This is a genomic window from Pseudomonas sp. 05N36, assembly GCF_056397385.1.
The window spans coordinates 115,344-230,686 of record NZ_JBFTNH010000006.1 but is presented as its reverse complement, the minus strand read 5'-3'; the positions used below and the strand labels follow the sequence as shown (position 1 = coordinate 230,686).

At 59.0% G+C, this 115,343-nt stretch carries 95 protein-coding genes (2 of these 95 cut by a window edge); 49 read left to right on the top strand and 46 right to left on the bottom strand.

Annotated features, from left to right (window positions below; genetic code table 11):
• The 9 genes from bamA to rpsB form a co-directional block, all read right to left on the bottom strand.
• A protein-coding gene (bamA, locus tag AC1DIH_RS11315) for an outer membrane protein assembly factor BamA (protein WP_477771739.1) crosses the window boundary here: on the bottom strand, positions 1-2,139 show its 5' portion. The gene continues 252 nt to the left of window position 1, outside the view; only the first 2,139 of its 2,391 coding nucleotides appear in the window; it begins with the start codon at positions 2,137-2,139; its stop codon lies off the left edge, out of view.
• A 74-nt stretch (positions 2,140-2,213) separates the two neighbouring features.
• Positions 2,214-3,566, bottom strand: a complete 1,353-nt coding sequence (gene rseP / locus AC1DIH_RS11310; protein WP_477771738.1) for a sigma E protease regulator RseP — start codon at positions 3,564-3,566, stop codon at positions 2,214-2,216.
• 54 nt (positions 3,567-3,620) lie between these two features.
• Positions 3,621-4,811 carry a 1-deoxy-D-xylulose-5-phosphate reductoisomerase gene (gene ispC, locus AC1DIH_RS11305; protein WP_477771737.1) on the bottom strand — a complete coding sequence of 397 codons (1,191 nt, stop codon included), beginning with the start codon at positions 4,809-4,811 and terminating at the stop codon, positions 3,621-3,623.
• The gene (locus AC1DIH_RS11300) at positions 4,808-5,614 is read right to left on the bottom strand and encodes a phosphatidate cytidylyltransferase (RefSeq protein ID WP_477771736.1); all 807 of its coding nucleotides are present in this window, start codon (positions 5,612-5,614) and stop codon (positions 4,808-4,810) included. The genes ispC and AC1DIH_RS11300 overlap by 4 nt, the downstream gene beginning before the upstream one ends.
• Positions 5,614-6,369, bottom strand: coding sequence for a polyprenyl diphosphate synthase (uppS, locus tag AC1DIH_RS11295; RefSeq protein ID WP_054595911.1), 756 nt, complete (start codon positions 6,367-6,369; stop codon positions 5,614-5,616). Before uppS ends, AC1DIH_RS11300 begins: the two co-directional genes overlap by 1 nt.
• Positions 6,370-6,386: 17 nt before the next feature.
• Positions 6,387-6,944 carry a ribosome recycling factor gene (gene frr, locus AC1DIH_RS11290; RefSeq protein ID WP_477771735.1) on the bottom strand — a complete coding sequence of 186 codons (558 nt, stop codon included), beginning with the start codon at positions 6,942-6,944 and terminating at the stop codon, positions 6,387-6,389.
• Positions 6,941-7,684: a UMP kinase gene (pyrH, locus tag AC1DIH_RS11285; protein WP_011059526.1), complete on the bottom strand. Its 744-nt coding sequence runs from the start codon at positions 7,682-7,684 to the stop codon at positions 6,941-6,943. The genes frr and pyrH overlap by 4 nt, the downstream gene beginning before the upstream one ends.
• A 210-nt stretch (positions 7,685-7,894) precedes the next feature.
• Positions 7,895-8,758, bottom strand: coding sequence for a translation elongation factor Ts (gene tsf / locus AC1DIH_RS11280; RefSeq protein ID WP_427534619.1), 864 nt, complete (start codon positions 8,756-8,758; stop codon positions 7,895-7,897).
• 204 nt (positions 8,759-8,962) lie between these two features.
• On the bottom strand, positions 8,963-9,700 hold the full coding sequence (gene rpsB / locus AC1DIH_RS11275; RefSeq protein WP_003219330.1) for a 30S ribosomal protein S2: 738 nt from the start codon (positions 9,698-9,700) through the stop codon (positions 8,963-8,965).
• Between the two features lie 371 nt (positions 9,701-10,071).
• Here rpsB and map point away from each other — a divergent pair, with 371 nt between their 5' ends.
• The 7 genes from map (at position 10,072) to AC1DIH_RS11240 (ending at position 18,313) form a co-directional block, all read left to right on the top strand.
• On the top strand, positions 10,072-10,854 hold the full coding sequence (gene map, locus AC1DIH_RS11270; RefSeq protein WP_019692084.1) for a type I methionyl aminopeptidase: 783 nt from the start codon (positions 10,072-10,074) through the stop codon (positions 10,852-10,854).
• Positions 10,855-10,897: 43 nt separating this feature from the next.
• Entirely contained in the window at positions 10,898-13,600 is a 2,703-nt protein-coding gene (locus AC1DIH_RS11265) for a [protein-PII] uridylyltransferase (RefSeq protein WP_477771734.1), read from the top strand.
• A gap of 122 nt (positions 13,601-13,722) precedes the next feature.
• Positions 13,723-14,922, top strand: coding sequence for a succinyldiaminopimelate transaminase (gene dapC / locus AC1DIH_RS11260; RefSeq protein ID WP_477771733.1), 1,200 nt, complete (start codon positions 13,723-13,725; stop codon positions 14,920-14,922).
• Positions 14,923-15,212: 290 nt separating this feature from the next.
• The gene (locus AC1DIH_RS11255; protein ID WP_237142995.1) at positions 15,213-15,521 is read left to right on the top strand and encodes an arsenate reductase; all 309 of its coding nucleotides are present in this window, start codon (positions 15,213-15,215) and stop codon (positions 15,519-15,521) included.
• Between the two features lie 33 nt (positions 15,522-15,554).
• Positions 15,555-16,589: a 2,3,4,5-tetrahydropyridine-2,6-dicarboxylate N-succinyltransferase gene (gene dapD / locus AC1DIH_RS11250; protein WP_477771732.1), complete on the top strand. Its 1,035-nt coding sequence runs from the start codon at positions 15,555-15,557 to the stop codon at positions 16,587-16,589.
• A 117-nt stretch (positions 16,590-16,706) separates the two neighbouring features.
• Positions 16,707-17,912, top strand: coding sequence for an aminotransferase class V-fold PLP-dependent enzyme (locus AC1DIH_RS11245; protein WP_477771731.1), 1,206 nt, complete (start codon positions 16,707-16,709; stop codon positions 17,910-17,912).
• Complete coding sequence (locus AC1DIH_RS11240) at positions 17,909-18,313, top strand: SufE family protein (RefSeq protein ID WP_477771730.1); 405 nt, start codon at positions 17,909-17,911, stop codon at positions 18,311-18,313. Before AC1DIH_RS11245 ends, AC1DIH_RS11240 begins: the two co-directional genes overlap by 4 nt.
• An 88-nt stretch (positions 18,314-18,401) precedes the next feature.
• Here the strand turns inward: AC1DIH_RS11240 and tcdA are convergent, their stop codons facing one another.
• Positions 18,402-19,214, bottom strand: a complete 813-nt coding sequence (gene tcdA / locus AC1DIH_RS11235; RefSeq protein WP_427541022.1) for a tRNA cyclic N6-threonylcarbamoyladenosine(37) synthase TcdA — start codon at positions 19,212-19,214, stop codon at positions 18,402-18,404.
• 268 nt (positions 19,215-19,482) lie between these two features.
• Between tcdA and AC1DIH_RS11230 the strand changes: the two genes are divergently transcribed.
• The 4 genes from AC1DIH_RS11230 (at position 19,483) to AC1DIH_RS11215 (ending at position 24,722) form a co-directional block, all read left to right on the top strand.
• The gene (locus tag AC1DIH_RS11230) at positions 19,483-22,074 is read left to right on the top strand and encodes a glycosyltransferase (RefSeq protein WP_477771729.1); all 2,592 of its coding nucleotides are present in this window, start codon (positions 19,483-19,485) and stop codon (positions 22,072-22,074) included.
• A gap of 210 nt (positions 22,075-22,284) precedes the next feature.
• Positions 22,285-23,436, top strand: coding sequence for a succinyl-diaminopimelate desuccinylase (gene dapE, locus AC1DIH_RS11225; RefSeq protein ID WP_477771728.1), 1,152 nt, complete (start codon positions 22,285-22,287; stop codon positions 23,434-23,436).
• Positions 23,436-24,245: a putative RNA methyltransferase gene (locus tag AC1DIH_RS11220; protein ID WP_477771727.1), complete on the top strand. Its 810-nt coding sequence runs from the start codon at positions 23,436-23,438 to the stop codon at positions 24,243-24,245. The genes dapE and AC1DIH_RS11220 overlap by 1 nt, the downstream gene beginning before the upstream one ends.
• Before the next feature lie 99 nt (positions 24,246-24,344).
• Positions 24,345-24,722, top strand: coding sequence for a hypothetical protein (locus AC1DIH_RS11215; protein WP_477771726.1), 378 nt, complete (start codon positions 24,345-24,347; stop codon positions 24,720-24,722).
• A gap of 157 nt (positions 24,723-24,879) precedes the next feature.
• Here AC1DIH_RS11215 and AC1DIH_RS11210 read toward each other — a convergent pair whose 3' ends face one another.
• Positions 24,880-25,089 carry a cold-shock protein gene (locus AC1DIH_RS11210; RefSeq protein ID WP_019692071.1) on the bottom strand — a complete coding sequence of 70 codons (210 nt, stop codon included), beginning with the start codon at positions 25,087-25,089 and terminating at the stop codon, positions 24,880-24,882.
• A 246-nt stretch (positions 25,090-25,335) separates the two neighbouring features.
• Here AC1DIH_RS11210 and plsB point away from each other — a divergent pair, with 246 nt between their 5' ends.
• From plsB to AC1DIH_RS11195, 3 genes are all read left to right on the top strand, one after another.
• Positions 25,336-27,840: a glycerol-3-phosphate 1-O-acyltransferase PlsB gene (gene plsB / locus AC1DIH_RS11205; protein ID WP_477771725.1), complete on the top strand. Its 2,505-nt coding sequence runs from the start codon at positions 25,336-25,338 to the stop codon at positions 27,838-27,840.
• Between the two features lie 56 nt (positions 27,841-27,896).
• The gene (locus AC1DIH_RS11200; RefSeq protein WP_477771724.1) at positions 27,897-28,586 is read left to right on the top strand and encodes a DUF4197 domain-containing protein; all 690 of its coding nucleotides are present in this window, start codon (positions 27,897-27,899) and stop codon (positions 28,584-28,586) included.
• A 478-nt stretch (positions 28,587-29,064) separates the two neighbouring features.
• Entirely contained in the window at positions 29,065-29,439 is a 375-nt protein-coding gene (locus AC1DIH_RS11195) for a DUF6124 family protein (protein WP_427533458.1), read from the top strand.
• Positions 29,440-29,497: 58 nt separating this feature from the next.
• Here AC1DIH_RS11195 and AC1DIH_RS11190 read toward each other — a convergent pair whose 3' ends face one another.
• From AC1DIH_RS11190 to AC1DIH_RS11180, 3 genes are all read right to left on the bottom strand, one after another.
• Positions 29,498-30,853, bottom strand: coding sequence for a Fic family protein (locus AC1DIH_RS11190; protein ID WP_477771723.1), 1,356 nt, complete (start codon positions 30,851-30,853; stop codon positions 29,498-29,500).
• A 96-nt stretch (positions 30,854-30,949) separates the two neighbouring features.
• Positions 30,950-34,015, bottom strand: a complete 3,066-nt coding sequence (locus tag AC1DIH_RS11185) for an efflux RND transporter permease subunit (RefSeq protein WP_477771722.1) — start codon at positions 34,013-34,015, stop codon at positions 30,950-30,952.
• Between the two features lie 6 nt (positions 34,016-34,021).
• A complete protein-coding gene (locus AC1DIH_RS11180) occupies positions 34,022-35,110 on the bottom strand; it encodes an efflux RND transporter periplasmic adaptor subunit (protein ID WP_477771721.1) in 1,089 nt (362 codons plus the stop codon).
• Positions 35,111-35,203: 93 nt separating this feature from the next.
• Between AC1DIH_RS11180 and AC1DIH_RS11175 the strand changes: the two genes are divergently transcribed.
• Positions 35,204-35,848 (top strand): TetR/AcrR family transcriptional regulator, encoded by a 645-nt coding sequence (locus AC1DIH_RS11175; RefSeq protein ID WP_477771720.1) that lies wholly within the window; start codon positions 35,204-35,206, stop codon positions 35,846-35,848.
• A 134-nt stretch (positions 35,849-35,982) separates the two neighbouring features.
• On the opposite strand, the gene AC1DIH_RS11170 is transcribed toward AC1DIH_RS11175, so the two are convergent.
• Entirely contained in the window at positions 35,983-36,765 is a 783-nt protein-coding gene (locus tag AC1DIH_RS11170; protein ID WP_054595890.1) for a class I SAM-dependent methyltransferase, read from the bottom strand.
• Between the two features lie 93 nt (positions 36,766-36,858).
• Here AC1DIH_RS11170 and AC1DIH_RS11165 point away from each other — a divergent pair, with 93 nt between their 5' ends.
• Positions 36,859-37,479 carry an energy transducer TonB gene (locus AC1DIH_RS11165; RefSeq protein ID WP_477771719.1) on the top strand — a complete coding sequence of 207 codons (621 nt, stop codon included), beginning with the start codon at positions 36,859-36,861 and terminating at the stop codon, positions 37,477-37,479.
• A gap of 15 nt (positions 37,480-37,494) precedes the next feature.
• On the opposite strand, the gene AC1DIH_RS11160 is transcribed toward AC1DIH_RS11165, so the two are convergent.
• The 7 genes from AC1DIH_RS11160 to ppc form a co-directional block, all read right to left on the bottom strand.
• Positions 37,495-38,193 carry an extensin-like domain-containing protein gene (locus tag AC1DIH_RS11160; RefSeq protein ID WP_477771718.1) on the bottom strand — a complete coding sequence of 233 codons (699 nt, stop codon included), beginning with the start codon at positions 38,191-38,193 and terminating at the stop codon, positions 37,495-37,497.
• A gap of 16 nt (positions 38,194-38,209) precedes the next feature.
• Positions 38,210-39,031, bottom strand: coding sequence for an isocitrate lyase/PEP mutase family protein (locus tag AC1DIH_RS11155; RefSeq protein WP_477771717.1), 822 nt, complete (start codon positions 39,029-39,031; stop codon positions 38,210-38,212).
• A gap of 33 nt (positions 39,032-39,064) precedes the next feature.
• A complete protein-coding gene (locus AC1DIH_RS11150; RefSeq protein WP_477771716.1) occupies positions 39,065-39,925 on the bottom strand; it encodes a DUF72 domain-containing protein in 861 nt (286 codons plus the stop codon).
• A complete protein-coding gene (locus tag AC1DIH_RS11145) occupies positions 39,925-40,233 on the bottom strand; it encodes a hypothetical protein (protein ID WP_427541063.1) in 309 nt (102 codons plus the stop codon). Before AC1DIH_RS11145 ends, AC1DIH_RS11150 begins: the two co-directional genes overlap by 1 nt.
• A 280-nt stretch (positions 40,234-40,513) precedes the next feature.
• Positions 40,514-41,188 carry a tRNA (adenosine(37)-N6)-threonylcarbamoyltransferase complex dimerization subunit type 1 TsaB gene (gene tsaB / locus AC1DIH_RS11140; protein ID WP_477771715.1) on the bottom strand — a complete coding sequence of 225 codons (675 nt, stop codon included), beginning with the start codon at positions 41,186-41,188 and terminating at the stop codon, positions 40,514-40,516.
• Positions 41,189-41,281: 93 nt separating this feature from the next.
• Complete coding sequence (adk, locus tag AC1DIH_RS11135) at positions 41,282-41,929, bottom strand: adenylate kinase (protein WP_054595883.1); 648 nt, start codon at positions 41,927-41,929, stop codon at positions 41,282-41,284.
• A gap of 290 nt (positions 41,930-42,219) precedes the next feature.
• Positions 42,220-44,850 carry a phosphoenolpyruvate carboxylase gene (gene ppc / locus AC1DIH_RS11130; protein ID WP_477771714.1) on the bottom strand — a complete coding sequence of 877 codons (2,631 nt, stop codon included), beginning with the start codon at positions 44,848-44,850 and terminating at the stop codon, positions 42,220-42,222.
• A gap of 194 nt (positions 44,851-45,044) precedes the next feature.
• On the opposite strand from ppc, the gene AC1DIH_RS11125 reads away from it, so the two are divergent.
• The gene (locus AC1DIH_RS11125; protein WP_477771713.1) at positions 45,045-45,389 is read left to right on the top strand and encodes a pilin assembly protein; all 345 of its coding nucleotides are present in this window, start codon (positions 45,045-45,047) and stop codon (positions 45,387-45,389) included.
• 156 nt (positions 45,390-45,545) lie between these two features.
• Here the strand turns inward: AC1DIH_RS11125 and AC1DIH_RS11120 are convergent, their stop codons facing one another.
• Positions 45,546-45,872 carry a PA3694 family proteiin gene (locus tag AC1DIH_RS11120; RefSeq protein ID WP_427533443.1) on the bottom strand — a complete coding sequence of 109 codons (327 nt, stop codon included), beginning with the start codon at positions 45,870-45,872 and terminating at the stop codon, positions 45,546-45,548.
• Complete coding sequence (locus AC1DIH_RS11115; protein WP_477771712.1) at positions 45,869-46,783, bottom strand: alpha/beta hydrolase; 915 nt, start codon at positions 46,781-46,783, stop codon at positions 45,869-45,871. The genes AC1DIH_RS11120 and AC1DIH_RS11115 overlap by 4 nt, the downstream gene beginning before the upstream one ends.
• A gap of 379 nt (positions 46,784-47,162) precedes the next feature.
• Here AC1DIH_RS11115 and AC1DIH_RS11110 point away from each other — a divergent pair, with 379 nt between their 5' ends.
• The 10 genes from AC1DIH_RS11110 (at position 47,163) to AC1DIH_RS11065 (ending at position 56,025) form a co-directional block, all read left to right on the top strand.
• Positions 47,163-48,077 (top strand): glutamate/aspartate ABC transporter substrate-binding protein, encoded by a 915-nt coding sequence (locus tag AC1DIH_RS11110; protein ID WP_477771711.1) that lies wholly within the window; start codon positions 47,163-47,165, stop codon positions 48,075-48,077.
• Positions 48,078-48,268: 191 nt separating this feature from the next.
• Positions 48,269-49,015: an amino acid ABC transporter permease gene (locus AC1DIH_RS11105; protein ID WP_123582358.1), complete on the top strand. Its 747-nt coding sequence runs from the start codon at positions 48,269-48,271 to the stop codon at positions 49,013-49,015.
• Positions 49,015-49,686 carry an amino acid ABC transporter permease gene (locus AC1DIH_RS11100; RefSeq protein ID WP_477771710.1) on the top strand — a complete coding sequence of 224 codons (672 nt, stop codon included), beginning with the start codon at positions 49,015-49,017 and terminating at the stop codon, positions 49,684-49,686. The genes AC1DIH_RS11105 and AC1DIH_RS11100 overlap by 1 nt, the downstream gene beginning before the upstream one ends.
• Positions 49,683-50,417 (top strand): amino acid ABC transporter ATP-binding protein, encoded by a 735-nt coding sequence (locus tag AC1DIH_RS11095; RefSeq protein ID WP_477771709.1) that lies wholly within the window; start codon positions 49,683-49,685, stop codon positions 50,415-50,417. The genes AC1DIH_RS11100 and AC1DIH_RS11095 overlap by 4 nt, the downstream gene beginning before the upstream one ends.
• 163 nt (positions 50,418-50,580) lie before the next feature.
• The gene (aauS, locus tag AC1DIH_RS11090) at positions 50,581-52,482 is read left to right on the top strand and encodes a two-component sensor histidine kinase AauS (RefSeq protein ID WP_477771708.1); all 1,902 of its coding nucleotides are present in this window, start codon (positions 50,581-50,583) and stop codon (positions 52,480-52,482) included.
• Positions 52,479-53,807 carry a two-component response regulator AauR gene (gene aauR / locus AC1DIH_RS11085; protein ID WP_477771707.1) on the top strand — a complete coding sequence of 443 codons (1,329 nt, stop codon included), beginning with the start codon at positions 52,479-52,481 and terminating at the stop codon, positions 53,805-53,807. Before aauS ends, aauR begins: the two co-directional genes overlap by 4 nt.
• Before the next feature lie 27 nt (positions 53,808-53,834).
• Entirely contained in the window at positions 53,835-54,164 is a 330-nt protein-coding gene (locus AC1DIH_RS11080) for a GlpM family protein (RefSeq protein ID WP_427533459.1), read from the top strand.
• A gap of 154 nt (positions 54,165-54,318) precedes the next feature.
• Positions 54,319-55,239, top strand: a complete 921-nt coding sequence (locus tag AC1DIH_RS11075; RefSeq protein ID WP_103315545.1) for an arginase family protein — start codon at positions 54,319-54,321, stop codon at positions 55,237-55,239.
• Positions 55,236-55,610 (top strand): DMT family transporter, encoded by a 375-nt coding sequence (locus AC1DIH_RS11070; RefSeq protein ID WP_103315546.1) that lies wholly within the window; start codon positions 55,236-55,238, stop codon positions 55,608-55,610. Before AC1DIH_RS11075 ends, AC1DIH_RS11070 begins: the two co-directional genes overlap by 4 nt.
• A 10-nt stretch (positions 55,611-55,620) precedes the next feature.
• Positions 55,621-56,025, top strand: a complete 405-nt coding sequence (locus AC1DIH_RS11065) for a DMT family transporter (RefSeq protein WP_477771745.1) — start codon at positions 55,621-55,623, stop codon at positions 56,023-56,025.
• Between the two features lie 141 nt (positions 56,026-56,166).
• On the opposite strand, the gene AC1DIH_RS11060 is transcribed toward AC1DIH_RS11065, so the two are convergent.
• Positions 56,167-57,036, bottom strand: a complete 870-nt coding sequence (locus tag AC1DIH_RS11060) for a fatty acid desaturase family protein (RefSeq protein WP_477771706.1) — start codon at positions 57,034-57,036, stop codon at positions 56,167-56,169.
• A gap of 93 nt (positions 57,037-57,129) precedes the next feature.
• Entirely contained in the window at positions 57,130-57,900 is a 771-nt protein-coding gene (locus AC1DIH_RS11055) for a MipA/OmpV family protein (protein ID WP_477771705.1), read from the bottom strand.
• 228 nt (positions 57,901-58,128) lie between these two features.
• On the opposite strand from AC1DIH_RS11055, the gene AC1DIH_RS11050 reads away from it, so the two are divergent.
• Genes AC1DIH_RS11050 through AC1DIH_RS11025 form a run of 6 tightly spaced genes read left to right on the top strand, consistent with a single transcriptional unit; the run spans position 58,129 to position 65,402 of the window.
• The gene (locus AC1DIH_RS11050; RefSeq protein WP_427533430.1) at positions 58,129-58,851 is read left to right on the top strand and encodes an MtnX-like HAD-IB family phosphatase; all 723 of its coding nucleotides are present in this window, start codon (positions 58,129-58,131) and stop codon (positions 58,849-58,851) included.
• On the top strand, positions 58,844-60,238 hold the full coding sequence (locus AC1DIH_RS11045) for an aspartate aminotransferase family protein (protein ID WP_477771704.1): 1,395 nt from the start codon (positions 58,844-58,846) through the stop codon (positions 60,236-60,238). The genes AC1DIH_RS11050 and AC1DIH_RS11045 overlap by 8 nt, the downstream gene beginning before the upstream one ends.
• On the top strand, positions 60,235-61,098 hold the full coding sequence (locus AC1DIH_RS11040; protein ID WP_429539338.1) for an alpha/beta hydrolase: 864 nt from the start codon (positions 60,235-60,237) through the stop codon (positions 61,096-61,098). The genes AC1DIH_RS11045 and AC1DIH_RS11040 overlap by 4 nt, the downstream gene beginning before the upstream one ends.
• Positions 61,099-61,112: 14 nt before the next feature.
• A complete protein-coding gene (locus tag AC1DIH_RS11035) occupies positions 61,113-62,237 on the top strand; it encodes a GNAT family N-acetyltransferase (protein ID WP_477771703.1) in 1,125 nt (374 codons plus the stop codon).
• Entirely contained in the window at positions 62,237-64,015 is a 1,779-nt protein-coding gene (locus tag AC1DIH_RS11030; RefSeq protein WP_477771702.1) for a sensor histidine kinase, read from the top strand. Before AC1DIH_RS11035 ends, AC1DIH_RS11030 begins: the two co-directional genes overlap by 1 nt.
• Complete coding sequence (locus AC1DIH_RS11025; RefSeq protein ID WP_477771701.1) at positions 64,005-65,402, top strand: sigma-54-dependent transcriptional regulator; 1,398 nt, start codon at positions 64,005-64,007, stop codon at positions 65,400-65,402. The genes AC1DIH_RS11030 and AC1DIH_RS11025 overlap by 11 nt, the downstream gene beginning before the upstream one ends.
• A gap of 40 nt (positions 65,403-65,442) precedes the next feature.
• Here AC1DIH_RS11025 and AC1DIH_RS11020 read toward each other — a convergent pair whose 3' ends face one another.
• The gene (locus AC1DIH_RS11020; protein WP_477771700.1) at positions 65,443-66,477 is read right to left on the bottom strand and encodes an alpha/beta fold hydrolase; all 1,035 of its coding nucleotides are present in this window, start codon (positions 66,475-66,477) and stop codon (positions 65,443-65,445) included.
• Between the two features lie 229 nt (positions 66,478-66,706).
• Positions 66,707-69,019, bottom strand: a complete 2,313-nt coding sequence (metE, locus tag AC1DIH_RS11015) for a 5-methyltetrahydropteroyltriglutamate--homocysteine S-methyltransferase (protein WP_477771699.1) — start codon at positions 69,017-69,019, stop codon at positions 66,707-66,709.
• A gap of 108 nt (positions 69,020-69,127) precedes the next feature.
• Here metE and metR point away from each other — a divergent pair, with 108 nt between their 5' ends.
• Positions 69,128-70,045 (top strand): transcriptional regulator MetR, encoded by a 918-nt coding sequence (metR, locus tag AC1DIH_RS11010; protein ID WP_477771698.1) that lies wholly within the window; start codon positions 69,128-69,130, stop codon positions 70,043-70,045.
• A 159-nt stretch (positions 70,046-70,204) separates the two neighbouring features.
• Here metR and AC1DIH_RS11005 read toward each other — a convergent pair whose 3' ends face one another.
• The 3 genes from AC1DIH_RS11005 to nosR all read right to left on the bottom strand — a co-directional run bounded on the left by AC1DIH_RS11005 (position 70,205) and on the right by nosR (position 72,759).
• Positions 70,205-70,708, bottom strand: a complete 504-nt coding sequence (locus AC1DIH_RS11005) for an N-acetyltransferase family protein (protein WP_477771697.1) — start codon at positions 70,706-70,708, stop codon at positions 70,205-70,207.
• Between the two features lie 107 nt (positions 70,709-70,815).
• Positions 70,816-71,250, bottom strand: coding sequence for an NUDIX hydrolase (locus tag AC1DIH_RS11000; RefSeq protein WP_477771696.1), 435 nt, complete (start codon positions 71,248-71,250; stop codon positions 70,816-70,818).
• Positions 71,251-71,424: 174 nt separating this feature from the next.
• The gene (nosR, locus tag AC1DIH_RS10995; RefSeq protein WP_477771695.1) at positions 71,425-72,759 is read right to left on the bottom strand and encodes a response regulator c-di-GMP phosphodiesterase, NosR family; all 1,335 of its coding nucleotides are present in this window, start codon (positions 72,757-72,759) and stop codon (positions 71,425-71,427) included.
• 262 nt (positions 72,760-73,021) lie between these two features.
• On the opposite strand from nosR, the gene AC1DIH_RS10990 reads away from it, so the two are divergent.
• The 8 genes from AC1DIH_RS10990 (at position 73,022) to AC1DIH_RS10955 (ending at position 84,487) form a co-directional block, all read left to right on the top strand.
• Positions 73,022-75,328: a GGDEF/EAL domain-containing response regulator gene (locus tag AC1DIH_RS10990; RefSeq protein ID WP_477771694.1), complete on the top strand. Its 2,307-nt coding sequence runs from the start codon at positions 73,022-73,024 to the stop codon at positions 75,326-75,328.
• Positions 75,325-77,196, top strand: coding sequence for a GGDEF/EAL domain-containing response regulator (locus AC1DIH_RS10985; protein WP_477771693.1), 1,872 nt, complete (start codon positions 75,325-75,327; stop codon positions 77,194-77,196). Before AC1DIH_RS10990 ends, AC1DIH_RS10985 begins: the two co-directional genes overlap by 4 nt.
• 44 nt (positions 77,197-77,240) lie before the next feature.
• Positions 77,241-78,200 (top strand): cytochrome-c peroxidase, encoded by a 960-nt coding sequence (locus tag AC1DIH_RS10980; protein ID WP_477771692.1) that lies wholly within the window; start codon positions 77,241-77,243, stop codon positions 78,198-78,200.
• Positions 78,197-80,008, top strand: coding sequence for a DAHL domain-containing protein (locus tag AC1DIH_RS10975; protein ID WP_477771691.1), 1,812 nt, complete (start codon positions 78,197-78,199; stop codon positions 80,006-80,008). Before AC1DIH_RS10980 ends, AC1DIH_RS10975 begins: the two co-directional genes overlap by 4 nt.
• Positions 80,005-81,411 carry an ATP-binding protein gene (locus AC1DIH_RS10970; protein WP_477771690.1) on the top strand — a complete coding sequence of 469 codons (1,407 nt, stop codon included), beginning with the start codon at positions 80,005-80,007 and terminating at the stop codon, positions 81,409-81,411. The genes AC1DIH_RS10975 and AC1DIH_RS10970 overlap by 4 nt, the downstream gene beginning before the upstream one ends.
• Before the next feature lie 82 nt (positions 81,412-81,493).
• A complete protein-coding gene (locus AC1DIH_RS10965; RefSeq protein WP_477771689.1) occupies positions 81,494-82,294 on the top strand; it encodes a helix-turn-helix transcriptional regulator in 801 nt (266 codons plus the stop codon).
• 234 nt (positions 82,295-82,528) lie between these two features.
• Positions 82,529-84,145: an FMN-binding glutamate synthase family protein gene (locus AC1DIH_RS10960; protein WP_477771688.1), complete on the top strand. Its 1,617-nt coding sequence runs from the start codon at positions 82,529-82,531 to the stop codon at positions 84,143-84,145.
• Positions 84,146-84,202: 57 nt separating this feature from the next.
• A complete protein-coding gene (locus AC1DIH_RS10955; RefSeq protein WP_054595853.1) occupies positions 84,203-84,487 on the top strand; it encodes a putative quinol monooxygenase in 285 nt (94 codons plus the stop codon).
• Positions 84,488-84,523: 36 nt separating this feature from the next.
• Here the strand turns inward: AC1DIH_RS10955 and AC1DIH_RS10950 are convergent, their stop codons facing one another.
• From AC1DIH_RS10950 to AC1DIH_RS10930, 5 genes are all read right to left on the bottom strand, one after another.
• The gene (locus tag AC1DIH_RS10950) at positions 84,524-86,224 is read right to left on the bottom strand and encodes a glycosyltransferase family 39 protein (protein WP_477771687.1); all 1,701 of its coding nucleotides are present in this window, start codon (positions 86,222-86,224) and stop codon (positions 84,524-84,526) included.
• 166 nt (positions 86,225-86,390) lie between these two features.
• Positions 86,391-87,842 carry a glycosyltransferase family 39 protein gene (locus tag AC1DIH_RS10945; protein ID WP_477771686.1) on the bottom strand — a complete coding sequence of 484 codons (1,452 nt, stop codon included), beginning with the start codon at positions 87,840-87,842 and terminating at the stop codon, positions 86,391-86,393.
• A gap of 59 nt (positions 87,843-87,901) precedes the next feature.
• Complete coding sequence (locus AC1DIH_RS10940; protein WP_477771685.1) at positions 87,902-89,407, bottom strand: glucosyltransferase domain-containing protein; 1,506 nt, start codon at positions 89,405-89,407, stop codon at positions 87,902-87,904.
• A complete protein-coding gene (locus tag AC1DIH_RS10935; RefSeq protein WP_477771684.1) occupies positions 89,404-90,342 on the bottom strand; it encodes a glycosyltransferase family 2 protein in 939 nt (312 codons plus the stop codon). Before AC1DIH_RS10935 ends, AC1DIH_RS10940 begins: the two co-directional genes overlap by 4 nt.
• Positions 90,339-90,815 carry a GtrA family protein gene (locus tag AC1DIH_RS10930; protein ID WP_477771683.1) on the bottom strand — a complete coding sequence of 159 codons (477 nt, stop codon included), beginning with the start codon at positions 90,813-90,815 and terminating at the stop codon, positions 90,339-90,341. The genes AC1DIH_RS10935 and AC1DIH_RS10930 overlap by 4 nt, the downstream gene beginning before the upstream one ends.
• 197 nt (positions 90,816-91,012) lie before the next feature.
• Between AC1DIH_RS10930 and AC1DIH_RS10925 the strand changes: the two genes are divergently transcribed.
• Entirely contained in the window at positions 91,013-92,137 is a 1,125-nt protein-coding gene (locus AC1DIH_RS10925; RefSeq protein WP_477771682.1) for an OpgC family protein, read from the top strand.
• 222 nt (positions 92,138-92,359) lie between these two features.
• On the opposite strand, the gene AC1DIH_RS10920 is transcribed toward AC1DIH_RS10925, so the two are convergent.
• Positions 92,360-93,778, bottom strand: coding sequence for an amino acid permease (locus AC1DIH_RS10920; RefSeq protein ID WP_477771681.1), 1,419 nt, complete (start codon positions 93,776-93,778; stop codon positions 92,360-92,362).
• 611 nt (positions 93,779-94,389) lie between these two features.
• Between AC1DIH_RS10920 and AC1DIH_RS10915 the strand changes: the two genes are divergently transcribed.
• The 3 genes from AC1DIH_RS10915 (at position 94,390) to AC1DIH_RS10905 (ending at position 103,556) form a co-directional block, all read left to right on the top strand.
• The gene (locus tag AC1DIH_RS10915; protein WP_477771680.1) at positions 94,390-94,848 is read left to right on the top strand and encodes an REP-associated tyrosine transposase; all 459 of its coding nucleotides are present in this window, start codon (positions 94,390-94,392) and stop codon (positions 94,846-94,848) included.
• A gap of 301 nt (positions 94,849-95,149) precedes the next feature.
• Positions 95,150-98,299, top strand: a complete 3,150-nt coding sequence (locus AC1DIH_RS10910; RefSeq protein ID WP_477771679.1) for a transglycosylase domain-containing protein — start codon at positions 95,150-95,152, stop codon at positions 98,297-98,299.
• 406 nt (positions 98,300-98,705) lie between these two features.
• The gene (locus AC1DIH_RS10905) at positions 98,706-103,556 is read left to right on the top strand and encodes an NEL-type E3 ubiquitin ligase domain-containing protein (RefSeq protein ID WP_477771678.1); all 4,851 of its coding nucleotides are present in this window, start codon (positions 98,706-98,708) and stop codon (positions 103,554-103,556) included.
• Positions 103,557-103,627: 71 nt separating this feature from the next.
• Here AC1DIH_RS10905 and AC1DIH_RS10900 read toward each other — a convergent pair whose 3' ends face one another.
• The 7 genes from AC1DIH_RS10900 to AC1DIH_RS10870 all read right to left on the bottom strand — a co-directional run bounded on the left by AC1DIH_RS10900 (position 103,628) and on the right by AC1DIH_RS10870 (position 111,932).
• Entirely contained in the window at positions 103,628-104,857 is a 1,230-nt protein-coding gene (locus tag AC1DIH_RS10900; protein ID WP_477771677.1) for a hypothetical protein, read from the bottom strand.
• 41 nt (positions 104,858-104,898) lie between these two features.
• Positions 104,899-106,161 (bottom strand): hypothetical protein, encoded by a 1,263-nt coding sequence (locus AC1DIH_RS10895; protein ID WP_477771676.1) that lies wholly within the window; start codon positions 106,159-106,161, stop codon positions 104,899-104,901.
• A 33-nt stretch (positions 106,162-106,194) separates the two neighbouring features.
• Positions 106,195-106,695 carry a CS1 type fimbrial major subunit gene (locus AC1DIH_RS10890; protein ID WP_477771675.1) on the bottom strand — a complete coding sequence of 167 codons (501 nt, stop codon included), beginning with the start codon at positions 106,693-106,695 and terminating at the stop codon, positions 106,195-106,197.
• Between the two features lie 15 nt (positions 106,696-106,710).
• Positions 106,711-107,451, bottom strand: a complete 741-nt coding sequence (locus tag AC1DIH_RS10885; protein ID WP_427532945.1) for a molecular chaperone — start codon at positions 107,449-107,451, stop codon at positions 106,711-106,713.
• A gap of 43 nt (positions 107,452-107,494) precedes the next feature.
• Positions 107,495-108,763, bottom strand: coding sequence for a hypothetical protein (locus AC1DIH_RS10880; protein ID WP_477771674.1), 1,269 nt, complete (start codon positions 108,761-108,763; stop codon positions 107,495-107,497).
• Positions 108,764-108,794: 31 nt separating this feature from the next.
• Positions 108,795-111,314 carry a TcfC E-set like domain-containing protein gene (locus tag AC1DIH_RS10875; RefSeq protein ID WP_477771673.1) on the bottom strand — a complete coding sequence of 840 codons (2,520 nt, stop codon included), beginning with the start codon at positions 111,312-111,314 and terminating at the stop codon, positions 108,795-108,797.
• Between the two features lie 111 nt (positions 111,315-111,425).
• Complete coding sequence (locus tag AC1DIH_RS10870) at positions 111,426-111,932, bottom strand: CS1 type fimbrial major subunit (protein ID WP_477771672.1); 507 nt, start codon at positions 111,930-111,932, stop codon at positions 111,426-111,428.
• 571 nt (positions 111,933-112,503) lie between these two features.
• Here AC1DIH_RS10870 and AC1DIH_RS10865 point away from each other — a divergent pair.
• Positions 112,504-113,082 carry a PadR family transcriptional regulator gene (locus AC1DIH_RS10865; RefSeq protein WP_477771671.1) on the top strand — a complete coding sequence of 193 codons (579 nt, stop codon included), beginning with the start codon at positions 112,504-112,506 and terminating at the stop codon, positions 113,080-113,082.
• A complete protein-coding gene (locus tag AC1DIH_RS10860) occupies positions 113,079-113,864 on the top strand; it encodes a siderophore-interacting protein (protein ID WP_477771670.1) in 786 nt (261 codons plus the stop codon). The genes AC1DIH_RS10865 and AC1DIH_RS10860 overlap by 4 nt, the downstream gene beginning before the upstream one ends.
• A gap of 161 nt (positions 113,865-114,025) precedes the next feature.
• Here the strand turns inward: AC1DIH_RS10860 and AC1DIH_RS10855 are convergent, their stop codons facing one another.
• Both AC1DIH_RS10855 and AC1DIH_RS10850 read right to left on the bottom strand, forming a co-directional pair.
• Positions 114,026-114,679, bottom strand: coding sequence for a Pr6Pr family membrane protein (locus tag AC1DIH_RS10855; protein ID WP_477771669.1), 654 nt, complete (start codon positions 114,677-114,679; stop codon positions 114,026-114,028).
• A gap of 9 nt (positions 114,680-114,688) precedes the next feature.
• Complete coding sequence (locus AC1DIH_RS10850; protein ID WP_019693422.1) at positions 114,689-114,919, bottom strand: VF530 family protein; 231 nt, start codon at positions 114,917-114,919, stop codon at positions 114,689-114,691.
• Positions 114,920-115,253: 334 nt separating this feature from the next.
• On the opposite strand from AC1DIH_RS10850, the gene AC1DIH_RS10845 reads away from it, so the two are divergent.
• Positions 115,254-115,343: the 5' portion of a carbohydrate porin gene (locus AC1DIH_RS10845; protein WP_477771668.1), read on the top strand. Its footprint extends 1,293 nt past the window's final position; only the first 90 of its 1,383 coding nucleotides appear in the window; it begins with the start codon at positions 115,254-115,256; the stop codon falls past the right edge of the window.

Below are 115,343 nucleotides of genomic sequence, written 5' to 3'. Positions count from 1 at the left end.
ACGCAGGGATCGCTGGTCCTTGACGAAAGGCAATGGGAAGAGGACTTCCACACCACCTTGAATCAGGACGTTACCACCAAATGGCAGCGGATCCTGATCCGGGTCAGCGAGAGTGCCCTGGTTCCCGGTCACTCCAACGCCGCGGCTCGGGGTACCACGTGGTCCCAATGTACTGTCCTTGAAGCCGCGAACCGAGTTGAAACCACCTGCATAATAGTTCTCGTAGAACGGCAGCCCGTTGGTAGAACCATAACCATCGCCATAACCCAGCTCGGTGTGCAGGCGCATGGTGTAGTTCTCAGACAATGGCTGGAACAACTGGYCACGGTAGTCGAGCTTGAAGAACGACAGGTCGCTGCCCGGGGTAGTGGCTTCCAGTGTCAGGCTTTGCGAGTGACCACGGGTCGCCAGCACGCCTTTGTTCAGTGTCGACTCGGACCAACCGGCCGAAGCCTTGAAGTTCAGGTACTGGTCGCCTTCACGGTTAACGAAGTCAAAAATCTCGTCAACGGTGTACTGACCGGTCTTGATCTTGTCTTGCTGTGCGGTCAGACCAAAGGTCAGACGCGAAGTTTCACTGATCGGATAACCGACGTTGATGCCCGCGCCCAAGCTGTCTACCGCATAGCTGGCTACGTTGACATCAAGGTTTTTGTAGTCGGTGGTGCGATAGAAAGCGTTGTAACCCAGGCTCACGCCATCGGCTGTCCAGTACGGGTCGACATAACCGAAGTTATAACGGCTCTGGTATTGGCTACGGGTCAAGCCGATGCTGACCTTGTTACCGGTACCCAGGAAGTTGTTCTGGGTAATCGAACCACCCAGGATCAAACCGGCGCTCTGAGCAAAACCAACGCTGGCGGTAATCGAACCGGAAGGTTGCTCTTCAACGGCGTAGTTCACGTCAACCTGGTCATCGACCCCCGGTACAGCGGGAGTCTCGACGTTGACTTCCTTGAAGAAGCCCAGACGTTCCAGACGGGTCTTGGACTGATCGATCAGGTAGGTCGAAGCCCAGCCACCTTCCATCTGGCGCATTTCACGACGGAGCACTTCGTCTTCCGACTTGGTGTTGCCGCGGAAGTTGATACGGTTTACGTAGGCACGCTTGCCCGGATCGACCACAAAGGTGATATCAACGGTGTGATCGTCGTCATGCGGAGTCGGTACGCCGTTGACGTTGGCGAAGGTGTAGCCCTCGTTGCCCAGGCGACGGGTGATCAACTCGGACGTCGTGGTCATCAGCTTGCGCGAGAACACCTGGCCTTTTTGCACCAGCAGCAGCGCCTTGACCTGGTCTTCAGGGACCTTCAGGTCACCGCTGAGCTTCACATCACGAACGTTGTACTTCTGGCCTTCGTTGATGTTGACGGTGATATAGACGTGTTTTTTGTCCGGGGTGATCGACACCTGGGTCGAAGCGATATCCATGTTGATATAGCCACGGTCCAGGTAGTAGGAACGCAGGCGCTCCAGGTCACCGGAAAGCTTTTCACGAGCGTACTTGTCATCGTTCTTGAAGAACGACAGCCAGTTGCTGGTCTTGAGTTCGAACAGGTCGATCAGGTCTTCATCGGGGAAAACCGTGTTACCCACCACGTTGATGTGCTGGATAGCCGCGACAGTGCCTTCATTGATATTGACCTTCAAGCCAACGCGGTTGCGCGGCTGAGGAACAACCTCAGTGTCAACGGTGGCCGAGTAGCGGCCTTGAGCGACGTACTGGCGCTGCAGCTCGTTACGCACGCCTTCAAGCGTCGCACGCTGGAAGATCTCGCCTTCGGCCAGACCGGATTGTTTAAGGCCTTTCATCAGGTCTTCAGTGGAGATCGCCTTGTTGCCTTCGATCTCGATACTGGCGACCGACGGGCGCTCGACTACAGTAATGACCAGGACATTGCCATCGCGGCCCAGCTGGATATCTTGAAAGAAACCGGTTTTGAACAGCGCACGAGTGGATTCCACCAGGCGACGATCATCCGCCTGTTCACCGACGTTCAACGGCAAGGCACCAAAGACGCTACCCGCGGATACCCGCTGGAGGCCATTGATACGAATATCGGAGATAGTGAAGGACTCGGCGTGAACTTCGGCGATCATCAATACGGTGAAAACCGCAGTTAGCAGCAGACGTTTCATGAAGTCCTTTCTTATTCCAACTGGCAATAAACAAACTGCCGCAAAATGCGGCAGATTCGCAATTCAGCGAAGCGTTACAGTCGACCCAGATCGTTGACCAGAGCAAGCAACATCACCCCGATCACCAAACTGATACCGATCTGTATCCCCCAACTCTGCACCCGATCCGACAAGGGACGACCACGCGCCCACTCGATCAGATAAAACAACAAATGCCCCCCATCCAGTACAGGAATGGGCAACAAATTCAGAACGCCCAGGCTAATACTCAGATAAGCCAGGAAATTCAGGAAATCTGCGACACCCGACTGGGCAGAAGCGCCCGCCACTTTAGCAATGGTTATCGGTCCACTCAAGTTTTTTACCGAGAGCTCACCGAACAACATTTTCTTTAGCGAATCAAGGGTCAGCACACTCATGGTCCAGGTGCGTCGAGCACCTTCGCCAATCGCGGCCACGGGACCGTAGCTGACCTCGCGAATCATGGCTGGTGGCCAATCGACAGCCTTTACCCCGGCCCCCAGATAACCACTGGCTACTTTCGCCTTGTCGCGAGTTGCCAAGGTAACCGGGACGTCGATTTGAGCACCGTCTCGCTCGATATGCAGCACAATTTTGGTATCAGGACGCACACGCACCCAATCGACCACTTGCTGCCAATCGGTCAGGGCCTGGCCATCGAGCGCCAGCAGACGGTCGCCGGTCTTCAGGCCTGCTGCCTGCGCCGGGCCTTTAGGGTCCAGCTCGGCCAACACTGGCGGCAATGCCGGACGCCAAGGGCGAATACCCAGCGAACGAATCGGGTCCGGCTCATCAGCCCCCTTGAGCCAGTGATCCAGCACCAGCTCGCGCGGCGAATCGACGGTAGAGCCCTGTTCGCGCACCAGCAACTGCATCGAACCGCTTTCACCAAGACGCCGGACCAGCTGCAGATTCACCGCCGCCCAACCCGAAGTCGGCTCACCATCGATGGCGACGATTTCCTGCCCCGGATTCAAGCCGGCCTTGGCGGCCATGCTGCCGACTTCAACGGCTCCGATAACAGGACGCACCTGCTCGGTGCCAAGCATTGCCAGCACCCAGAAAAACGTCAGCGCCAACAAAAAGTTGGCAATAGGTCCGGCAGCTACGATGGCGATGCGCTGACGAACGGTCTTGCGATTGAAAGCCTGATCAAGCTGATCGGCCGGCACTTCGCCTTCACGCTCATCAAGCATCTTCACGTAACCACCCAAAGGGATGGCAGCGATCACGAACTCGGTGCCGCGCCGGTCATGCCAGCGCAGCAGTGGCAGGCCGAAGCCCACGGAGAAACGCAGAACCTTGACGCCACAGCGACGCGCGACCCAGAAATGGCCAAATTCATGGAAGGTGACCAGCACACCCAAAGCCACCAGGGTGCCGACAATCATATAGAGCGCGCTCATCTACTTTCTCCGCAATCCTATTCAGTGCTGCCTTGGGCAAACCCACCGCAACACCTATCGCCCGTGACGACTCAACCAACGCTCGGCCAGGACACGTGCTTTCGCGTCCGCAGTGAAAACCGCATCGAGATCATCGACCGAAACCACAGGTTCGAGGTTCAACACCTCTTCGATGATACTCGCGATCTCCAGGTAACGGACACGTCCATCGAGAAAGGCTGCAACAGCCACCTCATTCGCGGCGTTCAGCATGGCCGGAGCACTGTTCCCGGCCTCGGCCGCCTGGCGCGCCAGACGCAAGCACGGGAAACGCTCTTCGTCGGGCGCCTGGAAGTCCAGACGCGCGATTGCAAACAGATCCAGCGGCGCAACCCCGGAGTCGATGCGCTCAGGCCATGCCAGCGCATTGGCGATCGGCGTGCGCATATCCGGATTGCCCAACTGCGCCAATACCGAACCATCGACGTAGTCGACCAGCGAATGAATCACGCTTTGCGGATGAATCACCACTTCGACCTGAGACGGCTTGGCATCAAATAGCCAACAGGCCTCGATCAACTCCAGGCCCTTGTTCATCATGCTGGCCGAATCGACCGAAATCTTGCGCCCCATCGACCAATTGGGATGGGCACATGCCTGCTCTGGCGTAACATGCGCCAATTCAGCCATGGAAGTCTGCCGGAACGGACCGCCAGAGGCTGTCAGTAAAATCCGGCGAACACCTACAGCGCCAAGCCCACGGGAAAAATCGGCGGGCATGCACTGAAAGATCGCATTGTGCTCGCTGTCGATCGGCAACAGCACCGACCCGCTCTTGTGCACAGCCTGCATGAACAGAGCGCCGGACATCACCAGCGCTTCCTTGTTGGCCAGCAGAATCTTCTTGCCTGCCTCGACCGCCGCCAGCGTCGGACGCAATCCCGCCGCACCGACAATCGCCGCCATCACCGCATCGACTTCAGCGTCGGAAGCGACCTGACACAGGCCCTCCTCCCCCACCAGCACGCGCGTAGAAAGACCTGCAGCCCGCAGATCGTCCTGCAGACGCCGGGCAGCCACGGGCTCCGGCACAACAGCAAAACGCGGCACGTGGCGGATACACAAGGCCAGCAGCTCACTCAGGCGAGAGAAGCCGCTCAAGGCAAAGACTTGATAGCGCTCGGGATGACGCGCGATGACATCAAGGGTGCTCAGACCAATGGAGCCCGTTGCCCCCAGGACCGTGATCTGTTGTGGGCGGCTCACGATGCAGCCATCCACAGCAATACCGCAAACACCGGAATCGCCGCGGTGAGACTGTCGATACGATCCAGAATGCCGCCATGGCCCGGCAGCAGATTACTGCTGTCCTTGATGCCCGACTGGCGCTTGAACATACTTTCGGTCAAATCGCCGACCACCGAGATAAACACGATGATCGCCGCGCCGATCAACCCTTTCAGCATCTCACCGACCGTCCAGTCACGCACCAGACCAACGATGGCGGTGATCGCAAGACTCAGCAGCAAGCCGCCATACACACCTTCCCAGCTCTTGCCAGGACTGACCTGCGGAGCAAGCTTGCGCTTGCCGAATGCCCGACCGGAAAAGTAAGCGCCAACGTCTGCACCCCAGACCAGCACCATCACTGCCATGATCAGCCAGTTGCCCAGCGGCTCTTGCTTGATCAGGATCAAACCTTGCCAGGCCGGCAACAGGATCAGCAGGCCGATCACCAGCTTGCAGGCCGCACTGGCCCAATGCTCACTGGTCTTGGGATAGGTCAGCACCAGATAGGTTGCCACCGCCCACCAGAGCACTGCAGCCCCCAGCACCCAGGGCGAGAGCCCCGGTAGCACGTGCATGACAAACAGCATCGCCGCGACCACCGCCGCATAAGCGACGCGGATCGGTTGCGCAGTGAAGCCCGCCAGACGCGCCCACTCCCAGGCACCAAGAGTCACGACCAGGCCGATAAACAGCGCAAAACCGGAACCCTCGAGCAGAAAAAATCCGCACAGGGCGATCGGTAGCAGGATCAGCGCAGTGATGATTCGTTGTTTAAGCATTAAACCCGGGCTCCAGCCTCGACCTGCTCACTCGTTTTACCGAAGCGACGCTGGCGAGAAGCGAAATCGGCCAATGCATTACGCATGGCTTCGTGTTTGAAGTCCGGCCAGAACAGGTCGGAGAAATACAGCTCGGAGTACGCCAATTGCCACAGCAGGAAATTGCTGATGCGATGTTCGCCGCCGGTACGAATGCACAAATCCGGCAACGGCAGATCACCGGTAGCCAGGCAGGTCTGCAGCAACTGCGGAGTGATGTCGTCCGGACGCAAATGTCCGGCCTGAACTTCTCGCGCCAGACGTTGTGCGGCCTGGGCGATATCCCATTGGCCGCCATAGTTGGCCGCAATCTGCAGGACAAAACGATTGGCGCCGACTGTCATTGCCTCCGCCTCACGCATGGCTGCCTGAAGCTCGGGATGAAAACGCGAACGATCGCCGATAATACGCAACGTGATGTTGTTGTCGTTCAGGCGCTTGGCCTCGCGACGCAGCGCCTTGAAAAACAAATCCATCAATGCGCTGACTTCATCGGCCGGACGCTGCCAGTTTTCACTGGAGAAGGCGAACAGGGTCAGTACTTCAACCCCGGCCTCAGCGCACACCTCAATGACCGCGCGCACAGCATCGACGCCAGCCTTGTGCCCGGCAACACCGGGCAAGAAACGTTTTTTTGCCCAGCGATTATTACCGTCCATGATGATCGCGACGTGGCGCGGCACCGAGGACAGCACTGGCTGCTTGGTCTTTTCCATGAAGGCGTCCTGACCCCTTATACGGCCATCAGGTCCTTTTCTTTGTCTTCGGTGAGCTTATTGATCTGAGCCTCGAAGTCTTTGATCAACTTGTCGATATCGGCACTCGCGCGACGCTCTTCGTCTTCGCTGATTTCCTTATCCTTGACCAGCTTCTTCAGGTCGCCCAGAGCATCACGGCGAATATTACGCACCGCGACACGAGCATCTTCGGCTGCGCTGCGCGCTTGCTTGGTGAAGCCCTTGCGGGTTTCCTCGGTCAAGGCCGGCATGGAGATCAGCAGCAACTCACCCAGGTTCGTCGGGTTGAGGTTCAGGCCAGCACTCTGGATCGCCTTGTCGACCGCTGCGAGCATGTTGCGCTCGAAAGCCACGACTTGCAGGGTCCGGGAGTCCTTCACGGTGACGTTGGCCACGCTGCTCAAAGGAGTATCCGAACCGTAGTAAGGCACCATCACGCTACCCAGGATGCTTGGGTGCGCCTTGCCGGTACGGATCTGGCCAAAAGCGTGCACCAGCGATTCCAGGGACTTGGTCATGCGCTCTTGAGCGTCTTTCTTGATTTCGTTGATCATTGCTCGCCTTCCTCGATCAGGGTTCCTTCAGCGCCGCCATGCACGATGTTCAGCAGGGCGCCGGGCTTGTTCATATTAAATACGCGCAGCGGCATTTTGTGGTCGCGGCACAGGCAAATTGCCGTCAGATCCATCACACCCAGCTTGCGATCCAGTACTTCATCGTAGGTCAGATGATCGAACTTCTCGGCATGCGGGTCTTTGAATGGGTCAGCGGTGTACACACCATCAACCTTGGTCGCTTTCAACACGACGTCAGCATCGATCTCGATCGCGCGCAGGCAGGCTGCCGAGTCGGTGGTAAAGAACGGGTTGCCGGTACCGGCAGCGAAGATGACCACTTCCTTGGAGTTCAGGTGACGCATGGCTTTGCGGCGATCGTAGTGATCGGTCACGCCTACCATGGAAATAGCCGACATCACGATAGCCGAGATATTCGCACGTTCCAGCGCGTCACGCATGGCCAGGGCGTTCATCACAGTGGCCAGCATGCCCATGTGGTCACCCGTTACCCGATCCATGCCGGCCGCACTCAGTGCCGCACCACGGAACAGATTACCACCACCAATCACCAGACCAACCTGAACGCCGATACCGACCAGTTGGCCGACTTCCAGCGCCATGCGATCCAGAACCTTGGGGTCGATCCCGAACTCTTCGGAGCCCATCAAGGCCTCGCCGCTAAGCTTGAGTAGAATGCGTTTATAGCGAGCCTGATAACCACTGCCCTGCTGAGCCATTGCGAATCTCTCCTGCGGCGTATTTTAAAAATTCTTTGCGGGCTGTTTGCAGCCTGCGTTCACTCTAACGTGACGCTGTCACAGCGCCATCGGAACACGGCTTTGTAAGCCAGTTCCGACGGAAAACCAAATAAATTGGCTTCCCCATCTGAAAAGAGGCTGCGCGCGTGAGCGGGCAGCCTCTTCAGGGCGACAGTTAAAAAAACCGTCTTACTGCTTGGCAGCAGCCAGTTGAGCAGCAACTTCTTCAGCGAAGTTGTCGACTGGCTTCTCGATGCCTTCGCCTACTTTGAAGTAAGTGAAAGAAACGATTTCAGCACCGGCTTTCTTGGCCAGTTCGCCAACCTTGATTTCAGGGTTCTTGACGAACGCCTGCTCAACCAGGCTCGCTTCAGCCAGGAACTTGCTGATACGGCCTTTGACCATGTTTTCAACGATGTTTTCTGGCTTGCCGGCGATCTTGTCAGCGTTGAGGGTCAGGAACACGCCTTTCTCGCGCTCGATCGCTTCAGCGGAAACTTCCGACGGCAGCAGGAATTCAGGGTTGGTAGCCGCTACGTGCATAGCGATGTCTTTGGCCAGCTCAACGTTGCCACCCTTCAGAACAACAGCTACACCGATCTTGTTGCCGTGCAGGTAACCACCGACAACATCACCTTCAACGCGAGTCAGGCGACGGATGTTGACGTTTTCGCCAACCTTGCCGACCAATACCAGGCGAGCAGCTTCTTGAGCTTCGATCAGAGGCTCAACGGTAGTCAGCTTGTCGGCGAACGCTTTTTCAACGCTAGCAGCAACAAATACCTTGAAGTCATCTTGCAGAGCCAGGAAGTCAGTCTGCGAGTTCACTTCCAGCAGGACTGCGGATTTACCGTCTTCCTTCAGAGCGATCGCGCCTTCAGCAGCAACGTTGCCTGCTTTTTTGGCTGCCTTGATGGCGCCCGAAGCACGCATGTCATCAATGGCTTTCTCGATGTCGCCGCCAGCCTTGGTCAAGGCTTTCTTGCAGTCCATCATGCCTTCGCCAGTACGCTCGCGCAGTTCTTTGACCAACGCTGCAGTAATCTCTGCCATTTCAAAATTCCTCTTGGATAGGTTATCAACCATTCCACCCGATCGAACGGGCGTTCAATTCTTCCCGAACCACCCTTGTTAGCTGCTGCACATTACAAATGCAGTAGCGGCATCCCTGAAACGGGCGCCAACAAATGGTTTTCGAGGTGGCAAAAAGGGGGCCAAGCCCCCTTTTTGCTTACTGAGTCAACGCCAAGGCGTCAATTACTCAGCTGCTGCTACCGGAGCTTCTTCAACGAACTGCTCGGTGCCGCCAGCAACGTGGTTGCGACCGCGGATTACAGCGTCAGCCATCGAACCCATGTACAGCTGGATAGCGCGGATTGCGTCATCGTTGCCTGGGATGATGTAGTCAACGCCTTCCGGGCTGCTGTTGGTATCGACTACGCCGATAACCGGGATGCCCAGCTTGTTGGCTTCGGTGATCGCGATGCGCTCGTGATCAACGTCGATAACGAACAGTGCGTCAGGCAGACCGCCCATGTCCTTGATACCACCCAGGGAACGATCGAGCTTTTCCAGGTCGCGAGTGCGCATCAGCGCCTCTTTCTTGGTCAGCTTGGCGAAAGTACCGTCTTCGGCTTGTACTTCAAGGTCACGCAGACGCTTGATGGAAGCACGGATGGTTTTGAAGTTGGTCAGCATGCCGCCCAACCAGCGGTGATCGACGTACGGCGAACCGCAACGTGCTGCTTCTTCAGCAACGATCTTGCCAGCGGAACGCTTGGTGCCGACGAACAGAATCTTGTTTTTGCCCTGGGCCAGACGCTCTACGAAAGTCAGAGCTTCGTTGAACATTGGCAGGGTTTTTTCAAGGTTGATGATGTGGATCTTGTTACGCGCGCCGAAAATGTACTTACCCATTTTCGGGTTCCAGTAACGGGTCTGGTGACCGAAGTGCACACCGGCCTTCAGCATATCGCGCATGTTGACTTGGGACATGATAGTTCCTTAATAAGTCGGGTTTGGCCTCCACGTATCCCAATGACCAACCAGCAGCATCAGCTGAAGGCACCCAGGTCATCGTGTCGACACGTGTGTGGATTTAAGCTTTTCGGGGTATACCCGGAAAGCGGCGCATTTTATATCACAAGGAGGACGAAAACGAAACCCGGATTCTTAAAACCTGATCTGTGCTTTTGTTCCGGCCCTTGGAATCCCCCCAGAATGCGCCATTCTATAAAGAGAAGCGATGCACAGAGGCGCGGATTCGCCGTGATCGTCTGTTAGAATCGTGTTTTTCAGGGCTGCGAGCAGCATCACGCAGAGCCCATTCCGTATAGAAAGCGCCACTGAGCGTAGAGAGAACCTGTATGACCGTCACCCTCAAAACCCCAGAGGACATCGCAAAAATGCGGATCGCCGGCAAGCTTGCCGCCGATGTGCTGGAAATGATTGCCGAATACGTCAAGCCGGGCGTCACGACCGAAGAGCTCGACCGCATCTGCCACGACTACATCGTCAACGAGCAGAAAGCCATCCCTGCCCCGCTCAACTATAAAGGCTTTCCGAAGTCGATCTGCACCTCGATCAACCACGTGGTCTGCCACGGCATCCCGAACGAGAAGCCGCTGAAAGATGGCGACACGCTGAACATCGACGTCACCGTGATCAAGGATGGCTACCACGGCGACACCAGCCGCATGTTCCACGTCGGCAACGTGCCGGTCTGGGCCGAGCGCCTGTCGCAAGTCACCCAGGAATGCATGTACAAGGCCATCGAACTGGTCAAGCCTGGCTGCCGCCTCGGCGATATCGGCGAAGTCATCCAGAAGCACGCTGAAAAGAACGGTTTCTCGGTGGTTCGCGAGTTCTGCGGTCACGGCATCGGCAAGGTGTTCCACGAAGAGCCGCAAATTCTGCATTACGGCCGCGCCGGCACCGGCATGGAACTGAAAGCCGGCATGACCTTCACCATCGAGCCGATGATCAATCAGGGCCGCGCCGACACCAAGGTACTTGGCGATGGCTGGACCGCGATCACCAAGGATCGCAAGCTGTCGGCCCAGTGGGAGCACACCCTGCTGGTGACCGAAACCGGCTACGAGATCTTCACCCTGCGCAGCGATGACACCATCCCTCGTGTTTCGGCCTGATCCGACAAGCTCCGCACCCAGCCTATAGAAGGAATGCCAATCGATGCCGCAGGTGGATCCCGAACTCTTCGACCGCGGCCAGTTCCAGGCCGAACTGGCCCTGAAGGCAAGCCCGATCGCGGCCTTCAAGAAGGCCATCCGCCAGGCACGGGAGGTGCTCGACGCGCGTTTTCGCAGCGGGCGGGATATTCGCCGGCTGATCGAGGATCGCGCCTGGTTCGTCGACAACATCCTGCAACAGGCCTGGGAGCAGTTCAATTGGAGTGAAGACGCCGACATCGCGCTGGTCGCGGTCGGCGGCTACGGTCGCGGCGAGCTGCACCCCTACTCCGACATCGATTTGCTGATTCTGCTGGACAACGCCGATCACGAAGTTTTCCGCGACTCCATCGAGCGTTTTCTGACGCTGCTATGGGACATCGGCCTGGAAGTTGGCCAGAGCGTACGCTCGGTCGACGAATGTGCCGAACAAGCCCGCGCCGACCTGACCATCATCACCAACCTGATGGAGAGCCGCACCATTGCCGGTCCCGAGCACTTGCGCCAGCGCATGCTCGATGTCACCAGCACTGAGCACATGTGGCCGGCCAAGGATTTTTTCCTGGCCAAACGTGCTGAACAGAAGGCACGTCACCACAAATACAACGACACCGAATACAACCTGGAACCCAACGTCAAAGGCTCGCCTGGCGGCCTACGGGATATTCAGACGATTCTGTGGGTGGCACGCCGCCAATACGGCACGCTCAACCTGCGTGCACTGGCGGGCGAAGGCTTCCTGGTCGAAAGCGAAAACGCCCTGCTGGCCTCCTCCCAGGAGTTTTTGTGGAAGGTTCGCTACGCCCTGCACATGCTCGCTGGCCGCGCTGAAGACCGCCTGCTGTTCGACCACCAGCGCTCGATCGCCGGGCTGCTGGGTTTTGAAGGCGATGACGCCAAGCACGCCATCGAAAACTTCATGCAGCAGTACTACCGGGTGGTAATGAGCATTGCCCAGCTCAGCGACCTGATCATCCAGCATTTCGAGGAAGTCATCCTCGCGCCGGAAGATGAAGCGCCGCCGCAACCGATCAACTCGCGCTTCCAGCTGCATGACGGCTACATCGAGGCGATCAACACCAACGTGTTCAGACGCACGCCGTTTGCCATGCTGGAAATTTTCGTGCTGATGGCCCAACAGCCGGAAATCAAGGGTGTGCGGGCTGACACCATTCGTCTGCTGCGCGAACACCGGCACCTGATCGACGACGACTTCCGCAACGACATTCGCAATACCAGCCTGTTCATCGAACTGTTCAAGTGCAAGATCGGCATCCACCGCAACCTGCGACGGATGAACCGTTACGGCATTCTCGGGCGCTACCTGCCAGAGTTCGGTTTTATCGTCGGGCAGATGCAGCACGACCTGTTCCATATTTATACGGTCGATGCCCACACCCTGAACCTGATCAAACACCTGCGCAAATTGCAGTACACCCAGGCGTCCGAGAAATTCCCGCTGGCCAGCAAGCTCATGGGCAAGCTGCCCAAGCCGGAGCTGATCTACCTTGCCGGGCTATACCACGACATCGGCAAGGGCCGGCATGGCGATCACTCGGATATCGGGGCGGTCGACGCCGAAGCGTTCTGCCAACGCCATCAACTGCCCGTGTGGGACAGCCGGCTGATTGTCTGGCTGGTGCAAAACCACCTGGTGATGTCGACCACGGCCCAGCGCAAAGACCTGTCCGATCCGCAAGTGATCCACGACTTCGCGCAGATCGTCGGTGACGAAACCCGCCTCGATTACCTGTACGTGCTGACCGTTTCGGACATCAACGCCACCAACCCGACGTTGTGGAACTCCTGGCGCGCCAGTCTGTTGCGCCAGCTCTACACCGAAACCAAGCGGGCCTTGCGCCGCGGCCTGGAAAACCCGGTCGATCGCGAAGAGCAGATCCGCCAGACCCAAAGTGCCGCCCTGGATATTCTGGTACGCGGCGGCACCGACCCGGACGATGTCGAACAACTGTGGTCGCAACTGGGCGACGATTATTTCCTGCGTCACACCGCCGGCGACGTGGCCTGGCACACTGAGGCCATCCTCCAGCAGCCAGCCGACGGCGGGCCACTGGTACTGATCAAGGAAACCACCCAGCGCGAATTCGAGGGCGGTACGCAGATCTTCATCTACGCGCCGGACCAGCACGACTTCTTCGCCGTGACCGTGGCCGCGATGGACCAGCTCAACCTGAACATTCACGACGCCCGGGTAATCACCTCTACCAGCCAGTTCACCCTCGACACCTATATCGTGCTCGACACCGACGGCGACTCGATTGGCGACAACCCGGCACGGGTCAAGCAGATCCGCGATGGCCTGACCGAGGCCCTGCGCAACCCGGACAACTACCCGACCATCATCCAGCGTCGGGTGCCGCGCCAGCTCAAGCATTTTACATTCGCACCGCAAGTGACGATCCACAACGACGCCCAGCGCCAGGTGACGGTGCTGGAACTCAGCGCCCCCGACCGTCCGGGTCTGTTGGCACGGATCGGAACAATCTTTCTCGAATTCGATTTGTCGCTGCAGAATGCCAAGATTGCCACCCTCGGCGAGCGGGTCGAAGACGTGTTCTTCATCACCGACGCGAGCAATCACCCATTGTCCGACCCCCAGCTGTGCAGCCGTTTGCAGGACGCGATCGTCGAACAACTGAGCGTCAGCCCCGAACCGGATATCAAACTTTCACGCATCAGCTTCTGAATTAACAAATTTTCCCCTGTGGGAGCGAGCCTGCTCGCGATGGCGTCAGTCCATTCAGCATCGCCAGTGACTGACCTATCGCTATCGCGAGCAGGCTCGCTCCCACAATGAAAGAGGCCCTCATGAACAACGCTCTGAACCAGCTCCAGCCTTACCCGTTCGAGAAACTGCGCGCCCTGCTCGGTGCGGTGACGCCAAACCCGGACAAGCGCCCGATTGCATTGTCCATCGGCGAACCGAAGCACCGTTCACCAAGTTTTGTCGCTGAAGCGCTGGCGAGCAATCTGGATCAGATGGCCGTCTACCCGACAACCCTCGGCATTCCCGCACTGCGTGAAGCCATTGCCGGCTGGTGCGAACGCCGCTTTGGCGTACCGAGTGGCTGGATCGATCCGGCGCGCAACGTGCTGCCGGTCAACGGCACTCGCGAAGCGCTGTTCGCTTTTACCCAGACCGTGGTCAATCGCGGCGACGACGCACTGATCGTCAGCCCGAACCCGTTCTACCAGATCTATGAAGGCGCAGCGTTCCTCGCAGGCGCCAAGCCGCATTACCTGCCATGCCTGGATGAAAACGGCTTCAACCCCGACTTCGATGCGGTATCGGACGATATCTGGAAGCGCTGCCAGATCCTGTTCCTGTGCTCGCCAGGCAACCCGACGGGTGCACTGATCCCGGTCGAAACCCTGAAGAAACTGATCGCCCTGGCCGACGAACACGACTTCGTGATCGCTGCCGACGAGTGCTACAGCGAGCTCTACTTCAACGAACAGACCCCGCCGCCAGGCCTGCTCAGCGCCTGCGTGGAACTGGGTCGCAAGGATTTCAAACGCTGCGTGGTGTTCCACAGCCTGTCCAAGCGCTCCAACCTTCCGGGCCTGCGCTCGGGTTTCGTCGCCGGCGATGCCGACATTCTCAAGGGCTTCCTGCTGTATCGCACCTACCATGGCTGCGCCATGCCGGTTCAGACCCAACTCGCCAGCGTTGCCGCGTGGAATGACGAAGTACATGTACGGGCCAACCGTGCGCTGTACCGCGAGAAATACGATGCGGTACTGGAAATCCTCAGCCCGGTGATGGATGTACAGCGCCCGGACGGCGGTTTCTACCTGTGGCCGAATGTTGAAGGCGATGACGCCGCGTTCTGCCGTGATCTGTTTGTCGAAGAACACGTGACGGTGGTGCCAGGCTCGTACCTGTCACGTGAAGTTGACGGTTTCAATCCGGGTGCTGGCCGGGTGCGCCTGGCATTGGTCGCGCCTTTGGCGGAATGCGTTGAAGCGGCGGAGCGAATTCGCGACTTCATTCTGCGCCGTCGATAACAGTGACATCGCCCGCAGGAGCTGCCGCAGGCAGCTCCTGCATGAAATCCGACCAGGGCTCCCGATCAATCGCCGTTGAAGTGCCATATTGGTCGCTTAAGCTGCCCGCTGACAGCTGCCATTGGCATTGGCATTGGCATTGCGACAAAGCCCGGTCATGGCCGACGCCGAACCCGCTCGCTCATGGCATAATCCTTGGTCTTTTATTTCCAGCACCTCCAAAGGGGGGCAATTCCTTGACCGCTTCAAGCAAAACGTTGCACCTTTTCGGCATCAAAGCCTGCGACACCATGAAAAAGGCGCGCACCTGGCTCGATGAAAACGCTGTGCATTTTGACTTTCATGATTACAAAACGGCCGGAATCGACCGTGAACACCTGACCCAGTGGTGCAACGAGCACGGCTGGCAAGTGGTGCTCAACCGTGCAGGCACGACCTTTCGCAAACTCGACGACGAACGCAAAGCCGATCTCGACCAGGCGAAAGCTATCGAATTGATGCTCGCACAACCTTCGATGATCAAGCGCCCGGTGCTCGATCTCGGTGACCGAACCCTGATTGGCTTCAAGCCAGACATTTACGCGGCAGCGCTCAAGTAAGCCAGCCCGTTCAATTTTGTTAGAGGTATAAACATGTCCACTCCCCTGTTCAGCCTGGCCTTTGGTGTCGGCACTCAAAACCGTCAAGGTGCATGGCTGGAAGTGTTTTACGCAGCTCCGGTTCTCAAGCCATCGGCTGAGCTCGTCGCCGCTGTCGCGCCGATTCTGGGCTACACCGAAGGCAATCAGGCCATCGCTTTCACTACCGCCCAGGCCGCACAACTGGCTGAAGCCCTGAAAGGTGTCGACGCGGCTCAAGCGGCGTTGCTGACCCGCCTGGCCGAAAGCCACAAGCCGTTGGTTGCCACCCTGCTGGCCGAAGACGCACAACTGAGCTCCACCCCTGAGGCCTACCTCAAGCTGCACCTGCTGTCCCATCGCCTGGTCAAGCCACACGGCCTGAACCTGGCCGGGATCTTCCCGTTGCTGCCGAACGTGGCCTGGACCAGCCAGGGCGCAATCGACCTGAACGAACTGGCCGAGCATCAACTGGAAGCCCGTCTGCGTGGCGAGCTGCTGGAAGTGTTCTCGGTCGACAAGTTCCCGAAAATGACCGACTACGTCGTACCGGCTGGCGTGCGTATCGCTGACGCTGCGCGGATCCGTCTGGGCGCCTACGTGGGTGAAGGCACCACCGTGATGCACGAAGGTTTCGTCAACTTCAACGCCGGCACCGAAGGCCCGGGCATGATCGAAGGCCGCGTTTCTGCGGGCGTGTTCGTCGGCAAGGGTTCGGACCTGGGCGGCGGCTGCTCGACCATGGGCACCCTGTCGGGCGGTGGCAACATCGTGATCAAGGTTGGCGAAGGCTGCCTGATCGGCGCGAACGCCGGTATCGGCATTCCGTTGGGCGACCGCAACACCGTTGAGTCGGGCCTGTACGTGACCGCTGGCACCAAAGTGGCGCTGCTGGACGAGAACAACAAACTGGTCAAAGTGCTCAAGGCCCGCGAACTGGCTGGCCAGCCTGACCTGTTGTTCCGCCGCAATTCGGAGACCGGTGCCGTGGAATGCAAAACCCACAAATCGGCCATCGAACTGAACGAAGCGCTGCACGCTCACAACTAAGCAGCCTCAAATGATCACCTGTAGGAGCGAGCCTGCTCGCGAAGCTTTTTGGCGGCCTCAAGGACGCCATCGCGAGCAGGCTCGCTCCCACAGGGTCATGCGCATGGGCCGAACAACATGATGATTCCTTCTCCCTGGCGCGCCGATTTTCCGGCCATCGCCGCTCTGCAACGGCAAGACCAGACCTATCTGGACAACGCCGCCACCACCCAGAAACCCCAAACCCTGATCGATGCGCTGGCGCACTATTACGCCAACGGCGCGGCCAACGTCCATCGTGCGCAACACCTGCCCGGCGCCCATGCCACGCAGGCGTTCGAAGACAGCCGCAGTAAAGTCGCGCATTGGCTCAACGCCGGCAACAGTGGGCAAATCATCTTTACCCACGGCGCAACCTCTGCGCTGAACCTCCTGGCCTACGGCTTGGAACACCTATTCAATCCGGGCGATGAAGTGGTCATCAGCGCCCTGGAACACCACGCCAACCTGCTGCCGTGGCAGCAATTGGCGCACCGTCGCGACCTGAAGCTGGTGGTGTTGCCACTGGACGCGGACGGTTTGATCGATCTCGATGCCGCTACCCAACTGATCGGCCCACGCACGCGGTTGCTGGCGGTCAGCCAGTTGTCCAACGTGCTCGGCGCCTGGCAACCGTTAGCGCCGTTGCTGGCGCTGGCCAAGGCGCAGGACGCCTTGACCGTGGTCGATGGCGCCCAAGGCGTAGTCCATGGCCGCCATGACGTGCAGGCACTGGGTTGCGACTTCTACGTTTTTTCCAGCCACAAACTCTATGGCCCGGACGGTCTCGGCGTGCTGTATGGCCGCAACGAAGCCTTGCAGCAGTTGCGCCCATGGCAGTTCGGTGGCGAGATGGTGCTGGACGCCAACTACCACGACGCACGCTTCCGTCCAGCCCCGCTGGGCTTTGAAGCCGGCACACCGCCGATTGCCAGCGTGATTGGCCTGGGCGCGACCCTCGACTATCTGGCCGGTCTGGACCAGGACGCCGTGTGCGCCCACGAAGCCGCGCTGCATGATTACCTGTTGAAGGGTTTGCGGGCGCGCAATGGCATTCGCCTGCTTGGCAAACCGCAACTGGCACTGGCCAGTTTTGTCGTCGAAGGCGTACACAACGCCGACCTGGCGCATCTGCTCACCGAACAGGGCATCGCCGTACGTGCCGGACACCACTGCGCAATGCCGTTGCTGAAAAGCTTCGAATTGGCAGGAGCGATTCGGGTGTCGTTGGCGCTGTACAACGACTCGGAAGACCTTGAGCGCTTTTTCGAAGCCCTTGATCAAGCGCTGGAGTTGTTGCGATGAGCCTGCCGGCGGATGCCATTACGGCACTGGAAACCTTTCAGGCCGCTGCCGGCTGGGAACAACGCGCTCGCTTGCTGATGCAATGGGGCGAACGGCTTCCGGCGTTGAGCGATGCAGACAAGACCGAGGCCAATCGCGTACACGGCTGCGAAAGTCAGGTGTGGCTGGTGGGTGCGCTGCAGGACGGCCATTGGCAGTTTTCTGCCAGCAGCGATGCACGGTTGATTCGTGGGTTGGTGGGGCTGCTGCTGGCGCGGGTCAACGGCTTGACCGCCGCCGAGTTGCAACAGGTGGATTTGCCGGACTGGTTTGATCAGTTGGGTCTGAGCAGACAGCTATCTCCGTCGCGCAGCAATGGCTTGAATGCGGTGTTACAGCGAATGAATGAGTTGGCGGGTTAATCGCCATCGCGAGCAGGCTCGCTCCCACATTGGAATGCGTTCACTGTGGGAGCGAGCCTGCTCGCGATGAGGCCATCAGCCACACCTGTCAAACCTCAGGCTTGACCCGATCCGCCGGGCGCCGCACACCCGCAACAATCTTATCCACAGCCTTGGTCGCGGCGACCATGCCAAACGTCGCGGTCACCATCATCACCGCGCCAAAACCGCCAGCGCAGTCGAGTTTCACCCCATCGCCGACAAAGCTCTTCTGCAAGCAAATGCTGCCATCGGGTTTCGGATAACGCAGTTGCTCGGTGGAAAATACGCACGGCACGCTGTAGTGACGGGTCACGGTGCGTGAGAAACCGTAATCGCGGCGCAATGTGGAGCGCACTTTCGAGGCCAGCGGGTCATTGAAGGTCCGGTTCAGGTCACACACCTGGATCAGCGTCGGATCGATCTGACCGCCCGCACCACCCGTGGTGATGATCTGGATCTTGCGGCGTTTGCACCAGGCGATCAGCGCAGCCTTGGCGTTGACGCTGTCGATGCAGTCGATCACGCAGTCGATATTTGGCGTGATGTACTCGGCCATGGTCTCGCGGGTGACGAAGTCCGCCACCGCGTGCACCGTGCATTCCGGGTTGATCCCGCGCAGGCGCTCGGCCATCACCTCGACCTTGGGTTTGCCGACGGTACTGTCCAGTGCATGCAACTGGCGATTGGCGTTGCTGACGCACACGTCATCAAGGTCGAACAGCGAGATTTCGCCGACACCGCAACGGGCCATGGCTTCCGCCGCCCAGGAACCGACGCCACCGACGCCAACAATCGCCACATGGGCCGCGCGCAAACGCGCCAGGCCTTCGATGCCATACAAGCGGGCAATGCCAGCAAACCGCGGATCTTCTGTACTCATGACCACTACCCTAAAAACCGGCGCGCATTATAGGGCCGATGCGTGCCAAGAACATCTTTGCGCTATAAACGGCAGCGGGTCGCGCTTTATTTGTGCCGGCATATGTACATTTTTTGTCACACAAAAGAACTTAAGCGAAGATGGCTTGCCCAATGTCCGGCTTTTTTCTGTCTGCTGTACGCTCAGTTGAAGGCCAGTGTAGGATGCGCGCCGATTGGCGCGTGCCAACCGTCCCCTCGTTCCGCACCTTTTGGAACCCGATATAGCTATGTCATCGCGTAAATTTGGACTCAATCTGGTGGTAGTGCTGGCGATTGCCGCGCTGTTCACCGGTTTCTGGGCGCTGATCAACCGCCCCGTCACGACCCCCAACTGGCCTGAGCAGATCTCCGGTTTTTCTTACTCGCCGTTCCAGCAAGGCCAGTTCCCACAGAAAAACCAGTTCCCGTCCGACGATGAAATGCGTCGCGACCTGGAGATCATGAGCAAGCTGACCGACAACATCCGGACCTACTCCGTCGACGGTACGCTTGCGGACATCCCGAAACTGGCGGAAGAATTCGGCCTGCGCGTAACGCTCGGGATCTGGATCAGCCCCGATCTTGAGCGTAACGAGCGCGAGATCCAGCGCGCCATCGAGCTGGCCAACAGCTCGCGCAGCGTCGTGCGCGTGGTGGTCGGTAACGAAGCGATCTTCCGTAAGGAAATCACCGCCGAGCAATTGAGCGTGATCCTCGATCGCGTGCGCGCAGCGGTAAAGGTCCCGGTGACCACGTCCGAGCAATGGCACGTCTGGGAAGAAAACCCGATGCTGGCCAAGCACGTCGACCTGATCGCGGCTCACATCCTGCCGTATTGGGAGTTCATCCCGGTGGACCAGGCCGGCCAGTTTGTTCTGGACCGTGCCCGCGACCTGAAAAAACTCTTCCCGAAAAAGCCATTGCTGCTGTCCGAAGTGGGCTGGCCGAGCAATGGCCGCATGCGCGGTGGTGCTGATGCGACCCCGGCCGACCAGGCGATTTACCTGCGCACGCTGGTGAACAAGCTCAACCGCCAGGGCTTCAACTACTTCGTGATCGAAGCGTTTGACCAGCCATGGAAAGCCAGCGACGAAGGTTCGGTAGGCGCCTATTGGGGTGTGTTCAACGCTGCGCGTCAGCAGAAATTCAACTTCGAAGGCCCGGTCGTAGCGATTCCGCAATGGCGAGTACTGGCGGTCGGCTCCGTGGTCCTGGCGTTGTTGTCCCTGACCCTGCTGATGATCGACGGCTCGGCCCTGCGCCAGCGCGGTCGGACCTTCCTGACCTTCACCGCGTTCCTCGGCGGTTCGGCACTGGTGTGGATCGGTTACGACTACAGCCAGCAATACAGCACCTGGTTCAGCCTGACGGTGGGCTTTCTGCTCGCCCTCGGTGCGCTCGGGGTATTTATCGTACTGCTGACCGAAGCCCACGAACTGGCCGAGACCGTCTGGACCCACAAACGTCGGCGTGAATTCCTGCCGGTGGTGGGCGACTCGGACTACCGTCCGAAAGTCTCGATCCATGTGCCGTGCTACAACGAGCCGCCGGAGATGGTCAAACAGACCCTCAACGCCCTGGCCAACCTCGACTATCCGGACTTCGAAGTCCTGATCATCGACAACAACACCAAGGACCCGGCCGTCTGGGAACCGGTGCAGGCCTATTGCGAAACCCTCGGCCCGCGCTTCAAGTTCTTCCACGTCTCGCCATTGGCCGGTTTCAAGGGCGGTGCGCTGAACTACCTGATCCCGCACACCGCCAAGGATGCCGAAGTGATCGCGGTGATCGACTCGGACTACTGCGTCGACCCGAACTGGCTCAAGCACATGGTGCCGCACTTCGCCGATCCGAAAATCGCCGTGGTGCAGTCGCCACAGGATTATCGCGACCAGAACGAAAGCACCTTCAAGAAGCTCTGCTATGCGGAATACAAAGGCTTCTTCCACATCGGCATGGTGACCCGTAACGACCGTGACGCGATCATCCAGCACGGCACCATGACCATGACCCGTCGCTCGGTGCTCGAAGAACTCGGCTGGGCTGACTGGTGCATCTGCGAAGACGCCGAGTTGGGTCTGCGGGTGTTCGAAAAAGGCCTGTCGGCGGCGTACTACCACAACAGTTACGGCAAGGGCCTGATGCCCGATACCTTTATCGACTTCAAGAAACAGCGTTTCCGCTGGGCCTACGGAGCGATTCAGATCATCAAGCGGCACACTGCCAGCCTGTTGCGCGGCAAGGACACCGAGCTGACCCGTGGCCAGCGTTACCACTTCCTCGCGGGCTGGTTGCCGTGGGTCGCGGATGGCATGAACATCTTCTTCACCGTCGGTGCCCTGCTCTGGTCGGCGGCGATGATCATCGTGCCGCAACGGGTCGATCCACCGCTGCTGATCTTCGCAATCCCGCCATTGGCGCTGTTCGTGTTCAAGGTCGGCAAGATCATTTTCCTCTACCGCCGTGCGGTCGGGGTCAACCTGAAGGACGCATTCTGCGCGGCATTGGCTGGCCTGGCGTTGTCGCACACCATCGCCAAAGCGGTGCTGTACGGCTTCTTCACCAGCAGCATTCCGTTTTTCCGTACCCCGAAAAATGCCGATAACCACGGCTTCTGGGTAGCGATTTCGGAAGCGCGCGAAGAGCTGTTCATCATGCTGCTGTTGTGGGGCGCGGCGCTGGGGATCTACCTGGTGCAGGGCATCCCGAGCAACGACATGCGCTTCTGGGTGACCATGTTGCTGGTGCAGTCGCTGCCGTATCTGGCCGCGCTGATCATGGCCTTCCTGTCTTCTCTGCCAAAACCTGCGCCAGAAACCGAGCCGGCACCTGCCGCTTAAATCTGCGCAAACCACTAAACGGCGGCCTCTGGCCGCCGTTTTGCTTTAAGATATCTGCCATTTCGCGCGCCCTGCCCCAGATGGCCCGCCCTATACCTGTGGGAGCGAGCCTGCTCGCGATGAGTCCGTCACATTCAACCTCTATGTTGATGGTGATGACGCCATCGCGAGCAGGCTCGCTCCCACATTGACAGCTTTCGGAGTTCTCACATGACGGCCCACGCCGACCTTTCGCCGACCCTCCAACTCGCTATCGACCTGATCCGTCGTCCGTCCGTGACGCCGGTCGACGCCGATTGCCAGAAGCAGATGATGCAGCGCCTGGGCGATGCCGGTTTTGCACTTGAGCCGATGCGCATCGAAGATGTGGATAACTTCTGGGCCACCCACGGCAAACACGAAGGCCCGGTGCTGTGCTTCGCCGGTCACACCGACGTGGTGCCGACCGGCCCGGTACAGGCCTGGCAAATCGACCCGTTCGACGCGGTGATCGACGAACACGGCATGCTCTGCGGCCGTGGCGCGGCGGACATGAAAGGCAGCCTGGCCTCCATGACCGTGGCGGCCGAACGTTTTGTCGCCGACTACCCGGACCACAAGGGCAAGGTCGCCTTCCTGATCACCAGCGACGAAGAAGGCCCGGCGCATCACGGCACTAAAGCAGTGGTCGAACGCCTCGCAGCGCGCAAAGAGCGTCTGGACTGGTGCATCGTCGGCGAACCGTCGAGCACCACGCTGGTCGGTGACGTGGTCAAGAATGGCCGTCGCGGCTCCCTTGGCGCCAAGCTCACCGTGCGCGGTGTGCAAGGTCACGTGGCCTACCCGCACCTGGCGAAGAACCCGATCCACCTCGCCGCCCCGGCCCTGGCCGAACTGGCCGCCGAGCATTGGGACCACGGCAACGATTTCTTCCCGCCGACCAGTTTCCAGATTTCCAACGTCAACTCCGGCACTGGCGCGACCAACGTGATCCCCGGTGATCTGGTGGCGGTGTTCAACTTCCGTTTCTCCACCGAGTCGACCGTCGAAGGCCTGCAACAGCGAGTGGCCGATATCCTCGACAAACACGGCCTGGACTGGCACATCGACTGGGCGCTGTCCGGCCTGCCGTTCCTCACCGAGCCGGGCGCCCTGCTCGATGCGGTGTCGGCAAGCATCAAGACCATCACCGGTCGCGACACCAAGGCGTCCACCAGCGGTGGTACGTCGGACGGTCGCTTCATCGCCACCATGGGTACGCAAGTGGTCGAGCTTGGCCCGGTCAACGCGACGATCCATCAGGTCAACGAGCGTGTACTGGCCAGCGACCTCGATCTGCTGACCGAAATCTACTACCAGACCCTGATCAAGTTGCTCGCCTGATGCTCGCCTGTCCTATCTGCAGCGCGCCGCTGAACGCGGTCGACAACGGCGTCGCGTGCCCGGCCGGGCATCGCTTCGACCGCGCCCGCCAGGGTTACCTGAACCTGCTGCCGGTGCAACACAAGAACAGCCGTGACCCTGGCGACAACCAGGCCATGGTCGAAGCCCGCCGCGACTTCTTGAATGCCGGGCACTACGCGCCGGTGGCCAAGCGTCTCGCCGAACTGGCAGCTGAACGTGCGCCACAGCGCTGGCTGGACATCGGTTGTGGCGAGGGTTACTACACCGCGCAAATCGCCGACGCCCTGCCAAATGCCGACGGCTACGCACTGGATATCTCCCGCGAGGCGGTCAAGCGCGCCTGCAAACGTAACCCGCAGCTGACCTGGTTGATCGCCAGCATGGCCCGGGTGCCGTTGGCCGATGCCAGCTGCCAGTTCCTCGCCAGCGTGTTCAGCCCGCTCGACTGGCAGGAAGCCAAACGCCTGCTCAGCCCGGGTGGCGGCTTGATGAAAGTCGGGCCGACCAGCGGCCATTTGATGGAACTGCGTGAGCGTCTGTACGACGAAGTGCGTGAATACACCGATGACAAGCACCTGGCCCTGGTGCCGGAAGGCATGACGCTGCAACACAGCGAAATCCTCGAATTCAAACTGAACCTGGTCAACGGCCAGGACCGCGCCAACCTGCTGGCCATGACGCCTCACGGCTGGCGCGCCAGTGCCGAACGCCGGGCGGCCGTCATCGAACAGGCCGAGCCGTTCGAGGTCAGTGTGTCGATGCGCTACGATTACTTCGTTCTGCAGTAATTATCTGAGAGCAACCCTTAAACTTTTGGTCTTGAGCAGTGGCTTGAGACCGGCTAAATCCGCGAATGGATTTTTCGAAACCCGCAGTGAGGAACATCCATGCGCCAACCCGATATCGAGATTTACCTGAAAGACGCCGACGTCGACTACAAGGCCATCGCCACTTGGCTCGGCGCGGCGCTGGGTCCTTGCACCGACTGGGTTCAGAAAGGTCAGACCTACAAGTGCAAGGCCGGCAACGTGCCTGTGACCTGGCTGCCAAAAGCCGTGGGCAAGTGGAACAGCCTGTACCTGGAAAGCGACCAGACGCCGTGGGACGACGATATCGCCTGCGCCCGCGCCGCCTTTGCCGCGCTGAACGTCGAAGTGCGCTGCGCGCCGGGGAGCTGGGTCGAGGACGAAGGTGAAGAGACGGCGGATCGCTGGATTCGGATCAGCGTCGACGGTGAAGAAGAGATCACCTGGAAAACCGCTTAAAACCTGAACCTGCGATGGCATGCTCAACAGAGATCTAATGTGGGAGCGAGCCTGCTCGCGATAGCGGTGCAAGACGCGCAGTAGATATTCGCGTCGAATGACGTCATCGCGAGCAGGCTCGCTCCCACAGTGGTTTTGTATGAGGCGAAGATTGGGTTTACAAACCTACTACGTCTTCAGCCTGCAAACCTTTCTGCCCATCGACCACTGCGTATTCAACCTGCTGGCCTTCGGCCAACGAGCGGTGGCCTTCGCCACGGATCGCGCGGTAGTGCACGAACACGTCTGCCCCGCCCTCACGCTGAATAAAGCCGTAGCCCTTGGCGTCGTTGAACCACTTCACGTTGCCGGTCTCGCGCGTTGCCATCAATCAATCCCCCCTCTTTTTATTATTGGTCGGCCTGTTCATGAACACGCCTTGAGAACGTTTGCCAGCGCTCGGTTTTCTGTAAGAAACAGCGCCGATAGTGGCAAACGGAAGGCCGAGTATATGACAGCCACAAAAACTCTCAACTCAAGATTACTTCGGCGCTTTTTTGCCGATTTTCGACGAATACGGCACACTACCGGCCCCGAGCGCTTGCTCGGTTTTTTCAACTAAAGCAGAAGCCGTATGACCCGCTCCCCGTTCCGCCGTCTGGTATTTGGCACCTTGCGCCGACTGTTGTACCTCTGGGTTCGCTCGGAGACGATCAACCAGTCGTCCTTCACCCTCAACCTCGACCGCAGTCGCCCGGTGTTCTACGTCCTGCAAAATCCTTCGCTGACCGACCTCGCCGTGGTCGATACCGAATGCAGCAAGGCCGGGCTGCCACGCCCGGTATTGCCGACCTCGGTGGGCAACCTGCTGGAGCCTGCGGCGTTTTTCTACCTGACGCCCGAGCCCGACTGGCTCGGGCGCCAGGACAAGCGCGGCGCACCGCCCACCCTGACCCGGCTGGTCAGTGCCCTGAGCCAGAATGCCGCCGAAGACGCGCAGATCATCCCGGTCAGCGTGTTCTGGGGCCAGTCGCCAGACAGCGAATCGAGCCCGTGGAAATTGCTCTTTGCTGACAGCTGGGCGGTGACCGGGCGTCTGCGCCGATTGCTGAGCATCATGATCCTGGGGCGCAAGACCCGCGTGCAATTCTCCGCGCCGATCCACCTGCGTGAGCTGATCGAGCACAACAAGGGCCATGAACGCACCGTACGCATGGCCCAACGTATTTTGCGAGTGCACTTTCGCAACCTCAAAGCCGCGGTCATCGGCCCGGACATTTCTCACCGGCGCAACCTGGTCAAAGGCCTGCTGAATCAGCCACTGGTCAAACAGGCGATCCTCGACGAAGCCGAGCGCGAAAACATTTCGCCCGAGAAAGCCAAGGCGCAGGCCCTGCGTTACGGCAACGAAATTGCCTCGGACTACACCTACACCGCGATCCGCTTTCTGGAAGTGGTGCTGAGCTGGTTCTGGAACAAGATCTACGACGGGATCAAGGTCAACCACATCGAAGGCGTGCAGAAAGTCGCCCAGGGTCACGAAGTGATCTACGTGCCGTGCCATCGCAGCCACATCGATTACCTGCTGCTTTCCTACCTGCTGTTTCGCAACGGCCTGACGCCGCCGCACGTCGCCGCCGGGATCAACCTCAACATGCCGGTGATCGGCAGCCTGCTGCGCCGCGGCGGGGCGTTTTTCATGCGCCGCACCTTCAAAGGCAATCCGCTCTACACCTCGGTGTTCAACGAATACCTGCACACGCTGTTCACCAAAGGCTTCCCGGTGGAGTACTTCGTCGAGGGCGGCCGTTCGCGCACCGGGCGCATGCTGCAACCGAAAACCGGGATGCTGGCGATCACCCTGCGCAGCTTCCTGCGTTCGTCGCGCATGCCGATCGTCTTCATCCCGGTGTATATCGGTTACGAACGGGTGCTGGAAGGCCGGACTTACCTCGGCGAACTGCGTGGCGCGAGCAAGAAAAAAGAGTCGATCTTCGACATCTTCAAAGTCATCGGCGCGCTGAAGCAGCGCTTCGGCCAGGTGGCGGTGAACTTCGGCGAGCCGATCAAACTGGCGGAGTTCCTCGACAGCGAACAACCGGATTGGCGCACCCAGGCGCTTGGCCCACAGTTCAGGCCCGCCTGGCTCAACGAAACCACCAACCGCCTCGGCGAACGCGTGGCACGGCACTTGAACGAAGCGGCCGCGATCAACCCGGTGAACCTGGTGGCGCTGGCGCTGCTTTCCACCAGCCGTCTGGCGCTGGACGATCGCGCCATGGCGCGGGTGCTCGATCTGTATCTGGCCTTGCTGCGCAAAGTGCCTTACTCGCCGCACACCACGCTGCCGGAAGGTGACGGCCGAACGTTGATCGAACACGTCAAGGACATGGACCTGCTCTCTGAGCAAAGCGATGCACTGGGCAAGATTCTTTATCTGGACGAGCAAAACGCCGTCCTGATGACCTACTACCGCAACAACGTGCTGCACATTTTCGCCCTGCCGGCGTTGCTCGCGAGCTTCTTCCAGAGCGCCTCGCGCATGAGCCGCGAACAAATCCTGCGCTACGCGCGCGCGCTGTATCCGTACCTGCAATCGGAGTTGTTCATTCGCTGGTCGCTGGACGAACTGGATGCGGTGATCGATCAATGGCTCGAGGCCTTTGTCGAACAAGGCCTGCTGCGCTTCGAGAACAACGTGTACCTGCGCCCGGCGCCAAGCTCCCGGCATTTCGTGTTGCTGACCTTGCTGTCCAAGAGCATCGCGCAGACCTTGCAGCGCTTCTACATGACCGTTTCCCTGCTGCTCAACAGCGGCCAGAACACCCTCACCGCCGAAGAACTGGAAGACCTGTGCACGGTCATGGCCCAGCGCCTGTCGATCCTGCATGGCCTGAACGCCCCGGAGTTCTTCGACAAGAGCCTGTTCCGCCACTTCATCCAGACCCTGCTGAACCTCGACGTGCTCAAGCGCGACGAAGCCGGCAAGCTGAGCCACCACGAACTGCTCGGCGAACTGGCTGAAGGCGCGGCCAAACGCGTGCTGCCGGCAGAGATTCGCTTGTCGATCCGTCAAGTGGCGCTGCACCGCAGCGAAGATGCGGCGGATCAACCGGCGCCTGCGCCGCAAGCCGACTAAATGATTTAAAGCCGTCCGCGGTCCGTTAATTGCTTTTATCGAACAAGGAAACTGCCATGCTCCGCCCTACCCTTCGCTTCGCCAGCCTGTGTGCAGGCTTGATGATCTCCGCCAGCGCGCTGGCCCTGTCGCTGGGCAGCCTTTCCGAGGGAGAAGCCTCGGGCGGCCTCAAAGACGCCTTGGCCCAGGGGGCCGTAGCCGCCGTCACCACGCTTGGCAAACCGGGCGGCTTCAGCAACAACCCTGAAGTGAAGATCGAACTGCCGGGCAAACTGGGCAAGGTCGCCAGCAAGATGAAACAGTTCGGCATGGGCGCTCAGGTCGATCAACTGGAAACCAGCATGAACAAGGCAGCGGAAGCGGCCATGCGGCAGGCCCAGGCGCTGCTGGTGGATGCGGTGAAAAAGATGACCGTGACCGATGCCAAGGGCATCCTCACCGGCGGCAAGGATTCGGCCACCCAGTACCTGGACAAGACCAGCCGCGAACAAATCCGCGCCAAGTTCCTGCCGATCGTCAAGCAGGCCACCGACCAGGTGGGCCTGGCCAAGCAGTACAACTCGTTCGCCAGCCAGGCGGCAACCTTCGGCGTGCTTGATGCCAAGAGTGCCAACGTTGAAGGCTACGTGACGGAAAAGGCCCTGGACGGCCTGTTCAAGATGATCGCCCAGAAAGAAGAAGGCATCCGCGCCAACCCGGCGGAAGCCGCGACCAGCCTGGCGAAGAAAGTCTTCGGCTTGCTCTAACCCCGCCCCCCGCTGTCGGTTAAATGCAATCCCTGTGGGAGCGAGCCTGCTCGCAATGGCGATGGGTCAGTCAACATTGATGCTGGATGTGCCGCCGTCTTCGCGAGCAGGCTCGCTCCCACATTAGATTGGTGGTGTTTAATTGCATGGTGACTGCGTTCGTCACGAGCCACAGCGTCTTGCGTTGCGCCCTACACCTACGCCAGAATCCGCCGGCTTGTGCGCTTGGGTACTGGGCTCTATCGTCTCCGGGTCGCTGAAAATCAGCGATCGGGTTTGGTAGCCCGGTGGTACTAGGCGCAAAGCGTCACTTCTGCGGCGCCATATTTTGGCCTCTGCAARATGGTGGCCGTGCGCAGGGCGCCTTCGGGTGCGCCGGGTTCCTAGTACACCGGTCTACCAACCTGCGTATGRCCGCCACCCTAATCGTTTGGTAGCGATGGTGTCGGCTCCTTACTTACGTACTAGGAGTTTCGCCATGTTCAAGCCCACACCCAATCCCCCCGAAGCCGACGCCGAAAGCGTCTCCCCCTACGCGTCCCTCGACTCGAAAGAACTCCACGCCGCCGCCCACCGGGCGCTCGATCATTACCTGCTGTTGCCTGAAACCAAGAAACTACTGACCGACCGCCGCCCCAGCTGCATCTTCGTCATCGCCCCAGAGGTCGACAGCGAAACCCTGCTGGCCCACGCCTGCGAAACCCTGGCCTCGGCCAATGTCATGGCCAGCGACCTGGCGTTTGAACTCGACGGCCCCAAACGCAACAGCGCACTGGCAATTCAGCAGATGGTGGCCCTGGCAGAACTGGCGGTGAACCGCGCGCTGGATAACGTTGATCAGCCAGAGACTTAACAGCACCACCGCGTAGAAGCTGCCGCAGGCTGCGATCTTTTGATGTTTGGATCGCAGCCTACGACCAGTCTGTTTTGATGTGTGATGACTCGCGTAAAAAGAACACCCACTCACGGCCCATCTTTTTCTTCTCGAACAGCTTCAACTCAACCAAACCGTTCAGGGTCGTCGCCGCCGTGTTGTAGGAGCAGTCCAGGTTTTCCTTCACATTGACCGCGGTGAATTCCTTGGCCCTGCCGCTCTTGGCAATCTGAAACAGCGTGCGCTGCTTCTCGGTCAACTGCTCGAAAAGCCCGGATTCCTCCAGCCAGCGATCAAAACCTTCGGCGTAAACCAGGCTTTTTTGATAAGCCGCCGTGAACCCGGTTACTGCCCGCAAAATCACCGAACACTGGTAATCGATGAAGTAAGTCAGGTCCAGCCCGTCACTCTCGGTATGCACATAAGACCGACCGTACTTCACCGGTGCATTGCGCAGCAGAATGCTGATCGCGATGTAGCGAAATGCCGAGAAGTCATTCTTGAACATGAACCAGTAAAACAACGCCCGTGCCACCCGGCCATTGCCATCGCGGAACGGATGCTCGTAACCCAAGGCAAAATGCAGGGCGATGGCCTTGATCATCGGGTGCACATAATCAACGCCCAGAGGGTCGTCGTGGGGCTGGTTGATCCAGCTCGCCAATCCGTTGAGCCGAGCGCTGATACCGGCGGCTGGCGGCGGTGTATGAACGGTATGGCCTTCGCCATCCTGCACCACCACTTGATCATTGCTGCGAAAAAGTCCCGGCGAATACAGCGCGTCATCAATGCCTTCGACACCGACACGATGCAGTTGCCGGATCAGCTCGACACTCAATGGCTCGTGACGTTTTTCCCAGGCGAAGATCATCATTTTGTAGTTGCCGATGACCATCCGCTCGTCCGGGGTACGCGGCAGGCGATTGCGCTTGAGCATGTCCTTGGCCACCAGCGTGGTGGTCGCGGCGCCCTCAAGCTGGCTACTGCTGATCGCTTCGTCTTCGATCAGGTCATTGAGCAGGTAACTGAAATGCGCCGTCTCACCGATATGATGAGTCATGTATTCCAGCGCGGCGGTCGTGGCCTGACGATCAACCGTCGAGAGGGTTTTCTGTGCCAGCGGTGTCAGGACGAACTGGCCCCATTGGCTCGGCTCGCCCAGCGGCAACAAGCGCACGTATTGCGCCACCCGGGCCTTTTTCACCAAGGCCCAGCATAAGGTCGGATCAAGACCGGGCGGCCAGCGAAAACGCAGATCATCGAACGGCAAGTAACGCCCCTGATCATCCAGCGGCTTGAGCAGTGCCAGGTAGTCGACCAGCTTTTCCTTGTGAGGTGACTGGCTGAGCGCTTCGAACAGGCTCGGGTCTATGACTGGAGGGCTTTTTATCATCGCTGTCTCAAAAACTCGCGAAACTGAGTTATGAGTACAACACAGAAGCAGCCTTGTCTCAATTTCTCAAAAAATTGAGACAAGGCACTGCCGGGATCAGACTGGTTCTTTCTTGACCCTGAACCACGCCGCATACAGCGCCGGCAGGAACAGCAAGGTCAGCGCCGTCGCGACGATCAAGCCGCCCATGATCGCTACCGCCATCGGGCCGAAGAACACGCTGCGCGACAGCGGAATCATCGCCAGCACGGCCGCCAGTGCGGTCAGCACGATAGGCCGGAAGCGCCGCACCGTGGCTTCGATGATCGCTTGCCAGGGTTTGAGCCCGGCGAGGATGTCCTGTTCGATCTGGTCGACCAGGATCACCGAGTTACGCATGATCATCCCCGACAGCGCGATGGTCCCGAGCATGGCCACGAAACCGAACGGCTGACGGAACACCATCAGGAACAAGGTGACACCGATCAATCCCAACGGCGCTGTCAGAAACACCATCGCCGTGCGTGAGAAGCTGCGCAGTTGCAGCATCAGCAAGGTCAGCACAACCACGATGAACAACGGCACGCCGGCATTCACCGAATCCTGGCCACGGGTCGAGTCTTCTACCGTGCCGCCGACGTCCAGCAAATAGCCGTCAGGCAATTCGGCGCGAATCGGCTCGAGTGTCGGAAGGATCTGCTTAACCAGGGTTGCCGGCTGCTCCTTGTCATAGATGTCGGCGCGAATCGTCACGTTTGGCAAGCGGTTGCGGTGCCAGATAATGCCTTCTTCGAAGCCATATTCCAGGGTCGCCACCTGTGACAGCGCGACGCTTTTGCCGTTGTCGGTCGGCACCGCCAGGCTCGACAGCCGCGACAGTTCGGTGCGTTCGTGCAAGGTGCCGCGCAAGAGGATCTCGATCAACTCGTTGTCTTCACGGTACTGGCTGACGCTTGAGCCGGTCAGCGAGCTTTGCAAGAACCTCGACAGGTTTGCCGTGCTCACGCCCAAGGCCCGCGCGCGGTCCTGATCGACGTTCAGGTACACCACTTTGCTCGGTTCTTCCCAGTCCAGGTGCACGTTGACCACATGCGGGTTCTCACGCACCTTGGCCGCGACTTTACGTGCCAGCGCGCGGACCTCTTCAATGTGTTCACCGGTGACCCGGAACTGCACCGGATACCCCACTGGCGGACCGTTTTCCAGGCGCGTGACCCGCGAGCGCAAGGCCGGGAATTGTTCGTTCAGGGTTTCGATCAGCCAGGTGCGCAGGCTTTCGCGCTCCTCGATGGTTTTTGCCAGGACCACAAATTGCGCGAAACTCGCTGCCGGCAATTGCTGGTCCAGCGGCAGGTAAAAACGCGGCGAACCGGTGCCGACATACGCGACATAGTTGTCGATGCCCGCGCGCTCCTTAAGCATCGCCTCCAGCCGCTTGACCTCCTCGTTGGTGTTGCTCAACGAGGCGCCTTCGGCCAGTTTCAGATCAACCATCAGTTCCAGGCGCCCAGAAGCCGGGAAGAACTGTTGCGGCACAAAACGGAACAGCAGCACCGAAGCCACGAACAGCAGGATGGTCAACGCAATCACGGTTTTGCGGCGCCGCACGCACCACTCCACCAGACGCCGGACGCGTTGATAGAACGGTGTGCCGTAGGGGTCCGGCTGACCGGCACCGTGTTTGGCGGCGTGAATTTTCGCCAGGTCCGGCAGGAGTTTTTCACCCAGATAGGGCACAAACATCACCGCGGCGACCCACGAGGCCAGCAACGCGATGGTCACCACCTGGAAGATCGAGCGGGTGTATTCACCGGTGCCGGATTGCGCGGTGGCAATCGGCAGGAAGCCGGCCGCGGTGATCAACGTCCCGGTGAGCATCGGGAATGCGGTGCTGGTCCAGGCAAAGCTGGCAGCCTTGAGCCGGTCGTAGCCCTGCTCCATTTTGATCGCCATCATTTCCACGGCGATGATCGCGTCGTCCACCAGCAATCCCAAGGCCAGCACCAACGCGCCGAGAGAGATCTTGTGCAGGCCGATTCCGAGGTAATACATGCAGGCAAACGTCATTGCCAGCACCAGCGGAATCACCAGGGCGACCACCATGCCAGTGCGCACACCGAGGGAGAAGAAGCTCACCAGCAAGACAATCGCCAACGCTTCCACCAGCACCTGGACGAACTCGCCGACGCTGCTTTTCACCGCGGCCGGCTGGTCGGAGACCTTGCGCAGTTGCATACCGGCCGGCAGGTTTTTCTGGATACGCTCGAACTCCAGCTCCAGCGCCTTGCCGAGCACCAGAATGTCGCCGCCATCCTTCATCGCCACGGCCAGGCCGATCGCGTCCTCGCCCATGAAACGCATGCGCGGTGCCGGTGGATCGTTGAAGCCACGGTGCACATCAGCCACATCGCCGATACGGAAGGTCCGGTCGCCAACACGGATCGGAAAATCCCTGATCTGGTCGACCGTCTGGAAATTGCCCGTCACCCGCAGTTGCAAACGCTCGCTGGAGGTTTCGAAGAACCCGGCGTTGGACATCGCGTTCTGTTCTTCCAGCGCTTGCTGCACCGTGGCCAACGGTAATCCCAGGGTGGCGAGTTTGACGTTGGACAGTTCGATCCAGATTTTCTCGTCCTGCAGCCCGAGCAAGTCGACCTTGCCCACATCCTTGACCCGTTGCAGCTGGATCTGGATACGGTCGGCGTAATCCTTGAGCACCGCGTAATCGAAGCCCTCGCCGGTCAGCGCATAGATATTGCCGAAGGTGGTGCCGAATTCATCGTTGAAGAACGGTCCCTGGATCCCTGGCGGCAAGGTCTGGCGAATGTCGCTGATCTTCTTGCGCACCTGATACCAGAGGTCGGGGATCTGCGCCGAATGCATCGAGTCCCGGGCCATGAAAGTCACCTGGGATTCACCGGGGCGAGAAAACGAGACAATCCGCTCGTACTCGCCGGTTTCCATCAGCTTCTTTTCAATGCGCTCGGTGACTTGCCGCGAGACTTCCTGGGCCGTCGCGCCCGGCCAACTGGTCCTGATCACCATGGCCTTGAAGGTGAACGGCGGGTCTTCACTCTGGCCCAGCTTGGTGTAGGACAGCGCGCCGACGACCGCCAGCAAAATCATCAGGAACAGTACGATCTGGCGGTTATGCAGCGCCCATTCGGAAAGGTTGAAACGCATCGGGGATTACTCCTTGACCGCCAGATTGACCACGCGGTTGGAGCGATCCACCGGCCGTACTTGCTGGCCCTCGTGGAGCACATGAACGCCAGCGGCTACCACCCAGTCGCTGGGGTTGAGGCCGTCAAGCACCGGCACGGTTTTCTCGCCGAAGGCGCCGACACGAACCGGGGCCTTTTTCAGGGTGTTGTTGGCACCGACAACCCAGACGTACGTCGCGCCGTTTTCTGCGGTGAGCGCCGAGAGCGGCACCGACAGCGGCACCACGTCAGCCAGTTGAATGAATACCCGGGCGCTTTGGCCAAGCTCGGCCGGCACCTTGCCAGCGCTAAAGGTGATGCGCGCGGCAAAGGTCCGAGATTTTGGATCGGCGGCCGGCGACAGTTCACGAATGCTCCCGGCGAACCGCTGGCCTTGCTGGGTCCAGAGTTCAACGGTGACCGGCTGGCCAACCTTGAAACGGCCGAAGTTTTGCTCTGGCAGGCTGATCAGCACTTCACGCTCGCCGTCGGTGGCCAGGGTGAAGGCGGTCTGCCCGGCGGCCACCACTTGCCCGACTTCCACGGAGCGCTTGGCCACGACACCGTCATGCGGGGCGCGCAGCACAGCGTAGCTGGCCTGGTTGCTGGCCACGTCGAACTCGGCCTTGATCTGCTTGAGCCGTGCTTCGCCGGAGCGGTAGAGATTTTCAGAATTGTCGTACTGCGAGCGGCTGACCATCTGACGGTCCATCAGGGTCTTGTAGCGATCACGCTCGGCACGCACCAGGTTCAGGTTGGCCTCAGCGGCAGCAACCTGCGCACGAGTTGCTTCCAGTTGCAGGCGCACGTCCTGGGGATCGAGTTCTGCCAGCGGCTGGTTGGCCTTGACCCGCTCACCTTCCTCGACCAGTCGTCGGCTGACTTTGCCGCCGATACGGAAGGCCAGGTCTGGCTCATAACGTGCGCGAACTTCGCCGGGATAGCTGTCCATCGCCTGCGCGGAAGGCTCAGGCTGAACCACCATGGCCGGACGCACGGTGACTTGCACCGGCTCTTCGTGGCCGCACGCAGACAACAGGAATGCCAGGCTGACTGGCAACGCAAAGCGCGACATGGTGAACGATCCTTCGCTAATGGGGTTTTGAATAATTATACTGGCCGGTATGTTATTAATAGCAAACTCACCAGTCCAGTATTAAAGCGAAAAATGTCCAACAATCTTCCAGCACCCAACGGCCCCGGTCGCCCGAAGGATCTCGCCAAGCGCGAGGCGATCCTTGAGGCGGCGAAACGCCTTTTTCTGAGCAATGGTTACGCAAGCACCAGCATGGACGCGGTGGCGGCTGAGGCCGGAGTATCAAAGCTGACTGTTTACAGTCACTTCAACGACAAGGAGACGCTGTTCTCCTGTGCGGTGATGGCCAAATGCGAAGCGCAATTGCCTACTCTGTTCTTCGAACTGCCCGACGGCATGCCGATCGAGAATGTGCTGTTGAACATCGCCCGAGGCTTTCATCTGCTGATCAACAGCGATGAATCGGTGAACCTGCATCGCCTGATCATGACGCTGGGGAGTCAGGACCCGAAACTCTCGCTGATCTTCTTCGAGGCAGGTCCGCAGCGGATGTTGCAGGGCATGGAACGCTTGCTGACGAAGGTCGACCAGATCGGCGCCTTGAGCATCGACAAGCCGCTCAATGCCGCCGAGCACTTCTTCTGCCTGCTCAAAGGCGCAGCGAATTTTCGCTTGCTCTTCGGCTGCGGCGAACCCTTGACCGGGGACGCGGCCGAGGCTCACATACAGGAAGTGGTGGGGTTGTTTATGCGGGCGTATCGGCCGGGTTCGGCCTGATAGATATGTAGCGTCTGGGCGGACGCTATCGCGAGCAGGCTCGCTCCCACAGGGTTTTCGGTTGGTCACAGGATTTGTGGTCAGCACCGATCCATTGTGGGAGCGAGCCTGCTCGCGATGGGAGCAACACGGTCTTAAGGCTTGAGCGCTTTCTTGGGGTAGATGTCGTAGCGGCTGGACTTGCCGTCCAGCGCATGGCTCGGCTTTGGCCCTTCGATGCACGGCGCCTTGCGCGGGCGCTTGACCACCACTCGGTGGCTGGCCAGTGCGAGTGCAGCTTGAAGCAGGGCCGGTGCATCCGGGTCATCGCCTACCAGCGGGCGAAACAGGCGCATTTCCTTCTTCACCAACGCGGTTTTCTCACGATGCGGGAACATCGGATCGAGGTAGATCACCTGCGGCGGCTCACCTTCCCAGTTGCGCATCAACTCGATCGAGTTGCCCTTGAGCAAGGTCATCCGCGCCACGATCGGCGCCACCTCAAAATCTTCCGCCGCGCGGGCCAAACCGTCTTCGAGCAACGCGCCAATCAACGGCTGACGCTCGATCAGGCTCATTTCGCAGCCCAGGCTTGCCAGCACAAAACCATCCTTGCCCAGCCCCGCCGTGGCATCCAGCACCTTCGGCCGCACGCCTTGAGCGACGCCGACAGCCTTGGCGATCATCTGGCCGCTGCCGCCACCGTACAACCGGCGATGGGCCGCGCCGCCCTCGACGAAGTCCACCCGCACCGGTCCCGGTGCGTCCGGGCCGAGCTGTTGCAGTTGCAAGCCGTGCTCACCCACTTGCAATGCAAACTCGGCATCGTCCAGCAGCAACGGCAAGTTCAATCGCTCGGCCCAGTGCTCGGCGCGTGCCTGAAACGCTTCGGCCAGGGCCTGGACTTTGATGCGGCTGGCCGCGGGTTGCTCACTCATCAGAAAACACACTCAAAAAATTAATGATCGGCAAAAACGGCCGATAACAAAACTATCGAGCATTTTGCCAGAGCTGAGCGTCGACCGAGAGAAATGTCAGACATTCAACGCACATCAGTAGGCTACATCTCGCCCCACGGCGATTATGGCCTGCGTAATTCCCAAGCACTGAGCGGCGTCAGTCACCTGTGGCAGGATTTTTTTGCCCAGGCACTGGCCGATCATTTGGGCGATGCTGCACCGGCGCCAGGCAGTTACACCCCCGTCGCCATCGATGGCCCGGTCGAACCGACCGTTGGCGCTGAACTGCTCGAACACATCGTCACGCAGCGCGCCTGCAACGTGAAGGACACCGAAGTCCGTCCGCCTGAGCCGCTGTTCCTGCCGATTGCCGAGTTCGAAATGGACCTGGCCGACAAACCGTTCCCGCCGTTCCCGCCGCAAGAAATTCTCGCGCAACAGAAGCAACAAGACTTCGAAAGCGCTTGGGTGCGCCCGATCGTCCTGGCCGCCGGTCAGCCATTGCCTGCGCCAGGCCCGGCACCGCAACCGCGTCCGTTGCACCTGCCGATTGCCGAGTTCGAACTCGACCTGCTGGATAAACCGGCAACCCCTTATCCGCATGAAGAGCTGGTCGAGCAACAGAAGCAATTCGATTTTGATAACGGCTGGGCTCGCCCGATCGTCCTGCAGAACCTGCGCATCGCCGCCTGAACCTCAACTTCAGCTTCAGCGACACACCCACCACGGCCCGACATCCAGATGAAAATGGTTGCGATGGGCAGCGTTGTAGTCCGGGCTCAATACCACGCTGAACATGTCACACGCGCCATCGCGAACCTTGCGTAGAAAACGCGCATCGTCATTGTCCTTCGGCCAGTCTCGCAGCACGCTGATACTGCGCCCGTCCGCCAGGCGAAAGCCGGCGATATCCAGTGCATCGGCCGTCGCGTGCTGGCTGCGCGAGCCGTTTTCGAGGTTGTACATGTTGCGGCAGGCAAAACTGCCGAGGTGATCGACCCGCGCCACCGCCTGCCCATACGTGGCCTGCGCCGCCGGTTGCAGGGCATGCCGCTCGAACAGCACAAACGCCACCGCCAGCGGGCAACTGGCGAGAAAGCTGCTGCTCAGCGCCACCTCGCCGCCCTGCACGCGCAGGGTGTTGTTCAGCGGGCAATCGACGTCCGGGTTGCTGTCGGCCTGGCGGGTGAACTTCAACCCGGCACCGTTGAGCACCTGGTCGCAGAGTTCAGGGTTATCGCGCAGTCTCATCAATTTGAAGCGCGTCAGCAGGTTCGGCGTGGCCCGGACATCCAGCGGCGCCCAAGGGTTCCAGGCCGCTGGCAACGGCAGCCAACCGCGCCAGACACCCACCAGCAAGCCGCCCATCACCAGCATCACCGCCAACAGCACTTTCAGAAACCGCACGACAACTCCCTGTGGGTCAGCCTTTGAACAGTTGATTGATCTGCCCGAACGGCAGCGCGCGGTCGGCGAAATCGAAGGTGCCGTGCGACTGAATTTCCTGCGCGGCCTGATAGAACGCGCCGTAGGCCGCACGGGCCATGGCCGAGCCGACACTGATCCGCTTGACGCCCATTTCACTGAGCTGCGCGACGTTCAACTTGAGACCGCCGGACATCAGCACATTGACCGGTTTCGGCGCCACGGCGCGGACCACCGCCAGTATCTCTTCGGCGTTGCGCAGGCCCGGCGCATACAGCACATCGGCGCCCGCCTCGGCAAAGGCCTGCAAGCGGCGAATGGTGTCGGCCAGGTCCGGATTACCGTGCAGGTAATTCTCGGCACGCGCGGTCAGGGTGAACGGGAACGGCAAACTGCGCGCAGCCGCGACCGCCGCTTCGATTCGTGCGACGGCGTGTTCAAAGCAGTAAATCGGGCCGTCTTCACGGCCGGTAGCGTCTTCGATCGAGCCACCGACCGCACCAGCAGCGGCGGCGCGTAGCAAGCTCTCGGCGGATTCCTGCGGGCTGTCGGCAAAACCGTTTTCCAGATCGACTGCCACCGGCAGATCGCTCGCGGCGACAATCGCCCGAACGTTGACCAGTGTCTCTTCGAGCTTGACCGCGCCATCCGGGCGGCCCAGCGAAAAAGCATAACCGGCACTGGTGGTCGCCAGCGCCTGGTAACCCAGGCCGGCAAGCATTTTTGCCGAGCCGGCGTCCCACGGGTTGGGGATCACAAAAGCTCCGGCACCTTCGTGTAAGGCCTTGAAGGCCTGAGCTTTAAGGGTTTGCGCATCCATTGGCTCACTCCTGCAGAAGGGATAGGCCCGTCGTCAGAGCAACCCAAGCTGCTCGGCGGCGGGTTCTCTGTATAGCTCAGGCAGCGCCGGCAAGCCAGGCAAACGCGCCATCAACCGAGTATGAAAGCGTTGTGCCAAAGCGGCGGCCAGCAAGTTGTCGGCGGTGTGCAGGAAGATGTACGGCGTGCGGCCCTCTTCGATCCATTCGGCGATTTTCTCGACCCACGGCGTCAGGAACGTATCGTTGGCTTCAAGCAGCGGATGACCGATGAAACGCACCTGCGGGAATTGAGTAAAAGCCGCCGGACGCGGTGGCACCTTGGGCTTTTTCGATTGCGCGTGAAGCACCGAAGGTTCAGTCGACGTGCAACTGAACAGCGCCCGTGGATCGAGGCAAATGCGCTCCACGCCACGATCCAGCAACAGCCGATTGAGCCTGCGCTCGGCATCGCCTTTGGCGAAGAAGTCCCGATGCCGCACTTCAACGGCCAACGGCCGCTGCAGCCCATCGATGAACCCGGCCAGCTCGCCCAGCCGTTGCGGGGTGAACGCTGTCGACAGTTGCAGCCAGAGCGGTGAAACCCGCTCACCGAGTGGGCTGAGCAATTGCACGAAGGTTTCGGCGGCGCTCAGTTGCTCGCGCAGGTCGCCGCCGTGGCTGATGTCGCCGGGGAATTTGGCGGTGAAGCGAAAATGTTCCGGCATCGTCTGCGCCCAGCGCTCCACCGTCGCCGGCGCAGGGCGGGCGTAGAACGTGGTGTTGCCTTCAACGGCGTTGAACACCTGTGAGTACAGGTCGAGAAATTCATTGGGGCGGGCGTTTTGCGGATACAAGTACTCGCGCCAGGCGTTTTCGCTCCAGGACGGGCAACCGAGGTAATAAGGCAACCGCATCAGATGTGCAGGTCGAGACCCAGCACTTCCATATCCCAATCGACGAAAGCCGCGGTGCTCAGGTAGCTGGCCAGGGCCATCGCCACGCTTTTGCTCATGGCGCGGTGGTAGATCATGTCCTGCTGACGGGCGGGGAGATTGCTCAGGCGTTGCGCAGAAGCCTTGGCGGCGCGGGCGGCCAGTTGCTCCTCAGAAGGAAACTCCTGCTCGCCATCGATATCCTCGAGGGACTCGTCCACCGACACGTCGCCTTTACGCGGCTTGCGCTTGATGGGGTAGGACTGAGAGGCAAAGCCGTCTATGCGCATGGTTACAAACTCTCTATCGATGATGGCAATTTAGCGGCACTTACCAATGTGCGCAAACTCCCAAGTGATAACTAGAGCACAGAAACCGGAAAAGGTTTAAAGGCGCGCGGCAGAAACTGACCATTGGCTGCGCCCCTGTGGCGAGGGAGCTTGCTCCCGCTCGGGGGCGAAGCGCCCGCAGATTAGCCGACGCGGTACATCTGACGAAATGAGGCTGCAGATTTTGGGGGCGCTTCGCACCCCAGCGGGAGCAAGCTCCCTCGCCACAAAAGCACTCGGATTACCGGGCTTTGGGGGTTGCCACTTTGTCGCGCAGGTAAACCGGCTGCGCGTCGTCCGCCGGGATGCCTTCGCCGCGTTCCCAGGCGAAACGGGCCAGGGTCAGCAAGTCTTCGGCGTGAGGCAACATGCCGGCATCCTGGCCGATCAGGTTGACCGCGATGCGCTCGCCATAGCCCCAGCCGGTGYCCGCGCCGAACCAGTCGCCCGAGGCCTCTGCCGGCAATGCCGCGACTTCTGGCGGCAACACCGCTTCAGCCCCTACCAGACGCATTTCGCCGGCGGTTTCACGGTAGCAGCCCCAATAGACTTCATCCATCCGCGCATCGATGGCCGCCGCGACCTGATGTGCACCGTGCTCGCGCAATGCGCGCTGCGCCAATACCGCCAGGTTGGACACCGGCAACACCGGACGATCCAGCGCAAACGCCAGGCCCTGAACCACGCCAATGGCGATTCGCACGCCAGTGAACGCACCCGGGCCGCGACCAAAGGCAATCGCATCGACCGCTTGCAAGGTGGTGCCTGCATCCGCCAACAACTGCTGGATCATCGGCAACAACTTCTGCGCATGCAGGCGCGGGATCACCTCGTAATGACTCGTGACCTTGCCGTCATGCAGCAAGGCAACGGAGCAAGCTTCAGTCGCGGTGTCCAGGGCCAGCAAGGTGCTCATCGATGTTTCCGTAAAGAGAGTTGGAAAAAGTGCGCCAGTATAAACAACAACGGCCCGCAAGCGGGCCGTTGTAGGTAAAGCAAATCAGCTTTCTCAGCTCAGCGCTTCAAGCACCTTGCCGGTGATCGCTTCGACCGAACCGACGCCTGCGATGTGGCTGTACTTCGGCTTGCCTTGGGCAGCCGACAGCTGCTGGTAGAAATCCACCAGTGGCTTGGTCTGGGAATGGTAGACCGACAGACGATGACGCACGGTTTCTTCAGTGTCGTCTTTACGCTGCACCAGCGCTTCGCCGGTGACGTCGTCCTGGCCCGCGACTTTCGGCGGGTTGTAGACGGTGTGGTAAACACGGCCGCTGGCTTCGTGTACACGACGACCGGCGATACGCTGGACGATTTCTTCGTCATCAACGGCGATTTCAACCACGTGATCCAGTTCTACACCGGCATCGACCAGGGCTTCAGCCTGAGGAATGGTGCGCGGGAAACCGTCGAACAGGAAGCCGTTGGCGCAATCAGGCTGGGCGATACGATCCTTGACCAGTGCGATGATCAGGTCGTCGGAGACCAGGCCGCCTGCGTCCATGATGCTCTTGGCTTTAATGCCCAGCTCGGTGCCGGCCTTGACGGCAGCACGCAGCATGTCGCCGGTGGAGATCTGTGGAATAGCGAATTTTTCAGTGATGAACTTAGCCTGAGTACCTTTACCGGCCCCGGGAGCTCCCAGCAGAATGACGCGCATCGATGTGCTCCTCAATTTCTTATTTAGATAACGATCGGATTTGCCGCGTGGGGCCAATCTCAAAAATAGGGTCGTGGGCCGCCCAAACGGCCAAAGGCTGATCAAGATACACAGCAGGCCCTGACCACACAAGCCGCCGAAAGTCGGAGCAACCCGTGCCTGTTACGCCCTGGCGAGGAGGCGATCCAAGTCGCAACCCCATAACAAAGTGTCGCCTGACAACCGCAACCGGCCCCCGCGGACCGGTCGCTTGTCGCAGTCAAACCACCTGCAACATCTCGCAAAAAACCTTAGCCGGTATTCCGTAAACCGGCGGCAATCCCCGCCACAGACACCAGCAACGCTTGCTCCACCGGGCTGCCCTGCACCACATCTGGCTGTCGCGAGCGCGCCAGGAGTTCAGCCTGCAATAGATGTAGCGGATCGAGGTAGGTGTTGCGCAAACGGATGAACTCCAGGGTGTCAGGGCTATGTGCCAGCAGCTGCGACTGACCGGTCAAGCCAAGGACCACAGAGCACGCCTGCGACAATAGGTCGCGTAAATGCACCCCCAAAGGTAGCAAATCAGGCGCAACCAATCGCTCGTCGTAGGACTGGGCGATGTCCGCGTCAGCCTTGGCCAGCACCATCTCCAGCATGTCGATGCGCGTGCGGAAGAACGGCCACTGCTCACGCATCTGCGCCAGCAACTCACCCTCACCGCGCGCCAAGGCGTTGCTCAACGCCGCTTCCCAGCCGAGCCAGGCCGGCAGCATCAGGCGGGTCTGGGTCCAGCCGAAGATCCACGGAATCGCCCGCAGGCTTTCGATCCCGCCGGCACGACGTTTGGCCGGACGGCTGCCGAGCGGCAAGCGCCCCAGTTCCTGCTCGGGGGTGGATTGACGGAAATACTCGACGAACTGCGGATTCTCCCGCACCACGGCGCGATAAGCGCTGACGCCATCGGCCGCCAATTCGTCCATCAGGCCGCGCCATGCCGGTTCCGGCGGTGGCGGCGGCAACAGCGTTGCTTCGAGCACTGCGGCCAGATACAGGTTGAGGTTTTGCTCGGCGATGTCCGGCAGGCCGAATTTGAACCGAATCATTTCCCCTTGCTCGGTGGTACGGAAACGCCCGGCCACCGACCCCGGTGGCTGCGACAGAATCGCCGCGTGGGCCGGGCCACCGCCACGGCCCACGGTGCCGCCGCGACCATGGAACAACAGCAGTTCAACTTGTTGCTCGCGGCAGATATCCACCAGGCGCTCCTGCGCCCGGTACTGAGCCCAGGCCGCCGCCGTGGTGCCGGCGTCCTTGGCCGAGTCGGAATAGCCGATCATCACTTCCTGCGGGCCCTGCAACCGCGAGCGGTAACCCGGCAGCAGCAACAGTTTCTCGATCACCGGGCCGGCGTTGTCGAGGTCAGCCAGGGTTTCGAACAGCGGCACGACGCGCATGGGTCGCAACACGCCAGATTCTTTGAGCAGCAGCTGCACGGCGAGCACGTCCGACGCGGCGCCTGCCATGGAGATCACATACGAGCCGAGCGACGCCGCCGGTGCCGCGGCGATTTCACGACACGTCGCCAGGACTTCGGCGGTGTCGGCCGAAGGTTTGAAATACGCCGGCAGGAGTGGCCGACGATTGTTCAGCTCGCCCATCAGGAAGCTGATGCGCGCTTCCTCGTCCCAGTCTTCATAGCGACCGAGCCCGAGGTAGTCGGTGATTTCAGTCATCGCCGACGCATGCCGCGACGAGTCCTGGCGCACGTCGAGTCGCACCAGGAACAGGCCGAACGTCACCGCCCGACGCAGGCAATCGAGCAACGGGCCGTCGGCGATCACGCCCATGCCGCATTCATGCAGCGACTGATAGCACAGCTCCAGAGGGTCCAGCAGCTCGCGGTTATTCTGCAGCACATCGGCCGGTGCCGGGGTGCTCGCGGTCAAGGATGCCTGCGCCCAGTTACGGGTCGCGCGCAGGCGTTCACGCAGCTGTTTAAGCACTGCACGGTAAGGTTCGGCGCTGTCCCCGACCTTGGCCCGCAACGCGGTACTGGCCTGCTGCATCGACAAATCAGCGGCCAGATGATCGACATCACGCAAGTACAAATCAGCCGCCATCCAGCGCGCCAGCAACAAGACCTCACGGGTCACCTCGGCGGTGACGTTCGGGTTGCCATCGCGGTCGCCGCCCATCCACGAGGCAAAGCGAATCGGCGCCGCCTCCAGCGGCAAGCGCAGACMGGTGGCCGCGTGCAGGGCCTGGTCGGCCTTGCGCAGGTAGTTGGGAATCGCCTGCCACAGCGAATGCTCGATCACCGCAAAGCCCCACTTGGCTTCATCGACCGGGGTTGGCCGGGTGCGGCGGATTTCTTCGGTGTGCCAGGCTTCGGCGATCAGGCGCTGCAAGGTCGATTTGATCTGCTCGCGCTCGGCACCGGTCAGGTCGCGGTGATCCTGCGCCGCCAGTTGTGCGGCGATGGCGTCGTATTTCTGGATCAAGGTCCGGCGGGCGACTTCAGTCGGGTGTGCCGTCAGCACCAGTTCGATTTCCAACCGTCCCAATTGCCGCGCCAGCGCGTCGCTGCCATGCCCTTCAGCCCGCAGGCGGGCGAGCAGTTCGGGCAGCACCCGCGCCTCGAACGGTGCCGGTCGGGACTCTTCGCGGCGGTGAATCAACTGATATTGCTCGGCGATGTTCGCCAGGTTCAGGAACTGGTTGAACGCTCGCGCCACTGGCAGCAGTTCATCTTCAGTCAACTGGTTGAGGCTGGCACGCAGTTCAGCGTCCGTCGAGCCACGACGGTCAGCCTTGGCACCCTTGCGGATCAGCTCGATCTTGTCGAGAAAGCCATCCCCGTACTGCTCACGAATGGTGTTGCCCAACAACTCACCCAGCAGGTGAACATCCTCGCGCAAGCGTGCATCGATATCAGTCATCAGCAGTTCTCCAGCGAATGGCGGTCGACTCCAAGAGTGCCGTCCACAGCGGGTTCTTACAAGTCAGACGACAAATCGACGGTAAACCCCGAAGGTTGGGGCTAGTCTGAAGAATAAGCCGTACAAAGGCTTGCCACCGGCCACGGCCGGACACTCATCTCCCCTGCCACCAGCAGGTGCCTATTGAGGTCATTATGAAAATCCGTGAGCTAGCCCAGCATTGGGAAGAAACCGCCAAAGGCCGTTTGACCAAGACCGGCTACACCATTCACCTGGACGTCGAAGCCGCGGCGCGGTTGGCGGCGCTTATCGAGATGTACCCCAAACGCCACCCCGAAGAACTGCTGGGCGAACTGATCGGGGCCGCCCTGGAAGAACTCGAAGCGAGTTTCCCCTACATCAAGGGTCAGCATGTGGTCGCAACCGATGAGGAAGGCGACCCGCTCTATGAAGACGTTGGCCCGACACCGCGTTTTCTCGAATTGTCGCGGCGCCATTTGCACGATTTATCAGCGCAGAACGGCAAGCAAAAACACTGAGGAGCTGTGGCGAGGGAGCTTGCTCCCGCCGGGACCCGCAGCAGTCGTAACTCGACTGAGGTGGTCTATCTGAAACAACGAGGTGAGAGCTTTCAGGCCTGCTTCGCAGGCTAGCGGGAGCAAGCTCCCTCGCCACAAAGGTTCACGTCGCAGGGATTACTGTTCGAGCTGCGGCGTTTCCTGCCCCATGCAACGCACGGCCTTCTTCTTGTTGTTGACCAGCACGCCGGTCAGGCCTTTCTGTTCGGTGTCGAACAGCACCAGCACGCCATCGACACACTGGGCGACTTGCGCGGCCGGCTCCAGGGAGACTTTGTAGTCTTCGCCCGGCACGGTCTTGAGCATGGTGAAATCGTTCAGCAGCAGTGCGTCTTCCGGTTTGGCGAAGTGCAGGTAGCCGTAGTACCACAAGGCCCCGACCGTGCCGAGGATGCTGCAGATACCGGTGATGATCAGTGGGATGGCGTTACGTTCTTCACTCATTGCGGACTCTCTGGAGGTTCAACTTCTGAATTCGGGGGTGCCGGGTAATTGGGCGTTTCGCCCAGGCGGCGCAGACCGTTGAAGTGCTGCGGGTCATCGAGGTAACGCAGCATGACGGTGCGCCAGATCGGGACGCTGAAGGTCTGCACATGCCCGCCTCGGGTCAATTGCAGAACCCTGGGCGCGGGCGCAGCTTGATACAGTCGGATGCCATTGGAAAGAGGCACGAGCGGATCGTCGATACTGTGGAAGATCAATTTTGGCACGCCATTGACCTGCGGCATGGCGTAGATCGCGCTGTCGGCGTCCGGCACCAGCCAGGACAACGGCACCTGAAACGGCCAGGTCATCCACGACGAACTCAGTGCAAACCGCCCGACATCCCGGTAACTGGCCGGCACGCTGTCGAGGACCAGCGCCTTGAGCCGGGGCTGACGCTCGGGGTGTTCAGCCAGGTAATGCACGACCAGCGCACCGCCAAGGCTCTGGCCCAGAACGATCAACGGTTTGCCGTGGACTTCTGGCGCCTCGTCCAGCCATTTGAATGCAGCGTCGATGTCCTGATAGATCGCCGGAAGGCCGGGTTTACCCTGCGACAGCCCATAGCCGCGATAGTCCACCAACAGCACCTGGTAACCCTGCTTCGGTAGCCACCAACTGGCCCCCAGATGCCCGGCGAGGTTTCCACCATTGCCGTGCAAGTGCAGCACTGTGCCCTTGACCGCTACGCCTTTTTTGGCCGGCAGCCACCAACCATTGAGTTTCACGCCGTCAGCGGTGGTCAAGGTGACGTCACGGTATTCAAGCCCGGCTTTTTGCGGGGTAAACGGCAGACCGGGATCGGGGTAGAACAGCAAGGAGCTGCAACCGCCGAGGGTCAGGAGAAGGCAAAGGACGCCGAGGATTTTCATCCGTTGAAACCCGCAATGAAGGTGAAGAATTGCGCTGCCATTCAGATCACCAGGATCGCGGTCTGCGGCTGCTCGCAGGGAATCACATTCCAGCTTAGCTGCTGCCGCGGGCTGCGAATTCTTGCATTCGGTTTTCCGAACGCGACCCGTCAGTCGATTCGGTTAACCGGATTATCGAGTCCTGAATCCACCCCTATAAAAATTAAATATTTTTTAAAATCAATAAGTTAGCTGATGAATTTCGGACTGGCACGACTCATGCTCTACAACTTGGTAAGAATGTCTGATGTGCCAACACTTCAGGAGCCGTCAAGGCATTCCGCAGTACAAAAGGGCCGATAAACCGGCTCCATATAAAAACAATGTAGAGGAAAATTTGATGCGCATCGTTCCCCATATCCTGGGCGCAGCCATTGCGGCCGCTCTGATCAGCACGCCAGTTTTCGCCGCCGAACTCACCGGCACCCTGAAAAAGATCAAAGAGTCCGGCACCATTACCCTGGGGCATCGCGACGCTTCTATTCCGTTTTCCTACATTGCAGATGCTTCCGGTGTACCGGTCGGCTACTCCCACGATATTCAGCTGAAAATCGTCGAAGCCATCAAGAAAGACCTGGATATGCCAGACCTGAAGGTCAAGTACAACCTGGTCACCTCGCAAACCCGTATTCCACTGGTTCAAAACGGCACTGTAGACGTCGAGTGCGGTTCCACCACCAACAACACCGAGCGTCAGCAACAAGTTGATTTCTCCGTTGGCATCTTCGAAATCGGCACCAAGCTGCTGTCGAAAAAAGACTCGACCTACAAAGACTTCGCCGACCTCAAGGGCAAGAACGTCGTGACCACCGCCGGCACCACGTCCGAGCGCATTCTGAAGTCGATGAACGCCGACAAGCAGATGGGCATGAACGTCATCTCCGCCAAAGACCATGGCGAATCCTTCCAGATGCTGGAATCGGGTCGTGCTGTCGCCTTCATGATGGACGACGCCTTGCTGGCCGGTGAAATGGCCAAGGCCAAGAATCCGAATGATTGGGCCGTGACCGGTACTGCCCAGTCCTATGAAATCTACGGCTGCATGGTCCGCAAGGGCGACGCGCCGTTCAAGAAGGCTGTAGACGACGCCATCGTCGCGACCTACAAGTCCGGCGATATCAACAAGATCTACGCAAAGTGGTTCACTCAGCCAATCCCGCCAAAAAACCTGAACCTGATGTTCCCGATGAGCGACGAGCTCAAGGCCCTGATCGCCAACCCGACCGACAAAGCGGCTGAAGAAAAGAAATCCTGATTTCTGACTGACCCACCTCCTGACAGGGCCTGCGCCCTTTCAGGAGGCTGTCACTACCCGCTGGCACCTTCTGGAAACACTCGAACCGGTGGTTGTCGAGCCGATCGCGTGTGCCTGATCGTCGAGATCGGAGGGAACGGAGTTTCCCCAGGCGGGCACTTGTACATCGATTGATCTGAGGGGAGACCCTAATGAATTACAACTGGGATTGGGGCGTGTTCTTCAAGTCCACCGGCGTGGGCAGCGAGACCTATCTCGACTGGTTCATCACGGGATTGGGCTGGACCATCGCCATCGCCATCGTGGCCTGGATCATCGCCTTGACGCTGGGCTCGGTGCTCGGCGTCATGCGTACCGTACCGAATCGCCTGGTATCGGGTATCGCCACCTGCTATGTGGAACTCTTTCGTAACGTACCGCTGCTGGTTCAGCTGTTCATCTGGTACTTCCTGGTGCCCGACCTGTTGCCGCAAAACCTGCAGGACTGGTACAAGCAGGACCTGAACCCGACCACTTCGGCCTACCTGAGCGTCGTCGTGTGCCTGGGCCTGTTCACCGCCGCCCGGGTGTGCGAGCAAGTGCGCACGGGTATCCAGGCGCTGCCGCGTGGCCAGGAATCGGCCGCCCGCGCCATGGGCTTCAAGCTGCCGCAAATCTACTGGAATGTGCTGCTGCCCCAAGCCTACCGGATCGTCATTCCGCCGCTGACCTCGGAATTTCTCAACGTCTTCAAGAACTCCTCCGTCGCCTCCTTGATCGGCCTGATGGAGCTGCTCGCACAGACCAAACAGACCGCGGAGTTCTCCGCCAACCTGTTCGAAGCCTTCACCCTGGCGACCCTGATCTACTTCACCCTGAACATGAGCCTGATGCTGCTGATGCGTATGGTCGAGAAGAAAGTTGCGGTGCCCGGCCTGATTTCCGTGGGGGGTAAATAATGGATCTTGATTTCAGTGGCGTCGTCCAGGCCGTCCCCGGCATGTGGAACGGCATGGTCATGACCCTGCAACTGACGGCACTCGGCGTCGTCGGCGGGATTATCCTCGGCACTCTCCTGGCGCTGATGCGCTTGTCCCACAGCAAGCTGCTGTCGAACATTGCCGGCGCTTACGTGAACTACTTCCGCTCGATCCCGCTGCTGCTGGTGATCACCTGGTTCTACCTGGCGGTACCGTTCGTGCTGCGCTGGATCACCGGCGAGGACACGCCGATCGGTGCGTTCACCTCGTGCATCGTGGCCTTCATGATGTTCGAAGCGGCGTACTTCTGCGAAATCGTCCGGGCCGGCGTGCAGTCGATTCCCAAGGGACAGATGGGTGCAGCCAAGGCGTTGGGCATGGGCTACGGCCAGATGATGCGCCTGATCATCCTGCCGCAAGCGTTTCGCAAGATGACCCCGCTGTTGCTGCAACAAAGCATCATCCTGTTTCAGGACACCTCGCTGGTCTACACGGTCGGCCTGGTGGACTTCCTCAATGCTACGCGGGCCAGTGGCGACATCATCGGCCGCGCCAATGAGTTCCTGATCATCGCAGGTCTCGTGTACTTCACAATCAGCTTTGCCGCCTCACGGCTGGTCAAGCGTCTGCAAAAAAGGTTTGCCGTATGATTTCTATCAAGAATGTCAACAAGTGGTATGGCGACTTCCAGGTACTGACTGATTGCAGCACCGAGGTCAAAAAAGGCGAAGTGATTGTGGTGTGCGGGCCGTCCGGCTCCGGTAAATCCACCCTGATCAAATGCGTCAACGCCCTGGAACCGTTCCAGAAAGGCGACGTGGTGGTCGATGGCACCTCCATCGCCGACCCGAAGACCGACCTGCCGAAACTGCGCTCGCGCGTTGGCATGGTGTTCCAGCATTTCGAACTGTTTCCGCACCTGAGCATCACCGAAAACCTGACCATCGCGCAGATCAAGGTGTTGGGCCGCAGCAAGGAAGAGGCCACCAAAAAGGGCCTGCAACTGCTTGAGCGCGTCGGTCTTTCGGCTCACGCCCACAAGCACCCGGGCCAGCTCTCCGGTGGTCAGCAACAGCGTGTGGCGATTGCCCGTGCACTGGCGATGGACCCGATCGTCATGCTGTTCGACGAACCGACCTCGGCGCTCGACCCGGAAATGGTCAATGAAGTGCTCGACGTGATGGTGCAACTGGCCAACGAAGGCATGACCATGATGTGCGTCACCCACGAAATGGGCTTCGCCCGTAAAGTGGCGGACCGGGTGATCTTCATGGATCAGGGCAAAATCATCGAAGACTGCAAGAAGGAAGAGTTCTTCGGCGACATCAACGCCCGCTCGGACCGCGCGCAGCACTTCCTCGACAAGATTCTGCAGCACTAACAACAGCACCGCTCCACCCTGTGGGAGCGGGCTTGCTCGCGAAGAGGCCATCAGCTTCAACATCAATGTTGGCTGACACACCGCTTTCGCGAGCAAGCCCGCTCCCACACTGGATCGGTGTTGATGTGGAAATTTGTGTTGTGGTTGACCCAAGGCATCTGTGATGAAATGCGACTCCACTCTCTATCGCGCAGCGCCGCCATCACTTGCCGTGAAACCCCGTCTGATTCGCCAACTGTTCCTGCCACCGCTGGTCATCTTGCTGATGGTCGGGCTGGGTTATGTCGGCTTCTGGGTCAGCGAGCACTACGGCATTCGCAGCCTCAGCGAGAACGGTCAGCGTCAGCTGGAACTGCACGCCCGCGCGGTCGAAAGCGAGATCAACAAATACACCTACCTGCCCAGCCTGCTGGAACTCGAATCGAGTGTTTCAGAGCTGCTGGCCGACCCTACGCCCGAGCACCGGCAAGCGGTCAACAATTACCTCGAAGGCCTGAACCGGCGCAGCCGCAGTCGGGCAATCTATGTGATGGACACCACCGGTCGGGTACTGGCCACCAGTAACTGGCGCGATGTCGACAGCTACCTCGGCGAAGACCTGTCCTTCCGTGCGTATTTCCAGAATGCCGTACGCGGTCAGCCCGGTCGTTTCTACGGCATCGGCAGCACCAACGGCGAGCCCGGCTACTACCTGGCCCATGGCCTGGAAGAGCAAGGCAAGATCATCGGCGTCGCAGTGGTCAAAGTCCGCCTCGAAGCCATGGAAGAACGCTGGCAGCGTGCACGCCTGGAAGCCTTCGTCAGCGACGAGAATGGCATCATCATCCTGTCCAGCGACCCGGCGCGGCGGCTCAAATCGGTTCGCCCGCTCAGCGACGACACCAAGGAACGCCTGGCCCGCAGCCTGCAATATTACTGGTACCCGCTCAACGAACTGGAACCGCTGGCCCGCGAGCGGCTGTCCGAAGGCGTGGAGAAAATCACCTTCCCGGCCAACGCCGAGCTGGTCTCGGATGAACAGGAAATCAGTTACCTGTCGCAGACCCGCGCCTTGAGCGATACACCGTGGAATTTCACCCTGCTCACACCGCTCGGCGATTTGCGTCGGGAAGCGATCAACCAGGGCATCCTGGTCGCTGTGGCCTTCGCACTGGTGGCGTTCCTGCTGATTGCCTGGAACGAACGGCGCAAAGTCATCGCCACCCGCCTCGCCGCCCGTGAGGCGCTGCAAGAAGCCAACAATCAGCTCGAACGCAGGATTACCGAACGCACTACCGACCTGCGGGCCAGCAACGAGCGCCTGAAAAGCCAGATCCGCGAACGTCGCCAGGCCGAAGAAACGTTGCGCCGGGCCCAGGACGAACTGGTACAGGCCGGCAAACTGGCGGCCATCGGCCAGATGTCCACCAGCATTGCCCACGAATTGAACCAGCCGCTGGCCGCGTTGCGCACCTTGTCCGGCAATACCGTGCGCTTTCTCGAGCGCGGTCAGCTGGACATCGCCAGTGCCAACCTGAAAACCATCAACGATCTGATCGACCGCATGGGCCGGATCACCGCCAGCCTGCGCTCCTTTGCCCGGCGCGGCGACGACCAGGGCCAGGCCAGCCTCGGCAAAGCGGTAGATGCCGCCTTGCAACTGCTCGGTGCACGCCTTGAAAGCGCTCGCTTGCTGTTGCACCGCGAGTTCAGCGACGTACAAGTACAGATCGACCAGACCCGCCTGGAACAGATCCTGGTCAACCTGATCGGCAACGCGCTGGACGCCATGCAAGCGCAGCCATTGCCCGAGCTATGGCTGGAAGGTGAGGTTGTCGACGGCAAATACCGCCTGCGCGTCCGCGATAACGGCCACGGTATCGACACCGAAGCCCGCAAGCATTTGTTCGAGCCTTTCTTTACCACCAAACCCGGCGAACAGGGCCTGGGCCTTGGCCTGACCCTGTCCGCGAGTCTGGCGGCCGCCACCGGCGGTCACCTCGGCGTCGAGCACCCGGTCAGTGGTGGTACCGCTTTCGTCCTCAGCTTACCGTTGGTAAGCCCCCTTCCCGCCGAGCCGATATGAACAACGACCTTAGTGTGCTGATCGTCGAAGACGATCCCCATGTCCTGCTCGGTTGCCAGCAGGCCCTGGCCCTGGAAGACATCCCCTGCGAAGGTGTTGGCAGCGCTGAAGAGGCCCTGGCGCGGGTCGGCGACGACTTTGCCGGGATTGTCATCAGCGACATTCGCCTGCCGGGCATCGATGGCCTGGAACTGCTGAACCGCCTCAAGGCCCGTGACCGTAGCCTGCCGGTGGTGCTGATCACCGGCCATGGCGACATCTCGATGGCGGTTGGCGCGATGCAAAAAGGCGCCTACGACTTCATGGAGAAACCGTTCTCCCCCGAACGCCTGGTCGACGTCGCACGCCGCGCCCTGGAGCAACGCAGCCTCGCCCGCGAAGTGACCTCACTGCGCCGGCAACTGGCCGAGCGTGATTCCCTTGAGGGCCGGATCATCGGGCGCTCGCCCGCCATGCAGCACCTGCGCGAGCTGATCGCCAACGTCGCCGACACCTCGGCCAACGTGTTGATCGAAGGCGAGACCGGTACCGGTAAAGAACTGGTCGCGCGTTGCCTGCACGACTTCAGCCGCCGTCAGTCGCAGCAATTCGTCGCGCTGAACTGCGGTGGCCTGCCGGAAAACCTGTTCGAAAGCGAAATCTTCGGTCACGAAGCGAATGCCTTTACCGGCGCTGGAAAACGCCGGATCGGCAAGATCGAACACGCCCACGGCGGCACGTTGTTCCTCGATGAAGTGGAAAGCATGCCGCTGCCGCTGCAAATCAAACTGCTGCGGGTATTGCAGGAGCGCACGCTGGAGCGGCTCGGCTCGAACCAGAGCGTTGCGGTCGACTGCCGGGTGATCGCGGCAACCAAGTCCGACCTCGACGACTTAAGCCGCGCCGGTCAGTTTCGCAGCGACCTGTATTACCGCTTGAACGTAGTGACGCTGGAATTGCCGCCGCTGCGTGAGCGCCGCGAAGACATCCTGCAATTGTTCGAACACTTCTTGCAGCAATCGTCCCTGCGCTTTGACCGTGCGCTGCCTGAACTGGACAACCAGACCCTGTCGAACCTGATGAGCCACGACTGGCCCGGCAACGTGCGCGAACTGCGCAACGTCGCCGAGCGATTTGCCCTGGGTTTGCCGGCCTTCAAGAAATCCGGCAGCGGTGGCGCCGCCCAAGGCCTGGCGTTCTCCGAAGCGGTGGAAGCCTTCGAACGCAACCTGCTCAACGATGCCTTGCAGCGCAGCGGCGGCAACCTGACCCAGGCCAGCCTGGAACTGGGCATGGCCAAGACCACGCTGTTCGACAAAGTCAAAAAATACGGCCTGAGCCACTAACCCGCTGCGAGAGTTCCCGTGGATCTACTGTTGAAAGCTACACTGGGCGCCGCGGTGGTGGTGATCCTCGCCTTCCTCGCCAAAACCAGAAACTATTACATCGCAGGCTTGGTGCCGCTGTTTCCGACCTTTGCCCTGATTGCCCATTACATCGTCGGTAAGGGCCGCTCGCTGGACGATCTGAAGACCACCATCGTGTTTGGCATGTGGTCGATCATTCCGTACTTCGTTTATCTGGCAACCTTGTACGTGATGGTCGATCGCCTTCGCCTGGAGGCTTCGCTGGCGGTGGCGGCGCTTGCGTGGCTGATGGCGGCGACGGTGTTGGTTTCCGTTTGGGTCCGCGTTCACGCCTGACTGCCTTTCAGGGCTTCAGATCGATCCCCTCACCCGGTCATTCAAACCCGACGCTGGCCCGTCCCTTGCATTTAACCCCTAAAGCCCGCCCGGCCTGCGCTCGCGATCGACCGCGCCGGCTTTGGAGGGGCGCTGCCATGGGTAAAAATACGTTTTGAATATCTTGGACCTCGACCACAGCCTGACAGCCCAGGCGCCGATTGCCCGCCTGCTGGAAAGCGGGCGCGCCAAGCGTCTGGACCTGCTCGATCTGGGCCCCAAACTGCGTTTGTGGTCCAGCGAGAAAAACTATCGACGCTTTTCCGAACGCCTGCGCGAACGGCCCCGCCATACGGGGCCGCAGCCGGAAATCTTCTTTATAGGTTCCGGTGACTACCACCACCTGACTCCGGCTTTTCTCGCCGAAATTACCGAGCCAGTCAGCCTGATTCATTTCGACAACCATCCCGACTGGGTGCGTTTCGCGCCGCGTCGGCATTGCGGTTCATGGGTCAACCGGGCACTGAAGCTGCCGAACATCAAACGCATCGTCACCCTCGGACCGTGCAGTGATGACCTGCATAACCCGCAACTGCGTGGCGGCAACCTCGGCGCGCTGAAGCGTGGCGACTTGCAGCTGTTCCCCTGGCAGCATCCGCCGTCCCAGGTCTGGGGTTTCATCGGCGATGGTGCCGGGCATCAACAGCGGGAAAACCTGTTGCACTGGCGTAACCTGGCCGACCTCGACTGGCCGGTGTTTCTCCAGCAACTGATCGAGAGCCTGCCGACCGAAGCGGTGTGGATTACCATCGACAAGGATGTGCTGGCCAGTGAAGACGCCGCGACCAACTGGGATCAGGGTGGCATGCGGCTGACGCACTTGCTGCAGGCCCTGCGCATGCTGGCCGCGAGCAAGAGAATCCTCGGCATCGATGTCTGCGGCGAGTTCGCCCAACCAGCCTTCAGCAACGCGCTCAAGCGTTGGGAAGCCAAATCCGACCAGCCGTCCCCCGAGCGCTGGAGCGAAGACGATCTGCTGCGAAATGCGGCAACCAACCAGGCGCTGATCAGCCTGTTCGAGGAGTTATTCCCGTGACCTTGACCGTGGTGTTACTGGTGGCGTTTTCGATAGTTCTGGACGTCATCGGCCAGCTTTGTTTCAAGCTGGGCCTGGACCGTTTACCGGAGCTCGAAGGCGGCTTTCGACTGAATGCATTCTGGGGCCAGGTGTTCAACGCGCCGTTGCTCTGGTGCGGGATCGGCGCCTACGCCATCGAGTTCTTTGTCTGGCTCGAAGCCCTGTCCCGCGCACCGCTGAGCCTGTTGTTTCCGTCTGCGGCATTGGCTTATTGCGGCGTGGTACTGGCCGGTAAAGTCGTGTTGGGTGAAACCGTCAGCCGCCGGCGCTGGCTTGGCACCCTGGTGATTACGGCGGGCGTGATGCTCGTGTGTGTCGCCCATGCCTGAAGCTCAATCGATGATGGAAAGGAACAGCACTATGGGTTGGTTGCACGGACGTCTGGGCACTGTGGTGCTCTGGATGCTGCTGATCGGTTTTGAAAGTGGCGGTCAGATCGCCACCAAAGTCGGTGGCGATCAACTGGGGCAGATGGACTTCAACCTTAAATGGCTGGCGGCCGTGGCCGGTAATCCTGGGGTGCTGACGGCCATCGCTTGCTACATCGGGGCGTTTTTCGTCTGGATGTTGATCCTGCGGCGCAGCAGCCTGTCGCTGGCGTTTCCGCTGAGTTCGCTGGTGTTTGTCGGCGTGCTGCTCGGCTCGTGGCTCGGCCTCGGTGAGCAAATCAGCCTGCTGCACTGGCTGGGCGTGGCAGTGATCATGGGCGGGATAGCGTTGCTGGCAGAAGGCGAAGAAACCTGAGAACAACGCATTTCCCTGTGGCGAGGGAGCTTGCTCCCGCTCGAGTGCGAAGCGCTCGCAATCCGACCACCCAGGTGTGTCTGACCCTCAAGGTTTCAGGGCCGCTTCGCGGCCCAGCGGGAGCAAGCTCCCTCGCCACAATCAGCGTTTCGGCTGGTGGGCCGTCAGAAAGCCCAGTCCGTGTGACACCGGGATCACCTTCACACCCGCTGCACGTTGCTGCTCGGCAATTTCGCGGTGGAATGCCTTGACCTGGGTCCAGTGCATTTTCGGCCGGTAATGGTGCTCGGCGTGGTAGCCGTTGTTCATCCAGATCAGGTTGTAAAGCACGCTGTAGCTGCTCACGCCCCAGGCGATCGGCAAGTCCGGATTGCCGCCAAAATGCTCGTAATACCCATTGAGCGACGACAGTGCCTGGCCCAGATACCAGAACGGCAGCAACAGCAACACGGCATGCCAGTCATAGAACGCCAGCGCCACATACGCCGCCACCGTCACATAGATCTCGACCTTGACCCAGCGCGCATCGCTCGGCCGCTTGCGCTGCATTTCTTCGTAGAACGGCTTGGGATCATCGCGGAAAAAGCTGAGAAAGGTATACGACCAGGGGTTCTCGGGTTGGTCATCCTTGCCACGCAGGTAGATCGACAGCGGATCGACGGTTTTTCCGTGTGCGTCCGGCAGGTCTGAATTACCACGATGATGGCGATTGTGGATGTCGCGGTAGAGGGTCTGCGAGAAACCGATGGTGACCGACAACAACAGATCGAACGCCCGATTCATCCAGCCAAGGGTGAAGTACGGGTTGTGGATCTGGTTGTGGGAAATGCTGTTGATGCTCCACGACAGGCTGACGGCATAGACCAGCGCCAGCGGCACAATGGCCCACCACGACAGGTCATGGAAGGCCTGCACCAACCACAGCACAAACGCCAGATGAGCCACACCCAGCGCAATCGGGACCAGATCCCACAGCGAATAGGCAAGGAAACGATACACGGGACGAGCCATGAAGCACTCCTGAGAAATTGAGTTCTCCACAGCTATTGCAAACAGCAGACCAAACTTACCGTAGCTGGCGTAGCCTGCTGCTACAGGGGATGGTCAATTGAATTTGTAGCTGATCGCCGCCTGTACTTCGCCCTGGTTCACGCGGCCTTCTTGCTTGACGATAGTGCTGTCCGCCGCGGAATTGGTCAGGTGCTTCCAGGTGGCACTGGTCACCAGCGACCACTTTGCGGCCAGCGGGAACTCGAAGTTCTGGGTCAACGCGACATTCTGCATGCCGCCACTGGCCTTGTACGGACGGAACTCCGAATCCCGGGCGTCTTTCGCGGAAACACCAAAGAACGTCTGAGTCTGCTGGCGATCGGCAAAACTGGCGCTCAATTCGCTACTGCCAATGATCCCCAGCCCCAGTGGATAACCCACTTCCCCGCCCACCCGACCGAGCACACCACCCTGGCCGCGATTAGCCCCCACGGTATGGCCGACGAAAGCGAAAATGCGCCAGAAATCAGCCGGGCTGTACTGAACGAAACCACCGGCCTCGCCCATGGCCGACACATTGTGCAGGCCCCGCAGCGTGCCATTGGAGTTGCGGCCCGGAATGTAGTTGATAAACGGCCCGGCACTGAAACCATTGGTTTTCAAGGCGCTCCAGGTCAAACCGTCGTCGGTGCTGAGGCTGACATCGCCCCAGTCCAGATCGAAGTAAGGTACCGGCACGGTTTCATAACGGCTACCCGTGGGGTCATAGGGCTGATTGCTCATGCCGAGACCCGCCTCGCCGGTTATCCCGGCCGCCTGCGCGGTGGCGCAAAAGCCGCCAAGGCACAGCAGGCTGGCCAGCAGTGCGCAAATTTTCCTGAACATAAAACAATTCCTTATCAGTACAGGCGCGCATCAACTCCCAGGTCGATTTTGCTGCGCAAGCACTCATGTTGTTTGTAGCAACCTACAAAAATTGTAGCTTCGCGGACATATTTCCCGCACAGCATACCTCAGAGCCCCAGCCTATAGGGTCAGAAACAACTTGGCACAATCCCTGCTCTACCCCGTTGCAAGCGCATCAGCGCGCCCCTGCCCCAATAGGTAATGCAGATGATTGATTGGCATATCGTGTGTGATTTCGACGGGACCATCACCCGAACCGACGTCATCGACAGCATTCTCCAACGTTTCGCCGACCCGAGCTGGGAAGCGATCGAGGACGAGTGGCTGAGCGGTGCTATCGGTTCGCGTGAATGCCTCAGCCGCCAGCTTTCGCTGGTCAAGGCAACTCCAGATGAACTGCTCGGGTTCTTCGACAGCGTCGAAATCGATGCCGACTTCCCGGACTTTGTCGACCACGTGGTCGGCCTGGGTGCTTCCATCGAAGTCGTCAGCGACGGTATCGAACAAGGTATCGCGCGGATTCTGGCGCGCAACTACGTCAGCCTCCTGCCGATCCTCGCCAACCGCCTGCGCCAGGTCGACAACAACAGCTGGCGCATCGACTTCCCGTATTCGAGCGACGCTTGCCGTGCGGCTTCCGGCAACTGCAAATGCAAATCCACACCCAGCAGCAAACGCGTGCTGGTGATTGGTGACGGCCAGTCCGACATGTGCGTGGCGTCCACCGCCGACTTCGTATTTGCCAAGGACCGCCTGGCCGAACATTGCGAACGCAATGGCATCGCCTACGCCCGCTTCGACAGCTTCGCCGAACTTCCGGCCCTGCTGGCCAAACTGCCGGCCGGCAGCGCAGCCAACGCCACTGAATTCGCGCTTGAAGCCTCTTCTGAACTCTCGCTACAAAATCAGGAACTCTTCCACCATGTCTGATATCCGAATTGCTACACCAGAAGACCAGGTTCTTCTGGAAAAAGAAGCCAAGTATTGCTCGTACGGCGACACCGTTCACTACATCGAACCACCGCGCATTTTCAGCCGTTGCGAAGGCTCGTACGTGTGGGACACCAGCGACCAGGCTTACCTCGACCTGCAAATGTGGTACTCGGCGGTCAACTTCGGTTACGCCAACCCGCGCCTGAACAACGCCCTGAAACAACAGATCGACACCCTGCCGCAAATCGCCAGCCAGTACCTGCACAAAGGCAAGATCGAGCTGTCGGAAATGATCGCGGTCGACGCCAAGAACAAGTTCGGCCTCGACGGCCGCGTGCACTTCAACGTCGGCGGTTCGCAGTCCATCGAAGACTCGTTGAAAGTCGTGCGTAACGCCACCAACGGCAAGAGCCTGATGTTTGCCTTCGAAGGCGGCTACCACGGTCGTACCCTCGGCGCCTCGTCGATCACCTCGAGCTACCGCTACCGTCGCCGCTACGGTCACTTCGGTGAGCGCGCCAACTTCATCCCGTTCCCGTACCACTTCCGTGGCCCGAAAGGCATGACCAAGGAAGAATACGGCAGCCATTGCGTGCAGCAGTTCGCCCGCCTGTTCGAAACCGAATACAACGGCGTGTGGGACCCTAAAGTCGGCCAGAGCGAATACGCAGCCTTCTACGTCGAGCCGATCCAGGGCACCGGCGGCTACGTGATTCCGCCAATGAACTTCTACAGCGAACTCAAGCAAGTGCTGGATCAGCACGGCATTCTGATGGTCGTCGACGAAATCCAGATGGGTTTCTGGCGTACCGGCAAGCTGTGGTCGATCGAACACTTCGACGTCAAGCCGGACGTGATCGTCTTCGGTAAGGCGCTGACCAACGGCCTCAACCCACTGGGCGGCATCTGGGCTCGCGAAGAGCTGATCAACCCGAAGGTGTTCCCGCCAGGTTCGACTCACTCCACCTTCGCCTCCAACCCGCTGGGTACTGCGGTCGGTCTGGAAATGTTCAAGATGACCCACGAAGTCGACTACGGCTCGATGGTCATGGCCAAGGGCAAGTACTTCCTCGAAGGCCTGCAAGAGCTGCAGAAACGCTTCCCGATCATCGGCGACGTCGACGGCCTGGGCCTGGCCCTGCGCTGCGAAATCTGCACCACTGACGGCTTCACCCCGGACAAGGCGACCCTGGACTACATGGTCGAGGAAGGCATGAAGGGCGATATGGTGGTTGACGGTCAGAAACTGGGTCTGATCCTCGACGTGGGCGGCTACTACAAGAACGTGATCACCCTGGCCCCGTCGCTGGAAATCAGCTACGCGGAAATCGACCTGGGCCTGAAACTGCTCGAGCAATTGCTGAACCGGGCCATGAAACGATGAACCAAACAGAGATCGATCTCGGCGAAGGTAGTACCGGTTTCGTTCTCGGCAGTGGCGAGGTCGCGGTGTTGTTGATCCACGGCCTGACCGGCACCCCGACGGAGTTGCGTCGGGTTGCCATTGGCCTGGCCAAATCGGGTTGCACGGTGTACGTGCCAACCCTGGCCGGGCACTGCGGTGACAATGCCGACCTGCAAGCCACCGGCTGGCAGGACTGGTACGAAGGTGTACGCAAGACATTCGTGGGCATTCGCCAGAAGCACGAACAGGTGTTCGTCGGCGGTCTGTCCATGGGCGCGGTCATGTCCATGTATGTTGCCTCCGAGCATCCAGGACAGGTCGCCGGCCTGCTGATGTATTCAACCACCCTGCGCTACGACGGCTGGAGCATCCACAAACTGGCGTTCCTGACGCCTTTGTTGATGAAGATTCCGTTCGGCGTGCACATCTGCAGCTTCGAAGAGAAGCCACCTTATGGCATCAAGAACGAGCGCCTGCGGGCAATCGTCGAACGTCAGATGAAGGACGGCGAAAGCAGCAATGCCGGTCTGTTGACCATGGAAGGCGTCACCGTGCGCGAATTGCACCGGATGAATGCCGTGGTCAAGAAACGCATGCCGTCGATCAAGACGCCGGCCCTGGTGCTGCACTCCATCGAAGACGACATCACCAGCCGCTGGAACGCCGATTACGTCGAACGCCATCTCGGCGGCCCGGTCACCAAGATCCTGCTGGACAACTGCTATCACATGATCACAGTTGACCTGGAATACCGCCGTGTCGTGGACCTGAGCGCGGACTTTGTCCATCAGCTCTCCATAAAGCCCGGCGAGCGTGAAGAGTATCGACAACTGGCGTAGCTTAAGGACAAGACGTGATTACCGCCCAAGCCTTTTCAACTATCGAGGCCATTGAACGCTGCGCCTGGAATGACTGTTTCCCAGGGGAACTGGAGGACTGGGATTATTACCGGGCCGTTGAACAGGCGGGGGTCACCGACTTCCAGTGGCGCTACCTTGCACTCTTTGAAGGCAGCACATTGATTGCCGCAGCCGCGGCGTTTACCACGCAGTACTCGCTCGACACCACGGTGCAGGGCATCGGCAAACGCATCACGCAACGCTTGCGCCAATGGTTGCCGGGCGTGCTGGATATTCGCTTGTATGCCTTGGGATCACCAGTGACCGAGCAATGCCACGCAAGCACCGCCAGCCACATCACCGAAGACCGACGTCCGGCGCTGCTGCGTCAGTTACTGACGTTGGCTCGTAACGATGCCAACCAGGCGGGTATCGGCCTGTTGGCGGTCAAGGATGCACCCAGCCACGATCAGCAGTGGATTGACGTCTGCCGCGAGGCCGGGCTGCAAACCATGCCTGGTTTACCGAGTGCGGTATTGCCGATCGCGTTCGGCTCACTCGATGCCTACCTCGGCACACTGGGCAAATCCACCCGCAAGGACTTGCGCCGAAAACTTCGGGCGCAAGGCCCGCGAATCGAATGGCGACGCTCGGTCGACGATGTATTGCCCCAGATGATGCGTTTGTATGAAGCCACCCTGGCGCGCAGCGATCTGGAGTTCGAACGACTGTCCGCAGCGTATTTCACCAGTATCCTCGAACACCTCGACCAACGTGCCGCGTGCGTGCTGTATTGGGTGGGCGAGCAACTGGTGGCGTTCAACCTGGTGCTGCTGGACGAACATCGACTGGTGGACAAATTTTTTGCCCACGACCTGGAACAGACCCGTGAGTACAACCTGTACTTCAGAAGCTGGCTGACCAATGTCGACTATTGTATTCAACACAAGATCCCGCTGTATGAGTGCGGCCAGGCCGGTTATGCCAGTAAGCTGCGGCTCGGTTGTAAATTCGAAGGCAATACGCTGTTTTTTCACCACCGCAACGGGTTGCTCAACGCAGTATTGAAACTCGTGAAACTGTTCGTCCGACCGGATAAATCCGACCCTGCCATGGCTGCTGCGATAAGCGAAACCTGATGATCAAAGTCCGACGCCGTAAAGCCCTGCCCTTCGCCATCTCCCGCTGGAGCCTGCAACGCAAGCTGGTATTGGCATTCTGGCTGGTCAGTGTGATCCCGACCATGATCGCCGCGGAACTGGCGGCCACCACGCTGTCACAGATCTTCGATAGCAACGTGCGCATCTGGTTGCAGGAGTCGACCAAGATCGTCGAAGACGAGGTCCGGGAAATCCTGCGCGAAAACACGCGGGTCGCCCAGTTGTTGCTGCGCCACATCCGCCCGATCAACGACCGGCTCTCGGCCCGGCAGGACCGCCTCAGCGCCGACATTGCCGAAGCCATGGGCATCGACGTCGTGGCGCTGGTGCGCACCAGCGATCACAAAGTGCTGTTCAGTACCGTGACCGACGACATCGTCCAGCAAATCAACACCGCGCCCAAAGCCGTCCTGCAAACCATTCAGGTCACGGGCGCGTCCACCGGCATCCTGGTCTCGACCTTCCAGACATCCCAGGCTGGGGTCGACTATCAGTTGGTCCTCGCCAACTACCTGGACAGCAGCTTTCTCACCAGCGTCGCCGATGTGCATTCCCTTGACCTGCGGTTGTACCTGGCCAAGGCCGAGGACTTCTCGGAAATTTTCGCGACCCAGCGCTTCGACGATCACCCCATGAAGGTGCCCGAAGACATCGAGCAAATCCTGCGCACCACGAAAAAACCAATCGAACAGTTCACCAAAAACTACAGCGGCATCTATCGGCCAATCCTCAATGACAGCGGTGAACTTCAGGGTGTGATCTTCAGTGGCCTGCTACGCCACAACAGCCTGGTCGGGCTGGTGAACCAGAGCAATCTGTTCATCCTGATTTTCATCCTCAGCTCAGCGCTGTCGCTGGGTGTTGGCTGGCTGATCTCGCAACGCCTGACCCAGCCCCTGCGCGGTCTCTCCAAAGGCGTTCGGGCGGTGATCGACGGCGATTATCGTCAGCGAGTGCCGGTCTATGGCAGCGACGAACTGGCCGAACTGAGCAGCACCTTCAACCACATGACCGAACGTCTCGGCGAGTTGCAGCACCTGGAGTCGCAACTGCGCCGCCGCGATCGCTTGCACGCCCTGGGTGAAGTGGCCATGGGCCTGGCCCATGAAATCCGCAACCCGCTGGGCATCATCAAGACCGCGACCCAATTGTTGCACCGTCGCGCCGACCTGCCCGACACCGACAAACGGCATCTGGAATACGTGGTCAGCGAGGTCACCCGGATCAACGACCTGATCACCGAGTTCCTCGACTTTGCCAAGCCCAACGCGCCCATGCGCTCCACCCAACCGGTGCGACCGCTGATTGATGAGTTGGTCGGGTTCTGCGCCCCGGAACTGGCGACTCACAACATCGACGCCCGAATCGAAGATACCGCCCCTGGCGCGACCATCTATGCCGACGCACGACAGCTCAAACAGGCTTGCCTGAACCTGGTGATCAATGCCATAGACGCAATGCCTGACGGCGGCCGCCTGACCCTGGGCATAACCAGCGACAAGGGATACACCGTCATCAGTGTTTCCGACACCGGCCAGGGCATCGAACCGGACATGCTCGAACGGATTTTTACACCGTTCGTCACCACAAAGGCTTCAGGTACCGGCCTGGGGCTGGCAAAAGTCTTCTCGATCATGGAAAACCATGACGGACGGGTCGAATGCATCAGTGAAAAAGATGCCGGCTCCACATTCAGCCTGTACATTCCGGCCAACGGTGAAGACGACGGCGACGACGAGGACAGTGATGACGCATAACATTCTGGTGGTCGATGACGAGCCCAAGCTTTGCGACTTGTTGGCCTCAGCCCTGAGCCAGAACGACATCCAGGTGTTCACCGCGAGCAATGGCCTGCACGCGCTCAAGGTGCTGGAACAGGAAGACATCGACCTGGTGATCAGCGACTGGCGCATGCCCGGCATGGACGGGCCGCAGTTGCTGGCGGAAGTCAAAGTGCGCTATCCGCAGCTGCCGGTGATCGTCATGACGGCCTACAGCACCGTGAAAAATGCCGTGCAGTCGATGCGCAATGGCGCCTTCGACTACATTGCCAAGCCGTTCGACATCGATGAGCTGGACATCACCGTCAACAAGGCCCTGCAATTTCGCGACATCCTCAAAGACAACCAGCGCATGCGCGCCGAGCTTGAAGAACACCAGCAGATCGACAGCCTGGTGGGCGACAGCCCGACCTTTCGTCGAGTGCTGCAAGCAGTGGATTCGGTACGCGAAAGCAATGCGACCATTCTGCTCACCGGCGAAAGCGGTACCGGCAAGGAAATGGTCGCCCGGGCCATCCACAAACATGGCAACCGCGCCGACAAACCTTTCGTCGCCGTGAACTGTGCGGCGATCCCCGAAGGGTTGCTGGAAAGTGAAATGTTCGGCCATCGCAAAGGCGCCTTCACCGGTGCCGTGGCGGACCGGGTCGGACGCTTCATGCAGGCCGACAAGGGCACGCTGTTTCTCGATGAGGTCGGCGACATGCCGCTGGCCTTGCAGGCAAAAATCCTCCGGGCCTTGCAGGAGCGAGTGATCGAGCCGGTAGGCGACCCGCGCGAGCGCAAAGTCGATGTGCGAGTGATCGCCGCCACCAACAAGAACCTGCTGGAAGCGGTGGCCAACAAAGAGTTTCGCGAAGACCTCTACTATCGCCTCAATGTGTTCCCGATCCCCCTGCCCGCCCTGCGTGAACGGGTTGAAGACATCGCGCCTCTGGCCCGACACTTCGCTCACACCCTGGGCGCCACCGCCGGCAAACGCATCACCGGTTTCAGCCCGGAAGCCTTGCAGGCCATGGCCAATTATTCATGGCCGGGGAATATCCGCGAACTGCAAAACTGCGTTGAACGCGCCACCATCGTGGCCTCGGGTGCAGTGATCGAGGAAGACGATCTGCCGGCGTACCTGTTTGCCTCAAGACCCACCGTCGACGGTGCCCGCGTGTCCCTCAACGAAGGTACTGGCGTGCCATCGGACCTCGATGCCGCGCTGGTGGAAGTCGAGAAGTCGTACATTCTTGCCGCCCTGCAACAAAGCAATGGCGTACAAGCAGCCGCCGCCCAACTGATCGGCATCTCGGAGCGCAGCTTCTGGTATCGGCTGAAGAAACTCGGAATTCATGTGGACAAGATTGTCCGCTGAAACCGCCCCTCCCACAGGGCTCTTGCCCATTACAAACGTTTTACAACAGATTCGGCGCCTGTACCGGATCGATCTGCGCCCAATGCGAGGTGTCCTCACGATGGGTTTTCAGGTACGGCAACACTGCCGCCAGTAACGGCGCCTTGAACGCTTCCTGAAAACGATGGGCCAGCCCCGGAATCAGCTTCAACTGACTGCCCTGGATATGCGCCGCCAGGTGAATGCCATGCATCACCGGCAACAGCGGATCAGCGGTGCCGTGCACCACCAGCGTCGGCACCCGCAGCTGGTTGAGCAGCGCCACACGGCTCGGCTCGGCGAGGATCGCCATGATCTGGCGTTTCACGCCTTCTGGATTAAACGCCCGGTCGTACGCCACCGCCGCCTGATGCAACAGCGCCTGACGATCATCACTCACCTGCGGACTGCCCAACGCGGCCAGCAGATCGGCCTGTTGCTCCAGAGCCACCTCACGGTTCGGCGCACTGCGCCGTGAGAGCAATTGCACCAGCGCCGCATTCGGCGCCGGCAGCCCTTCGGCACCGGAGCTGGTCATGATCAACGTCAGGCTCTCGACCCGCTGCGGCGCCATGGCCGCCATGTGCTGGGCGATCATCCCGCCCATGCTCGCGCCCAGCACATGGAATTGCTCCACGTGCAGCGCATCCATCAGGCCGAGTGCGTCGTCCGCCATGTCGGTCAGGCTGTACGGCGCCGCTACCGGTAAACCGAGTTTGTAGCGCAGCACCTCAAAGGTCAGGTTGGCGTTGGCCGGAGCCTGACGCCAGGTCGACAACCCGACATCGCGATTGTCATAGCGAATCACCCGGAAACCCTGCTCGCACAGCGCCGCCACCACTTCGTCCGGCCAGTGAATCAACTGGCCACCCAAGCCCATCACCAGCAGTAACGCAGGATCGGACGCACGACCGATGCTCTGGTACGCCAGGCTCACCTGCGCCAGATCGACCCGCTCGGTCGGCACATTGACATCGCAGCGCGACGCCGCCAAAGACGGTAGGCCGAACAGCAGAGCGGTCAAAAAAACCGCCGTTGAAAAAAATCGTACCCGCATGAAGAAACACCGAAACGCAGAACCCCAGTAGAGAGCGAGTCTGATGAACTTTGTTAAAGCGCGCTGCCACAGTTACGTGACAGTTTGATGAAGAGTGCCGAGCGGTCGATTCGTAGACCGCGTTATCGTTCATCGCGAGCAGGCTCGCTCCCACGGGATTTATGTCGGATATAGAGTTTGTGTACGACACCGATCAACTGTGGGAGCGAGCCTGCTCGCGATGGCATCCTTAAGCCAACTGGCTACGCAACTGGCGCGCCGCGGCGACCATATTCACCAACGCCGCCTCCGTCTCCGGCCAGGCGCGGGTTTTCAGGCCGCAGTCCGGGTTGACCCACAGCCGCTCGGCCGGAATCCGCTGCACGGCTTTACTCATCAACTTGACCATCTCGGTGGTGTCCGGCACCCGTGGCGAATGGATGTCGTAGACGCCCGGACCGATGTCGTTCGGGTAGTCGAAGGCCTTGAAGGCTTCCAGCAATTCCATGTCCGAACGCGAGGTCTCGATGGTGATCACATCCGCGTCCATGGCCGCGATGGATTCGATCACGTCGTTGAATTCGCTGTAGCACATGTGGGTGTGGATCTGCGTTTCATCACGCACGCCGGACGCGCTCAAGCGGAACGCTTGCACTGCCCAGTCGAGGTATTCCTGCCACTGCGCCCGGCGCAGCGGCAAACCTTCGCGGAACGCCGCTTCGTCGATCTGGACGATTTTGATCCCGGCCTGCTCCAGGTCGACCACTTCATCGCGCAGGGCCAGCGCCAACTGTTGCGCCTGGACTTTGCGCGACACGTCCTCACGCGGGAACGACCACATCAGCATCGTCACCGGCCCGGTCAACATGCCTTTCATGACCTTGTCGGTCAGGCTCTGCGCGTAAGTGATCCAGTCGACGGTCATGGCCTTCGGACGGCTCAGGTCACCGTAGATGATCGCCGGTTTCACGCAGCGTGAACCGTAGCTCTGAACCCAGCCGAAACGGGTGAACAGATAACCATCGAGTTGCTCGGCAAAGTACTCGACCATGTCGTTGCGCTCGGCTTCACCATGCACCAGTACGTCGAGGCCAAGACGTTCCTGGATTTGCACCGCGTGGCGGATTTCGCTGTGCATGGCGTCGGTGTAATCGTTGGCCGAGAGCTTGCCCTGTTTGAACGACTGGCGCGCCAGACGGATCGACGCCGTCTGCGGAAACGAGCCGATGGTGGTGGTCGGGAAGGCCGGTAAATTCAGGCGTGCGCGTTGCAACTCGATACGCTGGGCAAACACCGAGTGACGCTGGCTGTCGGTGTCGCGAATGGCCCTGATGCGCGCCTGCACCTCGGCTTTGTGGATGCGTGGCGACTGCGCACGGCTGGCCTGCACGGCACGGCTCTGCGCCAGCGCAGCCTGGACCTGCGGCGCTTGCGGATCGTTGAGCGCATCGCGCAGCACGGCAATTTCACCGCACTTTTGTACGGCGAACGCCAGCCAGCTCTTCAGCTCGGCGTCGAGCGTGTCTTCACGGTCCAGATCCACCGGGCTGTGCAGCAGCGAGCACGAACTGCTGACCCACAGGTTGTCGCCATAACGCTCTTGCGCCGGCTTCAGCTGTGCCAGCGCCTGTTCCAGCTCGCAACGCCAGACATTGCGACCGTTGACCAGGCCCACCGACAGCACTTTGTACGTCGGTAGACGATCGAGGACCTGGCCCAGTTGTTCCGGCGCCCGTACCGCGTCGATGTGCAAGCCGTCTACAGGCAGGCTCACGGCCAGCCCGAGGTTGTCTTCCAGGCCACTGAAGTAGGTGGCCACGAGTTTTTTCAGCGGCGAATACTGAAGGATGTGGTAGGCGCGCTCGAAGGCGTTTTTCCAGGCTTGCGGCAGGTCGAGGGTCAGGATTGGCTCATCGATCTGCACCCATTCCACACCTTGGGCCTTGAGCCGATTGAGAATTTCACCGTACAGCGGCAGCAGGCGCTCGAGCAGGTCGAGCTTGTCGAAGTCGTTGCCTTTTGCCTTGCCCAGCCACAGGTAAGTTAGCGGGCCGATGATCACCGGTTTGACACGGTGACCAAGGGCATGGGCTTCGTCGACTTCATCGAACAGCTGTTCCCAGCTCAGTTTGAACGATTGGTCAGCGCTGAATTCCGGGACCAGGTAGTGGTAGTTGGTGTCGAACCACTTGGTCAGTTCCTGCGCATGGTGCGTCTTGGCTGACTCACCGCCGCAGCACTTTGCACTGGCGCCACGGGCCATCGCGAACAAGGTGTCGAGGGTCGGCAGGCCCTGGGCATCCCTGGCACTGTCGAAGCGCTCGGGAATCACGCCAAAGGTCAGCGAGTGCGTCAGCACCTGGTCGTACCAGGCGAAGTCGCCCACGGGCAGCAGGTCGATGCCGGCGTCTTTCTGCACTTGCCAGTGTCTGGCCCGCAGTTCACGGCCGACGATTTTCAACCCGGCCTGATCGAGATCGCCTTTCCAGTAGGATTCGAGGGCTTTTTTCAGCTCGCGGTCGGCGCCGATGCGTGGAAAACCGAGTGTGTGGGCCAGGGCCATGGTGAGTTTCTCTGAAGTAAAAGATGGCCCTATTGTCGACAGCCAACCCAACATGAGACAAACTCAACCTTTTCGTGTTGATCACAAAATTTACTCATGGAGCCCCCGGTGCTCGAAATCCGTCACCTGAAGACCCTGCACGCCTTGCGCGAGGCCGATAGCCTGGTCGAAGCCGCCGACCGCCTGCACCTGACCCAGTCCGCCCTGTCCCACCAGTTCAAAGAGCTGGAAGAGCGCATGGGCATGCCGCTGTTCGTGCGCAAAACCAAACCGGTGCGTTTCACCAGCGCCGGCCTGCGCCTGCTGCAACTGGCCGATGCGACCCTGCCGCTGCTGCGCGGTGCCGAGCGCGACATCGCACGATTGGCCGGTGGCACCGCCGGACGGCTGCACATGGCAATCGAATGCCACAGCTGCTTCCAGTGGCTGATGCCGACCATCGACCAGTTCCGTGACGCCTGGCCGGAAGTCGAGCTGGACCTGGCGTCGGGCTTTTCCTTCGCCCCGCTGCCGGCCCTGGCCCGTGGCGACCTGGACCTGGTGGTGACGTCCGACCCGCTGGAACTGGCCGGGATCACCTACGTGCCGTTGTTCACCTACGAAGCGATGCTTGCGGTGGCCAACCAGCATCGGTTGGCGAACAAGCCGTACATCGTCCCGGAAGATTTGCTCAGCGAAACCCTGATCACCTACCCGGTGGAACGTGATCGGCTGGACATCTTCACCCGCTTCCTGGAGCCGGCCGATATCGAACCGGCGCAAATCCGTACTTCGGAACTGACGGTGATGATGATGCAACTGGTGGCCAGCGGTCGTGGCGTCTGCGGCATGCCGCATTGGGCGCTGCATGAGTACAGCTCACGGGGTTACGTGAAGGCCAAGCGCCTCGGTGAGAAAGGATTGTTTGCCACGCTGTACGCTGCCATTCGCACCGACATGCTCGACGCGCCGTACATGCGCGACTTCCTGCTGACGGCCAAGGACACCTCGTTCTCGACTCTGGATGGGGTCAGCGCGGTGCGCTGACAGATATCACACCTGTGGCGAGCGAGCTTGCTCGCGCTCGGCGGCGAAGCCGTCGTAACGTCAGCGAACGCGGTATACCTGACAGAGCGTGGTGGCAGAGCTTGGGGCTGCTTTGCAGCCCAGCGGGAGCAAGCTCCCTCGCCACAAAAGCACTCGGCGTCAGGCCGGGACTTCGCGCCACATATGGATCTTGTCGAAGTACTCTTCACCCACCCGCACCGCCAGCGGTTCGAGCCCGAACTGCACAAAACCGCAACGCTGGTACAACGCCAATGCGGCGTCATTGCCAGCGGTGACGGTCAATTGAATCAGCTTCAACCCCGGTCGCCCCCGAGCCTCAGTGAACAGCGCCTGAACCAGCTGATAACCGAGCCCGCGCTGCCTGGCCGTGCCTGACACGTACATGCCAAACAGCGTTGCCTTGTGCCGGGCTTTTTCCCGCGCCTCGAAGGCCAGGCCGACAATGCCCACCAGTTCGCCGTCTTCAAACGCGCCGAACAGCACGTCCAGCGGGCTGGTCAAGCGTGACTCCCACCAGCTCAACGGCATCACCGCGCGCTCGCGCACACTCGACGTGAACGCCTGCGGGTGACGGTCATAGGCCTCAAGCATCAGCGCCCGGTAAGCGAGTGCATGGCTGGCATCGAGTCGTTGGATGGCCATGTGCTTCAGGCCTTGCGCTGGCTTGGGGGCAGCACCAGCAGCGAGGCCGCCGCGAAAATCAACCGATCGGGGGCTGGAATCATGACGCAGTCCTTGTCATTGAGCGGTCAGGCCGGAGTCGTCAGGGAGGTTCGATAAAACGGCAGGATCAGGTCCCGTGTCAATGGCGCCAGGATGACATCAACGACCGTGTGCGGATCAACCCACAGCACTTCTTCGATCTCTGCTGCCGGGGTGACCTGTTGCTGGATATCCAGCTGAAAAATCTCGGCCTCGACCACAAACCCCGGCTCATTGGCAGCCGGGGCGGAAAACTTGCCCAGATAACTCGCTTGAGTGGTATCGATGACCAACCCCAGCTCTTCTTCCAGCTCGCGGGCCAGCGCATCGACCGGTTGCTCACAGGCTTCAATCTTGCCACCTGGTTGCATGAAGGCCTGGGTCCCGCGCTTGCGCACCAGCAGGGTTCGACCGTCCGGGTCGATCAGCAAGGCAGCGGCAATGCGGATAATGCGCGGTGAAACAGAAGATGAAAGCGTCATGGATCAACGATGGTCCCGGGCAAAAAACGCAAGGATCACATGAGCGCAGGTTCTGCGTCACCTCGAAAAAACACCGCCCAGCAGGAGCATGGCTTGCCAGCGATGACGTCTGTGGAATCGCCATCGCCGGCAAGCCGGGCGTCTAAGGACGCCCGGTAAAGCTCACAACGGTGTCTACGCAGAAATCACCGCTTCCAGCTCCTCGGGCACATGGACAAATACACTGTACCTGGCCCCCTCCATGGCTTCGAAGGCGATGAGTTTTTCCACCAGCGGACCATTGAGCACCTTGCCGGCATTGAGCAGCAGCATGCCGTTGTCGGCATTGAGGTTGCGCGCCAGCACCATCCCGGCTGCCAGGTCGCGGGTACTCAGCACCTTGACCGTCGGATCACCGAGGGTGATATCACGCTGGTAGGTGGCGCAAACCTGAACGAAGTCCTCCACCAGTTCCGGGTCGTAGAAACGCCCGGTGTATTTGCGGATGAACAGCAGCGCTTCATCACTGTTCATGTTTCGCTCAAGAATCAGCCCGCACTGCAATTCGATGAAGTCCACGGCCAGCTTCAGCAGGCGCGAACCCAAAGGGATGGCCTCCCCCTTGAGGCGATCGGGAAACCCGCTGCCGTCCCAGCGCTCCTGATGGTGCAGGATCAGGCGTGCGGCATCCTTCATCGGCTCAAGGGTCATCAACAGCGATTCGCTCTGTTTCGGATAACCGCGATACAGCTCCCGTTCGGGGTGATGCAGCAGGTCCGAAGGCGTCGTCATCATGCCGTCGGTCCAGCTCAGCTTGCCGATGTTGTAAAGCGCCGCAGCCATGGTCAGGTCTCGGCTGCTGGCCTCATCCAGCCCATGGGTCTGGCAGTAGATACGCACCAGATCGATGATTTGCCGATTGGTTTGCTTGGCCGGTGGCAGACGCAGATTGGCCAGCAACGAAAACACTTCGGTGCCGGTGGCGTAGCTGTGCTTGAGCTCTTCATAAGCCAGGTCGAGCATGTCGGCGGTCTGCTGCAGTTCGGCTGTGCGCGCGGCGACACGTTTTTCCAGGGATACGTTGAGCAGCTTCAACTGCTCGTTCTGATCCCAGGTCAACTGCACCAGACGCAGCCGCTCGCGCTCGGAGCGTTGATACGCCAGCGACTGGCGCAACGTCAGCAGCATTTCCTCGTCGTTCCAGGGTTTGCTGATGTAACGGTGAATCTGCCCCTCGTTGATTGCCTTGATGATCATCGAGGGGTCGGCATACCCGGTCAGCAGGATGCGTACGGTATCGGGATAGCGCTCGTGGATGTGCGCCAGCAGGGTCGCACCGTCCATGTTGGGCATGCGGGCATCGGTCATCACCAGATCGACCGGTTGCTGCTCCATTATCTCCAGCGCCCGGGTGCCGCTTGCGGCCAGCAGCACTTCATAGGGTTGACCACGCAACAGCCGGCGCAGGCTATTGAGGATCGATTCTTCGTCATCAACCAGTAACACTCGGGGTTTAAGCAGCTCATCCATGGCATTACCTCAGCTGAAACAGACCAATCGTTCGTGGGCACCCAAGGGAACTCCCCCTCCTCCACGGGCCTGCACTACAGGCTAGACGGTTTTTCAGCACTGTTCGCTATAGATTTGACACACAGCAGGCGGCGAACTTGACAGGCGCAGACTATGCTCTGCGTACCTGGATCCAAGATCTGCCCCCTTAGCACACTGCGATCAGGAAGGGACGCCGTATGAACACAACGCTGCGAGGGCTCATTTGCGACGGTGCATTGCAATGAAGACACCGTTTGCGCGAAAAAACCGGCGGATCCTGATCGTCGACGACACCGCCTCTATCCATCAGGACTTTGCCAAGATCCTCAGCCCCCACGTGCTCGACGATGATGCGCTGAGCAGCGCTGAAGAAGCCCTGTTCGGCACGCAAGTGGTAGCTTCGGACCTGGGGTTTGTGCTCGACAGCGCCTATCAGGGCCTGGAAGCCCTGGGCAAGGTCGAAGCCGCCCTGGCCAAGGACCTTCCGTATGCGATGGCCTTTATCGACATGCGTATGCCGCCCGGCTGGGACGGTCTGGAAACCATCGAACGGCTCTGGCAGGTCGATCCAAAACTGCAAGTCGCGCTGTGTACCGCGTATTCCGACTACTCCTGGGACGATATCGCCGAACGACTGGAGCTCGGCGATCGCCTGCTGATCCTGAAGAAGCCCTTCGATGCCATCGAAATCCGGCAGATGGCCAGCACCCTGACCGTCAAATGGCAAATGACCGAAGAAGCCGAATTAAAGATGAACCTGCTGGAGCAGGCGGTCGAAGAGCGCACCCGCGAGCTGTCCGACGCCAATATCATCGTGCAGAACAGCCCGACCATTTTGTACCGGCTGCGCGGCGAACCCTCGTTCCCGTTGATGTACATCTCCCACAACATCACCAAATTCGGTCACGTGGCCGCGCAATTGGTGGCATCGGCCAACTGGGCCCAGGACCTGATCCATCCCGAGGACCAGGGCAAAGTCGACAATGCCATGGCACGGATACTCGACCGGGACGCTGCCGGGGCGTCCATCGAGTTTCGCCTGCGCACCGGCACCGGCGACTGGCGCTGGGTCGAAAACCGCTACGTGCCGGTGCGTAACCAGGACGGTCGCTTGCTGGAAGTCGAAGGCATCATCATCGACATCACTGAACGCAAGCTGGCCGAAGAGAAGATCGCCCTGCTGGCACGTACCGACGGGCTGACCGGGCTGGCCAATCGAACGACGCTCCTCGAACGCCTGCACCAGGCATTCGCTGCCGCCCGTCGGGGCGGCGCACCCTTCGCCGTGTTCTACCTGGACCTCGATCATTTCAAACGCATCAACGACACCCTGGGCCACCCCATCGGGGATTTGCTGTTGCAGGAAGTCGCCCGGCGCATCAAGGCCTGTGTCCGCGAAAACGACATCGTGGCGCGTCTGGGTGGCGACGAGTTTGCAATCGTGCAGCTCGACGCCGGCGACCCGACACAGTCGGCGGCCCTGGCAGGCAAGGTCCGCGATGAACTGGTATTGCCTTACACCCTCGACGGCAACAACGTGCGGGTTTCGGTCAGCATCGGCATCAGCACTTACTCCAGTACCAGCCTGAGTGCCGAGAGCCTGTTGGCTCAGGCCGACATGGCGCTGTACCGCTCAAAGGAAAAAGGCCGCAACCAGTACCATTTCCACTCCGAGGAGATCAATCAGGAAGTACTCGACCGGGTGTCGATTGCCAACGATTTGAAACAGGCCATCGAGCAAAACCAGCTCGAACTGCACTACTTGCCCGAAGTCGACCTGAGCACCGGGAAGATCCTCGGCATGGAAGCCCAGGTCCGCTGGAGTCATCCAGAGCGAGGAATACTGGAACCCGACATGTTTCTTCCCGCAGCGGAAAAAACCGGCGTGATCATCGCGCTTGGCCACTGGTTGCTGGATCGCGCCTGTCAGCAAATGCGTCAGTGGCGCGACGAAGGCATGGCGCCCCCGGTGATTGCGATCAAGCTTTCGCTGGCCCAGCTCAAGAGCGGTCCGGACCTGATCTACGACGTGCTGCGCACCACGGCCCTGTGGAACCTCTGCCCCTGGGACCTGCGCTTCGACGTCACCGAAGCGACACTGGCGCAAACCAAATGGACCCACAACGATGTGCTGCCGCGCTTGCGTGAGCTGGGGGTGAAAATTGCCATCGACGACTTCGGCACCGAGTACTCCTCGTTCGACTACCTCAAGACCTATCGGGTCAATCACCTCAAGCTCGCCCAGGCTTTCATCGACACCGCGACTCGCGATCCCGCCAGCGCCACGACCTTGCGCGCGATCATCAATTTCGCCCGCGAAGTGGGGATCGGCATCATTGCCGAGGGTGTCGAGACCCAGGAACAGCGCAGCTCGCTGATCTCCACCGGCTCGCCAATGAACGCTCAGGGCTATTACTTCAGCAAAGCCGTCAGCAGCCAACAGGCAGCGGCGTTGCTGATGGCCGGCAGCATCGTGCCACCGACCTTCCCCGGCGCAACGAACCCACTGCTCGAAGACTCGTCCTATACACCGGAGGACCGGGGATGAAACCATCGCTCGCCCCCACCAACCGGCGCATCCTGATCATCGATGACATGCCTTCGATCCATCAGGACTTTCGCAAGATCCTCAGCCCCGATGTACCGGACGAGCAGTCGCTGGCCGGCACCGAAGAGCTGTTATTCGGCACTGAACGACACGCTCATCCGAAGTTTTTCCTCGATTCCGCCTACCAGGGCAAAGAAGCGCTGGAACTGGTCAAACGTGCCCAGGCCGAAGGTCGGCCCTATGCCCTGGCGTTTACCGACATGCGCATGCCACCGGGTTGGGACGGACTGGAAACCATCGAACGACTCTGGGAGGTCGACCCGAACCTGCAAATTGCCCTGTGCACCGCCTTCTCTGACTACACCTGGGAAGCGATGGCTGAACGACTGGCGTTCGGCGACCAGTTGCTGGTGCTGAAAAAGCCTTTCGACAGCCTGGAAATCCGCCAGATGGCCAGTGCCCTGACCTGGAAATGGCAGATGGCTCAGGACGCTGCATTGAAAATGCTCAGCCTGGAGCGAACCATCGAGGACCGCGTTCAGGAGCTACTCAAAGTCTCCCATCTGTTGCAATACGACGTACTCACCGGCCTGCCCAACAGCACCCTGCTGGGTGACCGGCTGACTCAATCCCTGGCCCTTTCACGGCGGCACGGCAAACAACTGGCGGTGATATTTCTGGGGCTGGACCGGTTCAAGCGCATCAACAACGCACTGGGCCATCCGGTTGGCGACGAAATGCTCAAACGGGTCGGCCAGAGCCTCGTAGCCACGGTGCGCAAGTCCGATTCGGTATTTCGCTACGGCTCCGACGAGTTCGTGGTGATCCTCGCGGACATCCGTCATCCCCAGCAAACCCAAGGCATTGCCGAAAAGCTGCTGAGGGCCGTCAGCACCCAGCAGCACATTGCCGGTCATGACCTGAGCGTGACCGCCAGCCTGGGCATCAGCATCTACCCGGAGGACGGCTTCGATGCCGTGCCGTTGATCAAGAAAGCCGAAACCGCGATGCACACCGTCAAGGAGGGAGGCCTTAACGACTTCAGCTTTTTCATCGACGAGATGAATCAGCGCGCCCGTGAACAGCAAAGCATCGAATCCGGTCTGCGCCTGGCCCTGGAGCGTGACGAGTTCGTCCTGCATTACCAACCCAAACTTGATTTGCGCACCGGCAAAGTGGTCGGTGCGGAAGCCTTGATTCGCTGGTTGAAACCCGGTCACGGGTGGGTGTACCCAACGGACTTCATCGGAGTGGCCGAGGACAGCGGGCTGATCGTTCCCCTGAGCAAATGGGTATTGACCCAGGCCTGCCAACAGGCCCGCGCCTGGCAAAAGGCCGGATTGCCGGCGATCAGCATGTCCGTCAACGTTTCCGCCATTGACTTCCGTCAGCGTGACTTTGTCGACGGCATCGTGCAGATCCTTGAGCAGACCGGTTTTGATCCCAAACTGCTGGAACTCGAAATCACCGAAAGCGTGTTGATGCAGAACGTCGAGACCACCGTGCTGACCTTGCGCGCCATCAAGGCATTAGGCGTGCGCCTGGCGATCGATGACTTCGGCACCGGCTATTCCAGCCTGAGCTACCTGAGGCGGTTCCCGGTCGATGTGCTGAAAATCGACCAGTCGTTCATTCGCGGGCTGAACAGTGATAACAACGACGATGCACTGGTCAGCGCCATCATCAGCCTGGGCAAAAGCCTCAACCTCAATATCATCGCCGAAGGCGTGGAAACCCTTGAACAACTGGACTTTCTCAAGGCCCATCAGTGTGAAGGAGGCCAGGGTTACTTTTTCAGCAAAGCCGTGCTCCCCCAGGAGTTCGCGCAGTTGCTCACCGACAGCCAACAGACACCACCGCGCACGTAGACCGACAGCCCGACAGTGCAGGCACCCGGCAAAGGAATCATCAGATGTCGCCCTATGGATTCACGCTGCTCACCACACTGATGCTCGGACTCTGCCTGACGGCGAGCGCCGAGCCTTTGGACGAACCCCTCAAACCGCTGCCACCGGTACCTGCACAGGACCCTCAGCGCGTCGAACTGGGGCGCCAGCTGTTCAACGAAACACGGTTGTCGGTCAACAACAGCCTGTCCTGTGCCAGCTGCCATCACCTGGAAAAGGGCGGCGCCGATGACAAGAAATTTTCCATCGGTTTCGACGGCCAGCCGCTGACCATCAATACCCCCAGCGTGTTGAATGCCAGCCTGAACTTCCGGCAGTTCTGGAATGGCCGGGCCGACACCCTGGAGGACCAGGCTCACGCGGTGGTGGAAAGTCCCACTGAAATGGGCAGCAACTGGGAACACGTGGTGCAAACGCTGGCCACTGACCCGGCCTACCGCTCGGCGTTCGGCAACGCTTACCCGAATGGGGTGACGGCGGCCAATGTGCAAAATGCCCTGGCCACCTACGAGCGCACATTGCTCAGCGCCAATTCGCGTTTCGACCAGTACCTGAAGGGCAACACCGACATTCTCAGCCTCGACGAAAAATACGGTTACCAGCGCTTCAAGGACTACGGCTGCATCGCCTGTCATCAAGGGGTCAACATCGGCGGCAACATGTTCCAGAAGTTCGGGGTGATGGGCGATTACTTCCAGGCGCGGGGCAATCTGACCGAATCGGACCTGGGCCGCTACCTGGTGACCAAGGACGAGGAAGACCGCAACGTGTTCAAGGTTCCCAGCCTGCGCAACGTTGCGGTGACCGCGCCGTACTTTCATGACGGCACGGCGAAAACCCTCGAGGAAGCCGTTGATGTGATGTTCAAGTTCCAGCTGGGACGCGTCCCTTCCGATGAAGACAAGGCCCTGATCATCAAATTCCTCAAGACCCTGACCGGCGAGTGGGGAGGCAAACCATTATGAAAGTGTCCCGTCGACTCAGTTTGCTGTTGCTCAGCGGCATCACCCTGTTGCTCGCTTCCACGCTGGTGTTCCTGTACATCAAGTCCAGCTCCGACCCGGCCTCGAGCTATTCCGACGCTCGAGACCTGATCGGCCGGATGAAGCAACTCAACGCTCAATGGGAAACCGAGATCCTCAAGGCCAGGATCGCCATCAGCCACGACTACGATCCGCTGGTCGCCCCCCTGACCGAGATGACTCGCCTGTGGCAGCAATTCGAGACTATCGAACCCAGCCACCAGCGCGGTGATTCAACAATCTGGCAGGCCCGTTATGCCGCCTACCTCGCTTTGATCAAGGAAAAGACCCGTCTGGTAGAGCAGTTCAAATCCCACAATGCGGTATTGCGCAACTCCCTGGCGTTCTTGCCAACTGCCGAAGACGATATCCAGAACCAGCTCGCCCACCTCCCGGATCACGACAAACTGCAACTGCAGAACATCGCCACCGACACCTACGACCTGTTGCTCAGCAGCCTGGAGTTCGCCCAGGTCACCACTGACGACAGGGCCGCCGACATTCTGGTAGGCCAGAACAAACTGGCGGTGAACAAACTGCGCTTGCCCGACGAGTTTCATGAGCCGATAGAAATACTGGGCAACCACATCGCGTTGATCCTGCGCGAACAACCGATCGTCAACGACCTCCTGACGCGGATCGAAGCGATACCGGTGGCTGCGCGCCTGGACGATATCACCGACCTGTTCAATAGAGACGAGCAACAAATCGATACGGATCAGCAGCGGTATCACCTGTACATGCTGGTATTTTCGGCGCTACTGGTTCTGCTGTTGCTGTATTTGACCCTCCGGCTGCTGCGCAGCTTTACGGAAATCAACCGCGTCAACAGGGACCTGCAAGCAGCCAATGAAAGCCTGGAACAACGGGTCGAAGAACGCACCCGGGAACTCAAGGACACCCAAAGCGAACTGCTGGACACCGCACGCCAGGCCGGGATGGCCGAGATCGCCACCAACGTGCTGCACAACGTCGGCAACGTGCTCAACAGCGTGAATATCTCCGCCGACCTGGTCACCCGCAAACTGCGCACCAGCAAGACGCTGGGGCTGGGCAAGGCGATGCAACTGATCAACGAGCACCAGGGCGACCTCGGCCACTTCATCACCGAAGACGAAAAAGGCAAATTGCTGCCCGGTTACCTGAATCAACTGGTGGATGCCATTGCCCTTGAACAGCAGGGCATTAGCGACGAACTGGCGCAATTGAGCAAAAGCGTTGACCACATCAAGGACATCGTTGCCACCCAGCAGTCCTACGCCGGGGCCAACAGCCTGATGGAACCGCTGCAAGTCAGCGAACTGCTCGAAGATGCCCTGCGCATGAACTCGGGCGCCCTGACCCGCCACCATGTCACCGTGGTCAAGGACTACGCCGAAGTGCCCACGGTCATGGGCGATAAACACCGGATGTTGCTGATCCTGATCAACCTGATCAGCAACGCCAAATACGCCATGTCGGACCTCAGCGACCGTCCCCGGGAAATGACCCTGGGGGTCAAGGTGGTCGACGACGCAACGCTGCAGGTCAGCGTCAAGGATGAAGGCGAAGGCATCTCGGCCGAAAACATGACCCGGATCTTTGCCCACGGTTTCACCACGCGCAAGGAAGGTCACGGTTTTGGCCTGCACAGTTGCGCCCTCGCCGCCATCGAGATGAATGGCCACCTGACAGCCCACAGCGACGGTCCGGGAAAAGGTGCACTGTTCACCTTGAAACTCCCCTTGAAAATCGCCGAAGGTGAAACATGAAGCAGTCATCGAATCGACGCATCCTGCTGATCGACGACACACCGTCGATCCATGACGACTTTCGCAAGATCCTGGCACCTGAGCTGCCACAGCACGGCGAACTGGACGAGATGGAGTCGGCGCTGTTCGGCACCCAAATCAAGGCGACGAGCCAAGGCTTCGAACTGGATTCGGCCTATGCTGGCCAGGAAGGCTTGGGCAAACTGGTTCAGGCCAAACACGACAATCGCCCCTATGCACTGGCGTTCGTCGACATGCGCATGCCACAGGGCTGGGACGGCGCCGAAACCATCGAGCATTTATGGCAAGCCGATCCGCGTTTGCAGGTGGTGGTCTGTACGGCGTATTCCGACTACTCCTGGGATGACCTGCTCAATCGCTTGCAGGCCCACGACCGGCTGCTGATCCTGAAAAAACCCTTCGACAACATCGAAGTCCAGCAGATGGCCAATACCCTGACCAGCAAATGGGACATGACCGAACGCGCCAGCGTGCAACTGGATCATTTGGGGCACCTGGTAGAACGCCGGACCCGGCAGTTCCAGCAAGCGAGCGTCGAACTGCAACAGGAGATCGACGAGCGCAAGCAGCTCGAAAGCCAGTTGATACAGTCGGAAAAACTCGCATCCCTGGGGCAGCTGGCGGCGGGTGTCGCCCATGAAATCAACAACCCCATCGGCTTTATTTCTTCCAACCTCGGCGCCCTGGACGGTTACTTCAAGCAGTTGCAGAGCATGCTCGACGCCTATCAGGGGGCCGAAGAAGCCATTGGCTCCGTCGAGCTTCTCGAACGGCTCCAAACCTTGCGTAAAGAAGTGGAACTGGACTTCCTGCGTGAAGACATTCCGCTGCTGATCAAGGAGTCCAAGGACGGCATCAACCGGGTCGGGCAAATCGTCAGGGACCTGAAGGACTTCTCACGCGTAGACACCAGCCAGGAGTGGCAGTCGGTCAATCTGCAAACGGGGATTGATTCGACGCTGAACATTGTCGCCAACGAACTCAAGTACAAGGCCGACGTGATCAAGCAGTATCAGACGCTTCCCGAGATCGAGTGCCTGCCCTCGCAGATCAATCAGGTGATCATGAACCTGATCGTCAACGCCGCCCAGGCCATGGGGCCCGAACGCGGGACCATTACCCTGAGTAACGGGGTTGCCGGGGAAAAAGTCTGGATCGAAGTGGCAGACACCGGCTCAGGCATCGCGCCCGAATACCTGCAGAAAATCTTTGATCCGTTCTTCACCACCAAACCAGTGGGCCAGGGGACCGGATTAGGCCTGTCATTGTCCTACGGTATTGTGAAAAAGCATCGTGGCGACATTACCGTGCGCAGCGAAATCGGGGTGGGCACTACCTTTCGCATCGAACTGCCAATCCGCCAGTCAAACCTCGTGACCTGAATCTGCGATCTTTCGATGATTGCCCAGCCAGTCCCTGTGCGCCAGTATGCACCGCAGCAAATCGGCCGATAGGGATCGACGAATGAAACTCTCGCTGGAAGACATCGCCTGGCACCGCTCGGTCGGGCAGTTGATTGACGCCTTGGACAAACCCAATTTCTGGACGCAACTGCTGCGCCTGCTGGATCAGTACGTGACCTTCGACAGCTGGGTGGCGCTGCTCTTCAATGACGATCAACTCCCGCAGGTGTTCGCCGAAAGCCCGAGCGAGGGCGGCAGCCCGGACCCGCTGTTTCAGGACTACCTCATGGGGTTGTTCCTGCTGGATCCCTTCTACATCGCCTGCCGCGAACAATCGCGCACCGGCCTCTATCGTTTGTCCGAGGTGGCACCGGAGCATTTCGAACTGACCGAGTATTACCAGCGCTACTTTCGTCTGAATGTGGTGGCCGACGAAATCCAGTTCAATTGCCAACTTGAGGACGACCGTACGCTGTGCCTTTCGCTGGGTAGCAAACAGCGTTTCAGCAGCGAACAAATAGCCCTGCTGTCACTGATCCAGCCCTGGGTGTCGAGCCTGCTGCGTCAGCGCCTGCCGTTTGAAATCAATGAAACACCGACGCCTGCGCAACCGGCCCAACACAGCGACTGGCGTATCCGCCTCGAAGCCTCGGTTAAACAGCTCAAGGGCGCACAACTGACAGCCCGAGAGCTGGACGTCGGTCGCTGGATGCTCAGCGGTTGCTCCAGCAAGGAAATCGCTCGTAAGCTGGAAATCTCTGCCGAAACCGTGAAAGTCCATAAGAAACACATTTACAGCAAGCTGGGGATCAAATCCCAGTCCGAACTGTTCTCTATATTTCTCCAGGCACAAAACACGTAGTCGCTGGCTCGCCTGCGATTGACATAGGTGCCGAGCCGCACCCGTGTAGCAGCTGTCGAGCCTGCGAGGCGGCGTTCGAGGACGAAGTCCTCGCAAATCTGTGTACGCGGTTTGCCTGAAACAATGCGTTGCATGATTTTACGACCGCTGTGCGGCCGAACGCAGCCTCGCAGGCTCGGCAGCTGCTACGAAGTAGATCCAATAACTGATTGAGTCCGAACCCAAGGAAACCGTATGAGCCTGTCACTCCTGAGCCGCTACGCCTTCTTTGCCGTCTGTGTGATTTTCACCCTCGCCAGCCTGCCGTTTCTTGAATACGACTGGCTCTGGCCAATCTCCATCGTCACTGGCCTGCTGAGCCTGCTGGGTATTTTCGACCTGCTGCAAAGCCCTCACGCGGTACGCCGCAACTACCCGATCCTGGGCAATATCCGTTATCTGGTCGAAGGCATTCGCCCGGAAATCCGCCAATACCTGCTCGAATCCGACAGCGACGCCCTGCCCTTCTCCCGGGCCCAGCGTTCGTTGGTCTATTCGCGGGCCAAGAACGAAAGTGCCGACAAACCCTTTGGCACGCTGATCGACGTGTACCAGTCGGGTTTCGAGTTCATCGGCCATTCGATGCGCCCGGCCCCCGTAAGTGACCCGAGCAGTTTCCGGGTGGACGTTGGTGGCCCGCAATGTACAAAACCGTACTCGGCCTCAGTCTTCAACATCTCGGCCATGAGCTTCGGCTCGCTGAGCGCCAACGCGATTCGCGCCCTCAACCAGGGCGCCAAACTCGGCAACTTCGCCCATGACACCGGTGAAGGCAGCATCAGCCCCTACCACCGCGAACACGGTGGCGACCTGACCTGGGAACTGGGCAGCGGCTACTTCGGCTGCCGCACCGCCGACGGACGCTTCGACCCGGAACGCTTCGCCGCCCAGGCTCAAGACCCGCAGGTGCGGATGATCGAAATCAAAATGAGCCAGGGCGCCAAACCCGGCCACGGCGGCATTCTGCCCAAGCATAAAGTGACCCAGGAAATTGCCGACACGCGTGGCGTTCCGATGGGCCAGGACTGTGTGTCGCCATCGCGCCACAGCGCGTTCTCCACGCCGATCGAAATGATGCACTTCATCAAGCAACTGCGTGAGCTGTCGGGCGGCAAACCGGTGGGCTTCAAGTTCTGCCTCGGCCACCCGTGGGAATTCATGGGCATTGCCAAGGCCATGCTGGAAACCGGCATCCTGCCTGACTTCATCGTGGTCGACGGCAAGGAAGGCGGCACTGGCGCTGCGCCGGTGGAGTTCACCGACCACATCGGCGTGCCGATGCGTGAAGGCCTGCTGTTCGTGCACAACACCCTGGTGGGGCTGAACCTGCGGGACAAGATCAAACTCGGCGCCAGCGGCAAAATCGTCAGCGCCTTCGACATCGCCAGCGTCCTGGCGATTGGCGCCGACTGGGCCAACTCGGCCCGCGGTTTCATGTTTGCCATCGGCTGCATCCAGTCGCAAAGCTGCCACACCAACAAGTGCCCGACCGGCGTCGCCACTCAAGACACCCTGCGCCAACGCGCATTGGTGGTGCCAGACAAGGCCCAGCGCGTGTTCAACTTCCATCGCAGCACCCTCAAGGCCCTGGCCGAGATGCTCGCCGCGGCAGGCCTCGAACACCCGTCGCAGCTGTCGGCCAAACACCTGGTACGGCGCATGTCAGCGACCGAGATCAAACTGTTCTCCCAATTGCACGTGTTCCTCAAACCCGGCGAATTGCTGACCGGGGAAGTGAATGGCGAGTTCTATTCACGGATGTGGCAGATGGCTCGGGCGGATAGTTTTGAGGCGAATGAAGTGGCCGTTTGAAGATAGTTTTTACGCCAATCTCGTCGCGAGATTGGCGCTCTTTCCAAGGAAGAAACAGTGCTGAAAGTAATTGCCCGGGATTTCATCAAACCCGAACATATCGAAACTGTCCGCCCGTGGTACACCGAATTGGTGGAGAAAACCCGACAGGAGCCGGATTGCATTGCCTACGACCTGTTCGTCGATCAGAAAGACCCGGGGCATTTCATCTTCGTTGAGCAATGGCCGAATCAGGCCGCGCTGGACGCTCATTGCCAGTCAGAACACTTCAGACGGCTTGTGCCGCAAATCAACCGCTATCAGGCCAAAGATTGCATTGTTGTGCTGATGGATGAATTCTGACCTCCATGCAAGATACAAAAGAAGTGAACGAGTGTTCTATTCGGGATGTGGCAGATGGCCCGGGCTGACAGCTTTGAGGCCAATGTCGTGTAAGGCATACTCGCGACTATCAGGTGGCTGGGTAGCACAGCCGCCACCGGTGGTGGTGGCGGTGGTGGTTTGCTCTGCCGAGGCGCGGGTCACATAGAGTCGAAGCTCCATGTCCCCCAAGCCTTGCGCGAACAGGCACTGCCAATTGCCTGGAAAGTGGTTTTCTTCATCCGCCAGGCGAGTCGATGTCACCCACCACACTCGTTTGATGTCGGGCGATACGCTGACCAGATTGTCGAGAAACACCTTATCCCGATCCTGATAAATCAACGTCGACGCGCCATAACCGTTGGGTCGGTGAGCCGCGCTGTTATCCCAGGGCGCCTGATACAGCCTTGGTTGAATGTCGGAGCGATTGTAGTAAGCAACGCTGTAATACCAGTACGCGCCATCCACAATGATGTTATCGCCTGCGATCGCATTTTCATTGATACGCGACACAATATCGTCAAGCGGATACTGGGAGGCATTGCGTGGATCATCCAGATCATCTTGTTGTTGATAGATCGTATTGAGCCCCATGAGTTGAACACCGATCATCAACAGGACAGATATCCACGCCAGGGCACGCGTATGACGGGCAAGCCGGCTGATTGCCAACGCCACTATCATCGGCAAGCCCAGCGCCGCAAAGGCCATGTACCGTTCAACAAAGATGGGAAAACCGAATGACACCACAAAAACAATCAACACCGGCAACAGCACGTAGATAACCAGTAACAGCTCAAGTTTCAACCGGCTTCTTTCCTTGAACCCGATCCACACCACCGATGCCATTACCAGCGCCGGAAGCAGTACATAAATCGGGCTGGCAAACTCCAGTCCACTCTTCACCGTCAAAAACTTCCAGACCGCTGAAGGCAACGTATAGATCGTCAATTCAGGGATCCAGAAAATATCCCCTCCGGTCTCCAGCTTCTCCGTATTTAAAAACAGCTCATTACCCAGGCTGATCAACCAGGGAATATAAAGAACACCAATGGCCACATTCGTGCCCCACCACATTGGCCGCGAAAGGTAATGAAGCGTTTTATCTCGCTGAAGACGCAAGACAACGAGGTATAGCCAGTGAGACAGCAGACATAAAACAGCCAGGTAATGGGTGTATAACGCGGCCGTCATGAGCACGAGATAGCTCATCAGGTATCGGTTGCGAGCGCTTTTAAGCCAATAGATCAAGGCGATGGTTGCACCCAGCAGCCATACCCCCTCCAGCGTATACATCCGGGCTTCCTGGCTGTAGCGAACGGATATCGGTAACAAGGCCAGAAACAACCCGGCCAACAAGGCCACCCTCGGTGTGCTGATCAATCGCATCAGCCACATGCCCAACGCGACTGTCGCAACCCCCGCCAGCGCACTCAGGGCCCGAATCGCAAACACACTCTCACCAAAAACCGCCATCCAGGCATGCAGCACCAGAAAATACAGCGGCGGATGAACGTCATGCCCCAGGTGAAACCAGATACGCTCCGGCGACTGCCCCCCCACCAACGCCGAGAACGCTTCATCGGTCCAGAAATAAGGAAGGCTGATGCAATAAAACCGAACAACAATCGCGAGCATCATGACCAGCACCCACCCACCGTTTTCTACCGATGAGCGCAGGGATAGAAACCCCGTATCGTCACGACGCTGAAAGCGCATATTTTCTCCCCCGACACGTAACCCTGATAGAAACAGGTGCCTGTCCACGGACGACTCACCGTCATCGTGACTCCGTGTTTACGCTAAACACTCTCGATAAAACGGCCTGCAGTCATCGATAAAGGCTAGCCAAAGGAGCTGCCCCGGATTGTTTTTTTTTGATTCCTCACGGAATTCCGGGACTTACTGAAAATAATCGGACGTCCCCATCCCCTTGGGTAAAGGTATCGAGCAACCGCCAGTTTTCAGGGATAACGACCTGTTGCGCCCCGTCACCACGGCCGTCCAGCACCCACACACGACCTGAACCCGGTGTCAGGCGTTCAAGATCATCGAGATAGACCTTATCGGCGTTTTGTTGAGTCAGTGTCGAGGTTTGATAGCCATCCGGACGTCCGGAAGTGCCGTCCTTTTGAGGGGGCGTATACAGCATCGGTGTCACGCCAGTCTTGTTGTAATACGCAAAGGGATAGTAAAGAAACCGGTTGACTACCACGACACCGTCATCAGGACGAGCAGAGGCATTAATGTATTGCGCCAACGCATCGACCTTGTTGACTTCGGCATACACACTATGGCCCCGTTGATGAACGTTATATAACCCGACACTCTCCATCGACACTATCAATAGCAACAGGACAAAAAACAACGTTTTTACGCGCTCCCACAGAGCATCCAGTGACATCGCCAGAATCATCGGAAAACCCAGCGCTGCAAACACAAAATAACGGTAAATAAACAGCGGCCGAACCAGTGAGACCCCTGCAATCAATACCAACGGACACCAGGTATACATGACGAGCAGCGTGCCGAGTTTTTTCTCACTCGTGTCCCGCATGACAATGACTGCCGACACCAGCAACATCAATAACGGCACACTGTAGAACAGCCAGATTGATTCTTTTGGCCCATCGCTATAACTCACAAACTGCCAGAACGCTGACACCAGCGTAGGAACATCCAGCGGCGCTATCCAGTTAAAGCCGGAAAACCTTAACTGGTTCATCAGGCTCGGCACCCAGGGCATGAACAGTAAAACGACCGTTCCATTGGCCATCCACCATGCAGGCGCTAACAACGTGCTCTTAAACCTCGATACCAACAGCCAGGCCCAGTGTGACGCCATGCACACCGCGGCAAAATAGTGGGTATAAAGTCCTGCGGCCATCAGTAATGCATAGATGGCTAGCGGCCAATGACTGCCTGAGCCTTTTACCCAGTAGACGAAAGCAATCGTCGCGCTCACCATCAATAGCGCGAGCACCGCATACATACGAACTTCCTGACTGTAGCGTACCGCTATGGGCAGTAACGCCAGCATGATTCCGGCGAGCATCGCCGCCCGTCGCGTACTGACCAGACGAACCAGCCAGATGCCCAGCCCGACGCTTGCGACATCCGCCAGTGCGCTCAGGCTTCGGGCAGCAAAAACGCCATTTCCGAACACATTCATCCATTCATGCAACAACAGATAATACAGCGGCGGGTGCACATCCCGGGCCGTATGGAACAGGATTTGGGAGGGCGAGTATGAACTCAACAGCAAGGTAAACCCTTCATCGGCCCAGACAGCGGGTTTGCTCAAGGCGTAAAAACGCACCCCTGCCGCCACGAGCATAATCAGCAGTATCCAGCACATGCCCTGGAGAGTGCGGGCACTCGAATGGTTAACCCGGCTTACCACTTATCCTCTCCAGAAGAGGGCACTTCCTTCATAACGATAAAGCCATAATCGCCAATCAGGTACATGGAGTAAAACTTACTGTCCACCACGGGCGCGTACCCTTGATATCCCACCCGCGTCGCATTTCTCCGCTCATCTTCAATAACCACATTGGTAATGCCCGCCCTGAGCAGGTTTTCAGACAACATGTAAAAATCAATATTAAGTATGTATTTCAGTACCGGGATCCGCTCAAAACTTCCCTTGGCGCTGAGCAACCAACTGTTTGAATAGCTGATCGACATGTATATCCGCTTCGCTTCGCGCAAGCCTCGATGGGAGGCAATATCATAGGCCATATTGAATTCAGCATTCAGCCCAAACTCCTTTTGCAAATTCAGTACCCGCCCATAGGCATACGACATCGACAGCATACTGAGCAATGGCACAAGCAATACAACACCGAGCCTGGTGTTAACCGTTACTAACCACTGATGAGTCAGGTAAAACAAAAACACCAGCAGCACGCCAAAACCCAACAAGGTTCTGGCACCCTCATTGAAAAACCTGAATAACAGGGCCGAACCTGACACCAGAAAAACCAGGAATAAAACCATAAGCACATACAAAAAAAACAGCAGCATCTTATTTAACGACGTCTCTTTCCCCTGGGTGATATTTCGCCCAACCCGCGCTCCCCCAACGACAGCAAACACCGCCACCAGCCATGCCAGCCAACGATTCCCTCCCTGAAACAGCAATCCGATTTTTCCAACCAATACGCCTGCATTGTTCAGGATCAGCAACAGCCCACTCGTATTGAACGGGATCATCTCCAGACGCTCATGGGTCATGAGTGGATAGGCCAACAAAAAATAAATGATCAAGCCTGCCGCCAACTGCAAGGCTTTCGCTCCGGCCATTGACAATAAACAGGCAAGGGACTGCTTATTATCAAGAGCTCTCACGAACTCGATGCAGCACAACCCCAAAAACACATTGATACTCAGTTGATACAAACTGAGCCCCACGGCAATCAACGCGCCGGGCACCAGCGCCTGAACGACGCCAGCTTTATGTTGAAATACCAATGCATAGATCACCGCCACCAGACTCAACACTGTTGCCGGCCCGTCATATTGATACGATAAGTTTTGTAGAAAAAACGGGTTGTACCACAGTGGCAAGAGCACCAGACAGCATGAAACAGTCGGTGTTTTGTAGTAATGCATCGTCAGTTTCGTCAAGGCAAACGCCATGGCAAGCGTGGCGATCAGCAAGGGAAAGGGGAACAGATCGGGAGCGCCCGAGGTGAAGCTCAAGGCGTTGTAAAACAGCTCGACCAGTAACCGTCCCTGCTCCGTCCAGCCAGTACCGGCCGCCAAGGACCGCCAGTTATCATCTATATAGTAATAATCGACCAATATCAGAGGGAGTACATAAACAAGCGTGGCGAGTAAAAAAAACAAAAACACTTCACGACTGGGCAACTCCCTACTTAATACACTCGCCACCTTCATTTCGGCGCTCCTTTGCCGCCCACAATATCTTTCACCACGTACCTCGGTCGGTGTTTCGATTCAATATAGATCCGCCCCACGTACTCACCCAGTATGCCGATACCAATCAGTTGAACACCGCCCAGGAATAAAATGGCGGTCATCAACGAAGGGTATCCCGGCACATTATTGCCAAAGAAAATCTTGTCCAGCACCATGTAAATGGCATAGATAATTGCAAACAGGGAAATCGCGCTACCGACATACGTCCACAACTGCAAGGGCACTGTACTAAAAGAGGTAATCCCTTCCAGCGCCAGATTCCAGAGTTTCCAGATATTGAACTTGGTGGTGCCCGCCACGCGTTCGGCCCGTTCGTATTCGACGACGGCGGTGTTGAACCCCGCCCACGAGAGGATGCCCTTCATGAACAACCGGTGCTCCGGAAGCGTGCGAATCACGTTCACGACCTTGCGGTCCATCAACCGGAAATCACCGACGTTCTCTTCTATCCGGGTGTAAGCGATCCGGTTCAACAGGTGATAGAACAATGCCGCGCTGTGCCGTTTCATATAACTGTCGGCGGTGCGATCGTGGCGCTTGGCAAGTACCACATCCGCCCCGTTCTGCCACTCCCGGATCAACAGGGGGATCACATTGATCGGGTCCTGCAAATCGACATCCATCGGTATCACCGCATCGCCGGTGGCGTACTCCAACCCGGCAAACAACGCGGGCTCCTTGCCGAAATTGCGCGAAAAATTGATGACCAGCACATGCTCGTCAGCCAACGCGATGGCTTTGGCCTGCGCTGCCGTCTGGTCGGAACTGCCGTCATTGATGAACACGATCTCGACGTCGCAATCAGCGATCGACAGTTCCTGACGAACCGCCTGATAAAACAGGTTAATCGCCTGTTCTTCGTTGAACACGGGAACAATCAGCGAGATCTTCACTGCTTACGCCCCCGGAAAATGACATATTTCGAGTAGAAAAAACCGCAGACCAGGCTGATACCGGAGAAGACCACCAACGTCATCAACCCTGGCAGCAGTAACTGATCCGCCACATACCCCACGCCATAACTCAACACGCCCATGAACCCGACAAACAGCACATACCGTGGAACATTGGTTCTTTGTTTGAAGGTGTATCGCGCATTGGCATAAAAGGAAAACGAAACGGCCAGGCAAAAGCCCACGAAGTTACTGGGTGCCTGGCGAAAACCCATGACTGTGTGCAGAACAAAAAACGTTGACCAGTGGATCAACGTATTAAGCAGGCCAACCGACACGAATCTGGGGAAACCGTGAAATGCGGCTTTCATGTCCATTGCGTTTGTTTCCAGTCTGAACACCTGCCCAGTTGAAAGCTTGGCACCCTTGGTCCGCTTGTCTATTTTCCAGTCAACAAATAGACCAATGGCCAAAATGCCGTTCTAGCGACGCGCTTCAACGTTCAGGGGTACGCCCCAGCCCGCCCCCGTTCGCCGCTGAGACATCCAGTAATATCCGGCCTTTGCAATTGCCGCCAAATCACGCCACCCTGCGCGCCGCCGATGTGCGGCGCACACTCTTTTGCCCCGCTGACCACCCTTTATTCACATCTGTTCAAGAGCCCGTTGTCATGACCCAAGGACGCGACCTTCGTATCGATTTCTTTCGCGGACTGGCACTGATCTTCATTTTCTGGGATCACGTGCCACAGAACCCCCTCGCCCATTTCACCGTGCGCAATTTCGGTTTCAGCGATGCGGCGGAAATCTTCGTGTTTCTGGCGGGCTACGCGGCGGTGCTGGCCTACGGCAAGATTGCCCGACGCGATGGCTTGCTGGTTGCGACGGTGAAAATCCTGCGCCGCGCCTGGGTGCTGTACGTGGTGCATATCTTTCTGCTGGCGGTGCTGATGGGCATCGTGTTCTTTGCCAACAGCCACGTGGAAACCCGTGACCTGGTGCGGGAAATGGGCCTGCAATACTTCCTCAGCAATCCGCAACAGGCCTTGGTCGATGAGTTGCTGCTGCGCTTCAAACCCAACCTGATGGACCCGTTGCCGTTGTACATTCTGCTGTTGCTCGGGCTGCCGCTGGTGTTGCCGATGTTGCTGCGCAAGGCCGAGTACGTGGTCGGGTTGTCGGTGGTGTTGTACATGCTGGCGCCTTGGTTTCAATGGAACCTGGCGGCAACCGAGGGTGGCGTGTGGTTCTTCAACCCGATGGCCTGGCAGTTGCTGTTTATCCTCGGTGGCGCAGCGGCAATTCACGGTCAGCGCCCCGCTTTGCCGGACACTCGCGCCTTGCCACAACAGCCACTGTTTGTTGCGGCAGCGATCTATCTGCTGATCACCGGGCTGATCGCAGTGTCGTGGAAATGGCCGACGGTGCATGACGCGTTCATGCCCCGGATGCTGGGCGAATGGCTGTATCCGATCAACAAGACCAACCTGTCACCGGCGCGGCTGCTGCACTTTCTGGCACTGGCTTACGTCATCGCCAAACTCTTGCCCAACAGTGGCTGGACGCAAAACTGGCTGGCGCGGCAAAGCTGCCGCATGGGCCGTTACTCGCTGGAAGTGTTTTGTCTGGGTGTGCTGCTGGCGCCGCTGGCGGACATGCTCAACTCGCTGGCCGGGGATGCGCTGGTCATGCAGGTTTTCAGCGCCCTGCTGGGGGCGGGATTGATGGCGGTACTGGCCGCGTGGCTGGATTGGAACAAACGGCTGAACCGACCGGCGCAAGTGGCCGCGGTTTAGATGATCAAAGCGCACATCTGTGGCGAGGGAGCTTGCTCCCGCTCGGGGGCGAAGCCGCCGCAGAACAGATAAACACGATTTACCTGACAGACCGCAGGTTTGGGAGCGCTACGCACTCCAGCGCGAGCAAGCTCGCTCGCCACAGGTAAATCGCGTTGTCCCAACCAAAACGAGAAAGCCCTGATCTTGCGACCGGGGCTTTTTCTTTACTGCGCTAGCCGCTTACGAAGCCGCGCGCACCGCACCTTGCGGAACACCGGTCGGTTGCAACTTGAACACATAAAACAGCACCGTCAGCAGCACCAGGAACGCAGGCCCCACGTACAGTGCGACGCGGGTGTCCGGGAAGTAGGCCATCAGGCCAACCACCAACACCAGGAACGCCAGCGCCAGGTAGGAACTTACCGGGTACAGCCACATGCGGTACTTGAGACCGGCACGTTCAGCCGGGCTCAGGCCTTTGCGGAACTTGAGCTGCGCCAGCAGGATCATCACCCACGTCCAGATCGCACCGAAAGTCGCGATGGCAGTGACCCAGACAAAGACTTTTTCCGGCACCAGGTAGTTGAGCAACACGCCCAGCAGCAACGCGCCGATCGACAGCAACAAGGCGCGACGCGGCACACCGTTCGAGGTCTTGGCGAAAGCGGCCGGGGCCTGGCCGTTCTGCGCCAGGCTATAAAGCATGCGCCCGGTGCTGAAGATACCGCCGTTGCAGGACGACAACGCGGCGGTAATCACCACGAAGTTGATGATGCCGGCAGCGGTCTTGATGCCCAGACGCTCGAAGGTCATCACAAACGGACTGCCCTGAGTGCCGATTTCGTTCCACGGGTAGATCGACAGAATCACAAACAGCGCGCCGACGTAGAACAGCAGGATGCGCCAGAACACCGAGCCGATGGCGTTCGGAATAGTCTTCTGCGGGTTCTTCGCTTCACCGGCCGTCAGGCCGATCATCTCGACACCCAGATAGGCGAACATCACCATTTGCAGGGACATCAATACACCCTGCACGCCATTGGGCATGAAACCGCCATGGCTCCACAGGTTGGAAATCCCCAGCGCAACGCCGTCGTTGCCGAAACCGAAGGCGATCACACCGACACCGCCGACCACCATCGCAATGATGGTGACGATCTTGATCAGGGCGAACCAGAACTCGAACTCACCGAAGGCCTTGACCGCGATCAGGTTGATCGAGCCCATGCTCACCAACGCCGCCAGTGCCCAGATCCAGCGCGGCACATCGGGGAACCAGATGCCCATGTACACCGCCACCGCGGTAATTTCCGCGACGCAGGTCACCAGCCACAGGAACCAGTAGTTCCAGCCCGTGAGGAAACCCGCCAACGGGCCGAGATAATCTTGTGCGTAACGACTGAACGAGCCGGCGACCGGGTTGTGCACCGCCATTTCGCCAAGGGCGCGCATGATCACCAGGATCGCCAGGCCACCGATGATGTAAGACAGCATGATTGCCGGGCCGGCCATTTCGATGGCCTTGGCTGAACCGAGGAACAGACCGACACCGATACAGGCGCCGAGCGCCATCAAGCGAATATGCCGTTCGCCGAGTTCGCGTTTGAGCGGGCCGCCGTGAGCGGTCTCGCCGTGGGGCAGGTGATTGCCAACGGGCATAGGGGTAAACCTCGTCTTGTTATTGGATATAGCCACCGAGTGTCGAAGTACAAACCGATAAGCCTGGACTTCCTGAAACCGGATCCACGTCATGGGTAGATCCGTCTTGTAGGACAAAACCTGCAAGATCAGCGGGGCGTGCAGTATAAAAAGCTCAACGCAGGGCTTTTCACTATATAAACGACAAGATTCAGCGGGAATTCTCGGCAAAATCCGCATTTGCGGAGGGGCATTACCTGGGATTCTTCCGTGAACTCGCCAGCGAAACGGCACCGAGTATTGCACAGCAATGGTGCAGCGTCATGCCCCTACCTAGGCCGTATTTACCAGCTTGATGGCTCTAGCCCAACACTCTCTGACAACCACCAGCCTCCGTGGCGAGGGAGCTTGCTCCCGCTCGGGGGCGAAGCCGCCGCAGAACAGATAAACGCAATTCACCTGACAAACCGCGCTCACAGGTTTGGGACTGCTTCGCACTCCAGCGGGAGCAAGCTCCCTCGCCACATTGAGGACTTCAGTGTTTTCGGACTTTTCACTCAGCAGTGGCAGCTTCGACTCTATGGCTGGGCAGCTAAGGTCAATTGATACCCCAGACCTAAGGACGCAATGGAATGCATCCCCGCCCAAACTCTCATTGTCTACGCCGTGGCAGGTACTCTGAACCCGGACGGGCCTATATGGTCACGACCGTCGTTCACCAGCGGTGCCCGCTCTTCGCCGACTGGCGTATAGGCCGATTGCTGGTAACAGAAATGAAACGGGCTCATGAAAGCAATCAAATCGACTCTCTGGCCTGGGTCGTCATGCCTGATCATTTCCATTGGTTGCTTGAGTTGAAGCAAGGCACCCTGTCTCAGGTCATGCAATCAATCAAATCTCGTAGCACACTCACTATCAATAGAGCGGTTAATGGCTCAGGAGCCTTCTGGCAAAGCGGTTACCACGACAGGGCAATACGCGACGGTGAAGACCTGCGCCCATTCGCCCGATACATCGTCGCCAACCCATTGCGGGCCGGGTTGGTGGAAAACATCGGAGACTATCCGCTTTGGGATGCAAGCTGGCTGTGAACACATCATTAGAGCGGTTCCTGCTTTTGTGGCGAGGGAGCTTGCTCCCGCTCGGGGGCGAAGCCGCCGCAGAACAGATAAACGCAATTCACCTGACAAACCGCGCTTGCAGGTTCGGGACTGCTTCGCACTCCAGCGGGAGCAAGCTCCCTCGCCACATTGACGTTCGGGGGTACCTGCTCCCTCGCCACGGTCAGTGATGGGTTCGCATTTTTTTGCATTCACAAAATTTTCACCGGTTCCAACCAGCGACTAAGCTTCAGACAAGTCCGATCAATCTACGTAAATGGATCAATCGACTATGGGCGCTTTGTGGCAATCCGATTCGAGTAAAACTGTGGAACCGACTGATCGCGTGGAAGAAGCGCCTTTACCGAAAAAAACTCGCCGTCCTCGTTATGGCTGGCGACTGTTCTGGTTGTTGTTACTGATTATTCTGATTGCGCTCGGTTGGGCAGCCTCCAAGGAAATGCGTACTTCGAAACTGCAGGCGCGCGAATTCAGCCAGTTTGCTGCATCGCTGAGTTACTCGATGCAACCGGGGCCCAGCGATTCGATTTTCTATCCGGGTGCCGGGCCTTTCGACAAGCGCCTGGGCTACAGTTCTCTGGGTGAGTTTTTGCCGCGTTTGCTCAAGCGTGGCTACATGATCTCTGCACAAACCCGGTTCTCACCGAAACTGTTCGACTACAGCGAAAAGGGCTTCTTCGTGCCCTACGCGGAGAAAATCCAGGCCGGCCTGTCCATTACCGACTGCCGCGCCTTGCCGTTGTATCAGTACAACTATCCGCAGCAACTGTATTCGAGCTTTGCCGCGATCCCGCCGCTGGTCGTGCATAGCCTGCTGTTCATCGAGAACCGCGACCTGCTCGACCCTAAACAACCCCTGGCCAACCCCGCTGTGGACTGGCCGCGCTTTGGCAAGGCGGCCTGGTCGCAAGTCGCCAAACTGTTGCACCTGCCCGGTCAGACTGCCGGTGGCAGCACCCTGGCCACTCAACTGGAAAAATACCGTCACTCGCCCGATGGCCTCACGGTGTCCGGCAGCGAGAAAATCCGCCAGATGATTTCCGCCAGCGTGCGCGCTTATCAAGATGGCCCGCAAACCCTCACGGCTCGTCAAAACATCGTGCGCGATTACCTCAACAGCGTGCCGCTGTCGGCGGTACCCGGCCACGGTGAAGTGCATGGCATGGCCGAAGGGTTGCGCGTGTGGTACGGCGCCGACTTCAATCAGGTCAATAGAGCCCTGACGAGTGTTGCCAGTGACCCGCAGAGTCTGTCTCAACGCGGTCTGGCCCTGCGCCAGGTACTGTCGCTGATGATCGCCCAGCGTCGGCCTTCACACTATTTGGCCAATGGCCGTGACGAACTGGTAGAACTCACCGACAGCCACATCCGCCTGCTCGCACAAAATGGGGTGATCGACGAACCGCTGGCCACTGCCGCACTGGCCAGCAAAGTGACCTACCGCGACTGGCAACAACAACCGACCATTCAACCGATCGAATCCAACAAGGGCATCAGTGTGGCGCGCAGCCGACTGGCCGCCCTGCTCAATCGCCCCTTGTATGACCTCGATCGCCTTGACCTGTCGGCCACCAGTACCTTGCAGTACGACCTGCAAACCAAGGCCACCGAGTACCTCAAGCATCTGGCCGACCCGACCTACGCGGCGCAATTGGGCCTGCTCGGCGAACACTTGCTGACCCCCACCAGCACGACCCAGGTGCGTTACAGCTTCACCCTGTTCGAGCGGACCCCCGATGGCTCGCGCGTGCGCGTGCAGACCGACAGCACCGATCAGCCTTTCGACATCAACGAAGGCAGTAAACTGGAACTGGGCTCCACCGCCAAACTGCGGGTGTTGACCTCCTACCTGCAAATCATCTCCGAACTGCACGACCGTTATGGCGACCAGCCACCGGCCGTGCTGAAAAAAACCGCGGTCCCCGAACAGGACGTGATTAGCCGCTGGGCCGTTGACTACCTGATCCAGAACACTGACCGCAGCCTGCCGAAAATGCTCGATGCGGCGCTCAACCGTACGTACTCGGCCAACCCCGGCGAGTCATTTTTCACTGGCGGCGGCCTGCACACCTTTCACAACTTCCGCAAGGAAGACAACGGCCGCAGCCCGACCCTGCGCGACGCCTTGCGCGAATCGATCAACCTGCCGTTCATTCGCCTGATGCGCGACCTGGTGCGCTACTGCACTTACTCGGGGCCCAACAGCAGCGGCCAGTTGCTCAGTGACGATGACAACCCACGGCGCCAGGAATATCTGGCGCAATTCGCCGACCACGAAGGCACCGCGTTTTTACTGCGTTTCTGGAAGAAGTACCAGAAGAAGGACACCCAGGCGCGCCTCGAGACCTTCCTCGACAGCATGCACCCAACGGCGATTCGCCTGGCCGCGGTACACCGTTACCTGTTGCCCGAAGCCAGTCAGGAAAGCTTCAACAGCTTTGTGCGCGCGCACCTGAAAACGGCCAAGAACACCGAAAAGAATATCGACAGAACCGCCGGCAAGCTCAACGAAAAACTCACTGACGAGCGCCTGGAAAAACTCTATAAAACCTACGGGCCGGGCGCCTTCGACCTGCCCGACCAGGGCTTCATCGCCAAGGTCCACCCACTGGACCTGTGGCTGATGGGCTACTTGCTGAACCACCCTGACGCCAAGTTCAGCCAGATCGTCAAAGCCAGTGAATTCGAGCGCCAGGAAGTCTACAGCTGGCTGTTCAAGAGCCGGCACAAGAGCGCTCGCGACAGCCGCATCCGGACCATGCTGGAGATCGAAGCCTTCCTCGACATTCACCAGCGTTGGCAGAAAGTCGGCTACCCGTTCGACCACCTGGTACCGTCACTGGCCACCGCCATCGGCAGCTCCGGCGATCGGCCAGCGGCTCTGGCAGAGCTGATCGGGACGATCCTCAACGATGGCGTGCGGATGCCGACCCTGCGCATCGACAGCCTGCATTTCGCCGCCGGCACGCCGTATGAAACAACGGTGATCAATGACCCGGACAAAGGCAAACGCGTGATGCCATCGGAAGTGGCGACGGCGATGCGCGAAGCGTTGTCGCAAGTGGTAGACGCCGGTACCGCCAAACGGGTCGCCGGTACGTTCAAACTGCCAAACGGCACCCCGCTGGCCATGGGCGGCAAGACCGGTACCGGTGACAACCGCATTGAAGCCTTCGGCTCCGGTGGACGGGTGCTGAGCTCGAAATCGATCAACCGTACCGCCACGTTCGTGTTCTACATTGGCGAGCATCACTTCGGCACCCTGACCGCCTTCGTACCCGGCGCCTCGGCCGAATCCTTCAAATTCACCTCGGCATTGCCGGTACAGGTACTCAAAGGCATGGCACCGATTCTCACGCCGTATCTGCAACCGGGGAGCAACACGCTGTGTCAGCCTGCCACCGTAGCGCAGCGCCAATAAAACGGAACACACAAAGAGGGTAGTAATTAGTTATTTTCGGCTTTGCAAATTTCAATGTTTCATAAGTACGGATGCCTGTTTAACAGTGGAAATTCAAACTTTTACTTTGAGCCCCGAGAGTTAGGCTGGAGACTCCGATAACGGCTCAAGGTTTATTAAAAGCATGTCTGATTTACAAGGAAGTATCTCTGCGCCCCAGGCACCGCCCGCAGGCGATAATAAAGGCCGCCATTACGACTTCATCAAGCGTCGGATCCACCCCGCCTTCAAGAATGCTTCATTGCAAAGGGTTCGGGAGCTGAGCCTCGCAAGAACAGGGGCTGCGCAATGGATAACCACAGCCACAGACTTCGATCACAGGCAGTTACAAAAGGCCAACCTTAAACTCTGGTCTGCGCAGAACACGGTGGACCGGTTTATTGAAGAGTTACAAAACATTTATGAGTTCGCGGAACCTTTACTCACCCAGGCGCTGATGGAACAGTTCGGCGTCGATGCCGATGTCAGAACAACTTACTTGCATCTCTATTTACCCAAGGAGCGCCCTTGGTATGTCATCAACACGTCCGCCGGTGTTGTCACCCGAACCGTCTCGCTGCTGGACGCCGCTTTACACAACTTCGCACGTAGCGAAACCTGCGAACCCGATTCGGACTTCATCAGCCAGCCCGATGAGCGCGGGCACTTCGACACCCTGCCGATCAAACGCAAAATGTCCATCGCCCAGTTCCAGGCCCTGTGCCGCGAACTGGACATCGGTGCCCGCTATACCCAATACCTTGAAGAGCGGTTGCTGCCCAGCGATGGCCTCGCGCAGAGTTTTTTGAAACTCAAAGTCGTCGAGAGCGAGAAAGCCTCATTCAAGGCAGCCGCTCAACAAGCGGTGATGACCGGCGACATCGACCCCGATGCCCGCGACCTGATCCTGAAGATGCTCGATGGCCAGCGCAACCTCACCCGTCATGGCCGGGTGATGCGGTTCGCTGAACTGTCCATTCTCAATAGCCGCCTCACCGGGATCGTGTTGATTACGCCGAACCTGGACCGCACTCGCGAGGTTGTACCGATATTCGCTTACGTCCCACAGGACCCTGAGCATCCACTGAAAGAGTACCCCTCAACCGTCCACTTCATGAATGAACTGACTCGCCAACTGCGCGACAACGACGCCATATCGTCCAGCGCAATGACGTACCGGCAGTACTTCAGCCGGTTCGTCGATCAGCACGAGCGCGGGCATTTTTTCGGCGGGCTGCAACAACGCCTGTTCGAGGTGAAATGGCATCAGAAAGAACCGCTGGACCAAGGGCCTAGCTGGCGAGAAGTCCCGGTCACAAACCCCAGTCTGCATTTCAGCGCCGCACCGATCACGGGCGAATTATGGGAACACCTTTACCAGCAAAAACTGAACAAGATCCTCAATGACGCCCGACACATTGCCGTGTCCACCGCCGATACCGATCGCAACGCCCGCTGGGCCTGGTGGGAGAATTTCAAAAAAATAGTCTCGGACCTCTTCAACGTCGCGCTGTTGATCGCCACCCCCTTCGTCCCGGGCCTGGGCGAATTGATGATGGTCTACTCGGCCTACCAGATTGCCAGCGACGTCATCGAAGGCATCGTCGACATGACGTTGGGCCTGTGGACCGAAGCCGCCGAGCATATCGTGGGCGTGGTGACCGACGTCGTTCAGCTGGCAGCCTTTGCGGTGGGCGCGCAGATTGGCCAGTTCGCTCTCTTGAAGCTCTCGCCGCTGATCGAGGGCATGAAACCGGTGGAACTGCCTGACGGCCAGCCCCGCCTGTGGCATCCCGATCTCAAACCCTACGAACTGCCGGATTACACCTTACCGGCCAACTCCAGACCTGACGAATCGGGCCTTCATTCCCACGAAGGCCAGGACATTCTGCCGCTGGATGAAAAACATTACGCAGTGCAACAAGACCCGAAGACCGGCAACTATCGCGTCAAGCACCCACACCGCCCCAACGCCTATTTGCCCGAGTTGAAACACAACGGTCTCGGCGCCTGGACCCACGAAGCGGAGAACCCGCGCGCGTGGCAGAACCCGACACTGATGCGTCGCCTCGGCCACTCCGTGGACGGTTTCAGCGATGCGGAACTCGAACATGTTCGCCTCGCCAGCGGCACCGAAGACGGTGCGTTGCGCCGGATGTATGTCGACAACACGGCCCCGCCACCGTTACTGGACGACAGCCTCAAACGCTTGAACATCCAGCGCCAGACCCGGCAAGCCATTGAACGAATTCGAACAGGCCTGTCTCTGGACTCATCGTCTTACTGGTTTGAACCGCTGGCGACTTACCTGGACGGCTGGCCTTCGGATAAAGCCCTGAAGGTCTATGAAAACGCCGACATGAGCGGCCGGTTCCGCCAGTACGGCAATGCCGACGCGACTGACGAGCAAACACTTTCCACCAGCCTGGCCAACATCATGAGCGACCGGTTTGCGCCAAGCCTGGTCGAGTTCCTCAGCGAAGAAGAACTGCACGCTGTGCTCGGCGGGCCAATCGCCAAAAACCATCGGGTACAAGCGCTGCGTAATCGTCTGGCGGACGAAGCCAATCGCCTGAACGCCGATATCGTCAATCAGCTGTATCAGGGGGCACAAGCGTCCAGCGATCCGCAGGTTCGGCTGATTCGCCAGGCATTTCCGGAGCTGCCGTCCCGAGCGGCACAGACGTTGTTGAACAGTAGCGAGGGTGCGGACCTCCAGCGCATGACCCAGGAGCAACGCCTACCGTTGAGCCTCAAAAGCCGCGCCCGTGAAGCCGCCTTCGAAGCCCGGACCAACCATGCGTATGAAGGCTTTCACGACGGCGCGCAGTGGGTGCCGGAAACCGAAAGCCTGGTGCTGAACGCGCTCAGGATTCATACCGACACGTTCGCGCAATTGCGCATCGAGGTTCGCGAAGGCAGCGATGCCGGGCCACTGCGCAACAGTGTGGGTGCGCCGGACGCGCCGACGGTCCGGGTGCTGGTCAGGGATGACGTGAACCAATTCGAAGTCTGGGACGCCGAAAACCACAAGCTGCATGCAGCCGCTGATTTTTTCGAAGCCGTGCTCAAGGCCTTGCCGAAAAACCAACAAACGCAATTGGGTTATCGACCCGGCCAGGGAGCCTTTTTCAAACAATGGGTGATGGTCAAGACCGAGACGCCTGCCGAACGCCGCACAGCACTCGCCGCACCGCCGATCCGGCCGTTGGCTGACCATGAAGACATGCTGCTGTTGCGCGGCCCCGGCCTTTCCATCACAGCTGCCACGCTCACTGAACGGGTGCAGGACCTCTACCCCCACTTCAACGACAGGGAGGTCAATACCTTTGTTCGGTCCCTGGGCTCGCAAGAGCAAGGGCATCGGACACTGACACGACTGGACCGCGAGCTGGATGATCTTCGCGTGCTGCTCAATCGTTGGCGCTACCAGCAACCTGATACGTGGGGGCCGGATCGACAAGGGTTCCTGCGAGGCGGCGGGCTACACATTTGCGAACGGCTGGTCGATTGTTTTGAAAGAAAACCCACTGTCTTCGGCGAACGCAGTACCACCGTCGATGGCGGTTATGCGCTGGATCTGTCAACCGAGTTCGATGTGCTTGATCTCGAACGCTGGTGGAAAAAGCTGCCGGATATCAAGCACTACCTCGATCAGGTCAGCACCTTGAACCTGGACCGCACGACCTTTTCCGCAACCTCCACCGGGCTGTTGAAGGACTTCCCCCATCTTCGGCAACTGAGTGCCAGGAGTTGCGGGCTGACGCAGCTGCCTGAGGGTATTGGCAAGATGCATTTTCTTCGAACACTGCGTCTGATGAACAACGACATCACGTTGACACCCCCGGCTGTCGAACAACTGCGAAACCTGACCCACATGGAAACGCTCAGGCTCGATGACAACCCGAAACTGTCGAGGCTGCCGAACGTTGAACGCATGCCCAAGCTGAGAATCCTGAGTTTGAGCAACACGGGCGCAACCACGTGGCCCGACGGCCTCTTCGCGCCCATCGGCAAGCCTCGACCGCGTGGTTTTTTCCTGGATCTGCAGGAGAACCCGATCAGTAAAATGCCGACCGTCGTACCCGGCTCGGAGGATGCCTTCATCGTGGCACGAACCCGTTTGTACGAAAGGAATCTTTCAGAGGTAAATCTGGTCATTTTCAAAGAGTATCGGCGCTCGGTCGGCATTTCTCCCGAGCAGCTCTATACCGACGCCGCTACCGATGCGATGGCCCAATGGCCGATGAACGACGACTCTCAATGGTGGAGCTCCGAGGTCTCCGGGCTGGGCACCTTCCGGCAGGAAGCCTGGCACGACTTGATGACCGAACCGGGTTCTGAAGGTTTTTTCCAGCTGATCCAGAAGCAGACCCGCTCGGCCGATTACCAGGCCGGCGGTGAATTGCGCAGACAGCTCAGCAGCCGGGTATGGCGAATGATCGAGGCCATCGACCTGGACAGCACGTTGCGCAAGGAACTGTTCGAGATGGCGACAGCGCCTACCACCTGCGCTGATGCGGGGGCCCAGGTATTCAACCATATGGGCATCAAGGTGCTCGCATCCGAAGCCTATGCCTTGTCGACGTCGGGCGCGAGCCTTGAAAGCCGCCTGGTCAACCTGGCCAAAGGCGCCGCTCGCCTGGAGCGGGTAGATGACATCGCGCGCGAAGAGTTTCGCCGACGCAACGAACACCCGGAGAGTGTGGAGGAGGCGAACCCGGATGAAGTCGAGGTGTTTCTGGCGTTTGAAACCGGGCTGGCCCAACGCCTGGAGTTGCCTTGGCAGTCGATAACCATGCGCTACCACGAACGGGCGGCAGTCAAACAAGCCAAGCTCGACACCGCCTTTGACACCGTGACGTCGATGGAGAGTGGCGATGGACTGATCAATGCAATGATCGAGCAACCCTTCTGGGAGAAATACCTGCGTGACACCTACCCGATCGAGTTCAGCCGCAATGCCCGACTGTACGAAAACAAGACCGACCTGCTGGATGAGTTGCGCGAAGCCCAACACGCCTGGGTCCGTTCCAAAGGCATGCAGATTGCTCAACGACGGGCACTCAAACAGCGCGTCCAGGACCTCGCCCGGCAATTTAACGTCGACGACAGCGTTGTGCTCACCGATGAGGACATGAGCGATGAAGTCTATGGAGGATTGCTCAACGACATTGGCTACGAGGAGAAGCAGTTGAGCAGGCGGTTGACGCGCGAGGCGTTGCACAAGGCCGCGTAGAGGTAACCCGCCCTGAAGGCTCCCGGCCCCGCCTTCAGGGCTTTACCGGAAAACCGGTTCGCGCCTCACGGTTATCCCACTTCGGAGTCCCAGATCACCGTGATAGTCCCGGAATAGTTGGCTGCTACACCGGGTCTCAACATGAAGTCCACGTAAGAGCTTGCAATCTCGAAGTGCAACACACCTGGAGCCCGATCCACATAAAACCCGGGTTTGAATTTTTGCGCATTCGCCTGGCCCACACGCAACGGATGACGATTGACCGGTTGCCCACTGAGGTTCGTCAAGCCGTTGGGCAGGCTGACACTGAGCTGCACCACGGCTGCGCGTTGTGAAACCGGGTCACGGATCATGCAATCGAACAGCCCCGTAATCTGGCACTCCACGAGCATCTTGAAGCGACTCGACGACGAAATATTGAATGTTTGATCACGAAACAGCCGTGTCGGTCTGCGTCCCTGCGTGAACCAGGCCTGCCATCCCCCCTGCGGGACCAGTTCAACGCGATTGCCACCGGGAGGAATATCGACTTTCAGGGTATGTTCGACCGTCAGGGTGAAATTAAGGGAAATCAAATCATCATCGGGCAACAGGATATCGCCCGTGTCGAAGTCTTTATAAGGCCCCACGGTGTAGTTCAATACACCCCGGTAAGTGCCGGTCGACATCTTTAGCGGATCGGGGGTAACCAGTTCATAGGAGAAACTTGCATCCTGATAGGCAAACTGGAGTGACTCGGGAATCAGCTGCTGTGCCTGTTTCAAGCAAACGCCTGCATTAGCCGGCACTCGCCAAAAAAACGCGTAGTACCGGCTGGTACCATAACCCACTCCACCATAGAGACAGGGTGGCGGAGCATTTACCCAGGTACTTTGCCAGATACCAACCGGCAGAGGATCCTTGATCGTATAGGCCGCGCCTATACCGTTGATGCGCATTTTAACCGTCTCGGGTTGACCGGTTCCGTCATGGATGACCGTGACTTCTTTCCAGTACGACGGCACCTTGAACATCGGGCCCTGACGTTCGTCATGCAGTGGAAGGATGGGGGCGATCGACTTGAAACGAATCGGCAAGGCGATGCTGAAGACCCCGTTTTCGCAATAGGCCGGATGATCGCCACAATAACCGCCTTGTGGTGTTGTGTTTACGAAAGCATTTTGCATCGGCTTTGCCGGATCAGGCCGGAACACGGCGGTCATCTCCACGGTGACCGCACTGGCTGACGATGCGAGAACTGACAAAATCACTCCCGCCAATACCGATGTTCTGTTGGCTCTCAATACCTTTAATGCTTGCATGACTCGCACTCTCCACTCCATGGTTCCAACGACTACAACCTCTAAACTTCCGAATCCCAGATGACCGTCGCATTGCCCGCGTACTGCCGTTGCGATCCGAGGTGGATCATCTCGGCCACTTCATCCGCAGGGATTTCGAAATGCAGCGTTCCGGGCTTTCGGTCCACATAAACAACCGGCTGGAACAGTTCGGTGCCACTGCCATCACGCAATAACCGCCGACGATTGACGGCTTGCCCGCCACTGTCTGCCAGGCCATGGGGAAGACTTATGGCAACGTGCAGCGGTACGAAATGGCCGGAAACGGGCTCTCTGACAGCGCAGGTTTTACCGTCCTGGGAGTACTGACACTCAAGGCTCATTTTGAAACGCGAGCTCGCGGAAATAGCGAACGTTTGATCTCTGAACAAGCGCGTCGGCTTACGGCCTTGTTGCAACCAGGATTGCCAGCCACCCTGCGGGACCAGTTCAACCCGATTGCCGCCCGGCGGAACATCAACCTTGAGTGTGTGTTGCACATCCAGGGTGAAACTCAGGGTAAGGGTCGATGTATCGGGCAACATCACATCGCCCATATCGAAGTCCCCATAAGGGCCGACGATGTACGTCAGGCTCCCCTGGTACTTTCCCGAGGACATGCCCAGCGGGTTGGGTGTCACCAGTTCATAAGCAAAATCGAGATATTCGTAGCGCATCCACGGCACATTGAATTTCGCCTGCTTCAGGCATGCACCGTCCGTTGGCGTTTTCCAGAAAAAGGTATACCGCTGAGGCGTATATCCACCCACACCACTGTATAAGCAAGGGGATGGAGCATTTACCCAACTGAGACCCCACAATTGATTGTGGGCTACCCGATAGTCGTTCCCCCCACCCACCAGGCTGATCACATCATCGGTGACGTACTGAGAGCCCACACCCGTGATTCGAACTTTTACCGGCTCTGGTTCACCGGTCGCTTCATGATAGACGGTCAACTCCCGCCACTGTGCCGGGACTCTGATCATCGCTCCATGCCGGGCATCCACATGATTGGCAAGGATTGGCACACTGGAGTTGAACTGAATCGGTACCCGCAGACTGAACATTCCGTTGTCCCTGCACTCACTGGGATAGCTGGCGCAGTAACCACTGGAAGGCGTGTCATTCTTGAATTGATTGCGTTGCGGGTTGCCAGAGTCGGGTCTGAACGAGGCTTGAATCGACACCTCCTCAGCCCAGGCCGATGACAACCACACCGAGAAGAAAAGACCCGCACCTGCACAGCGGCCTGCACATCGTTGGAACGCCTGAAAACGGCTCATCCTTTCAGCCTCGTAGAATCAGTGAAATCGGTATCAAGCACCCGGCAACACCGCGTTGAAAATCATATTGACGCTGCCAAAGTAATTCCCGGGCTTGTAAACCCCGTCGGCAGGCGGCACGGGCACGACTTCCAGCAAAACCCGTTTGCCCAGGGCCGCCTCGTTCAGGGAAACCACTTCAGTGCTTTCCAGCTCGTTCAATAACCTGCCGTTGAACAGCACACGCAAGCCAATGTCATGGGCATCGGTGCCGTTGGACAGGTAAGGCCTGCCTTCAAGCCGGGCCTTGATCGAACCGGCTTCATTCTTGACATCGAAATGCTTGCGCAAGCCGCCCAAGGTCGAGGTCACCAGATTCCAGGGCAACTGCTGCTCCTGATGTATCCAGCCGGGGTCTGCGGGAATGACGTAGAACGCCTGGCTCGGGATCGTCACCAACACCTCGAAATGATGCACCTCGCGGGCTGCAAACGCCGAAGTGCATACCCACAGGGCAACAGCCGACAAAGGCACGACAGTCAGTTTCTTGAGCATGGTCATCACCCGGAGTTATCCCTTCACATCGAGGTTTTTGCTTTTCTCGCCTTCGACCAGGGTGAAGCGGTATTCACGACCGGCCTGTTTCTCGAACTGAAAGGTCCGGCCCGCGAGGATGTGATGCTTGGTCGTTGGCTGGCAGTCCTGTTCGTTTTTCACCGAGCAGTCCTTGAACTCATCGATCACCACCACGCTGTTGCCGTTGTTGCGAATCCGGTAGTTGCTCGCATCGTTCTCGATCGCGCTGTCGAAGCGCGTCTCCTTGGGTCGTACGAAAAATACCGTGCCGTACCCGGCCAGCACATTGACCCCGGCAGACAAACCTTTCTTGTAATCCTCACGGTCTTGGCTGGAGACGGCGAATTCGTCTTCCTTCTCCGGCACCACCGGTACGAAACGCACCCGGAAATACCGCTCTTTTTCACGCTCGCCCATATACAACAGGCGCGTGCCCTGCATGCCACTGGCCGGCACGATCAGTCGGGCCGGGCTGGCCATCAAACCATCACGGGCGGTGGCGTCGGCCTGGGTCTTGAGCGGCTCTTCCCGTGCCGTGCCATCGGCGTCATAAATGATTTCAAGAATATTGACCTTGACGAATGCGGTGCTGTCGCCCCCATTGAACACGCGTTTCAAGTAGGTACTTTTGTCCCCATCCAGATAGTCATACACCGTCCCGACATTGATGCTCGGGCCAGCGTGGGCCGTCTGGGTGAATAAGCAAAAACCAAATAATGCCACCAGGCGTTTCATAGTCCTGTCCCTCGTTGAATGAATGCCGCAATACCGCGACGAACTAAACGTCTGAATCCCAGATAACCGTCACGCTTCCCGAGTACTGCCGTTGTGATCCGGGACGAATCATCTCTGCCACGTCGTCTGGAGGAATTTCGAAATGCAGGGTTCCCGGTTTGCGGTCGACATAAAAACCCGGCTGGAACAGTTCAGTTCCGCTGCCATCGCGCAGCAATTGCCGACGATTGACCGGTAGCCCGCCGACGTCGGACAGGCCGTGGGGAAGACTGACGCTGACGTTCAGCGGTACTGCATGCCCGGAAACGGCATCACGCACACCGCAGGTTTTGCCATCGGGGCTGTATTGGCACTCCAGATTCATCTTGAAGCGCGTACTGGCCGAGATAGTGAAAGTCTGGTCCCGGAACAGCCGTGCGGGTCTGCGCCCCTGCTGCAACCAGGCTTGCCAGCCGCCTTGTGGCAACAGCTCGACCCGATTGCCACCGGGGGGAATCTCGACTTTGAGGGTGTGTTCGACTGTCAGGGTGAAGTCGAGCTGAATGATTGCGTCCGGGGGAACGACGATGTCACCAAGGTCGAAATCGCCGTTAGGACCGATCGAGTAGATCTGCGTTCCCTCGTAGACGCCGGTGGGCATCTTGAGAGGATCCGGTGTTCGCAACTCATAAGTGAAGTCGAGATACCGGAATGCAAAACCGGGAATCAGGAACCTGGACTGTTTGTCACACACCACTTCCTCGGGGGTCAGCCAGAAGAAGCTGTAGGCAACATGGCTACCAATCGTGGTGCCAATCGCCACACAGGGGTTCGGCGCAGAGTTCCAACTACCCGTCGTCCACAACGCACGATGAGCCGCGAACTCATCTCTGTCGATGCCCGTGAGTTTCCTCACATCTTCACTGAGCGAATAAGTACCGCCCATCCCGGCAATACGAATCTCAACTGGCGCCTCTATACCGCTCGTGCGCTCCCTGACCATCAAGGTGCGCCAGGTCGCTGGCGTCTTGATCATCGCGCCCTTTCGTACATCCGAATGGTTGGGCTCAATAGGGCCGTTGTGCGGAAAGCTCAGGAAGGCGCGCACACTGAATATCTTGTGAGCCTCGCAGATGTTCCGATGATCTATGCAAAATCCACTATTAGGTGTCGTGTTCCTGAATTCATTCTTATTTGGATTGCTCGGGTCAGGGTTGAACGTGGCGGTGATCTGTTTAACCACCGCTCCCGCCTGCAACGGCGTGACAACCAGGCAGGCCGCGGTGAAACACGTTCTTGCCGAGCGCCATGGCGCAGTCAATGAACGAATCATTTTGTGAACTCCAGAAATTGAGCGGCCTTCATCAACCGGCGCTCTGCACGGCATCGCCAACATCTGCCAGCGTGTCTGGACTGCAGCGCAAATCCCCGATCATCAACACATTGTTTTCAGTGCGCCCAACGCTTGGATCGAGGCGGAACTGGCACAGCAACTGGCTGCCGTGGCGTACTTCCAGGGTTGGCGAGCCGGCGTTCATTTCCATCGAGAAGAAGCCGTCCACTTCACTGACGCCCCGGCTGGCGTGGTTGATGATGTGATGGCCCTTGAGCGGCTTGCCCATGGGGTCAACCAGGCGCCCAAGCACGGTGAGGGTTTTCATCACGCGGATCTTGCGGTAGTCCACACCACCCTTGTTCAGGTGATAGCTGGTGCGCACCGGTTGAATGGTCGCCGCCGGTACATCGGTGCCTTCGAAGTCGAAGCTCACCGAGCTGCTCTTGTACGCGGTGATCGGAATGAAATTGCGACCCGGACGCAGACGGGCGCTGCCACCGCTGAGGTCATCGGCGCGCAGGGCGATTTGGTCGAGATCGGACTCCACATCGACGATCATCCCGGCACCGCTGCCCTGATGCTGGTTGGTCATGACCATGTGCTTGCCGCTGACGGCAATCGTGCTGTCCAGGTTCAAGCCACCGGTCAGGTTGCTGTTGAACGAAGAGCGCTGGAAGAAAGCATCGCCATTGGCTGAGTCGTTACTGAAACTGGTGGTACCGGACAGGCCAAGACCGTAAGTGTCGGTAATGGCCGTGGCCGAGACACTTTGCAGCACATGGTCTTTCAGGTCTTTGCGGTAGGTCAGCGAGGCATTGTTGTCGCGACCGCCCTCACGCGAGGTCCGTGAACCGATGCTGCCGGACAACTGCTCACCGGGACTGCCGAGTGCCAGGCTGAGCGTCAGGTCGACCCCGCGATTGCGCGAGTCGCCACTGCTGATGCTGCCGGGTCGGTCGAACATCGAAAAACGCCAGTGGGCATCGTTGCCGAACAGCGTGCTGCGTTGGGTCCAGCCCAGGTCCAGCCCCATCCCTTCAACGTTGCCCTCGCTATGCGAGACCCGCGCATTGAACGAGCTTTTGCTGGTAACGCGGTGGTTGAGCGACAACGACGAATTGCTGGTCTGGCCGACAAACACATTGCGTTGGCGCACCCGCGTACCGTCGGGCAGGGTTTCAAAGATGTCGGTGGTGTCGAGCCAACTGCGGTTATGACTCAGGAACAGACTGCCGGCGCCATAGTTGTACATCGTCTGCACATCAAGACCGGTGCCGTGGTCCTTGGTCTGATAGACATTGGAGAACAGGCTGACGTTGTTGGCCACCGTCCAGTCTATCGACGAACCGTATTGCATCGTCTCTCGAACCTGACGCCCGAATACCCCGAGTATCACTCGCGGGTGCAGCAAATAGTTGAACGCGGCACCCGCGGTCATTTTGCCGGAAGCCTGATCCTGCCAGTTACTCCACAGTTTGCTTTCCTCGCCGGCAAACAGGTTGTAGCGCCAGCGTTCATCGTAATTACGCCAGTTGCCGGGCTTGTACACCAACTCCTGGGTCGTCGAGGTGATTTGACCGTCTTCGATCAAGCGCACCTCCACCTCGTAAATACCACCGGGCAGCGGTCGGGTATCCAGCGTCTGCAACCCCGCGTCCACCGGCTGGGTGTTGATCATCAGCCCATTACGGTAGATCTCCACCGAGGCCTGCCGGTTGGCGGTGACATAAATCGGGTACACCGCAGGTTTCGGGTTGTTGATTGCCAAACTGTCAGAGCTGCCATACATCGCCCCCACCACCGTGTCGGGGCTGGCGCCGAACGAACGCGGTTGACGGCTCAGGCCTTCGGAATTGGGCGTGAAATAGCCCAGGCGCAGGAAGCTGCCATCAAGCTCGCGCTGACTGTAGAGTTCGTGTATCGCGCGGTACATCTGATCATCCGCCCCCCCCAAACGGGCCAATTGCAGATTGAACCTCTGGCTCCAGTTACCCAGGCTGCTGCTGGTTTCCAGGCCATAACGGCCACCGAGGTCCTGGTCCTGCCCCCCATTGAGGTTCAGTTGATTACGCAGGATCAACCCGGTGCTGCCGCCTTCCGGCTGGTCGTAATAACGCTTGGCTTGCGTGTCACGCTCGGCGTTTTCGGTGGCGATCGAAACCAGGGAGTTTTCCAGGTTGTAATGGATGGCCAGCATCTGCTCCGGGCACGTGCTTTCGCAGGCGCCAAGGGGCACACCTTTTTGTAAGTAAGCAGCCCAGATTCCACGCTCACTGGCGGTAATGAGGCTGTCGCCCACATCGGAAAAATCAAGCAGGGTGATGCGATCATCACGGGACAACACGATCATCGCCTCACCGAGAAACTGTTGATCAAGTTCCACCCGAACCGCCAACGGTACATCAAAGAAGTGTTCTTCGAACTCCGCGGGCAAACCTTTGGCTTGAGCGAGCAAACTTCGCGGCGTTGTAGCGACAGTCGGCGCGGCGAGTGCGCCCGCACATAAAAAAAAAGCAAGCGCAGCCGCGATGGGAGTCATCGGGAACATGAACGGAATACTCTGATTACATGAATAAGTTAAAGCCCGATCGACCGTCTGGAATAGCCGGTCGATCGGTTTTGTTATTGAACAAAGCAGACCTTATTCAACACAGATAGATCAAGGCGTTATGACAGGTTCGAAAACAACTGCAAAGGTACCGTTATAATTACCAGCCGGGTGCCCGCCAGCAGGTTTTGCAGCAGAAACAATCATGTCAGCCGTCGTGCCCGGAGTGGAATCTACGGCATTAACAACTTCTTTGGCCACCTCGCTCAGTTCAACGCCATTGAAGGTCACGGTCAGCGGAATGGCATTGCTGCCACTGTACAGGGAGGCCGCACTTTGACCGCCCTCGACGAACGCATGGATCGAACCGTTGGGATCGCTATGCTTAACGTCGTAAACGGCGCGCAGGGCACCCAGTTCGCCACTGACAAGGTTGTAGCCCATCGTTTCATCTTTACCAAAGTCCGGATTACTGTTGCTCGGTTGAGCGTGGAAGATGGTAGTGGGGACAGTGGCCTTGATGTTGATAGTGCTGCGCATTTCGTCAGCAGCAAAAGCCATCGAAGAACTCAACGCCAGGATGGCCAATGGAGTAGCGATTGCGATTTTCTTGAACATCGTTAAATACCTGTTATTTCAAATGGGCTGGACAATTAAAAGTTCGAACAAACGGAGGTATTCAGGTGCTGAAAGTGCACGACACCCTGTCACAACCGAAACGACTATTTGTTTGAACTTTCAACGCCGAGACATGATCGATCAATCGCCTAGGAAAGTAAGCAGGCAACGTCCGATGAACAGGTAGTCAATACGACCCGGAGCGATAATGAAAAAACCCGAAAAATAACAAAAAAGCATTAGTAACTGTAAGAGGTGGACTACCTACAGATTTTACTAAAAATACAATACAGCAGTGCCCGCCGTTGAATCTTTGCAGAACGACGACAGTGCTCTTCGCCTTTTAAGGCCGGCAAAACAATTATTAGAGAGTTAACACTAATTTCTGTCAGCCCACCTGAATAAAACAATGCAATTTATCGATACCGACGGCATGAAACTCCGGTCCGTAGCGGGATCAAGCCAGCCATCTCCCCCCAGGCGATGGCCTCGAACCGTTCGTCTTGGGCTCTTGATTTCCAGATAAGATATATCTTAAGTTGTATCTAAATACGACGAGAGAACCCAAGAAATGAGAGACCATCATTCCCACCGCGAGCACGCTGACGGCCGCGACGGTTTCGAAAAACGCCCTGGCCCCGGCCGCGAACGCGGTGGACGCGGCCCCCGGGTATTCGCCCCCGGCGATCTGAAACTGCTGCTGCTGGCGCTGATCGCCGAGCAGCCGTGCCACGGCTATGACCTGATCCGCCAGATCGAAAGCATGTTTGACGGCGCCTACTGCCCGAGCCCCGGCGTGATCTACCCGACCCTGACCTTCCTTGAAGAAAGCGAAATGATCCAGGGCGACGCCGAAGGTGGAAAAAAACGCTACAGCATCACCGACGCCGGACGTTTGTCATTAAGCGAGCAGGCGATTGCCCTGGACGGCGTGCGCATGCGCATCGAAGTCAGCAAGCGCTCGTTGCGCGGCCACGACCGCCCGGCCGAGATCCACGAAGCGGTGCACAACCTGCGGCACGCCTTGCAAATGCATCACGGCCGCTGGAGCCCGGAAGAAATCCTGCGGGTGCGCGACCTGCTCAACAACACCGCCAAAGCCATCGTCGATGGCCCTGTCGTTCAATCTGTTCAGGAGAAGGCCGAATGACCGACGTCATCGTGCAAACCATTCACCGCGTCAGCCACGAACTCAAACGCCGTCGCCTGGAAGTACTGCGGATGGTCGACCTGACCCCGCGCATGCGCCGGATCACCCTCGGCGGACCGGAGCTGGCCGGCTTCGTCAGCCTCGGAACCGACGACCACGTAAAACTGTTTTTCCCGCAAACCGCAGCAGAACTCGCCACACTGGAAACCCTGGTGCTCGGTGCTGGCAAGGACAACGGGCCACTGCCGGCGATGCGCGACTACACGCCCCGTCGTTACGACCTGGACACGCTGGAGCTGGACATCGACTTTGTCTTGCACGGCGATGGCCCTGCCTCGACCTGGGCGGCTCAGGCCACACCCGGCCAGTTCCTGCACATCGGTGGGCCACGGGGTTCGATGGTCGTGCCGGACGTGTTCGACAGTTATCTGCTGATCGGCGACGAGACCGCCCTGCCCGCCATCGCCCGCCGCCTCGAAGGCCTGGCGGCCAACCGTCGCGCGCTGGTGGTGGTGGAAATCGAGAACGGTGCCGAACAGCAAATCCTCGAGAGCCAGGCGCAGGTCAAGGTGATCTGGGTCTTGCGCGAAGCCGGTAAAAACCACCTGCTGACCACCGTGCAACAGCTGCCGATGCCGAGTGGCGAGTTGTATGCGTGGATCGCGACAGAGTCCAAAGCCTCACGACAGATCCGCCGCGTGCTGCTGGACGAGAAGGGCTTGAGTCAGGACCAGGTGAAAGCCGTGGGCTACTGGAAACTCGACGACAGCGACGAGGAGTAATGACGGACACCTGTGGCGAGGGAGCTTGCTCCCGCTGGGTCGCGAAGCGACCCCAAAGCCATTCAATCGGGTTGTATCAGGCAGACCACATCGCCCGGTTTACGACGGCTTCGCCGCCGAGCGGGAGCAAGCTCCCTCGCCACAAAAGTGCTCTGTGACCGCTACGACCGTCCGCGCCAGCGATCCAGCCCGATCACCACCAGCGCAATCAGCACAAACCCCAGCAATATCCCGCTGGCATTGATGAACACCTGGGGATAACCGAGTTTTTCGACATCAATGAAGGGATACGGGTAAAGCCCCAGCGAGTGCCCGCGCAGCAAGGTAAAAGCGAAATACAGCACCGGGTAAATCGCCCACAAACCGATGTGCCCAAGGCGCAAGGTGCCCTTGGGTACGCACCGCCACCAATAGAACAGAAACAGCAGCGGCATGATGTCATGCAGCAGCTCGTCGGCGATGAACTGCCAGCCCTGCGGATGCCACAAATGCCGCAACAACAGGCTGTACGCCAGGCCGACCAGGGTAATGCTCACGGCAATCCCGCTGCTGACCCACGGCTGCAAAAAGAACGTACGGCCTTTCGACTCGCGTGAAGTCACGGCGCAGGTCAGCACCGTCGCCACCAGCGTATTGGTCAGGACGGTGAAGTAACTGAAGTAGCTCACCAGTCCACCCAGTTGGCTGGCGCTGACGCTCCAGCGACCGTAAAACACCAGGTACAGCTGAATGCTCAATCCCAGCCAGCCAAGCACGGCGGCCAAGCGGGTAAAACGGCTCATGACGGGCGACAGTCGAGTCGGCTCGGCGGGCATCTATATTCCTTAGAGCGGACGTTTGGTGCGCATCAACTTCACGTAGAGTTTTTCGACTTTCTCACGGGCCCACGGGGTTTTACGCAGGAAGGTCAGGCTCGACTTGATACTCGGATCGCTCTTGAAGCAGCGAATGTCGATGCGCTCGGCCAGCCCCGACCATTCGTAGTGTTGAACCAGCGTGTTAAGGATCTGCTCCAGGGTCACGCCGTGCAGCGGGTTGGTGTTCTGTTCGGTCATGCCGGGCCTTTGAACGAAGAAAGTAGAGGAAGTCGCGCACCTTAGCCGAGGGTGTCCTGCGGTGGAAGGACTCTGTGCGCTATCGGTTAAATGTAGGTGAACTCTGAATGATCGTAGCCTGCGGGTGTACACCGTCCTACGTGGAGCGGCGACCTTTTCAAGGATGACTGCACACTGTTACCAAATCCGAAATGATCCATGTCAAGAAAAGCCCTTTCTCTCTTTGTTACAGATCATTATCCTTGCAAGCCTAAAAGCTGAATCGCTTCACCTGCCCGATTCCCCCTCGCAGCGTTCAGCTCTCTTCCCCTAAAAGACCAAGAATTCCTTCTCTATGCCTGACATTCAGACTTTGCGAGACAGCGCTGTCTTCCCAACTGTTGCTGCCCGAAAAGCCATAACCCTGCTCGGTGGGCTCAGCGCC

Coding starts and splice junctions, on each gene's coding strand:
- rseP (WP_477771738.1), bottom strand. CDS start 3,566: ATGAGCGCGCTCTATATGATTGTCGGCACCCTGGTGGCTTTGGGTGTG.
- AC1DIH_RS11300 (WP_477771736.1), bottom strand. CDS start 5,614: ATGCTTAAACAACGAATCATCACTGCGCTGATCCTGCTACCGATCGCC.
- uppS (WP_054595911.1), bottom strand. CDS start 6,369: ATGGAAAAGACCAAGCAGCCAGTGCTGTCCTCGGTGCCGCGCCACGTC.
- frr (WP_477771735.1), bottom strand. CDS start 6,944: ATGATCAACGAAATCAAGAAAGACGCTCAAGAGCGCATGACCAAGTCC.
- pyrH (WP_011059526.1), bottom strand. CDS start 7,684: ATGGCTCAGCAGGGCAGTGGTTATCAGGCTCGCTATAAACGCATTCTA.
- tsf (WP_427534619.1), bottom strand. CDS start 8,758: ATGGCAGAGATTACTGCAGCGTTGGTCAAAGAACTGCGCGAGCGTACT.
- rpsB (WP_003219330.1), bottom strand. CDS start 9,700: ATGTCCCAAGTCAACATGCGCGATATGCTGAAGGCCGGTGTGCACTTC.
- map (WP_019692084.1), top strand. CDS start 10,072: ATGACCGTCACCCTCAAAACCCCAGAGGACATCGCAAAAATGCGGATC.
- AC1DIH_RS11265 (WP_477771734.1), top strand. CDS start 10,898: ATGCCGCAGGTGGATCCCGAACTCTTCGACCGCGGCCAGTTCCAGGCC.
- dapC (WP_477771733.1), top strand. CDS start 13,723: ATGAACAACGCTCTGAACCAGCTCCAGCCTTACCCGTTCGAGAAACTG.
- AC1DIH_RS11255 (WP_237142995.1), top strand. CDS start 15,213: ATGAAAAAGGCGCGCACCTGGCTCGATGAAAACGCTGTGCATTTTGAC.
- dapD (WP_477771732.1), top strand. CDS start 15,555: ATGTCCACTCCCCTGTTCAGCCTGGCCTTTGGTGTCGGCACTCAAAAC.
- AC1DIH_RS11245 (WP_477771731.1), top strand. CDS start 16,707: ATGATGATTCCTTCTCCCTGGCGCGCCGATTTTCCGGCCATCGCCGCT.
- AC1DIH_RS11240 (WP_477771730.1), top strand. CDS start 17,909: ATGAGCCTGCCGGCGGATGCCATTACGGCACTGGAAACCTTTCAGGCC.
- tcdA (WP_427541022.1), bottom strand. CDS start 19,214: ATGAGTACAGAAGATCCGCGGTTTGCTGGCATTGCCCGCTTGTATGGC.
- AC1DIH_RS11230 (WP_477771729.1), top strand. CDS start 19,483: ATGTCATCGCGTAAATTTGGACTCAATCTGGTGGTAGTGCTGGCGATT.
- dapE (WP_477771728.1), top strand. CDS start 22,285: ATGACGGCCCACGCCGACCTTTCGCCGACCCTCCAACTCGCTATCGAC.
- AC1DIH_RS11220 (WP_477771727.1), top strand. CDS start 23,436: ATGCTCGCCTGTCCTATCTGCAGCGCGCCGCTGAACGCGGTCGACAAC.
- AC1DIH_RS11215 (WP_477771726.1), top strand. CDS start 24,345: ATGCGCCAACCCGATATCGAGATTTACCTGAAAGACGCCGACGTCGAC.
- AC1DIH_RS11210 (WP_019692071.1), bottom strand. CDS start 25,089: ATGGCAACGCGCGAGACCGGCAACGTGAAGTGGTTCAACGACGCCAAG.
- plsB (WP_477771725.1), top strand. CDS start 25,336: ATGACCCGCTCCCCGTTCCGCCGTCTGGTATTTGGCACCTTGCGCCGA.
- AC1DIH_RS11200 (WP_477771724.1), top strand. CDS start 27,897: ATGCTCCGCCCTACCCTTCGCTTCGCCAGCCTGTGTGCAGGCTTGATG.
- AC1DIH_RS11195 (WP_427533458.1), top strand. CDS start 29,065: ATGTTCAAGCCCACACCCAATCCCCCCGAAGCCGACGCCGAAAGCGTC.
- AC1DIH_RS11190 (WP_477771723.1), bottom strand. CDS start 30,853: ATGATAAAAAGCCCTCCAGTCATAGACCCGAGCCTGTTCGAAGCGCTC.
- AC1DIH_RS11185 (WP_477771722.1), bottom strand. CDS start 34,015: ATGCGTTTCAACCTTTCCGAATGGGCGCTGCATAACCGCCAGATCGTA.
- AC1DIH_RS11180 (WP_477771721.1), bottom strand. CDS start 35,110: ATGTCGCGCTTTGCGTTGCCAGTCAGCCTGGCATTCCTGTTGTCTGCG.
- AC1DIH_RS11175 (WP_477771720.1), top strand. CDS start 35,204: ATGTCCAACAATCTTCCAGCACCCAACGGCCCCGGTCGCCCGAAGGAT.
- AC1DIH_RS11170 (WP_054595890.1), bottom strand. CDS start 36,765: ATGAGTGAGCAACCCGCGGCCAGCCGCATCAAAGTCCAGGCCCTGGCC.
- AC1DIH_RS11165 (WP_477771719.1), top strand. CDS start 36,859: ATGTCAGACATTCAACGCACATCAGTAGGCTACATCTCGCCCCACGGC.
- AC1DIH_RS11155 (WP_477771717.1), bottom strand. CDS start 39,031: ATGGATGCGCAAACCCTTAAAGCTCAGGCCTTCAAGGCCTTACACGAA.
- AC1DIH_RS11150 (WP_477771716.1), bottom strand. CDS start 39,925: ATGCGGTTGCCTTATTACCTCGGTTGCCCGTCCTGGAGCGAAAACGCC.
- AC1DIH_RS11145 (WP_427541063.1), bottom strand. CDS start 40,233: ATGCGCATAGACGGCTTTGCCTCTCAGTCCTACCCCATCAAGCGCAAG.
- adk (WP_054595883.1), bottom strand. CDS start 41,929: ATGCGCGTCATTCTGCTGGGAGCTCCCGGGGCCGGTAAAGGTACTCAG.
- AC1DIH_RS11125 (WP_477771713.1), top strand. CDS start 45,045: ATGAAAATCCGTGAGCTAGCCCAGCATTGGGAAGAAACCGCCAAAGGC.
- AC1DIH_RS11120 (WP_427533443.1), bottom strand. CDS start 45,872: ATGAGTGAAGAACGTAACGCCATCCCACTGATCATCACCGGTATCTGC.
- AC1DIH_RS11115 (WP_477771712.1), bottom strand. CDS start 46,783: ATGAAAATCCTCGGCGTCCTTTGCCTTCTCCTGACCCTCGGCGGTTGC.
- AC1DIH_RS11110 (WP_477771711.1), top strand. CDS start 47,163: ATGCGCATCGTTCCCCATATCCTGGGCGCAGCCATTGCGGCCGCTCTG.
- AC1DIH_RS11105 (WP_123582358.1), top strand. CDS start 48,269: ATGAATTACAACTGGGATTGGGGCGTGTTCTTCAAGTCCACCGGCGTG.
- AC1DIH_RS11100 (WP_477771710.1), top strand. CDS start 49,015: ATGGATCTTGATTTCAGTGGCGTCGTCCAGGCCGTCCCCGGCATGTGG.
- AC1DIH_RS11095 (WP_477771709.1), top strand. CDS start 49,683: ATGATTTCTATCAAGAATGTCAACAAGTGGTATGGCGACTTCCAGGTA.
- aauS (WP_477771708.1), top strand. CDS start 50,581: ATGAAATGCGACTCCACTCTCTATCGCGCAGCGCCGCCATCACTTGCC.
- aauR (WP_477771707.1), top strand. CDS start 52,479: ATGAACAACGACCTTAGTGTGCTGATCGTCGAAGACGATCCCCATGTC.
- AC1DIH_RS11065 (WP_477771745.1), top strand. CDS start 55,621: ATGATGGAAAGGAACAGCACTATGGGTTGGTTGCACGGACGTCTGGGC.
- AC1DIH_RS11060 (WP_477771706.1), bottom strand. CDS start 57,036: ATGGCTCGTCCCGTGTATCGTTTCCTTGCCTATTCGCTGTGGGATCTG.
- AC1DIH_RS11055 (WP_477771705.1), bottom strand. CDS start 57,900: ATGTTCAGGAAAATTTGCGCACTGCTGGCCAGCCTGCTGTGCCTTGGC.
- AC1DIH_RS11050 (WP_427533430.1), top strand. CDS start 58,129: ATGATTGATTGGCATATCGTGTGTGATTTCGACGGGACCATCACCCGA.
- AC1DIH_RS11045 (WP_477771704.1), top strand. CDS start 58,844: ATGTCTGATATCCGAATTGCTACACCAGAAGACCAGGTTCTTCTGGAA.
- AC1DIH_RS11040 (WP_429539338.1), top strand. CDS start 60,235: ATGAACCAAACAGAGATCGATCTCGGCGAAGGTAGTACCGGTTTCGTT.
- AC1DIH_RS11030 (WP_477771702.1), top strand. CDS start 62,237: ATGATCAAAGTCCGACGCCGTAAAGCCCTGCCCTTCGCCATCTCCCGC.
- AC1DIH_RS11025 (WP_477771701.1), top strand. CDS start 64,005: ATGACGCATAACATTCTGGTGGTCGATGACGAGCCCAAGCTTTGCGAC.
- AC1DIH_RS11020 (WP_477771700.1), bottom strand. CDS start 66,477: ATGCGGGTACGATTTTTTTCAACGGCGGTTTTTTTGACCGCTCTGCTG.
- metE (WP_477771699.1), bottom strand. CDS start 69,019: ATGGCCCTGGCCCACACACTCGGTTTTCCACGCATCGGCGCCGACCGC.
- AC1DIH_RS11005 (WP_477771697.1), bottom strand. CDS start 70,708: ATGGCCATCCAACGACTCGATGCCAGCCATGCACTCGCTTACCGGGCG.
- AC1DIH_RS11000 (WP_477771696.1), bottom strand. CDS start 71,250: ATGACGCTTTCATCTTCTGTTTCACCGCGCATTATCCGCATTGCCGCT.
- nosR (WP_477771695.1), bottom strand. CDS start 72,759: ATGGATGAGCTGCTTAAACCCCGAGTGTTACTGGTTGATGACGAAGAA.
- AC1DIH_RS10990 (WP_477771694.1), top strand. CDS start 73,022: ATGAAGACACCGTTTGCGCGAAAAAACCGGCGGATCCTGATCGTCGAC.
- AC1DIH_RS10985 (WP_477771693.1), top strand. CDS start 75,325: ATGAAACCATCGCTCGCCCCCACCAACCGGCGCATCCTGATCATCGAT.
- AC1DIH_RS10980 (WP_477771692.1), top strand. CDS start 77,241: ATGTCGCCCTATGGATTCACGCTGCTCACCACACTGATGCTCGGACTC.
- AC1DIH_RS10975 (WP_477771691.1), top strand. CDS start 78,197: ATGAAAGTGTCCCGTCGACTCAGTTTGCTGTTGCTCAGCGGCATCACC.
- AC1DIH_RS10970 (WP_477771690.1), top strand. CDS start 80,005: ATGAAGCAGTCATCGAATCGACGCATCCTGCTGATCGACGACACACCG.
- AC1DIH_RS10965 (WP_477771689.1), top strand. CDS start 81,494: ATGAAACTCTCGCTGGAAGACATCGCCTGGCACCGCTCGGTCGGGCAG.
- AC1DIH_RS10960 (WP_477771688.1), top strand. CDS start 82,529: ATGAGCCTGTCACTCCTGAGCCGCTACGCCTTCTTTGCCGTCTGTGTG.
- AC1DIH_RS10950 (WP_477771687.1), bottom strand. CDS start 86,224: ATGCGCTTTCAGCGTCGTGACGATACGGGGTTTCTATCCCTGCGCTCA.
- AC1DIH_RS10945 (WP_477771686.1), bottom strand. CDS start 87,842: ATGCTCGTGGCGGCAGGGGTGCGTTTTTACGCCTTGAGCAAACCCGCT.
- AC1DIH_RS10940 (WP_477771685.1), bottom strand. CDS start 89,407: ATGAAGGTGGCGAGTGTATTAAGTAGGGAGTTGCCCAGTCGTGAAGTG.
- AC1DIH_RS10925 (WP_477771682.1), top strand. CDS start 91,013: ATGACCCAAGGACGCGACCTTCGTATCGATTTCTTTCGCGGACTGGCA.
- AC1DIH_RS10920 (WP_477771681.1), bottom strand. CDS start 93,778: ATGCCCGTTGGCAATCACCTGCCCCACGGCGAGACCGCTCACGGCGGC.
- AC1DIH_RS10915 (WP_477771680.1), top strand. CDS start 94,390: ATGCATCCCCGCCCAAACTCTCATTGTCTACGCCGTGGCAGGTACTCT.
- AC1DIH_RS10910 (WP_477771679.1), top strand. CDS start 95,150: ATGGGCGCTTTGTGGCAATCCGATTCGAGTAAAACTGTGGAACCGACT.
- AC1DIH_RS10900 (WP_477771677.1), bottom strand. CDS start 104,857: ATGCAAGCATTAAAGGTATTGAGAGCCAACAGAACATCGGTATTGGCG.
- AC1DIH_RS10895 (WP_477771676.1), bottom strand. CDS start 106,161: ATGAGCCGTTTTCAGGCGTTCCAACGATGTGCAGGCCGCTGTGCAGGT.
- AC1DIH_RS10890 (WP_477771675.1), bottom strand. CDS start 106,695: ATGCTCAAGAAACTGACTGTCGTGCCTTTGTCGGCTGTTGCCCTGTGG.
- AC1DIH_RS10885 (WP_427532945.1), bottom strand. CDS start 107,451: ATGAAACGCCTGGTGGCATTATTTGGTTTTTGCTTATTCACCCAGACG.
- AC1DIH_RS10880 (WP_477771674.1), bottom strand. CDS start 108,763: ATGATTCGTTCATTGACTGCGCCATGGCGCTCGGCAAGAACGTGTTTC.
- AC1DIH_RS10875 (WP_477771673.1), bottom strand. CDS start 111,314: ATGTTCCCGATGACTCCCATCGCGGCTGCGCTTGCTTTTTTTTTATGT.
- AC1DIH_RS10870 (WP_477771672.1), bottom strand. CDS start 111,932: ATGTTCAAGAAAATCGCAATCGCTACTCCATTGGCCATCCTGGCGTTG.
- AC1DIH_RS10865 (WP_477771671.1), top strand. CDS start 112,504: ATGAGAGACCATCATTCCCACCGCGAGCACGCTGACGGCCGCGACGGT.
- AC1DIH_RS10860 (WP_477771670.1), top strand. CDS start 113,079: ATGACCGACGTCATCGTGCAAACCATTCACCGCGTCAGCCACGAACTC.
- AC1DIH_RS10855 (WP_477771669.1), bottom strand. CDS start 114,679: ATGCCCGCCGAGCCGACTCGACTGTCGCCCGTCATGAGCCGTTTTACC.
- AC1DIH_RS10850 (WP_019693422.1), bottom strand. CDS start 114,919: ATGACCGAACAGAACACCAACCCGCTGCACGGCGTGACCCTGGAGCAG.